The sequence below is a fragment of the Microbacterium faecale genome, assembly GCF_014640975.1.
Classification (GTDB): domain Bacteria; phylum Actinomycetota; class Actinomycetes; order Actinomycetales; family Microbacteriaceae; genus Microbacterium; species Microbacterium faecale.
In genome coordinates this window covers 767,821-883,163 of sequence record NZ_BMHO01000001.1, presented here as the reverse complement: position 1 = coordinate 883,163, position 115,343 = coordinate 767,821, and the positions used below count along the sequence as shown (strand labels likewise).

At 68.0% G+C, this 115,343-nt stretch carries 99 protein-coding genes, 1 pseudogene and 1 riboswitch (1 of these 101 running past the window's edge); of the genes and pseudogenes, 38 read left to right on the top strand and 62 right to left on the bottom strand.

Features of this window, described 5'->3' with window-relative positions; genetic code table 11:
- Window positions 1-223: 223 nt before the first annotated feature.
- Together IEW87_RS04005 and IEW87_RS04000 are read right to left on the bottom strand one after the other, a co-directional pair.
- A complete protein-coding gene (locus IEW87_RS04005; RefSeq protein ID WP_188711003.1) occupies window positions 224-2,260 on the bottom strand; it encodes a bifunctional aldolase/short-chain dehydrogenase in 2,037 nt (678 codons plus the stop codon).
- Between the two features lie 104 nt (window positions 2,261-2,364).
- On the bottom strand, window positions 2,365-3,126 hold the full coding sequence (locus IEW87_RS04000) for a DeoR/GlpR family DNA-binding transcription regulator (RefSeq protein WP_188711002.1): 762 nt from the start codon (window positions 3,124-3,126) through the stop codon (window positions 2,365-2,367).
- An 18-nt stretch (window positions 3,127-3,144) separates the two neighbouring features.
- Between IEW87_RS04000 and IEW87_RS03995 the strand changes: the two genes are divergently transcribed.
- The gene (locus tag IEW87_RS03995) at window positions 3,145-3,402 is read left to right on the top strand and encodes a DUF2442 domain-containing protein (protein ID WP_229730926.1); all 258 of its coding nucleotides are present in this window, start codon (window positions 3,145-3,147) and stop codon (window positions 3,400-3,402) included.
- A gap of 12 nt (window positions 3,403-3,414) precedes the next feature.
- Here the strand turns inward: IEW87_RS03995 and IEW87_RS03990 are convergent, their stop codons facing one another.
- Complete coding sequence (locus IEW87_RS03990) at window positions 3,415-4,446, bottom strand: LacI family DNA-binding transcriptional regulator (protein ID WP_188711001.1); 1,032 nt, start codon at window positions 4,444-4,446, stop codon at window positions 3,415-3,417.
- A gap of 192 nt (window positions 4,447-4,638) precedes the next feature.
- Here IEW87_RS03990 and IEW87_RS03985 point away from each other — a divergent pair, with 192 nt between their 5' ends.
- The 13 genes from IEW87_RS03985 to IEW87_RS03925 all read left to right on the top strand — a co-directional run bounded on the left by IEW87_RS03985 (window position 4,639) and on the right by IEW87_RS03925 (window position 19,180).
- Window positions 4,639-5,691 carry an autoinducer 2 ABC transporter substrate-binding protein gene (locus tag IEW87_RS03985; RefSeq protein ID WP_188711000.1) on the top strand — a complete coding sequence of 351 codons (1,053 nt, stop codon included), beginning with the start codon at window positions 4,639-4,641 and terminating at the stop codon, window positions 5,689-5,691.
- A 71-nt stretch (window positions 5,692-5,762) separates the two neighbouring features.
- Window positions 5,763-7,271: a sugar ABC transporter ATP-binding protein gene (locus tag IEW87_RS03980; protein ID WP_188710999.1), complete on the top strand. Its 1,509-nt coding sequence runs from the start codon at window positions 5,763-5,765 to the stop codon at window positions 7,269-7,271.
- Window positions 7,268-8,284: an ABC transporter permease gene (locus tag IEW87_RS03975; RefSeq protein WP_188710998.1), complete on the top strand. Its 1,017-nt coding sequence runs from the start codon at window positions 7,268-7,270 to the stop codon at window positions 8,282-8,284. The genes IEW87_RS03980 and IEW87_RS03975 overlap by 4 nt, the downstream gene beginning before the upstream one ends.
- Before the next feature lie 46 nt (window positions 8,285-8,330).
- A complete protein-coding gene (locus IEW87_RS03970; RefSeq protein WP_229730924.1) occupies window positions 8,331-9,386 on the top strand; it encodes an ABC transporter permease in 1,056 nt (351 codons plus the stop codon).
- Entirely contained in the window at window positions 9,383-9,946 is a 564-nt protein-coding gene (locus IEW87_RS03965) for an RpiB/LacA/LacB family sugar-phosphate isomerase (protein ID WP_188710997.1), read from the top strand. Before IEW87_RS03970 ends, IEW87_RS03965 begins: the two co-directional genes overlap by 4 nt.
- Window positions 9,947-9,966: 20 nt before the next feature.
- Window positions 9,967-11,427, top strand: coding sequence for a rhamnulokinase (locus tag IEW87_RS03960; protein ID WP_188710996.1), 1,461 nt, complete (start codon window positions 9,967-9,969; stop codon window positions 11,425-11,427).
- Window positions 11,424-12,197 carry a class II aldolase/adducin family protein gene (locus IEW87_RS03955; RefSeq protein ID WP_188710995.1) on the top strand — a complete coding sequence of 258 codons (774 nt, stop codon included), beginning with the start codon at window positions 11,424-11,426 and terminating at the stop codon, window positions 12,195-12,197. Before IEW87_RS03960 ends, IEW87_RS03955 begins: the two co-directional genes overlap by 4 nt.
- A 178-nt stretch (window positions 12,198-12,375) precedes the next feature.
- Entirely contained in the window at window positions 12,376-13,641 is a 1,266-nt protein-coding gene (locus tag IEW87_RS03950) for a cupin domain-containing protein (protein WP_188710994.1), read from the top strand.
- A complete protein-coding gene (locus IEW87_RS03945) occupies window positions 13,638-14,663 on the top strand; it encodes an aldose 1-epimerase family protein (protein WP_188710993.1) in 1,026 nt (341 codons plus the stop codon). Before IEW87_RS03950 ends, IEW87_RS03945 begins: the two co-directional genes overlap by 4 nt.
- A complete protein-coding gene (locus IEW87_RS03940; RefSeq protein ID WP_188710992.1) occupies window positions 14,660-16,162 on the top strand; it encodes a sugar ABC transporter ATP-binding protein in 1,503 nt (500 codons plus the stop codon). The genes IEW87_RS03945 and IEW87_RS03940 overlap by 4 nt, the downstream gene beginning before the upstream one ends.
- Complete coding sequence (locus IEW87_RS03935; protein WP_188710991.1) at window positions 16,159-17,148, top strand: ABC transporter permease; 990 nt, start codon at window positions 16,159-16,161, stop codon at window positions 17,146-17,148. Before IEW87_RS03940 ends, IEW87_RS03935 begins: the two co-directional genes overlap by 4 nt.
- The gene (locus tag IEW87_RS03930; RefSeq protein WP_188710990.1) at window positions 17,145-18,206 is read left to right on the top strand and encodes an ABC transporter permease; all 1,062 of its coding nucleotides are present in this window, start codon (window positions 17,145-17,147) and stop codon (window positions 18,204-18,206) included. The genes IEW87_RS03935 and IEW87_RS03930 overlap by 4 nt, the downstream gene beginning before the upstream one ends.
- Window positions 18,203-19,180, top strand: a complete 978-nt coding sequence (locus tag IEW87_RS03925) for a sugar ABC transporter substrate-binding protein (protein WP_188710989.1) — start codon at window positions 18,203-18,205, stop codon at window positions 19,178-19,180. Before IEW87_RS03930 ends, IEW87_RS03925 begins: the two co-directional genes overlap by 4 nt.
- Window positions 19,181-19,366: 186 nt before the next feature.
- Here IEW87_RS03925 and IEW87_RS03920 read toward each other — a convergent pair whose 3' ends face one another.
- From IEW87_RS03920 to IEW87_RS03910, 3 genes are all read right to left on the bottom strand, one after another.
- Window positions 19,367-20,350, bottom strand: a complete 984-nt coding sequence (locus tag IEW87_RS03920; RefSeq protein ID WP_229730922.1) for a LacI family DNA-binding transcriptional regulator — start codon at window positions 20,348-20,350, stop codon at window positions 19,367-19,369.
- Between the two features lie 220 nt (window positions 20,351-20,570).
- On the bottom strand, window positions 20,571-21,734 hold the full coding sequence (gene rhaI / locus IEW87_RS03915) for an L-rhamnose isomerase (protein WP_188710987.1): 1,164 nt from the start codon (window positions 21,732-21,734) through the stop codon (window positions 20,571-20,573).
- 58 nt (window positions 21,735-21,792) lie between these two features.
- The gene (locus tag IEW87_RS03910; RefSeq protein ID WP_188710986.1) at window positions 21,793-22,152 is read right to left on the bottom strand and encodes an L-rhamnose mutarotase; all 360 of its coding nucleotides are present in this window, start codon (window positions 22,150-22,152) and stop codon (window positions 21,793-21,795) included.
- 228 nt (window positions 22,153-22,380) lie between these two features.
- Here IEW87_RS03910 and IEW87_RS03905 point away from each other — a divergent pair, with 228 nt between their 5' ends.
- Window positions 22,381-23,388, top strand: a complete 1,008-nt coding sequence (locus IEW87_RS03905) for a LacI family DNA-binding transcriptional regulator (RefSeq protein WP_188710985.1) — start codon at window positions 22,381-22,383, stop codon at window positions 23,386-23,388.
- 133 nt (window positions 23,389-23,521) lie between these two features.
- Here the strand turns inward: IEW87_RS03905 and IEW87_RS03900 are convergent, their stop codons facing one another.
- From IEW87_RS03900 to IEW87_RS03810, 19 genes are all read right to left on the bottom strand, one after another.
- Window positions 23,522-24,823: an MFS transporter gene (locus tag IEW87_RS03900; protein ID WP_188710984.1), complete on the bottom strand. Its 1,302-nt coding sequence runs from the start codon at window positions 24,821-24,823 to the stop codon at window positions 23,522-23,524.
- Between the two features lie 125 nt (window positions 24,824-24,948).
- Window positions 24,949-26,043 carry a Gfo/Idh/MocA family protein gene (locus IEW87_RS03895; RefSeq protein ID WP_229730920.1) on the bottom strand — a complete coding sequence of 365 codons (1,095 nt, stop codon included), beginning with the start codon at window positions 26,041-26,043 and terminating at the stop codon, window positions 24,949-24,951.
- Window positions 26,040-26,963 carry a carbohydrate ABC transporter permease gene (locus IEW87_RS03890; protein ID WP_188710983.1) on the bottom strand — a complete coding sequence of 308 codons (924 nt, stop codon included), beginning with the start codon at window positions 26,961-26,963 and terminating at the stop codon, window positions 26,040-26,042. Before IEW87_RS03890 ends, IEW87_RS03895 begins: the two co-directional genes overlap by 4 nt.
- Complete coding sequence (locus IEW87_RS03885; protein ID WP_188710982.1) at window positions 26,960-27,913, bottom strand: carbohydrate ABC transporter permease; 954 nt, start codon at window positions 27,911-27,913, stop codon at window positions 26,960-26,962. The genes IEW87_RS03890 and IEW87_RS03885 overlap by 4 nt, the downstream gene beginning before the upstream one ends.
- A gap of 7 nt (window positions 27,914-27,920) precedes the next feature.
- Window positions 27,921-29,237: an ABC transporter substrate-binding protein gene (locus IEW87_RS03880; protein ID WP_188710981.1), complete on the bottom strand. Its 1,317-nt coding sequence runs from the start codon at window positions 29,235-29,237 to the stop codon at window positions 27,921-27,923.
- 146 nt (window positions 29,238-29,383) lie between these two features.
- Window positions 29,384-30,244: an amidohydrolase family protein gene (locus IEW87_RS03875; RefSeq protein WP_188710980.1), complete on the bottom strand. Its 861-nt coding sequence runs from the start codon at window positions 30,242-30,244 to the stop codon at window positions 29,384-29,386.
- A gap of 14 nt (window positions 30,245-30,258) precedes the next feature.
- A complete protein-coding gene (locus tag IEW87_RS03870; RefSeq protein WP_229730918.1) occupies window positions 30,259-30,717 on the bottom strand; it encodes a MaoC family dehydratase in 459 nt (152 codons plus the stop codon).
- 1 nt (window position 30,718) lies between these two features.
- Window positions 30,719-31,846, bottom strand: coding sequence for an ABC transporter substrate-binding protein (locus IEW87_RS03865; protein WP_188710979.1), 1,128 nt, complete (start codon window positions 31,844-31,846; stop codon window positions 30,719-30,721).
- Entirely contained in the window at window positions 31,843-33,036 is a 1,194-nt protein-coding gene (locus tag IEW87_RS03860; RefSeq protein WP_188710978.1) for a CaiB/BaiF CoA transferase family protein, read from the bottom strand. Before IEW87_RS03860 ends, IEW87_RS03865 begins: the two co-directional genes overlap by 4 nt.
- Before the next feature lie 102 nt (window positions 33,037-33,138).
- Window positions 33,139-34,419: a TRAP transporter large permease gene (locus IEW87_RS03855; RefSeq protein ID WP_188710977.1), complete on the bottom strand. Its 1,281-nt coding sequence runs from the start codon at window positions 34,417-34,419 to the stop codon at window positions 33,139-33,141.
- A complete protein-coding gene (locus IEW87_RS03850) occupies window positions 34,419-34,928 on the bottom strand; it encodes a TRAP transporter small permease (protein ID WP_229731170.1) in 510 nt (169 codons plus the stop codon). The genes IEW87_RS03855 and IEW87_RS03850 overlap by 1 nt, the downstream gene beginning before the upstream one ends.
- The gene (dctP, locus tag IEW87_RS03845) at window positions 34,928-35,959 is read right to left on the bottom strand and encodes a TRAP transporter substrate-binding protein DctP (RefSeq protein WP_188710975.1); all 1,032 of its coding nucleotides are present in this window, start codon (window positions 35,957-35,959) and stop codon (window positions 34,928-34,930) included. Before dctP ends, IEW87_RS03850 begins: the two co-directional genes overlap by 1 nt.
- 88 nt (window positions 35,960-36,047) lie before the next feature.
- On the bottom strand, window positions 36,048-37,058 hold the full coding sequence (locus IEW87_RS03840) for a LacI family DNA-binding transcriptional regulator (protein WP_188710974.1): 1,011 nt from the start codon (window positions 37,056-37,058) through the stop codon (window positions 36,048-36,050).
- Between the two features lie 46 nt (window positions 37,059-37,104).
- Entirely contained in the window at window positions 37,105-37,935 is an 831-nt protein-coding gene (locus tag IEW87_RS03835) for a DeoR/GlpR family DNA-binding transcription regulator (RefSeq protein ID WP_188710973.1), read from the bottom strand.
- 96 nt (window positions 37,936-38,031) lie between these two features.
- Window positions 38,032-39,036: a D-ribose ABC transporter substrate-binding protein gene (locus IEW87_RS03830; protein WP_188710972.1), complete on the bottom strand. Its 1,005-nt coding sequence runs from the start codon at window positions 39,034-39,036 to the stop codon at window positions 38,032-38,034.
- Window positions 39,037-39,091: 55 nt separating this feature from the next.
- Entirely contained in the window at window positions 39,092-40,210 is a 1,119-nt protein-coding gene (locus IEW87_RS03825) for an ABC transporter permease (RefSeq protein ID WP_188710971.1), read from the bottom strand.
- A gap of 19 nt (window positions 40,211-40,229) precedes the next feature.
- Window positions 40,230-41,741, bottom strand: coding sequence for a sugar ABC transporter ATP-binding protein (locus tag IEW87_RS03820; RefSeq protein ID WP_188710970.1), 1,512 nt, complete (start codon window positions 41,739-41,741; stop codon window positions 40,230-40,232).
- A 2-nt stretch (window positions 41,742-41,743) separates the two neighbouring features.
- On the bottom strand, window positions 41,744-42,400 hold the full coding sequence (locus tag IEW87_RS03815) for a DUF2291 family protein (protein ID WP_188710969.1): 657 nt from the start codon (window positions 42,398-42,400) through the stop codon (window positions 41,744-41,746).
- Window positions 42,397-43,398: an alcohol dehydrogenase catalytic domain-containing protein gene (locus IEW87_RS03810; protein ID WP_229730916.1), complete on the bottom strand. Its 1,002-nt coding sequence runs from the start codon at window positions 43,396-43,398 to the stop codon at window positions 42,397-42,399. Before IEW87_RS03810 ends, IEW87_RS03815 begins: the two co-directional genes overlap by 4 nt.
- A gap of 247 nt (window positions 43,399-43,645) precedes the next feature.
- Between IEW87_RS03810 and IEW87_RS03805 the strand changes: the two genes are divergently transcribed.
- Entirely contained in the window at window positions 43,646-44,734 is a 1,089-nt protein-coding gene (locus IEW87_RS03805; protein ID WP_229730914.1) for an NAD(P)-dependent alcohol dehydrogenase, read from the top strand.
- 32 nt (window positions 44,735-44,766) lie between these two features.
- Here the strand turns inward: IEW87_RS03805 and IEW87_RS03800 are convergent, their stop codons facing one another.
- Entirely contained in the window at window positions 44,767-45,501 is a 735-nt protein-coding gene (locus IEW87_RS03800; protein ID WP_188710967.1) for a FadR/GntR family transcriptional regulator, read from the bottom strand.
- Between the two features lie 220 nt (window positions 45,502-45,721).
- On the opposite strand from IEW87_RS03800, the gene IEW87_RS03795 reads away from it, so the two are divergent.
- The 7 genes from IEW87_RS03795 to IEW87_RS03765 all read left to right on the top strand — a co-directional run bounded on the left by IEW87_RS03795 (window position 45,722) and on the right by IEW87_RS03765 (window position 53,126).
- The gene (locus tag IEW87_RS03795) at window positions 45,722-47,443 is read left to right on the top strand and encodes a dihydroxyacetone kinase family protein (protein ID WP_188710966.1); all 1,722 of its coding nucleotides are present in this window, start codon (window positions 45,722-45,724) and stop codon (window positions 47,441-47,443) included.
- An 8-nt stretch (window positions 47,444-47,451) separates the two neighbouring features.
- Window positions 47,452-47,922, top strand: coding sequence for a ribose-5-phosphate isomerase (locus tag IEW87_RS03790; RefSeq protein WP_188710965.1), 471 nt, complete (start codon window positions 47,452-47,454; stop codon window positions 47,920-47,922).
- Window positions 47,923-47,948: 26 nt separating this feature from the next.
- A complete protein-coding gene (locus tag IEW87_RS03785; protein ID WP_308420911.1) occupies window positions 47,949-48,695 on the top strand; it encodes a triose-phosphate isomerase family protein in 747 nt (248 codons plus the stop codon).
- Window positions 48,692-49,474: a sugar phosphate isomerase/epimerase family protein gene (locus IEW87_RS03780; protein WP_188710963.1), complete on the top strand. Its 783-nt coding sequence runs from the start codon at window positions 48,692-48,694 to the stop codon at window positions 49,472-49,474. The genes IEW87_RS03785 and IEW87_RS03780 overlap by 4 nt, the downstream gene beginning before the upstream one ends.
- Entirely contained in the window at window positions 49,471-50,325 is an 855-nt protein-coding gene (locus tag IEW87_RS03775; protein ID WP_188710962.1) for a phosphogluconate dehydrogenase C-terminal domain-containing protein, read from the top strand. Before IEW87_RS03780 ends, IEW87_RS03775 begins: the two co-directional genes overlap by 4 nt.
- Window positions 50,326-50,356: 31 nt before the next feature.
- Window positions 50,357-51,133, top strand: coding sequence for an SDR family NAD(P)-dependent oxidoreductase (locus IEW87_RS03770; protein WP_188710961.1), 777 nt, complete (start codon window positions 50,357-50,359; stop codon window positions 51,131-51,133).
- Between the two features lie 136 nt (window positions 51,134-51,269).
- A complete protein-coding gene (locus tag IEW87_RS03765; protein WP_188710960.1) occupies window positions 51,270-53,126 on the top strand; it encodes a D-apionate lactonase family protein in 1,857 nt (618 codons plus the stop codon).
- A gap of 27 nt (window positions 53,127-53,153) precedes the next feature.
- Here the strand turns inward: IEW87_RS03765 and IEW87_RS03760 are convergent, their stop codons facing one another.
- From IEW87_RS03760 to IEW87_RS03740, 5 genes are all read right to left on the bottom strand, one after another.
- The gene (locus IEW87_RS03760) at window positions 53,154-53,477 is read right to left on the bottom strand and encodes an L-rhamnose mutarotase (protein ID WP_188710959.1); all 324 of its coding nucleotides are present in this window, start codon (window positions 53,475-53,477) and stop codon (window positions 53,154-53,156) included.
- Between the two features lie 49 nt (window positions 53,478-53,526).
- Window positions 53,527-54,033: a hypothetical protein gene (locus tag IEW87_RS03755; RefSeq protein ID WP_188710958.1), complete on the bottom strand. Its 507-nt coding sequence runs from the start codon at window positions 54,031-54,033 to the stop codon at window positions 53,527-53,529.
- 74 nt (window positions 54,034-54,107) lie between these two features.
- Window positions 54,108-55,106: a M56 family metallopeptidase gene (locus tag IEW87_RS03750; RefSeq protein WP_188710957.1), complete on the bottom strand. Its 999-nt coding sequence runs from the start codon at window positions 55,104-55,106 to the stop codon at window positions 54,108-54,110.
- Window positions 55,103-55,483, bottom strand: a complete 381-nt coding sequence (locus tag IEW87_RS03745; RefSeq protein ID WP_188710956.1) for a BlaI/MecI/CopY family transcriptional regulator — start codon at window positions 55,481-55,483, stop codon at window positions 55,103-55,105. Before IEW87_RS03745 ends, IEW87_RS03750 begins: the two co-directional genes overlap by 4 nt.
- A complete protein-coding gene (locus IEW87_RS03740) occupies window positions 55,480-56,031 on the bottom strand; it encodes a hypothetical protein (RefSeq protein ID WP_188710955.1) in 552 nt (183 codons plus the stop codon). Before IEW87_RS03740 ends, IEW87_RS03745 begins: the two co-directional genes overlap by 4 nt.
- A 125-nt stretch (window positions 56,032-56,156) precedes the next feature.
- Between IEW87_RS03740 and IEW87_RS03735 the strand changes: the two genes are divergently transcribed.
- Together IEW87_RS03735 and IEW87_RS03730 are read left to right on the top strand one after the other, a co-directional pair.
- Entirely contained in the window at window positions 56,157-56,945 is a 789-nt protein-coding gene (locus IEW87_RS03735) for a DsbA family protein (protein WP_188710954.1), read from the top strand.
- 3 nt (window positions 56,946-56,948) lie between these two features.
- Window positions 56,949-57,791 carry a cytochrome c biogenesis CcdA family protein gene (locus IEW87_RS03730; RefSeq protein ID WP_188710953.1) on the top strand — a complete coding sequence of 281 codons (843 nt, stop codon included), beginning with the start codon at window positions 56,949-56,951 and terminating at the stop codon, window positions 57,789-57,791.
- 25 nt (window positions 57,792-57,816) lie between these two features.
- Here the strand turns inward: IEW87_RS03730 and IEW87_RS03725 are convergent, their stop codons facing one another.
- From IEW87_RS03725 to IEW87_RS03695, 7 genes are all read right to left on the bottom strand, one after another.
- Window positions 57,817-59,247 (bottom strand): DUF1593 domain-containing protein, encoded by a 1,431-nt coding sequence (locus tag IEW87_RS03725; RefSeq protein WP_229730913.1) that lies wholly within the window; start codon window positions 59,245-59,247, stop codon window positions 57,817-57,819.
- Window positions 59,244-60,377, bottom strand: coding sequence for a serine hydrolase domain-containing protein (locus IEW87_RS03720; RefSeq protein ID WP_188710952.1), 1,134 nt, complete (start codon window positions 60,375-60,377; stop codon window positions 59,244-59,246). The genes IEW87_RS03725 and IEW87_RS03720 overlap by 4 nt, the downstream gene beginning before the upstream one ends.
- Window positions 60,374-61,219, bottom strand: coding sequence for an ATP-binding cassette domain-containing protein (locus IEW87_RS03715; RefSeq protein WP_188710951.1), 846 nt, complete (start codon window positions 61,217-61,219; stop codon window positions 60,374-60,376). Before IEW87_RS03715 ends, IEW87_RS03720 begins: the two co-directional genes overlap by 4 nt.
- The gene (locus IEW87_RS03710; RefSeq protein WP_188710950.1) at window positions 61,219-62,967 is read right to left on the bottom strand and encodes a dipeptide/oligopeptide/nickel ABC transporter permease/ATP-binding protein; all 1,749 of its coding nucleotides are present in this window, start codon (window positions 62,965-62,967) and stop codon (window positions 61,219-61,221) included. The genes IEW87_RS03715 and IEW87_RS03710 overlap by 1 nt, the downstream gene beginning before the upstream one ends.
- The gene (locus IEW87_RS03705) at window positions 62,964-63,905 is read right to left on the bottom strand and encodes an ABC transporter permease (RefSeq protein WP_188710949.1); all 942 of its coding nucleotides are present in this window, start codon (window positions 63,903-63,905) and stop codon (window positions 62,964-62,966) included. The genes IEW87_RS03710 and IEW87_RS03705 overlap by 4 nt, the downstream gene beginning before the upstream one ends.
- A gap of 60 nt (window positions 63,906-63,965) precedes the next feature.
- A complete protein-coding gene (locus IEW87_RS03700; RefSeq protein ID WP_188710948.1) occupies window positions 63,966-65,528 on the bottom strand; it encodes an ABC transporter substrate-binding protein in 1,563 nt (520 codons plus the stop codon).
- A gap of 225 nt (window positions 65,529-65,753) precedes the next feature.
- Complete coding sequence (locus IEW87_RS03695) at window positions 65,754-68,021, bottom strand: glycoside hydrolase family 3 C-terminal domain-containing protein (protein ID WP_188710947.1); 2,268 nt, start codon at window positions 68,019-68,021, stop codon at window positions 65,754-65,756.
- A 90-nt stretch (window positions 68,022-68,111) separates the two neighbouring features.
- Between IEW87_RS03695 and IEW87_RS03690 the strand changes: the two genes are divergently transcribed.
- The gene (locus IEW87_RS03690) at window positions 68,112-68,684 is read left to right on the top strand and encodes a TetR/AcrR family transcriptional regulator (RefSeq protein WP_188710946.1); all 573 of its coding nucleotides are present in this window, start codon (window positions 68,112-68,114) and stop codon (window positions 68,682-68,684) included.
- 77 nt (window positions 68,685-68,761) lie between these two features.
- Here the strand turns inward: IEW87_RS03690 and IEW87_RS03685 are convergent, their stop codons facing one another.
- The 9 genes from IEW87_RS03685 to IEW87_RS03645 all read right to left on the bottom strand — a co-directional run bounded on the left by IEW87_RS03685 (window position 68,762) and on the right by IEW87_RS03645 (window position 79,475).
- On the bottom strand, window positions 68,762-69,379 hold the full coding sequence (locus tag IEW87_RS03685) for a flavin reductase family protein (RefSeq protein WP_188710945.1): 618 nt from the start codon (window positions 69,377-69,379) through the stop codon (window positions 68,762-68,764).
- Between the two features lie 17 nt (window positions 69,380-69,396).
- Window positions 69,397-69,948, bottom strand: a complete 552-nt coding sequence (locus IEW87_RS03680) for a maleylpyruvate isomerase N-terminal domain-containing protein (protein WP_188710944.1) — start codon at window positions 69,946-69,948, stop codon at window positions 69,397-69,399.
- Window positions 69,948-70,784 (bottom strand): fumarylacetoacetate hydrolase family protein, encoded by an 837-nt coding sequence (locus IEW87_RS03675; protein ID WP_188710943.1) that lies wholly within the window; start codon window positions 70,782-70,784, stop codon window positions 69,948-69,950. Before IEW87_RS03675 ends, IEW87_RS03680 begins: the two co-directional genes overlap by 1 nt.
- Window positions 70,781-71,866 (bottom strand): cupin domain-containing protein, encoded by a 1,086-nt coding sequence (locus tag IEW87_RS03670; RefSeq protein ID WP_188710942.1) that lies wholly within the window; start codon window positions 71,864-71,866, stop codon window positions 70,781-70,783. The genes IEW87_RS03675 and IEW87_RS03670 overlap by 4 nt, the downstream gene beginning before the upstream one ends.
- Before the next feature lie 11 nt (window positions 71,867-71,877).
- Window positions 71,878-74,358 carry a glycoside hydrolase family 3 N-terminal domain-containing protein gene (locus tag IEW87_RS03665; protein ID WP_188710941.1) on the bottom strand — a complete coding sequence of 827 codons (2,481 nt, stop codon included), beginning with the start codon at window positions 74,356-74,358 and terminating at the stop codon, window positions 71,878-71,880.
- Complete coding sequence (locus IEW87_RS03660; protein WP_188710940.1) at window positions 74,355-75,197, bottom strand: ATP-binding cassette domain-containing protein; 843 nt, start codon at window positions 75,195-75,197, stop codon at window positions 74,355-74,357. Before IEW87_RS03660 ends, IEW87_RS03665 begins: the two co-directional genes overlap by 4 nt.
- Window positions 75,194-76,951 carry a dipeptide/oligopeptide/nickel ABC transporter permease/ATP-binding protein gene (locus IEW87_RS03655; RefSeq protein ID WP_188710939.1) on the bottom strand — a complete coding sequence of 586 codons (1,758 nt, stop codon included), beginning with the start codon at window positions 76,949-76,951 and terminating at the stop codon, window positions 75,194-75,196. Before IEW87_RS03655 ends, IEW87_RS03660 begins: the two co-directional genes overlap by 4 nt.
- Complete coding sequence (locus IEW87_RS03650) at window positions 76,948-77,874, bottom strand: ABC transporter permease (RefSeq protein ID WP_229730912.1); 927 nt, start codon at window positions 77,872-77,874, stop codon at window positions 76,948-76,950. The genes IEW87_RS03655 and IEW87_RS03650 overlap by 4 nt, the downstream gene beginning before the upstream one ends.
- Before the next feature lie 65 nt (window positions 77,875-77,939).
- A complete protein-coding gene (locus tag IEW87_RS03645; RefSeq protein WP_188710937.1) occupies window positions 77,940-79,475 on the bottom strand; it encodes an ABC transporter substrate-binding protein in 1,536 nt (511 codons plus the stop codon).
- Window positions 79,476-79,588: 113 nt separating this feature from the next.
- Here IEW87_RS03645 and IEW87_RS03640 point away from each other — a divergent pair, with 113 nt between their 5' ends.
- Both IEW87_RS03640 and IEW87_RS03635 read left to right on the top strand, forming a co-directional pair.
- Window positions 79,589-81,235, top strand: coding sequence for a sulfatase family protein (locus tag IEW87_RS03640; protein ID WP_188710936.1), 1,647 nt, complete (start codon window positions 79,589-79,591; stop codon window positions 81,233-81,235).
- Window positions 81,232-83,010, top strand: a complete 1,779-nt coding sequence (locus IEW87_RS03635) for a sulfatase (RefSeq protein ID WP_229730911.1) — start codon at window positions 81,232-81,234, stop codon at window positions 83,008-83,010. The genes IEW87_RS03640 and IEW87_RS03635 overlap by 4 nt, the downstream gene beginning before the upstream one ends.
- A 13-nt stretch (window positions 83,011-83,023) precedes the next feature.
- Here IEW87_RS03635 and IEW87_RS03630 read toward each other — a convergent pair whose 3' ends face one another.
- The 3 genes and pseudogenes from IEW87_RS03630 to ddaH form a co-directional block, all read right to left on the bottom strand.
- The gene (locus IEW87_RS03630) at window positions 83,024-84,439 is read right to left on the bottom strand and encodes a nucleoside hydrolase-like domain-containing protein (RefSeq protein WP_188710934.1); all 1,416 of its coding nucleotides are present in this window, start codon (window positions 84,437-84,439) and stop codon (window positions 83,024-83,026) included.
- A gap of 50 nt (window positions 84,440-84,489) precedes the next feature.
- The gene (gene rocD / locus IEW87_RS03625; RefSeq protein WP_229730910.1) at window positions 84,490-85,668 is read right to left on the bottom strand and encodes an ornithine--oxo-acid transaminase; all 1,179 of its coding nucleotides are present in this window, start codon (window positions 85,666-85,668) and stop codon (window positions 84,490-84,492) included.
- Window positions 85,665-86,534: pseudogene (gene ddaH / locus IEW87_RS03620) on the bottom strand (dimethylargininase). The gene rocD and the pseudogene ddaH overlap by 4 nt, the downstream one beginning before the upstream one ends.
- Before the next feature lie 150 nt (window positions 86,535-86,684).
- On the opposite strand from ddaH, the gene IEW87_RS03615 reads away from it, so the two are divergent.
- The 5 genes from IEW87_RS03615 to IEW87_RS03595 all read left to right on the top strand — a co-directional run bounded on the left by IEW87_RS03615 (window position 86,685) and on the right by IEW87_RS03595 (window position 93,246).
- The gene (locus IEW87_RS03615) at window positions 86,685-87,191 is read left to right on the top strand and encodes a GNAT family N-acetyltransferase (protein ID WP_188710932.1); all 507 of its coding nucleotides are present in this window, start codon (window positions 86,685-86,687) and stop codon (window positions 87,189-87,191) included.
- Window positions 87,188-87,943, top strand: a complete 756-nt coding sequence (cofE, locus tag IEW87_RS03610) for a coenzyme F420-0:L-glutamate ligase (protein ID WP_188710931.1) — start codon at window positions 87,188-87,190, stop codon at window positions 87,941-87,943. The genes IEW87_RS03615 and cofE overlap by 4 nt, the downstream gene beginning before the upstream one ends.
- A 112-nt stretch (window positions 87,944-88,055) precedes the next feature.
- The gene (locus IEW87_RS03605) at window positions 88,056-89,933 is read left to right on the top strand and encodes a bifunctional metallophosphatase/5'-nucleotidase (RefSeq protein ID WP_188710930.1); all 1,878 of its coding nucleotides are present in this window, start codon (window positions 88,056-88,058) and stop codon (window positions 89,931-89,933) included.
- 265 nt (window positions 89,934-90,198) lie between these two features.
- Window positions 90,199-92,112, top strand: coding sequence for a choice-of-anchor I family protein (locus tag IEW87_RS03600; RefSeq protein ID WP_188710929.1), 1,914 nt, complete (start codon window positions 90,199-90,201; stop codon window positions 92,110-92,112).
- A gap of 219 nt (window positions 92,113-92,331) precedes the next feature.
- Window positions 92,332-93,246, top strand: a complete 915-nt coding sequence (locus tag IEW87_RS03595) for a cytochrome b/b6 domain-containing protein (protein WP_229730909.1) — start codon at window positions 92,332-92,334, stop codon at window positions 93,244-93,246.
- Between the two features lie 22 nt (window positions 93,247-93,268).
- Here the strand turns inward: IEW87_RS03595 and IEW87_RS03590 are convergent, their stop codons facing one another.
- The 5 genes from IEW87_RS03590 to rlmN all read right to left on the bottom strand — a co-directional run bounded on the left by IEW87_RS03590 (window position 93,269) and on the right by rlmN (window position 98,474).
- Window positions 93,269-94,774, bottom strand: coding sequence for a sulfatase family protein (locus tag IEW87_RS03590; protein ID WP_188710927.1), 1,506 nt, complete (start codon window positions 94,772-94,774; stop codon window positions 93,269-93,271).
- Between the two features lie 125 nt (window positions 94,775-94,899).
- Window positions 94,900-95,556: a PadR family transcriptional regulator gene (locus IEW87_RS03585; protein WP_188710926.1), complete on the bottom strand. Its 657-nt coding sequence runs from the start codon at window positions 95,554-95,556 to the stop codon at window positions 94,900-94,902.
- Between the two features lie 197 nt (window positions 95,557-95,753).
- Window positions 95,754-96,623: an RNA polymerase sigma-70 factor gene (locus IEW87_RS03580; RefSeq protein WP_188710925.1), complete on the bottom strand. Its 870-nt coding sequence runs from the start codon at window positions 96,621-96,623 to the stop codon at window positions 95,754-95,756.
- Complete coding sequence (locus IEW87_RS03575) at window positions 96,620-97,195, bottom strand: carboxymuconolactone decarboxylase family protein (RefSeq protein ID WP_188710924.1); 576 nt, start codon at window positions 97,193-97,195, stop codon at window positions 96,620-96,622. The genes IEW87_RS03580 and IEW87_RS03575 overlap by 4 nt, the downstream gene beginning before the upstream one ends.
- A gap of 67 nt (window positions 97,196-97,262) precedes the next feature.
- Entirely contained in the window at window positions 97,263-98,474 is a 1,212-nt protein-coding gene (gene rlmN, locus IEW87_RS03570; RefSeq protein ID WP_188710923.1) for a dual-specificity RNA methyltransferase RlmN, read from the bottom strand.
- A 162-nt stretch (window positions 98,475-98,636) separates the two neighbouring features.
- On the opposite strand from rlmN, the gene IEW87_RS03565 reads away from it, so the two are divergent.
- The gene (locus tag IEW87_RS03565; protein WP_188710922.1) at window positions 98,637-99,047 is read left to right on the top strand and encodes a hypothetical protein; all 411 of its coding nucleotides are present in this window, start codon (window positions 98,637-98,639) and stop codon (window positions 99,045-99,047) included.
- A gap of 95 nt (window positions 99,048-99,142) precedes the next feature.
- The gene (locus IEW87_RS03560; RefSeq protein WP_188710921.1) at window positions 99,143-100,096 is read left to right on the top strand and encodes a TIGR03617 family F420-dependent LLM class oxidoreductase; all 954 of its coding nucleotides are present in this window, start codon (window positions 99,143-99,145) and stop codon (window positions 100,094-100,096) included.
- 34 nt (window positions 100,097-100,130) lie between these two features.
- Here the strand turns inward: IEW87_RS03560 and IEW87_RS03555 are convergent, their stop codons facing one another.
- The 6 genes from IEW87_RS03555 to IEW87_RS15015 all read right to left on the bottom strand — a co-directional run bounded on the left by IEW87_RS03555 (window position 100,131) and on the right by IEW87_RS15015 (window position 108,410).
- The gene (locus IEW87_RS03555) at window positions 100,131-100,823 is read right to left on the bottom strand and encodes a hypothetical protein (protein ID WP_188710920.1); all 693 of its coding nucleotides are present in this window, start codon (window positions 100,821-100,823) and stop codon (window positions 100,131-100,133) included.
- Between the two features lie 92 nt (window positions 100,824-100,915).
- The gene (locus tag IEW87_RS03550; protein ID WP_188710919.1) at window positions 100,916-102,664 is read right to left on the bottom strand and encodes a hypothetical protein; all 1,749 of its coding nucleotides are present in this window, start codon (window positions 102,662-102,664) and stop codon (window positions 100,916-100,918) included.
- A gap of 213 nt (window positions 102,665-102,877) precedes the next feature.
- On the bottom strand, window positions 102,878-105,448 hold the full coding sequence (locus IEW87_RS03545) for a helix-turn-helix transcriptional regulator (protein ID WP_188710918.1): 2,571 nt from the start codon (window positions 105,446-105,448) through the stop codon (window positions 102,878-102,880).
- A 93-nt stretch (window positions 105,449-105,541) separates the two neighbouring features.
- Window positions 105,542-106,327, bottom strand: a complete 786-nt coding sequence (locus IEW87_RS03540; RefSeq protein WP_229730908.1) for an energy-coupling factor transporter transmembrane component T family protein — start codon at window positions 106,325-106,327, stop codon at window positions 105,542-105,544.
- The gene (locus IEW87_RS03535; protein ID WP_229730906.1) at window positions 106,324-107,787 is read right to left on the bottom strand and encodes an ABC transporter ATP-binding protein; all 1,464 of its coding nucleotides are present in this window, start codon (window positions 107,785-107,787) and stop codon (window positions 106,324-106,326) included. Before IEW87_RS03535 ends, IEW87_RS03540 begins: the two co-directional genes overlap by 4 nt.
- Window positions 107,784-108,410, bottom strand: coding sequence for an ECF transporter S component (locus IEW87_RS15015; RefSeq protein WP_229730904.1), 627 nt, complete (start codon window positions 108,408-108,410; stop codon window positions 107,784-107,786). The genes IEW87_RS03535 and IEW87_RS15015 overlap by 4 nt, the downstream gene beginning before the upstream one ends.
- Window positions 108,404-108,513: riboswitch (TPP riboswitch) on the bottom strand. It overlaps the preceding gene by 7 nt.
- Before the next feature lie 146 nt (window positions 108,514-108,659).
- Here IEW87_RS15015 and IEW87_RS03530 point away from each other — a divergent pair.
- The 3 genes from IEW87_RS03530 (at window position 108,660) to IEW87_RS03520 (ending at window position 114,451) form a co-directional block, all read left to right on the top strand.
- Window positions 108,660-110,591, top strand: a complete 1,932-nt coding sequence (locus tag IEW87_RS03530) for a D-alanyl-D-alanine carboxypeptidase family protein (protein WP_188710916.1) — start codon at window positions 108,660-108,662, stop codon at window positions 110,589-110,591.
- 72 nt (window positions 110,592-110,663) lie between these two features.
- Entirely contained in the window at window positions 110,664-112,406 is a 1,743-nt protein-coding gene (locus tag IEW87_RS03525; protein WP_188710915.1) for an ABC transporter ATP-binding protein, read from the top strand.
- Window positions 112,403-114,451 carry an ABC transporter ATP-binding protein gene (locus IEW87_RS03520; protein WP_188710914.1) on the top strand — a complete coding sequence of 683 codons (2,049 nt, stop codon included), beginning with the start codon at window positions 112,403-112,405 and terminating at the stop codon, window positions 114,449-114,451. The genes IEW87_RS03525 and IEW87_RS03520 overlap by 4 nt, the downstream gene beginning before the upstream one ends.
- Window positions 114,452-115,076: 625 nt before the next feature.
- Here the strand turns inward: IEW87_RS03520 and IEW87_RS03515 are convergent.
- A protein-coding gene (locus IEW87_RS03515) for a TIGR03620 family F420-dependent LLM class oxidoreductase (RefSeq protein WP_229730902.1) crosses the window boundary here: on the bottom strand, window positions 115,077-115,343 show its final stretch. The gene runs 567 nt beyond the window's last position; 267 of the gene's 834 nt are visible here — the last part of the coding sequence; the start codon falls outside the window, past its right edge; its stop codon occupies window positions 115,077-115,079.

Below are 115,343 nucleotides of genomic sequence, written 5' to 3'. Positions count from 1 at the left end.
CAGCTTCAATGGTGTGGCGATGTCAGAGACGTGGTGAGCACGGGTGAGTCGATTGTGCCGTACTCGTGCGGGGCCCCGACCGGTGGTGGGCTACTCCCCCGCCACTGGCCAGTTCAACCCCGACGCCGGGCGACGCAGCTGCACAAGTACGGCAGGTTCGGACCACCGACGCGGAACTCCGCGGGCGGCGGGGATCGAAGCTGCCGTACTCGTGCGCCCGTCGCTACCGGACGAAGGCCTGCGCGACGCCGGAGTCGACGGGGATGTGCAGGCCGGTCGTGCGGCTGAGCTCGGGGCCCGTGAGCACGTAGACGGCGTCCGCGACGTTCTCCGGCACGACCTCGCGCTTGAGGATCGTGCGGTTCGCGTAGTACTGGCCGAGCTCCGCCTCGTCGATGCCGTACGTCTTGGCGCGGTTGGCGCCCCAGCCGCCGGCGAAGATCCCGGATCCACGCACGACGCCGTCGGGGTTGATGCCGTTCACGCGCACGCCGTGCTCGCCGAGCTCGACCGCCAGGAGGCGCACCTGGTGCGCCTGGTCGGCCTTGGTCGCGGAGTAGGCGATGTTGTTCGGGCCGGCGAAGACGGAGTTCTTCGACGAGATGTAGATGATGTCGCCACCGAGCTGCTGCTCGATGAGCGCCTTCGCGGCGGCCTTGGACACCAAGAAGGAGCCCTTCGCCATCACGTCGTGCTGCAGGTCCCAGTCCTTCTCGGTGGTCTCGAGCAGCGGCTTCGACAGCGACAGTCCGGCGTTGTTGACGACGAGGTCGAGCCCGCCGAACGCGAGGAGCGCCTCGTCGATCGCGCGCTGCACCGCGGCCTCGTCGGCGACGTTCGCCGCGACGCCGACCGCGACGTCCGTCCCTCCCAGCTCGGCCGCGGCGGCCTGCGCCTTCTCGAGGTCGAGATCGGCGATGACGACGCATGCACCTTCGGCCGCGAGGCGGGTGGCGATCGCCTTGCCGATGCCGCTGGCGGCACCCGTGACGAGCGCGATGCGACCCTGGTGGCTCTTCGGCTTCGGCAGGCGCTGCAGCTTGGCCTCTTCGAGCGCCCAGTACTCGATGCGGAACTTCTCCGACTCATCGATCGGGGCGTAGGTCGACAGCGCCTCGGCGCCGCGCATCACGTTGATCGCGTTGACGTAGAACTCGCCCGCGACGCGCGCGGTCTGCTTGTTCTTGCCGTAGCTGAACATGCCGACACCCGGCACGAGCACGATGAGGGGATCCGCGCCGCGCATCGCCGGACTGTCCTCGGTCGCGTAGCGCTCGTAGTACGCCGCGTAGTCGGCGCGGTACGCCTCGTGCAGTTCCTTGAGGCGCGCGATCGAGTCTTCGACCGACGCATCGGCCGGCAGGTCGAGGATGAGCGGCTTCACCTTGGTGCGGAGGAAGTGGTCGGGGCAGCTCGTGCCGAGCTCGGCGAGCGCCGGAGCCTTCTCGCCCGCGAGGAAGTCGGTGACAACGTCGACGTCGGTGAAGTGACCGACCATCGGGGCGTCGTGCGAGGCGATACCACGGATCGTCGCGGCGAGCGCGGCGGCCTTGGCGCGACGCTCGGCCTCGGGCAGCGCCTCATAGCCGGAGCGGACGGCGCCGAACGGATCCGCCGCGCCGTGCTCGTCGATGTAGGCCTGTGCCTGCTCGATCATCCACAGCGAGTTCCGCTCGCACTCGTCGGAGGTGTCGCCCCAGGCGGTGATGCCGTGCCCGCCGAGGATCGTGCCGACCGCCTGTGGGTTCTGCGCCTTGATCTCGGCGATGTCGAGACCGAGCTGGAAGCCCGGACGGCGCCACGGCACCCACACGACCTTGTCGCCGAAGATCTTCTTCGTGAGCTCCTCGCCGTCGACGGCGGTCGCGATCGCGATGCCGCTGTCCGGGTGGAGGTGGTCGACGTGCGGGGCGTCGACCAGGCCGTGCATGGCGGTGTCGATCGACGGGGCCGCGCCGCCCTTGCCGTGCAGGCAGTAGTCGAACGCGGCGACCATCTCGTCCTCGCGGTCGATGCCCGGGTAGACGTTCACGAGCGAGTGCATGCGGTCGAGGCGCAGTGCGGCGAGGCCCGACTCGGTCAGCGTGCCGAGGTCACCGCCGGACCCCTTGACCCACATCAGCACGACCGGCTCGCCCGTGACGGGGTCGGTCTCCGTGCCCTTCGCGGACGTGTTGCCGCCCGCGTAGTTCGTGTTCTTCGGATCGGCGCCGAGTCGATTCGAGCGGGCGATCAGGTCTGCGACGGCAGGGTTCGTCATGTGGATCCTTACGCGGAGGGTGACGGAAGAATGTTACTTCTTGTAATTCTCACATTACATAACGTTTCGCGCAAGAGGTCTCGCCCGAGCGGGGCGGCGGATCCTTACCGCAGCTCGACGCGCGAGCGCAGCTCGTCGAGGCGCTCGTCGGTCGGATCCAGCTCGGTGACGAGGACGGACACCTCGTCCCACGCGAAGCTGCGCGCGAGGTCCCGGCTGCCGAGTTTCGTCGAGTCGGCGAGCAGCACCACGTCATCAGCAGCGCGCGCGAACTCGACCTTCACCTGCGCCTCCTCGGGCGAGACGTCGCTCGCTCCGAACGACGCGTCGACGCCGTTCGCGCCCGCGAAGACGGTGCGGTATCCGTAGGACGCGGCGGAGCGGCACGCAATCGGGCCGACGAGGCTGTCGGTCAGGTCATCCATCTCGCCGCCGGTCAGGATCGCGCGACCGACGCCCGCGCGGCGCGCCGAGTGGACGTTGTCCCACGAGTTCGTCACGACCGTGAGCGACGAGTGCTTGGTCAGAACGGATCCGAGTGCGCCGGCCGTCGTGGAGGCGTCGATCGCGATTGCTCCCGTCTCCGGCACGAGCGCGAGGGCCTTCTGCGCGATGCGCGCCTTCGCCGAGCGTCGCTGCGCGCTGCGATCCCGGAACGACCGCGGACCGACCACCCGGGTCGCGCCGCCGCGCACTCGCCGCGCGAGGCCCGCCGCCTCGAGATCCGCGAGGTCGCGACGGATCGTCATCTCCGAGACCCCGAGCTCCGCGGCGGCCTTCGCGAGCGCAACGCTGCCGTCGCGCTCGAGCATCTCGCCGAGAATCCGGCGCCGCTGCTCCCCGTGAACCGAGCTCGTCATCGACATGATCTCGAGCGTATCGGGGTGGGCCCGCCCGCGAGCGACTACGACTTTGCCGTGCGACTACGGGATCACGTGGTCGCACGGCAAACGCATGGTCGCTCGGCGGCCGTCACCCTCCGCGACGGTCGACGAATCGCCGTATCGCTCGTCCGCTTCCCCCGCCTCGCCAACGGTTCCGATGCCGCGCGCGCGGACTGGCGCATCATCGGCGCCGGCGAGGGGATCCACTGGCCGCAGCTGGTCGAGGGCGTCCCGGCCGCCGGGATACTCGCGTCCTGATCCGCTGCCCCGTCAGCCGCCCGTGGATCGGCGGGCGACGAGCTCCGGCCGCAGCACGACCTGCTCGTGCACGTGATCCGGATCCCCGGAGGAGTGGTCGATCATGAGGCGCGCGGCGATCGTGCCGAGCTCGTCGATCGGCTGACGGATCGTCGACATCGGCACGATCCAGTCCTTCGCGACATCGATGTCGTCGTAGCCGATGATGGCGACGTCTTCGGGCACGCGCAGTCCCGCCGCGACGAACGCTCGATACGCGCCGAACGCGATCATGTCGTTCCCGCACAGCACGCCGGTCGGGCGGCGCCCCTCGAGCAGCCGCTCGGCGGCGGCCTGCCCGTCGCGGATGCCGATTCCGGGCGACGAGACCTCGATGAGGTGCCGATCCGGATCCCGCCCCTGCGCGCGCAGCTCGGCGCGCGCGCCCTTCGCGCGGTCGGCGAACTGCCGGATGTGAGCGGGCCCGCTGATGTAGGCGAGGTCGGTATGTCCGCGATCCAGCAGATGCCGCACCGCCAGCCGCCCGCCCTCGTAGTTGTCGACGGAGACCGAGCAGTGCGTGGGGCCGCCGTCGAAGTCGAGCAGGATCACCGGCAGCGCGCGCGGCAGAGCGCGATAGCGCGAGGTGTCGATGTCGGCGGTGGAGGGAGCGAGCATGGCGCCGCGCACGCCCTGCGCCGCGAGGACACGCAGCAGTGCGGCCTCACGCTCGAGATCACCCTCAGAAGTGCTCAGCATGACGACCTGACCCGACCGGCGCACGGCGCGCTCGATCGCGTGAGCGGTCTCCATATAGAACGGGCTCTCCACGTCGAGCACCACGAGGCCGATGACCTCGCTCGTGACGCCCATGAGCATGCGCGCCTGCTGGTTCGGCACGTAACCGAGCGCGGTGATCGCATCGTTGACGAGTTTGCGCGTGTGCGGGCGCACCCGGTCGGGGTGGTTGATGGTGTTCGACACCGTGCCGCTCGACACTCCTGCATAGGCCGCAACGTCACGGAGGCGCACGACACCGCCATCAGAGTCGTCGTGTCCTCCCATGGCACTCCACCTTTCCAGATCGTCGCATCGTCACCACGCGGGGGCTTCTTGTGGATCCCACTTTCCGAGGCTACTATTAAAGCGCTTCAGTTTATGAAGCGCTTCAAATCCCTGTACCACGCAACGGCGCGACGCCTGAGAATTCCGAAGTCGCGCTCACCCGCAATTCACATCCCGACTTTGGAGGACATTATGACGAAGCAGCGACGCTTCAAGACCACGGCGATCGCAGCGATCGCGGTGCTCGGACTGGGTATCACCGCCTGCACCCCCGGCGGTCAGAGCGAGAACGCCGGCGGCGGCGAGCGCGAGGCCGGCGACGGCGACTACACGATCGCGATCGTTCCGAAGGACGCGACGAACCCCTGGTTCGTGCGCATGGAAGAGGGCGTCGACCGCTACGCCGAGGACTCCGGCATGAACGTCTACCAGCGCGGCCCGTCGGACACCGACGCCACGATGCAGGCGCAGGTCATTCAGGACCTCATCGCGCAGGACGTCGACGCGATCGGCGTCGTTCCGGTCGACCCGGCCGCCATCGAGAACGTCCTCAAGCAGGCGCTCGACGCTGGCATCGTCGTGGTCACCCACGAGGGCGCCAGCCAGGAGAACACGATGTACAACATCGAGGCCTTCAACAACGAAGCCTACGGTGCGTTCATCATGGACAACCTCGCCGCCGCAATGGGCGAAGAGGGCCTCTACACGACGATGGTCGGCCACGTCACCAACGCTTCTCACAACGAGTGGGCCGATGGTGCCGTCGAGCGGCAGAAGGAGGCCTACCCCGACATGCAGCTGCTCGAGGCGCAGGACCGCGTCGAGTCGCAGGATGACGGCGAGGTCGCCTACCAGGTCGCGAGCCAGCTCCTCAAGGCGCACCCTGACCTCAAGGGCGTCGTCGGCACCTCCTCGTTCGACGCCCCCGGCGTCGCGCGTGCGATCGAAGAGGCCGGCCTGACCGGCGAGGTCTTCGCGAGCGGCACCGGCATGCCCGCCGACAACAAGGACATCCTCGAGAAGGGCATCGTCCAGTCGCTCACGCTGTGGGACCCGGCCGACGCGGGCTACGCGATGGCTTCGCTCGCCACGATGATCCTCGACGGCGAAGAGATCGAGAACGGTCTCGACCTCGGTCTCGAGGGCTACGAGGACATGCAGTTCGCTGAGGGCAGCGACAAGATCCTCGAGGGCAACGGCTGGATCGAGATCAACGCCGACAACGTCGGTGACTTCGGGTTCTGATCCGTTCTGATCCGTTTCCGGGGCGGCCGGACACCGGCCGCCCCGATACTCGACGTCGGAAAGGATCCACGTTGGACAACATCATCAGCCTCCGCGGCATCAGCAAGGCATTCGCCGGCGTGCAGGCGCTCGACAACATCACGCTCGAGATCGCCGCGGGCGAGGTGCACTGCCTCGCCGGCGAGAACGGCAGCGGCAAGTCGACGCTGATCAAGGTGCTCTCGGGCGTGCACGCGCCCGACCGCGGCGAGATCGTGCTCGGCGAGGACAGTTACCGCTCGCTCACTCCGAAGAACGCCATCGCGCACGGCGTCCAGGTGATCTACCAGGACTTCTCGGTCTTCCCGAACCTCACCGTGCTCGAGAACCTCGCCTTCACCTCCGAGGTCTCCTCCGGGCGTCCCTTCGTCAGTTGGCGCCGCATGCGTCGCACGGCGGAGCAGGCGCTCGAGAAGGTCGGCGTCGACATCGACCTCGACGCGCGCGTCGACGCGCTCCCGGTCGCGCAGAAACAGCTCATCGCGATCGCCCGCGCGCTCATGAACGACGCACGCCTGCTCGTCCTCGACGAGCCAACCACCGCGCTGACCAAGCGCGAGGTCGCCCGCCTGTTCGAGGTCATCTCCGACCTCACCTCACGCGGCGTCGCGATCCTGTTCGTCAGCCACAAGCTCGAAGAGGTCTTCGAGATCAGCCAGCGGTTCACGATCATCCGCAACGGCAAGCACGTCATCACGTGCCTGCCCGAAGAGCTCGACCGCAAGAGCTTCTCCTATTACATGACCGGGCGTGAGTTCGACGAGGCACGATTCAGCCCCGGTGAGATCTCCGCAGACCCGGTGCTCGAGCTCGAAGGCCTCGGCGTCGAGGGATCCTTCTCGGACGTCAACCTCGCGCTGCGCCCGGGCGAGATCCTCGGCATCACGGGCCTGCTCGGTTCGGGCCGCACCGAGCTCGCACTGGCAATGTTCGGCCTCATCCCCCACGACTCCGGGCGGATCCTCGTCGACGGCGAACACGCGAAGCTCGGCAGCATCCGCGACGCGATCGCGCGCGACATGGCGTACGTTCCCGAGGACCGCCTCACCGAGGGCCTCGCCCTCGAACGCTCGATCGGCAAGAACATCACGATCTCGGTCATCGACCGGTTCGTCTCGCGGGTCGGCATGCTGAAAGATTCGAAGGTCGACGCCGAAGCGCAACGCTGGGTGGATCGGCTCAAGATCGCCACGCCGAATCCGGACAACGCGGTCAGCACGCTCTCGGGCGGCAACCAGCAGCGCGTCGTGCTCGGCAAGTGGCTCGCCACGAACCCGCGCGTGCTCGTGCTGAACGGCCCGACCGTCGGTGTCGACATCGGCTCCAAGCACGACATCCACCAGGTGCTGCGTGAGCTGGCCGGCGAGGGTCTCGCCGTCGTGATCATCTCCGACGACATCCCCGAGATCATCGAGAACTGCAACCGCGTGCTCGTGATGCGCGACGGCCGTCTCGTGCACGAGGTCGACCCGACCACCACGAGCGAAGAGCGCCTGTCCGAGCTCATGTCCGAAGACGCCATCGAAGGAGGGACGCGATGAAGGCTCGCACCAGGCTTCAGAAGGTCCTGCACCAGAACGAGTTCTACATCCTGCTCGTCATCGTCGCCCTCGCGATCGCGATCCAGGCCCGCAGCGGCCTGTTCTTCTCGCTCGACAACATCGTCTCCCTCGCGGGCGCCATGGTCGTCCCCGGCATCTTCGCCGTGGGCACGTACATGGTGCTCGTCTCCGGCGGCATCGACGTCTCGTTCCCCGCACTCGCCTCCCTGGCGGTCTACGCGACGACGCGGATGCTCGTCGACTGGGGCTGGGAGGGCGGCCTCTGGCTGCCACTGCTCATCGTCATCGTGATCTCGGCACTGCTCGGCGCGTTCAACGGCGCCTTCACAGCGACGATCGCGATTCCGGTGCTCATCATCACGCTCGGCACGGCCAACGTGTTCACCGGCTTCATGCAGGGTGCGCTCTCGTCCGTGCAGATCCCGAACATCCCGCCGGCGATGGCGGAGTTCGGCCGGGCCTCGCTGCTCGTCACCGAGAGCCCGCGCACGGGTCACCTCTCGAGCCTGCCGATGGCCTTCCTGCTGCTCGTCGTCATCGTCGCCGCGGCGTTCTTCGTCATGCGGTACACGACGTTCGGCCGCTCGATCTATGCGATCGGCGGCGACGAGAGTGCGGCGGCCCGCGCCGGCGTCAACGTCAAGCGCACCAAGTTCCTGCTGTACATCATCGCGGGCGTGCTCGCCGGCATCGCCGGCCTCGTGCGCACCAGCATGATGGGCCAGATGCACCCGACGAACCTGCTCGGGATGGAGCTCATGGTGATCGCCGCCGTCGTCCTCGGCGGCACCGCGATCACGGGCGGCCGCGGCACCCTCACGGGCGCCATGCTCGGAACGCTGCTCATCGTCATCGTCCAGAACAGCATGATCCTCGTCGGCATCCCGACGATCTGGCAGAGCGTCGCGCTCGGCGTGCTCATCATCATCGGTACGGGCATCTCGGCCGTGCAGATGACGAAGGCCAGGAAGCGACAGGGGATTCTCGTATGACCGCCATCGCCCCCCGCACCGCAGCGGACCATCAGGAGGAGGCATCGTGACCACCACCATGACGCGCACGAAGCGCATGCCGCGCGGACTGCAGACCGTATTCCAAGACGCACACGTCACCCGCCTCGCCGTCGTCCTCGTGCTGCTGCTCGGCTTCTTCGCCGTGATGAAGTGGCCGAACTTCAGCTCGGTCGTGACCTGGCAGGCCATGGCCATGCAGTTCCCCGAGTTCGGTCTGCTGGCGCTCGGAGTGATGCTGACAATGGTCCTCGGCGGCATCGACCTCTCGGTCGTGGGCACCGCGAACCTGACCTCCATCGCGACCGCGATGCTCATGCTGAAGATCGCGCCGATCGGATCCGACTCGTCGACCGGTTACCTCGCGCTCGGCGCGGGCGTCGTCTTCGCCCTCGTCGTCGGAGCCGCGGCCGGTGCGCTCAATGGCGTCCTCGTCGCGAAGGTGAAGATCCCCGCGATCCTCGTCACGCTCGGCACCTTCGAGCTGTTCACGGGCATCGCGCTCGTCCTCAGCGCCGGCAAGCCCATCTCGGGCCTGCCGCCCGAGTACGCCTACGTGATGGGCAGCCACATCGCCACCTACATTCCGATGGTGCTCATCGTCTTCATCGTGGGCGCGATCATCATCTGGTACCTGATGAACCGCACGGCGTTCGGCACGAAGCTCTACATGCTCGGCTCGAATGAGACCGCGGCGAACTTCTCGGGGCTCAAGACGACGAGCCTCATCGTGCGCACGTACACGATCTCGGGCGTCTACGCCGCGGGAGCGGGCCTCGTGATGCTCGCGAACTACAACTCGGCGAAGGCCGACTACGGCTCGACGTACACGCTGCTGGCGATCCTGATCGTCGTGCTCGGCGGCATCAACCCCAACGGCGGCACCGGCCGGCTCGCGGGCGTCGTGCTCGCGGTGATCGTGTTGCAGGTGCTCTCGTCGCTGCTGAACACATTCCCCGACGTGAGCAACTTCTACCGCCCCCTCATCTGGGGTGGCGTGCTGCTCATCGTGATCGTCATCAATCAATGGGACAAGCGCGGAAATCTCATGCGAATGCTGCGCTGGAGAGGACAGAGAACATGAAGCTCGCCAAGGATCGCCACGTCGTCGTCGGCGCCGACTTCGCCGGATTCCCCCTCAAGGAGGCCGTCAAGTCGCACCTGACCGAGAACGGGTGGCAGGTGAAGGACATGACGCCGACGCTCGACGACGCCGACATGTACCACCGGGTCGGCTTCCTCGTCGGCTCGCAGATCGCCGAGCACGAGTACGAGAAGGCGCTGCTGTTCTGCGGATCCGGCATGGGGATCCACGTTGCCGCGAGCAAGGTGCCGCACGTGCACGCCGCCGTCTGCGAGAGCGTTCCGGCCGCCCTGCGCGCCGCGACCGCCAACAACTGCAACGTGATGGCGATGGGGGCGTTCTACATCGCACCGCGCCTCGGCCGCGCGATGGCCGACGCCTTCCTCTCGCACTCGCTCGGCGAGGGCTACGAGGACTGGGACGGGTTCTACGACTATCACCGCATCGGGTACGACGAGTGCGAAGCGTTCGACTACGAGGCGTACCGTGCGAACGGTTTCCGCGTCGTCGAGCCGCGCGAGGCGGACCTCGGTCCTGAGCCGCGCGCACTCGCGTTCTGACGGTGCTCGCCGGCTCGTCCATGGCACCACGAGGGGACCTGTTCGCCGCCATCGACCTCGGTGCGACCAGCGGCAGAGTGATCGTCGGTGAGGTCGACGGCGAGCGGATCACGGCGACCGAGTGCTCGCGATTCGAGAACCGGCCGGTGCGCGTCGGCGGACTCCTGCAGTGGGACGTGCTCTCACTCTGGGCCGACGCGACCGCCGGGCTCGCGCGGGCCGCGGCCGAGAATCCGGGGATCCGGTCGGTCGCGGTCGACACGTGGGGCGTCGATGTCGCCCTCACGCGCGGCGAGCGCCTGCTCGGCAATCCGGTGCATTACCGGGACACGCGCACTGACGCGGTGATCGAGCAGGTGCATGCGCTCGTGCCGCCGGAGGAGCTGTTCTCCCGCGCCGGCGTGCAGCCGGCATCGATCAACACGATCTACCAGCTCGTCGCCGAGCAGTCGGGCGGCCTGATCGATGCGGCCGACGGCGCCCTGCTCATGCCGGACGTGTTCTCGTACTGGTTCACGGGCGAGCGCATCGCCGAACGCACGATGGCCTCGACGACGGGATTGCTGTCGGCCGAGACCGGCGACTGGGACCGGGGGCTGCTGGAGAAGGTCAGCATCCCGGCCGATCTGTTCGCGCGCGTCGTTCCGGCGGGCACCCGGCTCGGCCCGATCCGTGACGACGTGGCCGCCGATATCGGCCTCGCCTCGTCGATCGACGTCGTCGCCACCGCCGCCCACGACACCGCAGCCGCGGCCGTCGCGACTCCCCTGCCGTCGCGCGGAGGCGTGTTCGTCTCGTGCGGCACGTGGGGGCTGATCGGCGTCGAGCGCGACCGTCCGCTGCTCGGAGCAGCGGCGTTCGCCGCCGGCGTCACCAACGAGCGCGGTCTCGACGACCGCTACCTCGTGATGCGCAACGGGATGGGGCTCTGGATTCTCTCGGAGACGCTGCGCGGCTGGGACGCCACCGACGAACTGACGGAGCTGCTCGCCCGCGCCACCGCGCTGGGCGACGCCGTCCCCGTCTTCGACGTTGAGGATCCGCGCTTCCAGATTCCGGGCGACATGCCCGCACGGATCGCGGCCTGGTGCGAGGAGCACGGCGTCGCGCCACCGCAGGGCCGCGTCGCCATCGTCCGCTCGATCATCGAGTCCCTCGCGCACGCCCTCGCGGCCTCCGCGCACGAAATCGGCCGACTCACAGACGAACCCGTCACCCAGATCAATATCGTCGGCGGCGGCTCGCGCAACGAGCTGCTGTGCGCGCGCGTCGCGGATCACGCCGGGGTGCCCGTGTACGCCGGACCGAATGAGGCGACCGCGCTGGGCAGCCTGCTCGTGCAGGCCCGGACCGCCGGGACCGTGAACGGAACCGTCGACGACTTGCGGGCGATCGTGACCCGCACCATCGCGCCACGGCAGCACCTGCCGGGCGCTCGACACGATGACGCGCGATCTCGCGCGGAGAGGAGCGCGCGATGAGCGCACGGATCGCCCCGGAGGCCGTGAGCGATGAGCTGCTCGACCTGACCCTGAAGCTCGCGGAGCCCGCGCGGGACCTCGTGATCCTCTCGGAGGGGAACACGAGCGAGCTGGTCGGCGAGGAGATCGTCGTGAAGGCGTCGGGATCCGCCATGGGCTCGGCCACGCGCGCCGACTTCGTGTCGATGGCCGTGGAGCCGCTCGTCGAGCTGCTGCGCGACCCGACCGCCGACCAGGACCGTCTCACCGCCGCCCTCACGGCGGGCGAGGTCGATGGACGGGCGGTCCGGGGATCCGTCGAGTCTCTCGTGCACGTGGCGGTGCGCGCTCTGGCGCCCGTCCGCTACGTGGCCCACACACACCCGACCGACGTCGTGTCGCTGCTCGCAAGCCAGCAGGCGGCGACCGCGTTCGCTGAACCGGTCTACACCGACGAACTGCTGATCCTCGGCCGCCCGCTGTTCGTCCCGTACGCTCAGCCCGGCCTCGAGCTCGGCCGCGTGTTCCTCGACCGCCTCGAGGGCTACGTGGAGGAGCATGGTGAGCTGCCGTCGCTCGTGTTGCTGGGCAACCACGGCATCGTCGCGATCTCCGAGACCGCCGAGGGCGCCGAAGCCGTCTCCATGATGGCGGTCAAGAGCGCCCGTGTGCGTCTCGGCGCCCGCGCGGCCGGCGGCGTCGCTCCGCTCGGCAGCGAGGCGACGTCGGAGTACTTCGACCGCCCCGACTTCGCCGAACGCCGCACCCGCCTCGCCGGCACCGGCGGCTGAGCCGGCACTGCCCGAACGAGGGCCGATGCTCCGCGCAGGTGGAGCATCGGCCCTCGTGGTTTCCGCCGCTTCGGTGCGTTCTTGACACCCGTCGGCGTGACGGGTAGCTTCAATGAAACACCTAATGGTTCAATGAACAGCGCAGTCAGCCAACGGGACGCGCAGATCGAGGATGATTATGACGAAGGCAGGACCGTACGAGAACGTCACCTCCGCGGAGGCGGCGATCGAGCGTGTGATGGACGCTGGCCAGGGCGTACTGCGCCTCGCGCCGACGTGGGTTCCCCGCGCGTTCTGCACGCCCGCGAAGCGCCTTCGTCTGCACCCGCACGACTACTTCCCCCTCGCCAAGGACCGCGGCGGCATCGACGAGCGCTGGCTCGCGTCCGCGATCCGCGCCGAAAACGGCCCGCTCACGGATCCCTTCGAGGGCCTCAGCCTCGCCGTCGACCCGGACGGCGGCGTCGTTCCCTTCGATGAGTTCATCGCGCACTTCCGCACCTCCGCGATCGGCAGCCACTGGGACACGCACGGCGCGTGGCCGATGTACTCGAAGTTCTTCGACAACCAGGCTCCCCTGCCGTTCCACATCCACCACCGCGACGAGCACGCCGCGCTGGTCGGCAAGCCCGGCAAGCCCGAGGCGTACTACTTCCCGCCGCAGATGAACAACCACCCCGGTGAGTTCCCCTACACGTTCTTCGGCCTGCACCCGGAGACCACCCGCCAGCAGGTCATCGACAAGCTCGAGGGCTTCCTGCGCGGCGGCGACAACCGCATCACCGAGCTGTCGAAGGCCTACCGCGTCACCCCCGGCACCGGGTGGGACGTGCCGGCCGGCATCCTGCACGCTCCCGCGAGCCTGTGCACGTACGAGCCGCAGGCCGCGTGCGATGTGTTCGCCATGACCGAGTCGTGGTCGAACCACAAGGAGGTCGCCGACGAGCTGCTGTGGAAGGACGTCCCCGAGGACAAGCACGGCGATCTCGAGTTCATCGTCGACCTCGTCGACTGGGAGCGCAACGTCGACCCCGAGTTCTGGAGCCACCGCTTCACGCCGCCGGTGGAGACCGCCGCGTCGCGCGCTCAGGGCGGCACAGCATACGCCGAGCGCTGGATCACGTACCGCTCCGACGCGTTCAGCGCGAAGGAGCTCACCATCGCGCCGGGCGGATCCGCGCAGATTGCCGATCGCGACGCGTACGGCCTCGTCGCCGTCGGCGGCATCGGCGAGATCAACGGCCAGCACCTCGCGTCGATCTCGTCCATCCGCTACGGACAGTTCTCTTCGGACGAGTACTTCGTCACCGCCGATGGGGCGAACCGCGGCGTGACCATCCGCAACACCTCGCCCACCGAGGACCTCGTGATCCTCAAGCACTTCGGCCCCGGCAACGCGGAGCTGGCGGCTGATCGCGCGAACGGAACGCTGGGGCAGGCATGACCGACGTCCAGGCCGTGCTGCGCGAGGCCCCCGAGGCGCGTCGGCGTCTCGGAACCCTCGCGCAGCTCGCGCGCGTGGACCGTTTCACCGAGGATGACGGGCCCGCGCGCGGCACCCGCCGGATCCGTCTCGTCACGGGCGGCGGCCTCGAGGCCGACATCCACCCCGACCGCGCTCTCGACCTCGGCCAGGTGACCTACCGCGGCGTGCCCGTCGCGTGGATGTCGCCGGTTGGCATGTCGTCGCCGCACCTCGCCGACAGCCACGGCACCGAGTGGCTACGCTCGTTCGGCGGCGGACTGCTCGCCACCTGTGGCCTCGACACGTTCGGCCCGCCGAGCGTCGAGGACGGCGTCGAGTACCCCATGCACGGCCGGATCGGCGTCGTCCCGGCGTCGGTCACGGAGACGTCGGTCTCCGGCGGTTCGCTCCGCGTCGCCGGCGAGGTGCGGCAGACCCGGGTGTTCGGCGAGAACCTCATGCTCCGGCGCGAGATCACCGCCGATGTCGGCGGATCCGAGCTGCGCATCGTCGACACCGTCACGAACGAGGGCACGGATCCGGTCGGCCACATGATCCTGTACCACGCGAACCTCGGGTGGCCGTTGCTCGACGAGCGCGCGAACCTCGAGATTCCGTCGAAGCGCGTGCTCCCGCGCGACGCGGCCGCCGAGTCGGGCGCCGCGCGCTGGCACGAGATCGAACCGCCGCAGGCGGGCTACGCCGAGCAGGTGTTCCTCCACGACATGCGGGGCGAGACCGGGCCCGCCGTCATCGACAACCCCGAGCTCGGGATCCGGTGCGAGCTGGCGTTCGACACCACGACGCTGCCCGCACTGCACCAGTGGAAGATGAGCGGCGAGGGCCACTACGTCATGGGGCTCGAGCCGTCCAACCTCCTCCACATTCATGGCCGCGCGGCGGCTCGCGCCGAGCGCGCGCTGCCCACCCTGGCCCCCGGCGCGAGCGTGCGCTACGCGCTGTCCTTCCGCTTCAGCGAATCGAACGGAGCGAGACGATGACCACCACTGCCACCGCCCCGGTGCTGCGCATGCGCGGCATCGGTAAGACGTTCCCCGGGATCCGCGCGCTCAGCGATGTTGAGCTCGAGGTCCGCGCCGGCGAGGTGCACGCCATCGTCGGCGAGAACGGTGCCGGCAAGTCCACCCTGATGAAGATCCTCGCCGGCGTGCACCAGCCCGACGAGGGATCGATCGAGCTCAGCGGCGAGCGCACGCGCATCACCGGGCAGCTCGACGCGTTGCGCCGCGGCATCGGGATGGTCTACCAGGAGCTCAACCTCGTTCCTGACCTGACCGTCGCCGAGAACATCGGCCTCGGCCGCACCCCGTCGCGCATGGGCATCGTCGACAACCGTGCGCTGCTCGCCGAAGCCCAGCGCGTGCTCGACGCTCTCGACACCCGCATCGACCCGCAGCAGCTGGTCGGATCCCTCACGGTCAGTCAGCAGCAGATCGTCGAGATCGCGAAGGTGTACGCGAGCGACCCCCGGATCATCGTGCTCGACGAGCCGACCTCCTCGCTGAGCGAGCACGAGGCGCGTTCGCTGTTCGGCATCGTCCGACGCATGCGCGAGAACGGCATCGCGGTGATCTACATCAGCCACCGCCTGCGGGAGGTTCTCGACCTCGCCGATCGCGTCACCGTCCTCCGCGACGGCGCGCACATCGAGACGCGCGACATCGCGGGCATGACTCCGGCCGACATGATCCGCTCGATGGTCGGCCGCGACCTCGCCGACGTGTTCCCGAAGCGCGAGGTGCCGATCGGCGACGTCGTGCTCGAGACGCGCGGCCTGAGCGGCACCGCCTCCTTCGCGGACGTGTCGATCACGGCGCGCGCCGGAGAGATCGTCGGCCTGGCCGGCCTCGTCGGCGCGGGTCGCACCGAGGTCGCCCGCGCGATCTTCGGCCTCGATCCGCTGGATGCGGGCGAGGTGCTGGTCGACGGCACGCGCGTGAACGTGGCGACGCCGCAGCGCGCCGTGCGCGCCGGCATCGCCTACGTCCCCGAGGATCGCAAGCGCGACGGCATCGCCCCGCAGCTCAGCATCCGCGACAACATCGTCCTCGCCGCCCTGCAGCGTCTGGACCGGTTCGGCTGGCTGTCACGTCGACGCGAGAACGAGGTCGCCCGGAGTCAGGTCTCGGCGCTCGGCGTCTCGCCGCCCGTCGTGGAGCGCGGCGTCTCGACGCTCAGCGGCGGCAACCAGCAGAAGGTCGTCCTCGGCAAGTGGCTCGCGATGGAGCCGCGTGTGCTCATCCTCGACGAGCCCACGCGCGGCGTCGACGTGGGCGCGAAGGCCGACATCCACAAGATCATCGGCGAGCTCGCGGCGCAGGGCGTGGCGATCATCATGATCTCCTCCGAGCTGCCGGAGGTGCTCGCCGTGAGCGACCGCATCTACGTGCTCCACGAGGGGCGCGTGACCGCCGAATTCGACCGCGCCGAAGCGACAGAGGAAATCGTGATGCAGGCCGCGACGGGAGAGAGCGCATGACCATCACCCCCACCACAGCAGGCCCGAGGGTCACGGCCGAGCGCGGCTCCGGCCGCGCCATCGGCTGGATCGGCATGCCCGCGGGCATCGTCGTGTTGATCATCGTCGGCAGCCTGCTCAACGACAAGTTCCTCTCGGTCTCGAACCTGACGAACGTCCTGATCAATATGTCGATCGTCGGCGTGATCGTCGTCGGGATGACCTTCGTGTTCATCACGCGCGGGATGGCCGACCTGTCGGTCCCCGCGACCGTCGCCGTCGGCGGGATCCTCGTGCTCGCGTTGCAACCCGTCATGGGCAGCATCGCGGCTGGCATCGTCGGCGTGCTCGTCGCGACGGCGGCCGGCCTGCTCAACGGATTCCTGATCGGCTACGCCGGGCTCAACCCCGTCATCACGACCCTCGCGACCGGCACGATCGTGCTCGGCATCGCGCAGGCCGCGGTCGGCGGCGTCATCGTCTACGGCGACGACAAGGGGATCCAGGAGTTCCTCACCGGACGGATCTTCGGAACCATCCCCGTGATCGTGCTGATCTTCGCCGCTATCGCCGTCATCGGCCACCTGGTGCTCTCGCGCAGCGTGTGGGGGCGTTGGACGTACGCGGTCGGATCGAACCCCGACGCGACCCGCGCCAGCGCGGTCCCGGTGCGACTGACCCGCTCGGCGGCGTTCATCCTCACCGGATCGCTCGCCGGCTTCGCCGGGGTCCTGCTCGGGCTCACCCTGCAGACCGCACGCCCCGGCATCGGCATCGGCTACGAGTTCGACGCGATCACCGCGGTCGTCGTCGGCGGCGTGAGCCTGCTCGGCGGCTTCGGCAGCATCCCGCGCGCGATCGGCGGCCTGCTGTTCGTGCAGCTGCTGACGAACATCCTCGTGCTGCAGGGTGTGCCGACCGAACCCCAGGGACTGATCAAGGGCGGCCTGATTGCGGGGGCAGTAGCCCTCGATGTGGCGCTGCGCCGACGAGGAGGACGACGATGAACCGCGTACAACGCTTCTTCGACAGCACGACCTTCCTCGGGATCGTGCAGTACCGAGTGATCATCATCCTCGTGGCGACGTTCGTCCTCGCGGCGAGCCTCGTGCCCGGATTCTTCGAGTTCCGCACGCTGAGCCTCAGCATCGACCGGGTCGCCACGCTCGGCATTGTCGCGGTCGGTCTGACCGTGGTGCTGATCGCCGGTCAGCTCGACCTGTCGGTCGGATCCACTCTCGCGCTCTCGGGGATCGCCGCGATCGGGCTACAGCCCGTGCTCGGCGCCACCGGTGCCGCGATCGCCGCGCTCCTGATCGGCATCGCGTGCGGCGCGGTCAACGGCTTCCTCGTGGTGGTGCTGAAGGTCAACTCGCTCGTCGCGACGCTCGCGTCGATGCTGATGTTCCGCGCGATCTGTCACACGATCACCGACTCGCGACCGGTCAGCGGTGAGGATCCGCTCGTCGGCCTCGTGGTGACGCGCCCCGTCGGCGGCACGTTCAGCCCGCGCGCGCTGATCTTCTTCGTCGCCGTGATTCTGCTGGCGCTCTGGCTGCGTCGCACGGTCGCGGGCCGCAACCTGTTCGCCGTCGGCAGCAGCTCGGCCAGCGCCACCGCGAGCGGCATCCGCTCGAACGGATACCTCTTCGGGGTGTTCGTGTTCAGTGGCGCGATGGCGGGCGCGGCGGGCATCATGCAGAGCCTCGCGGTCAACACCGGATCCCCGGTGTTCGGCGAGACGACTGCGCTCACCGGCATCGCCGCCGTCGTCATCGGCGGCACGCGGCTCGAGGGCGGGCGCGGATCCGCGCTGGGCACGCTCGGCGGCCTGCTCGTGCTCGCGTTCCTGACGACGTCGATGGAATACCAGAGCATTCCGGCGTACATCCAGGACATCGTGACCGGCATCATCCTGCTGCTGCTGATCCTGCTCGACCGCTTTGTGTCGGGCAAGGCCCGGCGCGCCGAACCACTCGCGAACGTGATCCGCCGCTGGCTGCGATCACGACGCGACACCACAGCCACCCAAGAAGGAATGGACGAAAGGACCCTCGCACCATGAGAACCCCACAGCTGATCGGCAGCGCCGCCATCGGCGCCGCGCTCCTGCTCACCGTTGGTTGTGCCAGCGGAGACGCAGGCGGCGGCGACGCCGGCGCGGACGGCGAACTCGAGATCTGCTACATCACGGCAGCCGAATCGCACGCCTATGCCACCCCCGCCAACGAGGCCTTCCAGGCCGCCGCTGACGAGGCCGGTGTCAACGTCACCCTGCTGAGCCAGGACTTCGACGTGCAGACCGGAACCGAGCAGCTCAACTCCTGCATCGGCCGCAGCCCCGACGGCATCGTGCTCTGGCCGCTCGACCCGCAGGCATACGTGCCGGGCCTCGTGCAGGCACAGGACGCCGACATCCCCGTCGTGCTCATCAACACCCCGATGGGCGATGACGCCGACGGCTACTTCGCGTCCTTCACCGGACCCGACGTCTACGAAGAGGGCGTGCTGTCGGCCGACGCTATGAACGAGGAGCTCGGCGGTGAAGGCAACGTGGTGATCATCGCGGGCCAGGCCGGCAACGGCACCTCGATCGGTCGTACGGACGGCTTCACCGAGCAGCTCGAGGAGCTCGGCTCCGACATCGAGGTCCTCGACACGGTCAACGCCGACTTCGACCAGCAGAAGGCGCTCGAGATGAGCCGCGACCTCATCACGCGGTTCGGCGACGACATCGACGGCGTCTACGCGAACGACGACACGATGGCCCGCGGCTTCATCGACGCATGGACCGAGGCGGGGCGCAGCCTCGACGAGATCCCCGCGATCGTCGGCATCAACGGCCAGAAGGACGCCTTCGAGGCGATCGAGGCCGGTCACTACACCGCGACGATCGTGCAGTCACCCGTCGAGGACGGCAAGCTCGCCCTCGAGACGATCGTCAAGGTCGCGAATGGCGAGACGGTCGACGAGCGGCTCCCGATTCCGCTGACCGTCGTCACCGAGGAGAACGTCGCCGACGAAGAGCCGGCGCTCTGATCGACTGACGATTCCGCGCGAATGCGGGGCGTGCCACTGTGGCCGCCCCGCATTCGCGTTTCTCGGGGGCGACGCGGATCCGCGTGCGCGCTGTTCTGCGGATCCGGGTGTGCGCTGTTTCGCGGATCCGTATGCGGTGCCGGCGGGTCCGGGCGCTGTTCTGCGGGTCCGGGCGCTGCCGGGTGCTTACGCACTGTCGCGGAGGACGAGCTCGGGGCGCAGCATCACGTGGTTGTTCTCGGGCTGCGCCGCGTCCTGGCGGAACAGCTCGCGGATCATACGCACGGCCGTCGCGCCGAGAAGCTCGCGCGGCTGCCGGATCGTCGTGAGGCGGGGCGAGGAGACCTCGGCCCAGGCGATGTCGTCGTAGCCGACGACGGCGATGTCCTCGGGCACGCGCAGGCCCGCTCGCGCGAACGCCTGGATCGCGCCGAGTGCGACCATGTCGTTCGCGCAGAGGATCGCCTCGGGGCGCCGCTCCACGCGACGATCCGCGATGAGCTCTCCCGCGGCGCGTCCCGCCTCGACCGTCCACGACTCGGCTTCGATGACGTCGAGCGAGACGCCGCCGGCCTCCGCGACCACCTCGAGGGCGCCGTCGACGCGGTCGCGCACCTTCGGAGAACGGTCCGGGTGACCGACGAACGCGATCCGTCGATACCCCGCGTCGATGAGGTGCTGGGCGCCGATCCTGCCGCCGATGCGGTCGTCGACGACGACGCTCCAGGCGGTCGTGTGATGTTCACCGACGCGGTCGACGAAGACCGTCGGCACGCCGCGGTCGCGCAGCATCTGCAGGCTCGAGCTCTTCTCGTCGACCGGCGAGATGATGATGCCCTGCACCCGCTGCTGCACAAGCAGGTCGAGGTTCTGGTTCTCGCGGTCAGCGTCGTAGGCGCTATTGGTGACGACCATGCCGAGGTCGAGTTCGCTGGCTGCGGCGTCGGCGCCGAGCACGACGTCGACGAAGAACGGGTTCGAGAGGTTCGCCGCGGCCATGCCGATGGTGCGAAGCCGGCCGGGGCGGTACTGCCGGGCGCGTTGCCGCGGCACGAAATCGAGGTCGCGGATCGCGTCGAGCACGCGCTCGCGCGTGTCGGAGTTGACGTAGAACGGTCGGTTGAGCACGTTGCTCACGGTGCCGGCCGAGACCCCGGCGCGCTCGGCCACGTCACGGATGGTGACTGTTCGCTGAGTTCGGCCGTCGCTGTTCATTGAAACCACGCTATCGGGTCGCCGCCGACAGCGGGCTCCGCGGCGCGTCGCGGGCGCCGCGGGTCCGCCCCGCCTCGCGGATCCCGCGACTACGGTTTCGCCGTGCGACTACGGGATGTCGTAGTCGCACGGCGAACGGGTGGTCTCAGGGTGAGGCCGGCCGTGGCCCGGCTGCTTAGGCGCCCCAGCCCGCCTGCTGGCCGCCGACCCGGTCGGCCTCGATCTTCTCCTGGTAACCGGAGTCGAGGTACGCGCGCATCGGATCCGCGGGCAGGCCCCGGCCCTCGCGCCATTCGGCCAGCGCGGGGCGCACGTCGGTGTAGAACGCGTCCATGAAGACCTGGTTCGCCGCGAGCACGTCGCCGGAGACCTGCGCCTCGCGCAGCGCGTCGGTGTCGACGAGCAGGGCGCGCGCGGTCATCTCCTGCACGTTGAGCACCGAGCGGATCTGGCCGAGGATCTTGTTCTCGACGTTGTGGCACTGGTCGAGCATGAACTGCACGTCCGGGTTGTTGAACCCCCCGCCGCGCACGACCTCAAAGAGGATGCGGAACAGCTGGAACGGATCCGCGGCGCCGACGATCAGGTCGTCATCGGCATAGAAGCGACTGTTGAAGTCGAACGAGCCGAGCTTGCCGAGCCGCAGCAGCTGCATGACGATGAACTCGATGTTCGTGCCCGGCGCGTGGTGGCCGGTGTCGAGGCAGACGAGCGCCTTGTCGCCGAGGGCGGCCACCTGCGCGTAGGAGGTGCCCCAGTCCGGAACGTCGGTGTGGTAAAACGACGGCTCGAAGAACTTGTACTCCAGCACGAGGCGCTGGTCGTCCGACAGGCGAGCGTAGATCTTCTGCAGCGACTCCTGCAGGCGGTCCTGGCGGCCGCGCATGTCTGCCTGGCCGGGATAGTTGGAGCCCTCGGCGAGCCAGATCTTGAGGTCACGCGATCCGGTCTTGTCCATCACGTCGATGCACTCGAGGTGGTGGTCGATCGCCTTCTGACGGATCCGGGCGTCCTCGTGCGTCAGCGCGCCGAACTTGTACTCGTCGTCCTGGAACGTGTTCGAGTTGATGGTGCCGAGCTCGACGCCCTCATCCTCGGCGTGCTTGCGCAGCGCGTCGAAGTCGCTCAGGTCCCACGGGATGTGCAGCGCGACGATGGGCGCGAGACCGGTGAGCTTGTTCACCTGCGCGGCGTCCGAGATCTTCTCGAACGGATCCCGGGGCGTGCCGGGGGTGCCGAACACCTTGAAGCGGGTGCCGGAGTTTCCGAACGCCCACGAGGGGAGCTCGATCGCCTGCTCCTGGAGCTGGTCCAGGATGTTCTGGGGGAGGATGCCCATCAGTGCGGAGCCTTTCTGTCGGTCGCCGCGGCCCACGTCGGCCGCGTTCATGTCGGTGTTAGTCGGTTGCTCGCGCGGCGCGGAGCTGGCGCTCGAGATGGAAGACCTCGTCGAACGTCTCGGCGTTCTGGTCGGGCCGACCTTCCTGCCCGATGAAGAAGCGCGCCATGTCGGCCTCCCAGCGGCCCGCGATCTCGCTCGCCGCGAGGTACGCCTTGGCGGCCTCGTCGTCGTGCGTCTCGTAGAAGCCGATGAGCTCGCCACCGCCGAGGTGGAAGATCGAGTAGTTGTGGCGGCCCGAGGCGGCGATCTCCTCGAGCATCTCCGGCCAGACCGGGTTGTGTCGGTGCAGGTACTCGTCGAGCAGCTCCGGCTTCACCCTCAGCCGGAACGCGACGCGCTGCGGTTCGGTCGGCATGTCGCCACCTCCGTCGTTGTGAATCGTTTCATTATGGGCATACGGAGGGGCGGGAAGCAACCCCGCGGTGCAGAAGTACGGCAGATCCGGAGGTGGGCGGGCGTGCGCGGCCGTTCGCCCGGTTCGGCACCTGAGTTGCCGTACTTCGGCGTCGCGAACCGAATGAACGGCGCGACAGACGGGGCCGTCGGGTGCAATAGGATCCTTCGAAGGCGATCGGGAGGACAGATGGCGGTCAGCATCCGCGACGTGGCGAATCACGCCGGCGTGTCCGTGGGGACGGTGTCGAACGTCCTGAACCGCCCGGACGCCGTCGCCGCCACGACCGTCGATCGCGTGCGCCAGGCGATCGACGAGCTCGGATACGTCCGCAACGATGCCGCCCGACAGCTGCGCGCGGGCCGCAGCACCACGGTCGGCCTCGCCGTGCTCGACGCCGGCAACCCGTTCTTCACCGACGTCGCCCGCGGCGCCGAGGACGCGGCGGCAGAACGCGGCCTGGCGGTACTGCTCGGAAACAGCGACGAGCGGAAGCAGCGCGAAGACGCCTACCTCGCCCTGTTCGAGGAGCAGCGGGTCAGCGGGGTGCTCCTCTCCCCCACGTCCGAGACGCTCGCCTCCGCCGAACGACTGCGCGAGCGCGGGATCCCCGTCGTCCTCGTCGACCGCACCGCCCCCGGATCCGATTTCTCGGCGGTCGCTGTCGACGATGTGCGCGGCGGCGACATCGCGGCGCGACACCTGCTCGACCAGGGTCGGAGCCGGATCGCCTTCGTCGGCGGACGTCCCGACGTGCTTCGCCAGGTCGATGACCGCCTCGCGGGAGCGCGCGGCGCCGTGGACGACGCCCGTGGCGCCACCCTCGAGCATGTCGAGACCGATCAACTCACGGTGCTCGCCGGGCGCGACGCTGGCGCCGCGATCGTCGCGAGGAAACCCGCAGACCGCCCCGACGCGATCTTCGCCGCGAACGACCTCCTCGCCGTCGGCATCATGCAGGCCCTGGTGATGATGGGATCGCTGCGGATCCCCGACGACATCGCGCTCATTGGCTACGACGACATCGCGTTCGCGCAGTCGACCGTCGTGCCGCTCACGTCGATTCGCCAGCCGGCGCAGCTCATCGGATCGCGCGCGCTCGACCTCCTCGCGGCACTCATCGAGGATCCGAATCGCGTGCCCGAGACGATCGAGTTCGAACCGGAACTCATCGTGCGCGCGTCCACCGGGGAGTAGGTCGCGGGGCGCCGTTCGCGAGTGCCGTCGCGCCTTGAAAAAGCGTTCAAAGGGCGCAAGCGCACTCGCGACGCGCCATCGGAACGCCTCGGCGCCCTCCCCCGCACGAGGGGGAGGGCGCCGAGTGTGTGCGTTACGCGGGTGTGAGAGTGTCGTCCTTCACGGTGCCGTAGCGCTCGTTCTCGATCTCCTCGAGCGACTTGCCCTGGGTGTCCGGCGCCCAGACGGTGCCCACGACCAGCGACACGGCGAGGATTGCGATGAGGATGCCGCCGAGCGTCGGGAGCCCCAGCGTCTCGAGCCACACGGGGAAGCCGTAGCTGAGCACGCCGACCATGATGCGGGCGGTGAAGAACAGCAGGCCCTGGGCCGACGCGCGGTACTGCGTAGCGAACAGCTCGGCCGTCCAGAGTCCGTAGAACGCCTGCGCTCCGATGCCAGCGGCGAAGCCCCAGAGAATCGCGAAGCCGAAGAGGGTCGGCGTGCCATTCGGCACGTAGACGAGCACGACCCAGCCGGCGATGCCGAGCGCAGCGCCGATGAAGTACAGCAGGCGGCGCGACATGCGGTCGCCGAGCGCCATGAAGACGAAGGTGCCAACCACCGTCATGCCCCACAGGAACGACTGCAGGAAGTACTGCTGCGCGGGGTCCGTGAGACCCGACGCGCGGTAGACGTCGGGCATGAACATGCCTGCCTGGCCGGCGACGGTGTTCCAGAACGAGTACACGCCGATGAGGAAGAGGATCGCGAGCAGGTTCTGCTTGCGAGTGAGCAGGGCCTTGAACCCGCGGCCGGCAGCCGCCTTCGCGCCCTGCTGCGTGCGGATCGTCTGCGTGTCCTTCCAGCTCTTCGACTCCTCGAGGCCGCGGCGCACCCACCAGGTGATGAACGCGACGACGAACAGGTGCAGGAAGATGATGCGCGACCCCATCAGGCCCGCCGGCGCGAGGAACGCGGCGAGGAGGAATCCGATCGCCGGCCCGACGGACCACGCGAGTTGCGCCGTCCCGACGTGCGCGGCACGGCGGTCGCTCGGTGCCTCTTCGGCGATATAGGTCCACGAAGCGGGCACGCCCGCGCCCACGGCGATGCCGGTGATGATGAACGCGCCGAGCAGCATCCACTGATCCATGGCGAACGCCGCGATGAGCACGCCGACCATGTAGAGGATCAGGTCATAGGTGTAGATGAACTTGCGGCCGTAGCGGTCGCAGAGCGGGCCGCCGATGATCGCACCGATCGCCGCGCCGAAGGCGTTCGCGCTCAGCGCCGCAAGCAGGCCCTGGAATGCGCTGTCGAATCCGAACTCCTGCATCCAGAACACCATCGACGTCGCGATCGCGATGATCGATCCCGATTCGATGTAGTTGGACATGGCGACCGCGATTGTCGCCTTCCAGCCCGTGGTCTTCTTCGCGCCGATGCGTACCATGTGTGCCCGAAATCTTTCCGTCGTGAGGGGGTAGTCCGCGTGATCGTCATGAGATTAATGAAACGATTCACGCACCGTTGCGAGACTATACACGACCGCACCCTACGGATCCCCGGACGGTCGCGTTACGCGATTCCCTCAGGGTTCGGATCCACGCCCTCGACGTCCTCGGATCGGTAAGCGGCCTCGACGACTGCCATCGTCCGCAGGACGTCGTCGACCGACGTCGGAAGCTCGGGGATCTCCCCCGCGACGAACCGCTGCAGCACGCCCATCGAGTCGATGAAGGCGTCCGGGAACCAGGATCCGGTGAACGGAATCGGCGTCCACTCGCGGTCGCCGTGCCGCGCGATCTCGAGCGCGTCGGGAACACCTTCGGGGTAGTCCATGAGCAACCCCATGCGCGCACGGATCGCGCCCCGCGTCCCTTCCCAGCGGACGAAGCTCTCCTGATGCCGCGGCCCGAAGTCATGGTCGTGATTCGTGCCGATCACGACGCGCAGCGGTCGGTCGCGGTAGCGCATGATGACGCTGGACCGCGTCGTCGCGACGTCCGGCTTCTCCGGGTGCCGAACGGTCGTCGCGCTCACGCCGTCCGGGTCTCCGAAGAACGAGCGGGCGAGGTCCATGTAGTGCACCGAGTGCATCGTGAACTCGAGTCGTTCCTGCCCGAACACCTGCGGGAACATGTGCCACGGCGTCTCCACCGTCACCCGCAGGTCGAAATCGTACACCTCGCCGATCTCGCCCGCCGCGATCAGCCGTCGCGCCTCGGCGATGTACGGCGCGAACCGCAACTGTGTGTTGACCGCTGCGACGAGGTCGCGCCGGCGGCATGCGTCACGCAGCGCGATCCCCTGCTCGAGGCTGTGGCCGAGCGGCTTCTGGATCAGCACGGCGGACCCGCGCGGCAGCGCCTCGAGCGCGTCGGGCACGTGCTCGGGCATGAGCGCGAGGTCGTACACCGCGTCCGAGGGCGCGTGCGTCACGGCGTCGCGCACCGAGGCGAACACGTTCTCGATCCCGTACTCGGCGGCGAGCGCCTCGGCCTTCTCCGTCGCGATGTCGACGATCCCCCACACCGGGAAGCCCGCCTTGCGGTACGCCGGCAGGTGCGCATCACGCACGATGCCGCCCGCCCCGACGATCACGATCGGGCGCGGATCCGTGGGCCGACCGCCGTCGTAGGCGGCCGGCATCGTGCGCTCCGACCTCATCATCCCTTCACCGCTCCGACCGTCTGGCCCTTGATCAGGAACCGCTGCGCTCCGAGGAACATCGCCAGCAACGGCAGCATCGAGACCACTGTCGCGAGCGCCAACTGCGGCAGGTAGAGCTTCACGTCGAGGCCCGCGGCAACCGTCGCGTTGAACATCGGGCTCGCGCCGATCAGTTCCTGGATCCCGATCGAGATCAGCTTGTTCTGCTGGTTCGAGGTCAGCAGGGCGAGCGGCAGGAAGAAGTTGATCCAGTTCGCGACGAACGAGAAGAACGCCACGAGCGCGATCGCCTGCTTCGCGAGCGGCACACCGATCTGGAAGAACGTCGCCACCTCGCCGAGGCCGTCGATGCGCGCCGCCTCGACGAGCTCGTGCGGCATGGTCGTCATGAAGTGGATGTACGCCAGGTACACACCGAACGGATAGAAGCCCATGATGACCGCGACCGGCCACAGCTGGCCGATCGCACCGATGGCGTTGACCTCGAGGAAGATCGGAATCACGAGCACCGTGTTCGGCATCACCATCGCAAGCAGCGTGATGAACAGGAACGCCTTGCGGAAGCGGAACCGCAGCCGCGCGAACGCGTAGCCGGCCGGGATCGCGGCGACGACCGCGAGCACCGTGCCACCCACGCCAACGGCGATCGAGTTCATCAGCCAGCGTTGGAACACCCCGCCGCCGCCCGGACCGAACTTCGACAACTCGTTCCAGCTGTAGAGGAGGTTGTCGATGGACATCCCGCCGAGCCCGAACAGGCCCGCCTCACCCGAGTTGAGCCCCTCCTCGCTGCGGAAGATGAGCGAGATGAACCCAAGGATCGGGAGCAGGAAGAAGGCCGCAACCACGAGCATTGTGACGATGCGTCCGACGCGGCCGGCCGTCGCGGAGGCCGATCCCTTGTAGGCGGGGGCGCTCATGCGGTCTCCTTCTCGTCACCGAACATGCCGCTCTTGCGCACGATGACCCATCCGATGGCGAGGGTGATCGCGAGCAGCACGATCGACATCGCAGCGGCAGCGGGGAAGTCGCGGTTGGTGAACGCGAACGCGTATCCGAGCTGCGTCGGCGCCCACTCCGGGGAGACGGCGCCGGACGAGATCTGCCGCAGAAGGTACGGCTCGAGGAACAGCTGGAAACCGTACGCGACGTTCATGAGCGCGGCGTATCCGATCCACGGGCGGATGATCGGCAGCTTGACGTTCCACGCGAGCTGCCACGCGTTCGCGCCGTCGAGCCTGGCCGCCTCCAGCACCTCCTCGGAGATGCCGTTGAGCCCTCCGTTGACCACGATGATCCAGGTGCCGACGCCCTGGAAGAAGAGCATCGCGGTGAGGATCCCCGGCATGTTGCCCGCCGTGATCACCTCTTTAAAAGAGTTCGCCCCCATGCCCTGCCAGAGGAACGCGATCGGCGAGCGCTGCGGGTCGATCAGGTACACCCACAGCACGAAGTTGGCGATGCCGCCGAGCGCGCCGGGGATGTAGTAGATGAACCGCATCGCCCCGCCGAAGCGGCTGGGGCTCGCGTGCAGGAGCAGCGCGAGCCCCACGATGCCGAGCACCATGATCGGCAGCCAGATGATCATCACCACGAAGATGTTCTGGAACGTGTTCCAGAACCGGTGATCGGTGAACACCGTCACGAACGACTGCAGGCCGCCGAAGCCGCCCGTCGGGTCGACGGGCGTCGGCGCCTTCTGCAACGCGGTGACGAAGGCATAGCCGATCGGGATCGCGGCGCCGACGAGGAAGAGCAGCGTGTACGGCACGAGCAGCGTCCAGGCACCGAGAGCCTCGGCGCGCCGGGTGCGCATCGGGCCGAACGGGGCGCGACTCTTCCCCGTCAGCAGGGTCGTGGTGTGCGACATATCCGCCTTACTGCGTGATGGTGTAACCGACAGACTCGGCCTGGTTGGTCAGCTCCTCGCCGAAGGCGGCGATCGCATCCTCGATGCTGCCGCCGCCGATCAGCGTCGGCGGCACGGTCTGGGTCCACACGGATCCGGTGTCGTACATCATGTAGTCGTACGGCGCGACATATCCCAGCGACTCCTTGAAGGCCGTCTGGCTTCCCTCGATGTCAGCGAAGTAGTCGTCCGTGGCGACCTGCTCGAGCCACTCATCCTGGACCGGTCCGTAGCCGGGTAGACCGGTCGACAGCTCGACCTGCCACGCCGGATCCGTCGCGACGAACTCGAGGAACGTGATCGCGTTCTCGAGCTGCTCGCCCGTGATGTGCGACGACAGACCCCAGAGGCCGCCGCCCTCATTGCCTGTGGTCGGCTCCGAGTCGCCTTCCCAGGCGAGCGGCGTGGTCGCGCTGATGCGTCCGGCTTCGACGCCCCACGTGTCGCGGTAGAGGTAGTTGCCCCACCAGGCGGCGCCCGGGCTCATGACCATGTTCTGACCGGCCTCGGCGGCGTCGCCGTCGAAGATGCCCTGGTTCGACAGCGCGTCCGCCTCCTGCATCTGGCTCAGCAGGTCGACCATCTTGCCGCAGCCCTCGGCCGAGAGGTCGATGCGCGCCTCGGTCTCGCTGACGCGTTCGTTGGTCGGGCAGTTCGCCGCCTGCAGGTAGCGGTTGACGGCGTAAGCGTCGCCGAGCATGCCCGAGATCTTCCCGGGGTGCTCCTCCGCGATCGTCACGGCGAGATCGGCGTAGCCCTCCCATGTGGTGGGGACCTCGTAGCCGTTCTCCTCGAAGAACACCTCGTCGTACCAGAGCACATCGGGGGCCGCGTCGTTGCGCAGGCACCGGATCTGCCCGTCGATCTCGCAGAACGAAAGGACCGCTTCGTCGTACCCCTCGATGACTTCCGACATCAGGTCGGTGAGATCGGCCGCATAGTTGCTCGTCGAGCTCGTCGCCCACGCGATGTCGTCGTTCGTCGGGAAGAAGATGGCGTCGGGCCATCCCTCGCCGGCAGTGTCGAAGTTGGCGAACGCCTGGCGCACGGTCTGTCCGCCGACGGTGCCGTCGATCTGGGTGATCTCGATCTCGATGTCCGGGTGAGCTTCTGTGAAGGCCTCAGCCGCGGGCACGCGGGGCGGGTCCACCCACACGGTGATCGGTCCACCCGAGTCGGTCTGCGCGGGCGGGTCTCCGCCCTGAGATCCTCCTCCAGCGCACCCTGCGAGTGCGAGGGCGGCGACGAGGGTCGTCCCGCCCGCCGCCATGAGCTTCTTCGTCATTTGACTCTCCTTTGAGTACGGGTGCCGCGTTCGGGTCGCGGCGGCCGCGATGCCAGCCTGCGAAACGCTAGCGAACGCGTCACGCTTGCGTCAATCGATTGAGCGCTAATTGGTCCGATGTTTATCGAATCGAGTCTAACTGGCCATCACAGCCTCGATGTATCGATGCGGTAGAACTCGGCAGCCGTACCCCCGAGCACCCGCTCCCGGTCCCGCGTGCCCAGGGTGTTGAAGAGCGGCTGCAGTGTCTGCCAGACGCGCGTGTACCCGCCGGCCACCACGGAGATCGGCCAATCGCCGCCATACATCAGACGTTCGGACCCGAAAAGCTCGAGCGCGCGGTCGAAGAACGGGGCGACCAGATCGCTCGTCCCTCCCGCGGGATCGCCGACAGAGGGGTAGAGCCCACTGACCTTCCCGAACACGTTCGGGTTCTCAGCGGCCGCTCCGATGAGGCTCCACCACGGCTCGCGCTCCTCCGCACCGATCGGCGGCTTGGACAGGTGATCTATCACGATGCGCAGGTCGGGGTGACGCTCCGAGATGATCGGCACGAGCTCGAGGTGGCGCGGCAGCACCGACACGAGATCGAACGTCAGCCCGGCGCGCTCGAGGATCCCGAGCCCCTCGTCCACCTCAGGACGCAGCAGCCAACTCGGGTCCGGCATGTTGTGGATGAGGTTCCGCACGCCGACCATGAGCGAGTTGCCCCGCCAGGACTCGACTATGCGCGCGGCATCGTCAGGGCGACCGAGCGGTGCGTACGCGACGATCGCGGCCACCTCCTCGTGCCGCGCCGCGGACTCGAGCATCAGCTCGGTGTCCTGGACGTGATCCGCCGACTGCACCTGGACGACGCGGTCGACTCCGGCGGCGCGCAGCTCCGGGAGCAGCTCTTCGAGCGTGAACGCCCTGTTGATCGAGTCGGGCTCACCCGCGAGCCACCCGTAGTCGCCACGAGCGGGGTCCCACACGTGCTGGTGTGCATCGATGATCGGGGTTGTCATGGAAGCTTCTCCATTCAGTCGTCGCTGCCGCGCTTGTTGACGAGATAGACGTGCGTGAGCACGAGCACCGTGTCGCCGTCCTGGTTCACGACGCTGACGAGTTCGTCGACGTAACCGAAATCCTCGGGGCGCTTCTTATGATCCCGCTTCTCGGTGATCTCGGCCGTCACCGTGATCGTGTCGTCGATGAAGACCGGGGCAATGAAGCGCACGCGGTCGTACCCGTAGCTCATCGACTGCGGATTGATGTCTCCAGCCGTCTGCCCGACAGCGACAGACATGATGAGCGTGCCGTGTGCGATGCGCTTCTTGAACGGCTGCGTCGCGGCCCATTCCTTGTCCATGTGGTGGGGGAAAAAGTCTCCCGTCTGCCCCGCGTGTAGGACGATGTCAGCCTCGGTGATCGTGCGTCCGGTCGTGACGCGCCGCTCACCGACCTCGTAGTCCTCGAAGAATCGATCCATCGTGCGCATGTCAGTCCTCCACTAGCAGTTCTGCGGCGCCCTCGCGCAGGAGGCGGAACAGTTCACCATCACTGATGTCGCGGCGAAGCGCCTGATTCGTCCATACCGATGCCTGGTTCTGGAATGCCGGCCATCCGGCGAAGCGCGGGCGGATGCTCGCACCTTCGAGCGTCTGCCGCGTGCCGCGGAAGAAGTCGAGAGAGTCCTCGTTCAGTCGTTCGTCTTCCCACGCGGCGCCATACCCGGGCTGCCCGCCGTTGTCGTAATAGACGCCGCGCTGCACGTCAGGCGACGCGAGCCAGAGCGCGAACGCCCGACCCGCGTCGACGTCGCTCGCGGTCGCGGAGACCGCGATACCCGCGCCGCCGATCTGCGAACCGGCCACCCCAGCGGGGCCACGCGGGATGTCGATGAACTGCAGTCGGTGTCGACGGAATCCGGGGCGCGAGTAGTTCACGTACCCGTAGATGAGTGGCGCGTACGCGTACCGATCGGTTGCGCTCAGCTCTTCCGCGATGTCGATGGGGTTCTGCGCAAGGTTCGCCTCCGGCACGAGCTCGGCGAGTGCGTGCATGCGCTCCAGCGCGGCGCCGGCGAACTCCTCGTCGAGAAAGGACCCGGGGTCACTTGCCGGCGGCGCACCGGCATTGCCGGTCAACGTGACGAGGCTCGACAGCGCGTGAACGGGATGTGCGGGCCAGAGCACGCGACCCTCCCGGGCCAGCTCGAAGACGCCGTCCCAGTCACGCGGCGGCTCGGGGAGCAGATCCGGTCGATAGACCGCGACCTGCGCCGCCGAGTCGGTGGCGAGACCGTACTGGTGGCCGCGATACGCGTAGGTGTCGTGCGACGGGCCGACCGACTGCGACGCGAGCGCGGCGAGTTCGTCGTCGAATCCGTGCCCGTCGAGTGCGGCGAGCGCGCCCTTCTCGACCGCCTCCGGGATGTGCGGGTGGTCCATCACCAGGAGGTCGTAGTCGGCCGCCAGCTCTTCGATGGGCGCGCCCTCGAACGCGCTCAGCGGATGCTTCTGCCACGTCACGGTCACGCCGGTCTGCCGGGCGTACTCGGCCGACGCCGCGACGAGGCAGTCGTAGCCACGCGGGTGGTCCCACGTGATCCCGCGGAGCGTCGTCATGCCGAGGCCTCGTCCGACCAGCCGAACTCCTCGCGGAGCTCGGCGTCGTGCTGGCCGAGCTTGGGCGACGGTGTCGCGCTCACGAGGGGACGCCCGTCGACGCGGATCGGACTGCGTGTCGTCTTGAGCGACATCGACTGCCCGTCGCGCGTGAGTGCGGCATCGCGGTCGATGCTCTGCACCATGTCGATCGCGGAGAAGCCGTCGTGCGCGACGAGCTCCTCAAGTGTCAGCACGGGCGCGCACCAGACGTCGGCTGCGTCGAGGACACGGAGCCAGTGCTCCGTCGGCGCGGTCGCGAGGCGCGTCGCGAGCAGTTCTTCGGCGGCACTGCGCTTCGACCACGCATCTTCCTCCGTGTACGCGCGAAGTTCGTCGATCTCGAGCAGCTCCGCGAGTTTCGGAAGCGGGTTCATGGCCAGCGCAATGTGCCCGTCCGCCGTCGGGTACGTGCCGTACGGGGCGGCGAGGAACGCGTGCGCCGACTGCTCGCCGCCGCGACGGACGGTGATCGACGGGTCGTTCAGGTGCACGCTCAGCAGCTCGAACTGCAGATCGAGCATCGACTCGAGCAGGCTCGTCTCGACCAGCCCTCCGCGTCCCGTGCGGGCGCGACGGACGAGCAGCGCTGTGACCCCCTGCGCGATGTGGCAGCTCGTGAGGTGGTCGGCGATCGAGAGGCCCACCGGAACGGGGCCGTGCTCGCGGGATCCGTTGAGCCACGGCAGACCGGACATCGACTGCGCGAGGAGGTCCTGGCCCGGTCGGTCCTTCCACGGCCCCGTATTGCCGAAGCCGCTCGCACTCGCGTAGATGAGGCCAGGGTTGATCTCCTTCACGGTCTCGTAGTCGAGGCCGATGCGCTCCATCACGCCGGGTCGGAAGTTCTGCACGATCACGTCGGCATGGCGCACGAGGTCCTTCACGCGCTCCAGATCCGCCGGGTTCTTCAGGTCGGCTGTCATGCCTTCCTTGTTGCGGTTCATCGCGTGGAACGAGACCGTCTCCTCGTCGGCGACACTGCCTGCGAACGCGAGTGTGCGGCCGATGTCGCCGGATCCGGGTCGTTCAATTTTGATGACGCGGGCACCGAGGTCGGCCAGTCGCATCGCAGCGACAGGTCCCGCAAGGAACTGGCTGAAGTCGAGCACGAGGATCCCCTCGAGCGGTCGGTCGATGTCGTCCGGCATCTCTGCGTCTCCTCTTCGAGGTTCGTACGGGTGATTGCGAGCGTCGTGCGCAATCGATTGATCAATCATGTCTCTTCTCTCAGTTAAGGTCAACGCCGCGCGTCATGCGTACCCGAGCATGAGCGGCAACGTGGTGCTGATGGCCGGAAAGAACGTGATCAGGAGCAGGACAGCAAGCATCGGCACGTAGAACGGCACGACGCCCCGAATGATCGTGCTCACCTTGTAACCGGTCGTCGAGGACAGGACGAACAGCACCATGCCGACAGGAGGCGTGAGCAAGCCGAGCAACAGGTTGAAGATCACGATGGCCGCGAAGTGGAACGGGTGCACGCCGAACGTCTCGGCCACCGGCGCGAGGACGGGTACGAGAATGAGGATCGCCGACGTCGATTCGAGGAGCGCCCCGACGATCAACAGGAGGACGTTCACGATAATGAGGAACACGACGGTATACGTCGTGATGCCGAGGAGAGCGTCCGCGGCGGCTTGTGGGGCGCGCTCACGCGCCAACACCCACCCGAACAATGCCGCCGTTGCGACGATCAACAGGACGGATCCAGACGTCTGCGCCGTCTGCACCAGGCTCTTGATGACACTCTTCCATGTGAATTTCCGGTAGACGATCGACAGGGTGAGCACATAGACGACGCCGAGGCCTGCCGCCTCCGTTGGCGTCGCCATGCCAAGCAGGATGCTTCCGAGAATGACGACTGCGGCACCGGCAGGCGGCAGCGCACCCAGGAGCGATCGCATCCGCTCGCCCCATCCCGTGCGCTCGCCGCGGAGGTCGTCCCGCTTGCGCAGCCGCCACCACACCGTGATGCACAGCGCCACGATGAGCAGCAGCGCCGGAACCAGACCGACGAGGAAGAGCGCGCCGACCGAGAGCCCCGCCGTGACGGCGTACACAATTGCAGCGATCGACGGCGGGATGATCGGCGCGACGAGGCTCGATGCACCTGTGAGCCCGACGCTGAATCCGGCGGGGTAGCCGCGCTTGACCATCTGGGGCACCTGCATGCGCCCCATTGCCGCAGCATCGGCGATCGCCGCACCGCTCATCCACGAGAAGCCGAAGCTCGTCGCGATGTTGACGTACCCGAGGCTGCCGCGGAAGTGTCCCAGGAAGGCGACGGCCGCCGCGTACATTCGGTCGGTGATGCCAGAGTCGTTCGCGAGATTTCCGAGCAGGATGAAAAGCGGCACCGCGAGGATCGGGAAGCTGTTCACGCCCGAAAGCGTCTGCTGCATGGCGACGTCCATCGATACGCCTGGCGTCACGGCGATGTAGACCATCGACGGCACCAGGAGAGCGATCGCGACAGGCACGCGGACGGCGAGCAGGACGAGGACCCCGACGACCATCAGGATGAGCGTCATCAGAGCCCTTCCTTCTCGAGGTTGTCCATGCCGCCGGGGATGCTCTCCGGGTCGGTGATGTTCTGCACGATGTTCCCGATGCCATGCAGCGCGATGAGTGCGAAGCCGACGACACCTGCCGCGTACACGACCGGCATGGGCAGAGATGTCGCCGGCGCGGACAGAGCCGCCGTGTCACGCATGAGCGTGACGCCTGCGACCGTGAGGACCGCAGCGCCAGCCACGACGATGAGCGTGGCAATCGTGTCGACGACGGCGGTAGCGCGCCTCCCCAACTTGGCCACGACGATGTCCACTGAGACGTGCAAACGCTCGGACATCACGTAGGCGGCGGCGATGAGCGTCATCCAGATGAGGAGAAACCTCGCGGCTTCTTCCGTCCATGGGATCGGGGAACTGAAGACGTAGCGGCTCACCACCTGCACGATCACAGCAACGAGCAACGCGACGATCAGCACACACGCGAGAGCCTTCTCAACGAGAGCGATCGTGCGCAGAGCGCGTTGCATCACTTCTGCGATTCCACGATGTCGGTGTAGAGCTCACCGAACGAGACCTGCTCGGGAAGCGCAGAGCGGACGGCTTCGGCGAAGGCGTCGGTATTCACGTCCTCGATCACCTCGACCGTACCCTCGTCCGCCCAGGTCGCGACGATCTGCTCTTCGTCTTCGACGATGCACTCCTGTGCGGCAGCCGAACCGGCCACGAGCGCAGCGTCCCACGCGGCACGCTCGTCATCGGAGAACGATGCGAGCACGTCCTCGCTCGTGACGACGTTCGACGCCTGCACGATGTGGCCGGTCAGGCTCACATAATCCTGAACCTCCGCGAATCCGAGCGACTCGAAACTGGGGATCGGTGCTTCCTGGCCATCGATCGCCCCCTGCTGGAGCCCGGTATACACCTCGTCGAGCACCATCGGCGTCGCAGTTCCGCCCATCTCCTCGACTCCGAGGATGTACAGTGGCGCGTCCGGCGTCCGGAGCTTAATGCCCGCGAGGTCGGACGGTTCCCGGACCGGCTTGTTCGCCGAGACATGCCGGGTACCGAAGTACCAGCTGGACTCGACGGCGAGGCCGGATTTCTCGCGCAAGCCCTCCCACACAGCCTGGATCGCGTCGGAGTCCTTGTTCGCGAGGAAGCTGTCGACGTCGTCGAAGAGATACGGTGCGTCGAGAACCGCCGCGTCCTCGTACCAGGTGCCAAGGAAGGCGGCGCCGGCCATCGCGACGTCGAGACTGCCGGAAGCAACCTGCTCGAGGACTTCTGCCTCGCTTCCGAGCTGCGCAGAAGGATATGACTCGATCTGGATACCGGAACCGGACAGCGCATCCTGCACCGCGGGGATCGCGCATCGCTCGAACGCGTGCGTCGGCTCGTAGACGTGCGCGAAGCGCAGCACGCGCGCGTCCGCGTCGGCACCCGAGGTGTCGCCCGCCGGTGCATCGTCACGCTCGACCTGGCCACCGACGCAGGCAGTGAGGGCGAGCAACGCCACTCCGCCGAGCGCAACCGCACTGATTCCACGATGAGGGGACATAAGCGTTCTCCTTCGAACCGATCGTTGCTCAAACGTTTGCTCATCCTAGTATGCACACTCGACCAGCCGATCACAAGCGACAGTCCCGCTACCGCAGCGGCACTGTCGACTCGCGCACAATGAGGCGCGGTGGCGGGTCATCGACGCGGATGTTCGATGGCTCCTCGCCGAGGATCCTGCGGTGCACCTCGTCGAACGCGCGCCGCCCGAGCTCGTACGACGGCATCGTGACGGTGGTGAGCGGCGGCCACGTGTTGGCGGCGGTCCACGAGTCGTGGAGTGCGACGACCGCCAGGTCGCGCGGCACCTGCACCCCCGCCTTTCGCGCATACGCGAGCAGGCCGACCGCGGCGTTGACGTTGGCGACGAAGATCGCGGTCGGACGCGGCGTGGCCGCGAGCAGCTGTGCGGCCGCGCGCTCGCCGTCACTCGGTGTGTAGCCGTAGGCCGTCACGAGCGCCTCATCGACCGTGATCCCGGCCGCGCCCATTGCAGCACGAAACCCGCGCGCGCGCCGCTCGGCCGTGTAACTCTCAGAGATGCCGTTCGCGAACGCGATCCGCTCATGCCCGAGATCGATGAGGTGGCGAGTGGCGACGCGCGCGCCCACCTCGTCCGGCATCGTCGCGGATCCCGGCTCATCCTCACCGACGGAGTTCAGACGGATCACCGGGCGCGAGTTAGCAAAACCGCCGAGCGATTCCAGCGGGAGCGGCTTGTCGCCCGGCTGCAGGAGCAGCGCGTCGACGCGGCCCTCGCCGAGCAGCTTGTGCGCCCGTTCACCGCCGGGCTCGATGTCCTCCGTGCGCCCCATGAGCACGAGGTAGTCCTGGTCGATCGCCGCATCCTCGACCCCGCGCACGAGCTCGACGAAGAGCGCGTTCATGAGGTCGGGCACGATGAGTGCGACGACGTTCGAGCGCGCCGAGCGGAGCGCCCGCCCAGCCGAGTTCGGGCGATAGCCGAGGTCGCGCGCGGCGCGACGGATCCGATCACGAGTCTCCTCGCTCACGCGAGTTTCCGGCGCGTTGCTCAACACCCGTGACACCGCGGAGACAGAAACACCGGCGCGCGCAGCGACGTCGCTCAGGGTGGCCATGCGCCGATCCTAGCGACGCGAGCGCGGCCGACTGGACAGGAAGGCCTCACCCCGCGGCGCGGGAGCGCGGTGCGATCACGACGTTGACGCCGCTCTGCCGGAGATCTGCGACGTGGCGCTTGTCGGTGGCGGCGTCGACGATGACGGCGTCGAAGTCGGCGAGTGGCTGCATCGCGTGCAGCGCGCGCTTGTCGAACTTCGTGTGGTCGGCGAGCAGGATCCGCTTGCTTGCGGCATCGAACATCGCTCGCTTCACATCAACGGTCTCCATCGTCTGATGGAACGCGACGCCGTCCGTGATCGCCGAGGTAGACATGACGAGCACGTCGGCGCGCAGGCCGGCGATCGCCGCGGTGGTGATCCGGCCCATGTATGCGCTGCACCAGTTGTAGTACTGACCGCCGAGGCCGAGCAGCGTGATGCCGGTCACCGAGCGCAGCTCATTCATCACCGTGAGCGTGTTCGTGATCACGGTGAGCGGACGCTTCTCGTGCAGGTGCGGCACGAGATGGAGGGTCGTCGTCGAGTCGTCGAGCATGATCGCCTGGCCCGGCTCGATGAAGTCGAGCGCGGCCGCGGCGAGCGCGCGCTTCGCCGGCAGCTCGCGGCTCGCGCGGTAGACATCGCTCGATTCGACGAGCACCGTCGACAGCGCCGTGGCGACGCCGCGGTTCTTTCGCAGCAGCCCGCGCGACTCGAGCTCGTCGAGATCCCGGTGCACCGTCATCGTGCTGATCTCGAAGCGCTCGGCGAGCTCGGTGATCCGAATCGACCCCGCGGTCATGACGGCTTCCGTGATGGCGTTGCGCCGGTCGGTCTGTCGCTCCTGTCGCGACGCCCCGGTCTCGGGCGCCATCGCCTCGTCCGCTGCTGTCATCGTCCCTCCGGTCGTCAGTGTGGGCGTCCCGTGCCCGGCGGCGATGAGGCGATACGATGACCGCCTCATCGCGCCCGACACGGGACGCCGGTGGTGTCACTCCTCGTAGACGAAGGGCGACACCATGTTGTCGACGTTATCGGGCGTGATCAGGATGCAATCGATCGCCTGCTTCTCCGTCTCGGGCGCCTCACCCGTCGTGATGAACTCGTCGGCCATCTCGACCGCGAGCTCGGAGAACTGCGCGACCGGCTGCAGCACCGTGTACGCCATCTCACCGTTCTTCACGGCTTCGACCGCGTCCGGGGCGCCGTCGAAGCCGCCGACGACGACACCGTCGAGCTTGCCGGCCTCCTTGAGCGCCGCGATCGCGCCGAGCGCCATCTCGTCGTTGCCCGCGAGCACGCCAGCGATGTCAGGGTTGGCCTGCATGAGCGCCTGCGCCTTGTTGTGGCCCTCCGTGCGGTCCCAATTGGCGACCTCCTGGCCGACCTTCTCGAGCTCGGGGTACTGCGAGATCACGGTCTCGAAGCCGTTCGAGCGGGTCTGCGCGTTGTTGTCGCTCGGTGCGCCGAAGAGCTCGACGTAGGTACCCGACTCCTCCATCTGCTTGACGTACTCCTGCGCGCCGAGGGCCGCGCCCTGGGCGTTGTTCGAGACGAGCTGCGCCTTCGCGATGCCCGACTCGTTGATCTCGGCGTTCACGAGGAACACCGGGATCCCGGCCTCGTCGGCCTTCTTGACCGCGCCGACCGAACCATCAGCGTTGGCGGGGTCGAGGATGATCGCCACCGAGTCGTTCGCGATCGCGGTGTCGATCAGCGTGTTCTCGGTGTTCGTGTCGCCCTCGTGAGCGCCGACGGTGGCCTCGTAGCCGAGCTCTTCCGCCTTGGCCGACGCGAGGTCGCCCTCGGTCTTCCAGTACGGGTTGGCCGGGTCGTTGACGATGATCGTGATGAGGCCACCGGCCTCGCCGCCGCCGTTCGACTCGTCGCCGCCGCCCTCAGCCGGGGCTTCGGATCCACCGGATCCGCACGCCGTCAGCGCGAAAGCGAGGGCACCCGCCGCGAGGAGGGCACCGAGTGTCTTCTTACGCAACATGTGATGTGTCCTTTCTTGATGTTCCAGCAACGTTCATCGGTGCCGGATGCGCCGCTCAGGACTCCGCAGAGCCCGTCCCGGTCGCCTGACCGGTCACGGCGGGGTCTTTCTCGTTCTTGTCCCGACGGCTCTTGGTCGATCCGGGACGGCTGCGACGCCCGTACTGCAACGTGTTCAGGAGCACCGCGACGACGATCACCGCACCCATGAAGACCATCTGCCAGTAGGCCGAGACGCCCACGATCACGAGGCCGTCCGCGAGGAAGCCGATCACGAACGCGCCGAGGAGCGTGCCGCGCACATTGCCACGACCGCCGGTGAGGGCGGCGCCGCCAATGACGACCGTCGCGATCGCCGTCAGCTCGTAGGTGTTGCCCGCGTTCGGGTCGGCACTCGTGAGGGTGGAGGCGAGCACAAGGCCGGCGATCGCGGCGCACAGTCCCGAGACGACGTACACCCAGATCTTGACGCGGGTCGTCGGCACGCCGCTCAGCTCGGCGGCACGCTCGTTGCCACCCGACGCGTACAGCCAGCGACCGAACTTCGAGCGACTCAGCACGACGCCGAGCACGATCGCCACGATGATCATCACGATCACGCCGACCGGCACACCGAAGATGCGGTTGAACCCGAGCCACTCGAACCCGGTGTTGCCGAGCTCCTCGCGTCCCGAGAGGTTGTTGATCGTCAGGCCGCCGGTCATGAGCAGCGCGAGGCCGCGCACGACGTAGAGCATGCCGAGCGTCGCCACGAATGGCGCGATCTTGAATTTCGCCACGAGGATCCCGTTGACCAACCCGGCGAGCGCTCCAACTCCGCAGGCGATCAGCACCGTGACCGGCACGCTCGGGTAGATGGTCACCCCGAACAGATCGAGGGGAACCCCTCGCAGCATGAAGCCGGCGATCACCGCCGAGAAGGCGAGGGTCGACCCCACCGACAGGTCGATGCCGCCGTTGAGGATCACGAGAAGCATCCCGAGCCCGAGCAGCGCGTAGATCGCCACGTGGCTCGTCATGATGAGGAGGTTGTTCCACGTCAGGTAGTTCGGCGAGATGAGCGAGAACACCACGATGATCAGGACCAGCGCGAGGAACGCGCGACCCTCGAGCAGCAGCTTCGTGATGGAGAACTTCTTCCGGTTCTCGAGAATGGCACTGGTTGTCGTCGTCATTGTCTTTTCCGTCCGAAGGTCAGGCCTCGCCCGAGGCGGCCATGATCATGTCCTTGGTTGCGTCCGGCCCGAACTCTGCCGAGATCTGCCCGCGACTCATCACGATGATGCGGTGCGCGATGCTGAGGCATTCGCCGACCTCGCTCGTCGTGTAGACGACGCCGACGCCGCGGCGCGCGCGCTCCGACAGCAGCCGGAACACCTCCGCCTTCGCGCCGACGTCGATGCCGCGACTCGGTTCGTCGAGCAGGATGAGCCGGGGATCCGTCGCGACGATCTTGCCGATCACGACCTTCTGCTGGTTTCCGCCCGACAGGCCGCCGATGTTGAGGTCGGGACCGGGGGTCTTGACCGTGACGGCGTCGATGAGCTCCTTCGCCCGCGCCCGCTCCTTGCGCGGAGAGAGGCTTCCGCGCGTCATCGAGTCGTCGAGACTCGCGAGCGTGAGGTTCCGACCCACCGAGAACGTCTGCACGAGCCCGTCGCGCTGCCGGTCCTCCGGCACGAGGCCGACGCCGTGCTCGATCCGTTCTGCGATCGAGTCGCCGAGGATCGAACGTCCGTCGAGCAGGATCTCGCCCCGCTCGACACGACCGCGGCCGGCGATCGTCTCAAGCAGCTCCGTGCGGCCGGCGCCCATGAGTCCGTAGATGCAGACGATCTCGCCCGCGCGCACCTCGAGGTCGAGGTCCTTCACGACCGCGCGCTCAGGGTTGTCGGGATCGAGCACGGTCACGCCGTCGACGGTCAGCACCGGATCGCCGAACTCGTACCCCTCGGGCGGCGAGCCGAGATCGAAGTTGTCGCCGACCATGTTGCGCACGATCCACGCGAGGTCGATGTCCTCTCGCTCGGCGCGCGCCGTCATGGATCCGTCGCGCAGCACGACCGCGTGGTCGGTGATCTCGAGCGCCTCTTCGAGGTGGTGAGAGATGTAGACGATGGCGACGCCGCGCGCGAGCAGTTCCCGGATGATCCCGAACAGGGTCTCGACCTCGGCCGCGGCGAGCGCGGACGTCGGCTCATCCATGATGAGGATGCGCGAGTTCACCGAGAGCGCACGCGCGATCTCGATGATCTGCTGCTGCCCGACGCGGAGGTCCGAGACGTACGTGTCGGGTTCGATCGCGAGGTTCATCTCCTGCAGAAGCGCACGCGTCTGACGCGCCTCCTCCGCATAGTCGACGCCGCCGAACGGCCGCATGATCTCGCGACCCATGAAGATGTTGTCCCGCACCGTGAGGTTCGGCGCGAGGCTGAGCTCCTGGTGAATGATCGAGATGCCGTGTTCGGCGGCCTCGATCGTCGACGAGAACGCGACCGGCTCGCCGCCGAGCAGGATCTCACCGGACGTGGGCTGCTCGACACCGGAGAGAATCTTCATGAGCGTCGACTTGCCAGCGCCGTTCTCACCGAACAGCGTGGTGACGGTGCCCGAGCGGATCGAGAAGTTCACGCCCTTGAGCGCACGCGTGCCGCCGTAGTTCTTGACGATGTCGCGCGCTTCGAGGACGACCTCATCGGTAGCCATACTCACCCCACCTCGAGCTCAACCGGCGTGAGAAGCCACGCCTGCGGGTTGATGAGCGTGAAGGCGCCCGTGATCGTGGCGGTCTTGCCCTCGAGGTTCTCGGTGTCGATGCCCTCGAGCACCGCGACCTTCATCTCGTTGTTGAGCGCCGCCGCCGCGTTCTGGTAGTCGATCTGGTTGGTGAACTCACCGAAGGTGATCTCGCCGGAGGCGTCACGCAGCTCGGTGCCGTTGATGGCCGGGCCGGTCTGGACGCGCACTGTGAGGTCGTCGCCGAGCCCCTCGACCTGCAGGTCGTAGATGCCGGAGGATGCTTCGCCGAAGGTGCCCGTCACCGTGACGCTGAAGACGGGGCCGCCCGAGCTCTCGACCGCGTACTCGCCGACGGCCGCCTCCTGGTCGTCGGCGATGGCCGCCGCGAGCGTCTCGGCGTCGGCCGCGCGCTCCACGACCGCTTCCTGTACGGCCGGGAAGTTCTCGGCGCCGTAGGTCTCGGCGTTGAATCCCTCTTCGGCGCCCGGCAGCTCCGCACCGTACGGAACGACGCGGGTGCCGATCGCGACGAACGCGATCGCCGCGACGATCACGGCCGCGAGGATCCCCCGCTTCGCGCCCTTGCCGAGACCTTTGCGCCTCGCAGGCGCCGCGACGCCGCTCACAGAAGCACCCGCGACTCGGTGTCGTTCGGGCGGATCTGCAGCTTGCGGCCCTCGCCGCGGCGGAACATCTCGAGCGCCTCGGCGTAGTCGTCGAGCGTGAACGAGTGGCTGATCATCGCCCGCGCGTTGATCGCACCGGCCTCGAACATCTCGACCGCACGACCGAACGAGTTGAGGACCGCCATCGTGCCGACGATCGAGATCTCGTCACGGTAGATGCGGAACGGCGAGAACTGCGCCGTCTTGTCGGCGGGGGCGACGCCGAAGTCCTGGAAGTACCCGGCCGGCTTGACGCGGGTGAGCCCGTCTTCGATCGCGCGGATGTTTCCGGTGCAGTCGATCACGACGTCCCACTTGTCGCGGTCGGCGTCATCGGCGTTCGTGTAGCGCAGCTCGATGCCGCACTCGGCCGCCGTCGTGAGCCGGTCCGCGTTGAGGTCGACGATCGTCACGGTCGCCGCTCCCGCGCGGTGGGCGAGCTGCGCCATGAGCAGGCCCATGGTGCCGGCGCCGTAGACGAGAACGTGATCGCCCATGCGGCGCGGCAGCACGTCCCAGCCGCGGATCGCGCAGGCGAGCGGCTCGATGAGTGCTGCCTCGAAGATGTCCGTCTCGGGCTGCAGGCGGAAGACGTTCGTCGAGGGCGCCGTGAAGAACTGCTGCGCGGCACCGTCGGATGCGACGACGCCGAGGCCGTTCCACTTCGGACACAGGTTCTGGTGTCCGTTGAGGCACTGCTCGCACTCGCCGCACGTGGTGCTCGGGTTCACCGCCACCTTGTCGCCGACCCGGAAGTCGAAGACGCCGTCGTTGACGCCCTCGCCGAGCTCCACGATCGTCCCCGTCGCCTCGTGACCGGGCACGAGGGGGAAGACCGTTCCTTCGAACTCGCCGTCGAAGACGTGCGTGTCCGTGCCGCAGATCCCGACCGCGGCGGTCTCGATGAGGATCTCCTTGTAGCCGGGTGTGGGTCTCGACCGTTCTTCGAGGGCAAGCACTCCCTGATCTTGAAAAGCGACTGCACGCATCATTGCTCCGTTCGCGTCGGGCGCGGGGCTCGCATCGCCCCGCCTCTCTGGCGGTCATCCGACCGGGGTCGGGTCTTCGGGTACCCGGTCCATGGTGGGAGACCCTGCGACAGTGTTAGGTTTGGGTAGCTTAGAACATGGGTTACGTTAGATTCAACGTCAACATCGTGACACATTCCGGCGGGCCAAGGGAACCAGCATCGAAGGAGATGAGCGCGTGAACGAGACAGAAGCCTTGCGTGACAAGGGATCCGCGGCGATTCCCGACACGCAGCGCGCCGCCGAGCTGCACGGTGCGCGCGATGTGAGAATCGCGACGCGCCCTGTCCCGAGCCCTGCCCCGGACGAGGTCCTGGTCCGGGTCACCGCTGTCGGCGTGTGCGGCAGTGACGTGCACTTCTATCAGGACGGTCACCTGGGCGACTGGCAGGTCGAGGAGCCTCTCGTCCTCGGTCACGAAGCCGGCGGTGCCATCGTCTCCGTGGGTGCGGACGTCGACCCCGGGCGCATCGGCGAGCGCGTCTCGATCGAGCCGCAGCACCCGTCCACGACGTCTCGCGAAACGCTGCGCGGCGCGTACAACCTCGACCCCGACATGCGCTTCTACGCGGTCCCGGGCACCGATGGCGCCTTCCAGGAGTACGTCACGATCCAGAGCCATTTCGCCTTCGCGATTCCGGACAGCGTCAGCGACGAGGCGGCCGCCCTCATGGAGCCGCTCTCGGTCGCCATCGCCACCGCGCGCAAGGCCGGGATCCAGCCGGGCGACCGCGTGCTCATCGCGGGCGCGGGCCCGATCGGCATCGTCACCGCGCAGGTCGCGCGGGCGTTCGGCGCGGCGGACGTGATCATCTCGGACATCGCGGAAGCACGGCGCAAGTCGGCGCTCACCTTCGGCGCGACGGCGGCCATCGACCCCGCTGCCGGCGGGCTCGATGAGATCGCCGGCACGGTCGACGCGTTCATCGACGCCTCGGGCGCGGCACCGGCCGTCAAGAGCGGGATCCTCACGGTGCGCCCCGGGGGTCGCGTCGTGCTCGTCGGCATGGGCCTGGACGAACTGCCGCTGCCCATCTCGCGCATCCAGAACCTCGAGCTCGTCGTCACCGGCGTCTTCCGCTACGCCAACACGTGGCCGACCGCGATCTCGCTCGTCGCCGACGGCCGCGTCGATCTCGACCGCATGGTGACCGGCCGCTTCGGTCTGGACCGTGTCACGGACGCCCTCGAGTCGACGGCGAATCCCGCCACGATCAAGTCGGTGGTGACACCGGCGGCCGCAGACGACGCGCCGGAGTCACCGTGAACGTCACTCTGCTGCTCGCCGGAGCGCGCCGTTCATTCCGACGCCACCCGCGTGAGACGCTCCGAGGCGGTGACCATGTGAACGGCCATCGCGGACGCCGCCGCATCCGCGTCCCCCGCATCGAGCGCCTCGAGAACGGCCTCGTGCTCGCGCGCGGCCGTTTCGGCGTCGGCGCGAGAATGCACGGCACGGTCGGAGTACACGTGAAGCAGCGATCGCACGACGTGCAGGAGATCGTCGAGCGTCTGATTTCCCGCAAGGTCGGCGAGGCCGAGGTGGAACGCCCGATCCGCACGTGCGAAATCGTCGAGGTTCTCACCGACGTCACGCATGCGCTTGACGTGGTCGTGCAACAGCGCACACCCCTTCTCATCCGCTCTCGTCGCGGCAAGGCGGGCGACGTAAATCTCGAGACCCGACCGGAGCTCGAGCAGTTCGCCAGTATTGCGGTCGCCGATCAGCAGGCCCCACTTCAAGGTCTGCGGCAACAGGTCACTGGCCTTTCCCCGCAAAAAGGTTCCCGAACCCGGTCGGACGTGCACGATGCCGAGGATCTCCAGCGCCGCAAGCGCTTCCCGTACGGCCGACCGGCCGACGTCGAGCGAAGCCGCGAGGTGGCGTTCCGAGGGCAGTCGCGTTCCCGGCTCGATGGACCCCCCGGTGAACAGATCGAGCAGACGTCGGGCGACTTCACTCACCGGTGTGCCGCTCGGAAGCGTTCCGAGGGCATCGACGATCTGATCCGACGACGACGAACCAGTGGTCATCTGTCACCTCTCTCTGGAAACCGCGCCCGCAGAATCGAGCCGAGGTCCAGCATATGCGCGCCCATCTCACGAACCACGACGAAGGAGCGACGGTGAACACCTGTAGACACCCGCACGAGACCATCGAGCGTCGCGACGCCGGCAGCTTGATATTGGTCAACCGGTTTGCCAGACTAGACGCGGCACGACGTCTCGGCGATACAGAACGGACGAACCGATCATGACCCGCCTCTGGAACGACCCCGCCGACTTCGTCGACGAGATGATCGACGGCTTCGTCGCCGCGAACACGCGCTATGTGCGGCGCGTGTCCGGCGGCGTCGCCCGCTCCACGAAGACGCCCGACGGCCAGGTCGCCGTCGTCATCGGCGGCGGCAGCGGCCACTACCCCGCTTTCGGCGGGCTCGTCGGCCCTGGCCTCGCGCACGGCGCCGCGATGGGGAACCTCTTCGCGTCGCCGTCGATGCAGCAGGTGTTCTCCGTCGCGAAGGCGGCCGAGAATGGCGGTGGCGTCTTCCTCAGCTACGGCAACTACGCCGGGGACGTGCTCAACTTCGACGCCGCGCAGGAGCAGTTGCGCGAAGCCGGGATCCCGTGTCAGACCGTGACCGTCACCGACGACGTCTCGAGTGCTGCCGCGGAGGAGAAGCACAAGCGCCGCGGCATCGCGGGTGACCTCACCGTGTTCCGGATCGCGGGTGCAGCCGCCGAGCGCGGAGCGTCGCTCGACGAAGTGGTGCGACTCGCGCGGCACGCGAACGAGCGCACGCGCTCGTTCGGCGTCGCGTTCTCCGGCTGCACCCTGCCCGGCGCGCCCGAGCCGCTGTTCGAGGTCGAGCCCGGTCGCATGGCCGTCGGCCTCGGAATTCATGGCGAGCCCGGGCTGCGTGACGAGGACATCCCGTCCGCCGACGGCCTCGCCGAGATGCTCGTCGAGCGCCTCCTCGAAGAGCTGCCGGACGGGGTCGACGAGGCGCGCGGCGCGCGCGTGATCCCGATCCTCAACGGCCTCGGATCCCTGAAGTACGAGGAGATGTTCGTCGTCTACCGCCGCATCGCGCAGCTGCTCGAGGCCGCGGGCGTCGAGGCCGTCGATCCGCACGTCGGCGAGTACTGCACGAGCTTCGACATGGCGGGCACCTCGCTCACGCTGCTCTGGCTCGACGACGAGCTCGAGGAGCTCTGGGAGACGGGGGTCGACACCCCCGCGTATCGGCGCGGATCCGTCGATCACGCCGGCGAACTCATTGCCGAGGACGACGTCGACGCCGCCGCGGACGAGATCGGGTCCGCCGACGCCGACGGTCGTGCCGTCGCCGCGGCCATCGTGCGTCTCTTCGATGTCGCACAGGAGACGATCGACACCCACGTCGACGAGCTGGGGCGCCTCGATCAGGTCGCGGGCGACGGCGACCACGGCATCGGCATGCAGCGCGGTGTGCACGCGGCCCGCAATGCCGCGCACGACGCTAAGGAGCGAGGCGCGGGCGCGGCGACGACGCTCGCGCGCGCGGCTGACGCGTGGTCGGATCGCGCGGGCGGTACCTCGGGCGCGATCTGGGGCGCGATCCTCGCCACCGTCTCGAAGCACCTCGCGGACGACGGAACCCCGGACGCCGACGCCCTCGCGGCTGGCGTCTCCGCGGCCTCCGAACGCGTCGGAACGTTCGGCGCCGTCCCCGGCGACAAGACGCTTGTCGACGCACTCGTCCCGCTCGCCGAGACGTTCGCGGCGCGCATCGCCGCCGACGACAGCGTGGGCGACGCGTGGCAGGCCGCCGCAGACGCGGCGACCGCCGCCGCGACCGAGACGGCCGACATGCTCCCGAAGATGGGCCGCGCCCGCGCGCACCACGAGAAGGCGCTCGGCACCCCGGATCCGGGAGCGCATTCGCTCGCGCTCCTCGCGCAGGCACTCCTCACCCTCACCGATGGAAAGTAGGAACGATCATGGCTGACAAGCTCCGCATCATCGTCGGCGGCGACGACGCCGGCTTCGGGTACAAGGAAACGCTCAAGAAGGACCTCGAGGCCAGCGACCTCGTCGAGAGCGTCGTCGACGTCGGCGTCTCCGAAGACGGCCACACTCCCTATCCCAAGGTCGCGATCGAGGCTGCCGAGAGGATCGCCCGCGGCGAGGCCGACCGCGCGCTGCTGATCTGCGGCACCGGCCTGGGCGTCGCGATCTCCGCGAACAAGGTCGCCGGGATCCGCGCCGTCACCGCGCACGACAGCTACTCGGTCGAGCGGTCGGTCCTCTCGAACAACGCGCAGGTGCTCTGCATGGGTCAGCGCGTCGTGGGTATCGAACTCGCGCGCCGTCTCACGAAGGAGTGGCTGACCTACCACTTCGACGAGTCGTCGGCATCGGCGAAGAAGGTCGCCGTCCTGAACGAGTACGAAACCACCGGGTCCTGCTAGTGCGCCCGGCGGCCCCCGTGATCGGCGTGAGCCTGAAGATGTACTTCGGGCACGCGCCGGCGCGCGCGTGGTTCGACGAGGTCGCCGCGCGCGTCCGCGTGCACGACGCGGTCATGGACGGAGCCGTGGAGCTGTTCATCACGCCCACGTATCTGCAGGTGCTGCCCGCCCTCGAGGCGTTCCGCGGGACGCCGGTGCGGATCGGCACGCAGAACGTCGCCGCAGCGCAGGAGGGCGCGTTCACGGGCGAGGTCTCGGCCGGCGAGCTCGCCGAGGTCGGCGCGACGCTCGCCGAGATCGGGCATGCGGAACGACGCCGGCTCTTCGGCGAGACAGACCGCGACGTCGCCGCGAAGACGCGCGTCTGCCTCGCGAACGGGATCACGCCGCTGCTGTGCATCGGCGAGGAGCGGGAACAGGATCCGAATGCCGCAGCCGACATCGCCCTCGGCCAGCTGCGCGCGGCTCTCGCGGACGCGGAGCCCGGATCCGTCATCGTCGCATACGAGCCCATCTGGGCGATCGGCGCGTCGCAGCCGGCCGGCGACGATCACGTGCGCACGGTCGTCCGCGCCCTACGCGACGAGCTCGAGAGCGACCCCGCACGCGAGGGATCCTCGATCATCTACGGCGGAGCCGCGGGTCCGGGGCTGCTCACAGGACTCGCCGACGACGTCGACGGCGTCTTCCTCGGCCGCTTCGCGCACGATCCCGACGCGCTCGTGTCGGTGCTCGACGAGGCCGCCGAGCTCGCGCGGAGGCCCGCGGCGTGATCGGTCTCGGCACGTACGCATACTTCTGGCAGCACGCGGAGGGGCTCACGCTCGCGCAGGCGTTCGACGACGCGCATGCGCAGGGCGTCGAGCTGTTCCAGATCTGCGACTATGCGCCGCTCGAGTCGATGAGCGACCGAGAGCTGGCGGATGCGGCGCACGCCGCCCGCGAGAACGGGCTGACGATCGAGCTCGGCACCAAGGGCATCGAGCCGGAGCGTCTCTTCCGGTTCCTCCGGCTCGCCGAGGCGTTCGACGCGCGCCTCGTGCGCAGCATGATCCACGGCCCCGATTCGACGCCGAACATCGCGGACGCCCCCGCGATGCTCGCCCCGACCGTCGACGCCTACGCCGCGTCGGGCATCACGCTCGCCCTGGAGACCTACGAACAGGTGGCCACCGCGGACCTCGTCGGAGTGGTCGAAGCGGTCGGCAGCGACGCGCTCGGCATCTGTCTGGATCCGGCGAACGTCGTCGCCAGGCTCGAGCAGCCGACCGACTGCATCGCGCTCGCGGCACCGCACGTGAAGAACGTGCACGTGAAGGACTTCGCGTTCGCCCGGCAGGACGGCTGGGTGGGCTTCACCTACAGCGGCGTCCGGATGGGATCCGGGCTGCACGACTACGCGCACCTCCTCGACGTGGTGCGCCCGCGCGAACGCGGCATCAACGAGATCGTCGAGCACTGGCTTCCGTGGCAGGGCGACGCCACCACCACGATCCGAACCGAGCGGGACTGGACCCGCGCCACCCTGGAACACCTGAGGAGCACTCCATGAGCGAGACGTACAGCATCGCCGTTATCGGCGCCGGCGGAAAGATGGGCATGCGCGTGTCCAACAACCTCGTGCAGACCGACCACGACGTCCGCTACGTCGAGAACTCGCCCGCGGGCCAGGAGCGCACGCGCGAGGCGGGCCGCGAGCTGACGGATGGTCCGACCGCGGTCGCCGATGCCGACATCATTGTGCTCGCGGTCCCGGATCTCGCGCTCGCCGCCGTCACCGCCGAGTACGTTCCGCAGCTGAAGTCGGGCGCGACCTGCCTGACGCTCGACCCGGCCGCCGCGTACGCCGGCCTGCTGACGACGCGCGACGACGTGATCCAGGCCGTCGCGCACCCGTGCCACCCGTCCGTCTTCCTCGAGCGCACCACGAAGGAGGAGTGGGCCGACACGTTCGGCGGGATCGCGGCCCCGCAGGATGCCGTCGCTGCGATCGAGAGCGACGATGAGGCGAAGAAGAAGATCGTCGAGACGACCGTGCGCGCGATCTACGCGCCGGTCATCGACGTGCACTGGGTCACGATCAAGCAGCTCGCGCAGCTCGAGCCGACGCTCGTCGAGACGATCGCCTGCATGATCGGCGAACTGCTCAACGAGGCCCTCGACGAGGCGATCCACACGATGGGCGTGCCCGAGGCCGCCGCGCGCAGCATCCTGTATGGCCACACGCAAGTGGCGCTCGCCAACGGCCTGCGCGGTGACAACCCCTTCAGCGATGCCTGCCTGATCGCGATGAAGTACGGGCGAGAGGCGATCATCAAGGACGACTGGAAGAAGATCTTCCGCGACGACGAGCTCGACAAGAACCTCGCGCAGATGCTGCACCTCGACAAGATCGAGCGCTGAGCGGATCGCCGTTCCGAAGGAGGAAGCACCCATGACACGTCTCGAGGGAAAGACCGCGCTCATCACGGGCGCCGCGAGCGGCATCGGTCTCGCGGTCGCGACACGGCTCGCGACTGACGGCGCGCGCGTCGTCATCGCCGACCGCGACACGTCCGCCGCCCGCGCAGCGGCCGAAGGGATCCGCGCACAGCTCGCGACAGAGGACGAGATCGCGCGCGCCGTCACCGTCGACATCTCCGACGAGGATCAGGTGGCGGCCGCGTTCGACGAGCTCGCCGCCACCGGCTGGACACCCGACGTCGTCGTCGCGAACGCCGGCGTGCAGCTGTTCGGCCAGGACGCGAAGGCCGCGGATCTCGACCTCGATGTCTGGAAGCGCACCGTCGACATCAACCTGACGGGGACGTTCCTCACCGTCAAGCACGCGGTGCGCACGATGCTGCCCGCGGGAGGCGGATCCCTCATCCTCACCGGCAGTCCGACGGGCGTCAACGGCGAGGGCAAGGACTTCACCGCCTACAGCGCGACGAAGGCCGGCATCCACGGGCTCGCGCGCACCGTCGCCGCCGCATACGCCCGCGACGGCATCCGCGTGAACGTGGTCGTGCCCGCCTACACGGAGACATCTCTCGTCACCACGATCAGCGACGACCCGGAGGCGCGCGCTTCGATCGTCGGGCGGATCCCCGTCGGGCGCGCCGGGACGCCGGAGGACGTCGCGGGCGTCATGGCGTTCCTCGCGAGCGACGACGCGGCGTTCGCGACCGGCGCGACATTCACGGTCGACGGCGGCATGACCACGCTGTAGCGGTGCGGGAGCGCGCGACGTCGGCTGTCGCGGCGTGGAATAGTTGAACCGGCATCGCCGACTTCGTGTCTCATCATTGGATCCGTCGCGAGCAGCCATGAAACGCGACCGTGATCGGCCGGGCGAGGGGAATGACATGACGTGGGTCCGCGAGCAGGTGCGTCCGGTCGCGCTCGGCGACTGGTCGCTCGAGCTCCGCGATGACGACATCGCGCGGATCCGGTTCCGTGGCGGCGACGTGCTGCGCTCGGTGCGCGCCGTGGTGCGCGACCGCGATTGGGCAACGGCCGCGTGGCGCGTCGCGTCGGTCGACGTGTCGAACGGGGCTGCGAATCGCGGCCCCTCCGTCGATGCACGCGGAGAGGCGCTCGCTGAGTCGGCGGAGGAGGCCTCCCGGCCGCGCACGGGGCCTGATGCCGAGGGCGCACTGTCCGACATCATCGCCCGCGCGCGCGTCATCCTCCGATCTGACTCGTTCGGCGCCGATCTGCGCGCGGTGCTCGACCTCGTCGCGCGCGGGTCCGCCCTCACGGTCTCGCTCGAACTGACCACCGCGCGCGACTTCGAGACGAACCGCACCGGCCTCGTCGTGCTGCACTCGCCGTCACTGGCCGGATCCCCGCTGGCAGTCGAGCACGCATCCGGTGGGACCACGCACACGGCGTTTCCCACCGACATCTCCCCGCATCAGCCGGCGTTCGATATCGCATCGCTGTCGGCGGCCGGTATGCACGTCGCCTTCGAGGGCGATGCGTTCGAGATGGAAGACCAGCGCAACTGGACCGACGCGTCGTACAAGACCTACAGCCGCCCGCTGTCGCTGCCGTTCCCCTACCCTCTCGCGGCGGGCGAGACGGTGCGTCAATCCGTGACGGTCACGGTGGATCCGCGTCGCTTCGGCAGGAGAATTCGTCCACCGGAGGACGACTCGGGCGATATCGTCCTCCGCTCACCGCACTCTCCTTCTGTGGGCTCCCTGACCTTCACCGAGGCCGGGCCGATGCCGGCCATTTCGGTGGGAGCGTCGACCGCGCCCGGCGATGGGCCGGCCGGTCAGATCGGTTCCTCGCTGCTCGTCGAGCTCGACCTCGGCTGGAGCGGGTGGCGCGCCGCGCTCGCCCGGGCCTCCGGGAGCGGCGTCCCGCTCGACGTCCGGCTGGTCCTGCCGGAGGCGGGATCCTCGACCGCCGTCACCGACGCCGTGCGGGAACTCGCGCCGCACCGCGTCGCCCGCGTCGCCGTCTTCCAACCCGCCGGCCACGACGCCGAGCACGTCACCGATGCCGCCGCGGCGTGGGTCCTGCGCACGGCCCTCGCCGAGCGGAACCTCGCCTGGCCGATCATCGGCGGCGCGCGCTCGCACTTCACGGAGCTGAACCGCGAGCAGCACCGGCTCCCCGACGACCTCGACGGGGTCGTGTTCAGCACGACGCCGCTGTTCCACACCCTCGAGACGCTGCAGCTGGAAGAGTCCATCCCGATGCAGCGACTCGTGGCGGAACAGACGACGCGGATCGCGGGCGGGGTGCCCGTGCACGTCGGCCCGATCACGCTGCGCACGCACGTCAACAACGTCGCGACCACGGCGCCACCGCGCCCCGTCGGTGCCGATCTCACAGAGGGCTACGGCCCCGCGCTCCTCGACGCCGACGACGGCCGTCAGACCTCGCCCGAACTCGCGGCGTGGACGATCGCGAGTGCCGCCGCTCTGACGGTGGCGGGCGTCGCATCGCTGTCCTATTTCGAGGAGTGGGGGCCGCGCGGCATCCGTGACGCGGACGGAACCGACTACCCCGTCGCCGACGCGATCCGCGCGCTCGCCGACCTCGACGGATCCGTCGAAACCGCACACACGGCCGACGGAAAGATCTGGGCGATCCGCTCGGCTGAGACGCTTCTCGTCGCGAACATCGATGCGGCGGAACGTGCGGTCGACCTCGACGGGCGCCGTGTCGCGCTCGCGCCGCGGTCATGGAGCTCCATCACGCTCTGAGGGCGCATGCGCCGTCCCGGCACGCGGTCAGTCGTGGTGGAAGACCTCGGGGATCGGGAACCACTGCTCGGCCTCGGGCGTATCCGGCAGCCGCGTCTGCAGCGGCTTCTGGATCGCCCACCACTTCTGCGTCGCGGGATCAGCCGCCATCTTCGCCATGTCCCCCTCGTAATCGTCGCCGACGTACTCGTAGTAGGAGAAGAGCAGGTCGCCGTACCGGAAGATCGAGTAGTTGCGGATATTGCAGTCCGTGATCGTCTGCAGCACCTCCGGCCAAACCGCGGCGTGATACGCCTCATACTCTTCCCGATTCGCGGGATCCAGGCCGATGACGGATGCGATGCGCTTCATGTCTCCACTCTGCCATCGGCGGGCGCCCCAGCGGAACGGTCTGGCTCAGCTACGACGCCTCGCCCTCCACGGGTTCGAGGCCGATGAACTTCATCCGGTCTTCGCCGTAGAAGCACGTCTGCAGGGCGAGCTCGCCGTCGAGCCCGACGATGTCGTCGACGGTCGCCCACGTCTTCGGCGTGTAGACGATGTCGACCACTTCGTACACCTGATCGTCGCCGTCGAGCTGGATCCACTGCCCGGACTCCCATGGCAGCAGCACGTCGCCGGCGCAATTGTTATGTGCGGCCCACACCGGCGGCACGTCGCCGTGCTCATAGGAACTCATCTCAGTGAACGTGCCGTCGCAGCGGTCGAGCTCCGACATGCCGCCGGTCGCGCCCAGGTTGACGCTCGGAAGCTCGTCGAGCGTCTCCTCGCGGATGGTGTCGACCGCTCCGGAAACGGTGCTCTTGGCCTCACCGTACGCGCGTTCCACCGCCTGCGGAGCGAAGAGCACGCCGGCGGCGAGCGCACCGCCGACGCCCAGGAGCGTGATTCCGATGACAGTGGACACCCGGATCCGGCGTCTGCGCGGTCGTCGTGTGCTTCGCATTGTTCGCCTCCTGGGTAACCGTTCGCGTGGGCCCGCTACGCGGGCAGCTGACACCCTGTGGCCAGGACGTACATGTACGGGCCGTGGACCCCGACGGCGACGACCGCGAACGCGGCGAGCATCGTCAGAAAGGTCGCGATCGGCAACAGCGCGGAACGGATCGCCGTCGGCGCCACGAGCTGATGCACGCGGCTCGGGCCGGCGGCGTGCAGGACCGGGGCAGCCGTCGCGCCACGGAAGATGTCGGCACTGATGTGCGGGGATCCGAGTTTCAGCAGCGCACTCGCCAGCGCGGGCGTGCCTGCGCGGTGGCGGGCGTGGTTGTCCGCGGCGATCTCGAGATAGTGCGGGATTGCGTCCGCAACCGCCGCCACGAGAGGGATCCAGCGCAGCGGCCAGGCGATCGCTTCGATGGCGCCGATGATCAGATGGTGCCGCTGCCGCACGTGCGCGCGCTCGTGCTCGAGCACGGCGATCGTCTCGTCGGGATCCAGTGCGGACAGCAGGCCGGTCGAGATGACGATGCCGCCTCGACGGCGCGGCAGCGAGAACGCCAGCGGGTGCGCGTCCTCGACGAGGAGGACGTCGATTCCCCGCACCGTCGCTCGTGTGGCCTGAGACGCGACGGCGGCCGCGGCGGCGCGGGTGCGTTGCGCGTGGCGAAGCGCGCGCAGGATCCCGATGCCGACGAGAGCGGCGAGCACAGCCGCCGGGAGCGCGAGCAGCAGGACCCTGGGCACGGAAGTCTCGATCATGTTCGTGGGGTCGAACGGGCTGGCCGCGGCGAGGCAGCGCTGACAGACCTGCCCCAGGGGCTCCGACAGCACCCGCGGTCCCGTCATGAGCCACGCCAGTACGAGACTGACCGCGGCGAACGCCGCGACCCACAGCGCGAGGCTGCTCGCGAGGATCACGACGGCCGCGCGGGGGGTGCGCATGAGCAGCGGAGAGGCCGCTCGGATCAGGTGCGGGCCAGCCGCCGCCGCGAGGACGAGCGCGACGACCAGCAGGAGCGGCATGACGAACGGCGTCATCCGTCACCTCGCTGCTCTTCGAGGTACGCGCGGAGCAGCTCCGCGTCGTGCGGGTCGATGGAGTCGATGAAATGCAGGATGGACGCCACGCGGTCGTGACTCGTCGACAGGGCCTGTCCCATGAGTCGTGCGGCATGGACATCTCTCGTGTGGCGTGCCGCGTACCGCACGGAGCGGCCCTCTTTCTTCGGCGCGACCAGCTCCTTGCGCTCGAGGTTCCCGAGCACGGTCGCGATCGTCGTGTATGCGTGCTTGCCGCCGATGTGCGTGATCACGTCGCGCACCGTGGATGGGCCCTCGTCCCACAGCACGTTCATCACCTGCTGTTCCAGCGCGCCGAGGCGCAGGAGCTCGCTTCTCGTCGTCGCGTCGGTCATGCCGCCACCGCCGACCTGAGCGCCGGGGTCGGACACGACACCTGACCGCGCAGTCGCCAGACGACGGCGACCGCGGCGAGCACGAGGGCGACGACAGCCAGTACGGGCTGCAGCGGCGCGAACCAGGTGAGGGCGCCGGTGTATCCGAGAGCGAGCAGGGCGATCTTGTTGCAGACGGGGCACCCGACGGCGAACCACGCCAACACCCCGGCCGCGCCACCGACTCTCGCGCTGCGCCGGCTCTCCGCCGACGGGCGCGCGTCGTCGTCGCCGGCCGGAGCGTGCGGCGGACGGATGTACGTGGCGATCAGGATCCCGGTCAACGCCGACGTGACGATCCAGACGGGATAGTTCCAGGGAACAGGAGGGATGTCGCGCACGAAGACGGAGTTCGGGATCAGCACCGTCACGAGCCCGACGATCAGCGCGACGACAACGGCGGCGGCGGTCGCGACGATGACCTGCCGAGGACTCCACATCCGCAGTGCCCGATACGCGAGCACCGTGGCCTCTGCCTGACGACGTACCCAGCGTGCGAAACCGTTCATGTGATCTACTATGCCAGATAGATTACTATTGTGCATAGTTGATCCGGCGGTCTCACGAGACCCTGTCCCGGCGGGTCAGTGCGTTCGCACCTCGCCGCACCCCGATCTTTGGAGAAGAAGTCCGTATGACCTCGCGCGATTCCCCGTCCCGCCCGCGCCGTTCACGCATGGTGCTGCTGATCGCCGGACTCCTCGCCGCGTTCATCATCATCGTCGTGATCGCCCAGCTGACGATGAACTCCACGAATTCGGCGGCGCCCAGCGCCCCGACACCGCCCGCGGCGGAGACGCCGTCTCCCGACGGTCAGTCGGCCGGCCCGAGCGAAGGGCCGAGCGCCGAGGAAGGCGAGCACCCGTCGGATTCGCCGCTCGTCCGGAGGGATCCGGATGACCCGATGGCCGTCGGCGACGTCGACGCCCCCGTGGTGCTGATCGAGTGGACCGATCTGCGGTGCCCATTCTGCGCCTCCTTCAATCAGGACACCTACCCCACCATCGTCGAGGAGTACATCGACGCGGGCCTCGTGCGCTTCGAGGTCGTCGACGTCGCGTTCTTCGGTGACGAGTCGGTCGACGGACAGATCGCCGCACGCGCAGCGGGCGAGCAGGGGAGGTTCTTCGAGTTCCTCGATGTTGCCTACGCCGCCGCGCCCGACAGGGGCCACCCCGACATGCCGCGAGAGAAGCTGATCGGCTTCGCGGAAGATGCCGGCGTGCCCGACATCGAGCAGTTCACGGCTGACCTCGACGACCCGGAGATGCGCACGGCCGCGGAACAGAGCACCGCCTATGCACAGCAGGTGGGGGTCAACGCGGTCCCGTTCTTCCTCGCGGGCGACGTCGCCCTCTCCGGCGCACAGCCCGTGGACGTCTTCCGCGACTACCTGGACCAGGCCATCGAGAGCGCGGGCTGAGCCATGAGCATCGGGTTTCTCGGCGCCTTCATCGGCGGGCTGCTCACGCTCCTCAGCCCCTGCTCGGTGATGCTGCTGCCGGCGTTCTTCTCCTACGCGTTCTCCGACGTCCGCAAGCTGATCGCGCGAACCGGGATCTTCTACCTCGGCCTCATCACGACGCTCCTCCCCCTCGGTGTGCTCGCCGGAACGTTGGGCTCGTTCGTCAATCAGCACCGCTACACGCTCGTCACCGTCGCCGCGGGCATCGTGATCGTGCTCGGTGCCCTCATGCTCCTCAACGTTCCGCTGCCCTTCCTCCGCGGCGGGCAGGGCTCGGCGGAGAGCACCTCACCCGTGTCGGTCTACGCGCTCGGCACGGTGTACGGCCTCGCCGGCGTCTGCGCGGGCCCGCTGCTGGGCGCGGTGCTCACCGTCGCCGCGGTGACGGGCAGCGCTCTGTACGGCGGGCTCATCCTGCTCCTGTTCGCCGCCGGCATGGCCCTGCCGTTGCTCATCCTCGCACTCGTGTGGGGCCGGCTGCCGTTCGTGCGCCGCCTCATCCGACCGCGCGAGGTGCGTATCGGTCGCTGGCGCAACACGTGGACGGGCATCATCGGCGGCGCGCTCACCATCGCGCTCGGCGTGCTGCTGATCGTCACGAGCGGGACGTCCTCCCTCGGCGGCCTGCTCGACGCGTCCACGCAGGTCGAGATCGAAGGCTGGGCCTACCAGGCGACCAGCGGCGTCCCCGACTGGCTCGTCGCGGCCGTCGTCGTCCTCATCGCCGGCGGTGCCTGGCTCTTCATGCACCGGCGACGGGTGAAGGAACGCAGGCGCGCTGCATCGGCGTCGGCCTCCGGGTAGCCACGGAGGCTTTCGCCCCCCCGGTTTACTCCACGCTCAGCACGAAGCGCGCATATCCCGTCATCATCGGCTCGCCTGAGTCCGTCGCTTCGACGATCACGTGCGTCACGGATCCTGTTGGCGCGTCGTCGGCAATGGCCACCAACACGGCTGACTCAGCGAGCTCGATGTGCGCGCGCGAAGTCGACGCATTCTCGTCGACGTAGGTGCGGATCCGCACCTCGTCGCCGTCGGGGTCCATCACCGTAAAGGCCAGCTCGACCCGCTCCCCGGCAGAGACGACGCGATGTTCGGGTCCGTCGGCATCTACTCGAGGCGCGTGATTGGCGTCGGCATATTCAGGAGTCACAGACCATCGCAGGCGTGCTGCAAAGTCGCGCTGATACGCGCCGAACCACTGCCCCACCTCACCACGGTCCGTGATCGGGCCAGCTAGCCCTTGCCCGGAATCCCCTACGCTGTGCCAACGATGAGGATCGTGAGCGTCGCGCTCTTGACGCCCACCCCACCCGCCAAACGATGGATGCTCCCAGTTACGCAAGCCGTTGTCGATGTGCAGCGCGAAGGCGGATGAGTCTCCCTCGGAGATCCAGGATCCCGCGGGTTGAATCGGGCACCACACGACGTACCCCTGGGCCTCGAGGTCTTCCTTCCTCGGATCCACCAGCCCGAAATAGTCGCCCTCGTCGAACCCATCGGCCATGTGCTTGCCGTCGCCCCACACGCGGTACTCCTCGCCGATCGGGCCCACGCTCGTGACGTTCTCGCGCATCCAGTTCGGGGACAGATAGACGGCATCCTCTTCCGGCACGACCGCAGACGCGAAGTACCCCCACGCCGTCGTCGCGACATCGCGGAACTCCAGATCGGGCCACCTCGGACGGATGTATTCCGCGAATGTGCCATCTTGCTCGGCGAATGCCGTGATGACCGTACGACGAGTGATCAATGCGTAGATCTCGTCCCACCGTTCAGTGCCGAAGAACTCTTCCTCGATCGAGAGCAGCGCGCGTGCGATCGTATTCATGCCGCCCCATGCCTGCGCGAACACCTGGCCAGGTGCGTCGCCGAGGAGCACGTCTCGTACGAGATCCGAGCCCGGAGTCGGTTCGTCCGTATCGCCGACGTTCTTGACGTTCCCGACCTTGACAAGCCTCCGTAGATCCGCGGGCAACGGGTAGCGCGGGTCGTGACGCACCAGATTGTCGTATGCCTTCTCGTACGCGTCGACCGCGATGTCGATGTGCATCCGGTCACCCGGGGCTGGCCATCGGTACGGGGCGATGTCCTTCACGGAGTCACCTGCGTAATGGAACTGGCTCGCCGAGTACACGAGGGCCGCAATGTCGATCTCGTTGCTATAGAGCAGCAATCGCAGCATCGAGTTGAGGTCGTCGAGTTCTGGATCTGTCGTGACGACGATACGCGGCGTGGCGAGCGGATCTGGTTCGATCACAGGCAGGCCTCCCCGATCTCGCGCGCGGCACGCACTGCCCTGGGGTCCGCGCCGCCCGGCCACGGTCCGCGTACGATCGTGTACCCGAATGCGACGCCGGTGATGGGGTCTACACAGCCGAGCGCGCCCATCGCACCGTCGTGACCGAAGCTCCGAGCGCTGCCGAACGCAAGTTGCTGGCTTGGCTTCTGGAAAATAATCGAATGCGCACGGTCCTGCTGTCCCAGCACTTCGTCGAATCCCCGCACCTGCTGCTCACCGATGATCGATACGGTGTCGGCGTCGAGAATCGCTGCCGCACCGTCGAGACCCGTCACTGCCCCGGCGAGCAGCGTCGCGACACCACGCGCCGTCGTCGTGGCGGACCCGGCCGGGTGCCCGAATCGATACGATTCCTCGGATCCCGCGAGGTCCACGTGCGCTCCGGGGCGCGTGCCGAAGGCGGCATCACGCAGGGGAAAGTGTCCCTGCGGCGCGGGACGCTCGCCCAGCGGCGGAATGATCGGCTGCAGCGGCACGAGACGGTCATCAAGCTCGCGCGGTAGCCCGAGATAGAAGTCCGCTCGTGTCGGTCGACGCAGTTCTGCCTCGTAGAATTCGTGGATCGTCCGACCATCAGTACGTTGCACGGCCGCGTCGACGAGATTGCCGATTGTGATCGCGTGATATCCGAATGCTGACCCCGGACGCCAGTATGGACGGGACCCTGCGAGCCGCTCGGCACCGCGGTGATTGTCGAGCAGCTCCTCCCACGAGAGGTTGGGGTCGGTGTCGGGGAGTCCCGCCTGGTGAGAAAAGAGCTGTCGCCCGGTGACGTGCGCTTTGCCGTGAGCGGCGAACTCCGGCCACCACTCGGCGACGGGCGCATCGAGATCAAGAAGACCGCGCTGAACGAGCAATCCGATCACGAGTCCCGCGGTGTTCTTCGACGTCGAATACGGCACAGTGAGCGAGTCAGGTGCCATATCCGGACCGCCATACACATCGAGCACGAGGCGGCCATCGACGTATGCGGACATCTGAAATGACAGGTTCGGATCCGCGACGAGATGGTCCTCGAAGCGCTCGACGATATTCGCGAGCCGCTCGTCGGCGGTGCCCTTCAGCTTGCCGTCATAGGTAGACATCATGAGTGCTCCTCTTCTTGTGACATCACGAACGCGTGACGCTCCGCACGCCGCCTCGCCTGCGCGGCAGGATTCGGCACGGGAGATGCCAACAGCAGGCGCTGCGTGTACGGATGGTCCGGCTCTGTCGTCACCTTGTCGACGTCACCCTGCTCAACGATCTCTCCGCGGTACACCACCGCGACGCGGTGGCTGATGTGACGGATCACACTGAGGTCGTGCGACACGAACAAATAAGCGACGTCGGTGCGCTCCTGAATCTCGATGAGGAGGTCGAGCACGCGCTGTTGGGTGGTGAGGTCCAGTGCCGACACAGGCTCGTCGCACACGATCAGCTTCGGTTCAAGCGCGAGCGACCGCGCGATCGCGATGCGTTGGCGTTGACCGCCCGAGAACTCCTTCGGAAGTCGCCCCGCGGCATCAGACGGCATGCCGACGCGATCCAGAAGGTCCGTGATCCGCTTCGTCGCCCGAGCACCATCGACACCGGCCTGCTTGAGCGGCTCGCTGAGGATATCGCCAACAGTGAGCGACGGGTTCAAAGACGTGTAAGGGTCCTGAAACACCACCTGAATGTCGCTGCTGAGGCTGCGCCGCTCGCGTCGTGTCAGCTCAGCGATGTTCCGTCCGTCATAGGTTATGGTGCCTCCGGTGACGGGCGCCAACCCCAGCACGGCACGCCCGAGCGTCGACTTCCCCGATCCCGATTCGCCGACGATGCCAAGCGTCTCGCCGGGTTTCACAGAGAGAGAAACTCCGTTGAGAGCGCGAAACGGTGGTTTCCTCCAACCACGGAGGGGGAACTCGACGATGAGATCATCGACGCGCAGCAGGTCGTCAGCCATTAGATGCCCTCCTTCTCACGCTGTCGGCGAGATTTGCCGCCCTCGAGCGATGCCCCCAGCAGTGCCCTTGTGTAATCGTGACGGGGCGCGTCGAAGAGATTCGCGACGGTCTGATGTTCCACGATCGCACCGAACTGCATGACGTATACCTCGTCACAGATGTCGGCCACGACGCCGAAGTCGTGAGTGACGATCAGGAGCCCCATCCCGCGCTCCTGCTGCAGGCCGCGTAGAAGATCGAGGATCTCGGCTTGAATGGTGACATCGAGCGCTGTCGTCGGTTCGTCGGCAATCAACAGCCGCGGCTCGCAGGAGACCGCTCCCGCGATCAGCACACGCTGTGCCATGCCGCCTGAGATCTGATGTGGATACGACGCCATGACGCGCTTCGGCTGCGGGATACCGACGCGTTCGAGGAGGGCGACGGCGCGCGACGATGCTTCACTTCTGCTGACCTTCATGTGACGCCGAATCGGCTCGATCAGCTGACTGCCGATAGTGAAGGCGGGATCGAGGTTGCTCATCGGCTCCTGGGGGATGTACCCGATCTCCGCACCGAGCATGCGCAATCGCTGCTTGTGCGTCACCATCTCACCGTCGATCGCGATGGAGCCGGCGGTGATACGTCCCCCGTCGGAAAGGAGACCGAGCGTTGCCAATGCGGTCTGGGTCTTTCCCGAACCGGACTCTCCCACGAGGCCAACCACCGATCCTGCATTCAGATCGATGTCCACCCCGTGGACGACCTCGGAGTCGTTCCCGGACCGCCCGAACGCGATCCGCAGATCTCGCACGCTCAGGAGGTCGCCCTCGCGTCGGGACACCGCGGAAGAGCTGACGGCGTCGGCGGAGGGCCGGGCCGGAGGTGTGCGCGGCTTGTCGGACTCGTCAAGCGCATCGCGCAGCGCGTTGGCGAACAGGGCGAAGGCAGCGATCGTGACGCCGAGCGCGAGCCCGGGCCACAGAACGAGGTGGTCGGCGCGGAAGATGTTCTGAAATCCCTCGTTCAACGACTGGCCCCAGCTCGGAACGTTGCGATCGCCGAGCCCCAAGAATTCGAGCCCCGCTTGAATCATGAGGCCGAGCGCCGCCACCATCGCCGCTTGGATCACGATCGGCGCTCTCACCACCGTCAGGACGTGCCGGGCGATGATTCGAACGTCGGACACTCCGGATACCCGCGCGGCATCGACGTAGAGCTCGTCCCGCACGGAGCGCACGGAGGCCCGCACGAGGTTGAAGAAAGAAGGCGCGAGGAGGACGCCGAAAACGAGCATCGCCATCCACATCGAGGTGCTGACCGAGGCGCGAAACGCGAGCAATACGACGATCCCGGGCAGTGCCAGAATGGCGCTCGAGATCCACATGCCGACCGTGTCGAACCAGCGTCCGTAGAAGCCAGCGATGAGACCAGTGGGGACGCCGACGAGCATCGAGACACCGACCGCGATCGCGGCGCCGATGAGCGATGAACGCGCGCCGTAGATCAGGAGCGACACGACATCGCGCCCCGCTCCATCAGTTCCGAGGAGATGACCATCGCCTCCGTGTTCGAAAAGGCGCGTGAGGTCGCTCTCGTCGGCACCGTAGGGGGCGATGATATCGGCGAATACTGCGACGGTGACCACGACCACGATCGCGATGCCCGCGATCAAGCCCGCTGGATTGCGCAGCGCGCGGAGCACGACCGAGCCGCGCTTGAATGTCGGTTCGCCGGTCGGGAGGGGTGCGGTGTATTCGCTGGTCATGACAGACGCGCCTTCGGGTTGAAGAATCCGACTCCGAGGTCGATGACGATGTTGACGATGACGACGATGAGCGTCGTGACGAGCACGACGCCGAGCACGAGCGGCAGGTCGCCTTGCGCAGTCGACGACACGAGTACTTGGCCCATTCCGGGAATCGCGAAGATTCGCTCAACGAAGACGGCACCGCCGAGGAGTCCGATGAACTGCAGGCCGAGAACCGTCAGTCCCGTGACGCCCGCGCTGCGGAGGACGTGTTTGAAAACGAGCGACGTCGTTGAGATCCCGCGCGCGCGCAGTGTGCGCACCCAGTCCTGCTGCAGCACATCCATCACGGCCCCGCGCACTTGTTGCGCGGTCGCCGTAACGGCGCCGACGGCCAGCGCTGTCACGGGCAGGACAATCGACCGCACCCAACCGCCGAGATCCTCACCGATCGGCACGTATCCGGTCGCCGGAAAGATCGGCACGTTGATCGCGAGCCAGATGACGAGCATGAGCGCGAGCCAGAAGCCCGGCAAGGCGAAACCAGCGACCGAAAGCACCTGCAGCACTTTGTCCAGCCAGCCACGGAAATACGCTGCCGCGAGTCCGAGCGCCACCGCGACGACGGCGGCGACGATCGTGGTGACGATGACCAGACTGAGAGTCGCTGGCACGCGCGTCGCCATCGCGTGCGCGACGGACTCGTTCGTGAACCACGAGACGCCGAGATCACCGCGCAAGGCAGCTCCTGCCCAGGTCAGGTACTGCTCGATCAGGGGACGATCGAGGCCGAGGTCCGCGGTCTTCGCCGCGACTTGCTCAACGGTCGCCGTCTGGCCGAGGATCTGCCGGGCCACGTCTGCGGATCCAGCGCGCATCAGGATGAACGCCAACGAGGGGATCAGGACGACGAGGACCAAGCCAGAGGCGACGCGCTTCGCGAGGAATGTCAGCATAGGTGCATCCGATTGTCGACGGACGCGCCCCGGAGCCGATCACCCCGGGGCGCGCCAGTGTCAGGAGACGGGCGAGTAGTTGTAGATCGACGGCACGTTCTGCTGCAACTGCAACTCGACGTTCACCGCCTCCTCGTTGACGGCGAAGTTCTCCTCCGCCCAGAACCACGGCTGGAACCAGTTGTTCTCGACCACGAACTCATTGATCTGACGGAAAGACTCGACACGCTCCTCCTCGCTCTGTGCGGGAATGGCGTCGATCAGGGACTGGAGTTCTTCATCCGTCGTACCGAGCGGGTTCCACGCAGCGGATTCGGCGAGATACGACTGCACGACAAACCAGTCAGTGGGAACGGCACCAATGACCATGACACTCGTCGCGAAGTTGCCGCTCAGCATGTCCCCGATGAAGGCCTGTGACGGGACGTCCTCCCAGACCACCTCGACACCGATTTCCGCGAGGTTGTTCTGCACTCCCGTGAGCATGCCCTGGGAGAAGAGCGCGCTCACGGGCATCGTCAGGGTGAACCCGTCCACGCCAGCTTCCGCCATCAATTCCTTCGCCTTGTCGACGTCATAGTGATACCGATCAGCAAGACCCTCGCTCCATGCCGTAGATCCCTCGTTGAAGATCTGCGTGTCGATCGTGCCGTTATCGATACCGAGGGTGACTTCCGCGAGCGTCTCGCGATCGATCGCCCACGCGAGTGCCTCGCGGACACGAGGATCCGCGAGTTCGGGCACCATCTCACCCGTGCGGTCGAACAGGATGAGTCCGAACCAGGAGATGTGCGCCTCCGGATTGAGGATCGACAGGCCTGCCTCCCTCGCGCTCAACACGTTGTCCGGGCTCGTCAGGTTGCCGGCATCGACTTGGCCGCTGCGCAGCGCGTTGATCAGCGCTGCCTCGTCTTCGAATATCCGGAACTCGACGGCGTCGAACTCCTGCAACTCGGGGTTCCAATACCCGTCGCGGGGCGTGAGCACGTAGGTCGACCCCTGCACCGTCGATGCTTCGTCCATCACGTATGGACCGGTGCCAACGGGGACAGTCGCGAGGCTCTCATCTCCCAAGCTCGCGGGACTCGCCATGCGCCCGGCAGCATCCGAGAGGTTATACACAAGATCGGGGATCGCATTCACGAACGTCGCTTCGACGGTAAACTCGTCGATCGCCTCCGCCGATTCGAAGCCATCGAGCTGAGTCGACAGCGGTCCCGTACCGGCGGAGAAGTGTTCGAAGTTGGCCACCACGGCATCGGCGTCGAATGGTTCACCATCCGAGAACGTCACGTCGTCACGAAGGTCAAGCGTGATCGTGCGGTTCTCGTCGCTGAACTCCCATGACTCGGCAAGCATCGGCACGTACTCACCGTCAGGTTCGCGGAGGATGAGGGAGTCGTATGCAGCTTGCGCGTACGGCTTGTAGTTCGCATCGCCGATGTCGGCAGGGTCCCACGACTGCGGGACCACAGTCGATCCCACGCTGAGGATGGCATCGGCTGAGCCGCCAGAAGCGCCCTCGTTGCCGTTCTCCCCGGCGCCTGCCGAGCAACCGCTGAGCGCCAGCGCGGTGAGCACCACGGCACCGACCGTTCTCGAAAACTTCTGCTGTCGTTTCATCGCCATCCTTACTTCGTCGTAGTGATGTCCGCGCCCGGCGGCGTCGATCAGTGTCACTTTGGATACCTCCATTGTGACCAACCGGTTGACCAATAACAACTCGCCGCGCCAAAGAACCGACTCGCGCTCGCGTTTCGTTACCGAACCGTGTCTGCCACTCCGCATGCAGTGTCCGAACGGTGGACGACGAGCGCACCCCCAAAGCCACGGGCGCGGCTGCGGACGTTACTTCCCGACGTCGAGAATGCGCGACAGCAGATCCGGGGACACCCCGAAGCTCACGAGACGGCTGAGCGGCATGTCCCTACCCATCGGCGTCAACTCCCCCTCGTGCATCATGAATGCGCCGAAAGGACTGGATTCGAGACTTCGACGCGCGACCGGCCCGACGACGGGGTGCGCGAATGCGTCGCCCACCGATGCGTCGCTCGACACCGGGATGACGAGGTCGTCGCCGGCGAGCGATACGACCGCGGATCCGCGAAGGTCACGGCTCGACGCACCCACCTCGACGCAATAGTCACTCGGTTCGACGATCCACTGATCCGTGCGCACCTCCCAGTAGGCGAGATCGCGGCGGCGCACCGACAGCGCCACTGTCACCGTCTCACCCGGTTGGATCTCGACGCTCTGGAACGCCTTGAGCTCACGCGGGGCGCGGACGACCGCGGACCCGGGGACCGACACGTATGCCTGAACCACCTCCCGGCCGACGACGGGCCCCATGTTCGTCACGTCGACGACGATGTCGATTCCACCACTCGCGTTCGACGAAGCCGACACATCGCCGTACGTGAACGCCGTGTAGCTGAGGCCGTGCCCGAAGGGGAACGCCACATCGATGGCACGCGCATCGTACCAGCGGTAGCCGACGTGGATCCCCTCGCCGTAACGCACATGCTGCCCCTCGCCCGGAAACGAGCTGAAGGCGGGAGTGTCCTCAAGTCTGTGCGGGAACGACTCGGCGAGGCGGCCGGACGGGTTCACGGCGCCGAACAGCACGTCGGCCGTTCCCGATCCGCCCGCCTGCCCCAGGAGCCAGGTTTCAAGGATCGCCGGCACGCGGTCCGCGAACGGCAACGCCACGACGCCCCCGTTCGACAGCACGACCACGACGTTCGGGTTCGCGGCGGCCACCGCATCGATCAACGCCAGGTGTTCCGCAGGCAGGTCGATGTGGTCGCGATCGAAGCCCTCCGACTCGTCCTCGTCGGGGAGGCCGACGAACACCACGGCCACGTCGGCCACCGCGGCCGCTTCCACGGCCTCCGCGCGCAGTCGGTCCTGCACCTCAGGCGCGGGCTTCGACGACCGCACCGCACTCATACCGATTCCCTCGGGTGCGTCGGGCAGCACGTAGCCGGGCGCGTACGTCGCCTCCGGAGCGACCTGGCGGATAGCGTCGAGCGCAACGTCCACGCGCGTCGGATTGATGTGGCTGGATCCGCCGCCCTGAAAACGCGGCTTCTCGGCGAACTCGCCGATCACCGCGATCTTCTGCGTCGGTCGCAACGGCAGCAGGCCGCCGTCATTCTTCAGCATGACGATCGAGCGACCGGCAGCCTCTCGCGCAAGGGCGTGATGCGCGTCGACGTCGAGCGCGCCCTCCACGGAAGCGCGCTCGGTCGCACGCCGGATGAGCGTCAGCACTCGCGCTGCGGACCTGTCGAGGTCCGCTTCGTCGAGGCTGCCGTCGCGCACCGCCTCAACGAGCTGGCGATCCGTGACGCCGCCGGAGGCGGGCATCTCGAGGTCCATTCCCGCGCGGATCCCCGCGGTGCGCACGTTCGACGCGCCCCAGTCGCTCACCACGAGACCCTCGAAACCCCATTCGTCGCGCAGCACCTCCGTGAGCAGGAACGGATCCTCCGACACGTACACGCCGTTCACGCGGTTGTAGGAGCACATCACCGTCCACGGCTGTTCGTCCTCGACAATCCCCTGGAAGGCGCGCAGGTAGATCTCGCGAAGGGGGCGCGGGTCCACGTCGCTCGACACGCGCATGCGGTCGGTCTCCTGGTTGTTCGCCGCGAAGTGCTTCACCGAGGCGCCGACGCCCTGGGACTGGATGCCGCGCACGATGCCGGATCCCATGTTCGAGGCGTGAATCGGGTCCTCTGAGAAGTACTCGAAGTTGCGGCCACAGCGAACCGAGCGCTTGATGTTCACCCCCGGCCCGAGCACGACCGCGACGTCCTCCAGCGCAGCCTCACGTCCGATGGCGGCACCGACGCGGGTCGCGAGCTCGGGGTCCCAACTCGCGCCCAGTCCAACGGCGGGCGGGAAGCAGGTCGCGGGTACGGAGGCATTGAGGCCGAGGTGGTCGCTCGCGCCCGCCTGCTTGCGGAGGCCGTGCGGACCGTCGGTCATCATGATGCTCGGCACGCCAAGGCGGTCGATGGCCTTCAGTCGCCAGAAGTCGAGGCCGCTCGTCAGCGCGGCCTTCTCCTCGAGCGTGAGCACGGTGATGTCGGGGAACGCGGCGTCAGGCATGATTCTCCATCGGATCGGCGGCGGGGATGATCAAAACCGTATGCCGTTCGACTTTCGATAACAAGTGGCATTTGGTTTTATGCTGAGCGCATGACATCACGGGGTGCCTACGCGAAAGGGATCGCCAAACGCGACGAGATCCTGTCCGTCGCGCTCGACGTCGTCGCCACTCACGGTTACCGGCGCGCGTCAGTGCGCGAGATAGCGGACGCCGTCGGTCTTAGCCAAGCCGGACTGCTGCACTACTTCGACAGCAAGGACGAGCTCTTCACCGCCGTCCTGCGGAAGCGCGACGAAGTCGACGCCGCGCTGATTGTCGACGACCCCCTCGCAGGATTGCTGCGCATCGTCTCGCATAACGCCGAGGTGCCCGGCCTCGTGCAGCTGTATGCGCAGCTTTCGGTCGCGGCGGCGGACCCGTCGCACCGCGCACACGAGTTCTTCACCGAGCGCTACAAGCGCCTGCGGACGTCTCTCACCGCGGCCCTGTCCGCGGCTCAGCTCGACGGATCCCTACGGAGCAACTTCGATCCGGCGAGCACGGCGACCTCACTCATTGCCGCGACTGACGGCCTGCAGACCCAGTTCCTCCTGGATCCATCGGTCGACATGGCCGGCGAGCTCCGGACGCTCCTCGACGACCTGCGCTCTCCCGACGCGTAGCCTCCGCGTCGAATCGCGGCCTTTCTGATGTGACCTCAGCAGCGGGACGAGCGCGGAACGGCACAGCCCGCGAGGCCTCACGCCTTCGTCGGCGCACCGCCCGGAACCGCGGGAAGCTCCACGACCTCAGCGAGTCCGCTGTAGCGCGGGCCAGCGAGGCGACCGACGGGGCGCAGCAGCTCGGTGTCGATGCGTCCGTCCGTCATCACGGCTTCATCGATGTGCCATCCCACGACGCGCCCGACGACGAACTGTCCGCCGGTCGGGCTGAATTCGATCGTGCGCTCGTGCACCATCTCCATGCTGACCTTCACGTCGGCCAGACGCGGGACGCGCACGTGTTCCGAGGCCGCCAACCGCAGATCCTGCGCCTCGACCTCGCTGTGGTCGGGGGCCAGCCATTCGCTCGACGCGTGCATCGGCTCGAGCATGTCATCCGTCACCACGTTGATGACGTACTCGCCGTCGCGTTCGATGTTCTCGATCGTGTCCTTGCGGCCCTCCGGCCGCCGATTCACCGTGAAGCCCAGCATGGCGGGGTGTTGGCTGACCCACGCGAAGGAGCTGAACGGCGCGAGGTTGACGGCGTGCGGTGCGATGCCGCTCGTCACCCAGGCGATGGGGCGTGGCACGACCGACCCCACGAGCAGGCGGTAGGTCGAGGCGGCGTCGAGAGTCGAGGCGTCGATGAACAACGAAGGTCTCCTTCAGGTCAGAGCCAGTGTGGCGGTTCGGGTAGAGCGCGGAGTCGCTCGAGCACGTCGCGCGGGAGGTCGCGGATCGCGGAAGGGCCGGCAAGATCGACGGATCTCGTCCACACCTCGTTGCACCGCCTCCACACAGTGTCCGCTGCGAGGATCGGGGGCTTCCCGGTCACGCGGATCTTCTCGGACCACACCTCCGCCGGCAGGTCGCGCCATTCGACGTTCAGGTGGACGGCGGCGTGGGCGGAGAGGTTTCGGAGCGCTTCGGGCGGCAGCGTGGCGGCGAAGTCGATGTCGCGGATGCGCTCCGCCGCATCGACGAGAACGGGCTCGGAGGCTCGGGTGCGCAGCGCCTCGACCGCGTGCGCGGTCGCACGCGCATCGAGCGCCACGTGAGCGACGACGCGCGCGTTCGTCCAGCCGGGCACGAACGACTCGGATCCGAGATCGCCGTTCGGCAGCTGCCCCAGCACGCGCGAGAAGTACGCTTGCCCGCGACGCGCCAGCAGCAGCTCGGCCGCGAGCGCGGGGTCGGCGACGTTGTCGGTGCGAGCGGCCATCAGCGCGTTCGGATCCGGTTGCGCAGCGCGCCGATGCCGTCGATCGTGGTGACCAGCTCGTCGCCGTCGGCCAGATACCGTGCGGGCGTGCGTGCATGTCCGACGCCGCCCGGTGTGCCCGTGGCGATCACATCGCCCGGCTCGAGCGTGAAGATCGCCGAGATGTACGCGACGAGGTCGGCCGGCGTGAACACGAGGTCATCGGTCGCCCCGTCCTGCATCGTCTCGCCATTGACATCGCACCGGATGCTCGGCCCCGGCTCGAACTCGTCCGCTGTCACCAGCACGGGGCCGAGCGGTGTCGTCGCCTCGAAGTTCTTGCCCTGCATCCACTGCACCGTGCGGTTCTGGAAGTCCCGCATCGAGATGTCGTTGAGCACGCTGTACCCCGCGATCGCCGCCGCCGCGGCAGCAGGATCCGCGTCGCGCACGCGTTCGCCGATCACGACGGCGAGCTCGGCCTCCCAGTCGACCTGATCGGCCGCGTGGGCGGGAATCGCGATGTCGTCGTAAGGCCCCGTGATCGCCGTTCCGAACTTCGCGAACAGGGTCGGATGCGCGGGCAGCTCGCGCCCCATCTCGAGGATGTGCTCGCGATAGTTGAGGCCGACACACACGACCTTGCCCGGTCGCGGAATCACGGCACCCCAGTTCTCCGGGGCGAGCCCGTCGATCGCGGTCTGCTGTCCGTCGGCCGAAGCCGCGCGCGTGCGCCACTCCGGATCCGCGAGGAGCGCGCCGACGTCCGCGGCCCCCACGACGTCCGTGGCGATTCCGTCCGCGACGACCGCGGCCGACGTGGTGCCGTCTCCGTGGCGCAGGGTCGCGAGCCTCATCGCACACCGTCTCGTTCGGGAACGTACGTGCGGGCGAAGCCGAGTCGCTCGATCACGGGGGCGTCGCTGAATCGGAACAGATCGAAGCCGGTCTCGGCCCGGAGCGACCAGGGCACCCAGCTCGGCACGACGAACAGATCCCCCTTCTCGACGCGATGCGTTTCGTCACCCAGGACGACCTCGCCGCGCCCCTCGAACACCTGCCACACCGAGGATCCGACCTCGTGACGCGCGGGCGTGACGGCCCCTTCACGCAGGCGATGGAACTCGCATCGGATCGTCGGCATGACGTCGCCGCCGGTCGTCGGGTTGCTGAACCGGATCGCGGCGTGCCCCTGCTCAACCGTGGCCGGGTAGCCCTCGTCCTCGAGCGCGAGCTGCTCGGCGAGCGCCGCGTCGGTGTGCTCCCACCGGTAGGCAGAGAGCGGCGAGCTCACGCGCTGCTCCATGCCCGACAGCGGCCGCAGGCCCGGGTGCGCCCAGAGTCGCTCGGCACGCGAGACGTCCGGCGACGCCTCGTCGGTGACGCGGTCGGATCCGAACTCGAAGAAGCCGACGTCCGTGTAGTTCGACAGCGGAATGTCCAGCCCGTCGATCCACGCCATCGGCTCGGCCGTGTCGTTGTGGTGACCGTGGAAGTTCCAGCCCGGCGTGAGCAGGAGGTCTCCGCGAGACATTCGAACGGGATCGCCATTGACGACGGTCCAGACTCCCTCGCCCTCGACGACGAACCGGAACGCGTTCTGGCTGTGTCGATGCTCGGGCGCCGTCTCGTGACCGCCGAGGTACTGGATCGCGCACCACAGCGTCGGCGTCGCGTACGCGGTGCCGGGAAGACCGGGGTTACGCAGGCCGATCGCCCGCCGTTCCCCGCCGCGCCCGACGGGTACGAGGTCGCCCGAGCGCTTCGCGATGTCGTAGAGGTTCGACCAGCGCCACACATGCGGAACCGCGGCCGGTGCCGGCGTCATCGGCATCAGATCATCGCGCTGCGTCCACAGCGGTGCGGTCGAGTTCGCCTCGAAGTCGGCGTACAGCTGCTCCAGCTCGGGCGAGTCGACCCGTCCGTCCATCGTCTCCATCTGGTCCTCCTTCAGTCCTGCGTCCGCTCGGCAACTTCGTCGTCAGTCGCCGTCGCTCGTGACGCGAACTGGTTCCACAGCCACTCGATTGTTCCCGGGAGGTCGATGCTTCGGTCGATCTCCCACTCGGCTTGCAGACCGTCCGAGAGGGCGAGGAGCACCCGCGCCATCATGGCGGCGTCGACCTCGGCCGGGAAGCTCCCGTCGTTCTGCCGCGCCTCGATGTCACGGCGGATCGTTCCGGCGACCATGTCGTTGCGGCGCAGGAAGAACTCGTGCGCCGGATGCTCCGGGTCAGCCGCCGCCGCCTCGAGGCTCACGTACAGGTGCACGAGCCCCGGCACCTCCACGTTGTGCCGCGCGGTGCGCAACGTCATGGGTTCGTCGCCGGGATCGGACGTGAGGTTGCGCCGGTTGACGACATCTCGCTGGCGCAGGACTTCGACGAGGAGATTCTCCTTGGTGCCGAAGTGGTGAAGCAGACCGGCCTGCGTCATCCCCACCTCGGCCGCGATGTCGCGCAGCGAGGTGGAGCTGTAGCCCTTGCGTTCGATGACGTCGAGCGCCGTCTCGAGGATGGCGAGTTTGCTCTCTCGGCCCTGTGAGTAGGTGCGACGTCCCGCGCGCCGTGACACCGGTGCGCTCGGCTGACCCGCGACGAACAGCGGCCGCACTGTGTCACCCGGCACGTCGACGCGCGAGCGCTCGATTGCGGCCATCGTGCGCGGGATGTCGAACGGCAGCTCGCCGACGGCGGTCGTTCGCCCCATCAGCACTTCCAGCACGGCCGAATCCGACGCGCCGAAGTCGGCGACGAGCGCACTGGTGTACGGCATCAGCGGCTCGAGGATCGCGGGACGGTCGAGCTTCACGACGAGGATCACGGGTGCCTGCACGCTCAGCGAGCGAACCCGATCGATGAACTCGGGAGCGAACTCCAGCGAGCCGGCTTGGAAGCTCGCCTCGAGCATGTAGTGGTCGCGTGGTTCGAACGGAGCCTCGGTCCGGACGATGATCGCGTCCGCCTGCTCCGGCGCCGCGGCGACGCGCAACCCTGCCTCGGCGAGCACCTCAGCGGAGACCTGCTCGGAGAACACCTCAGCGCCGCGGCGGATCGGCAGGGTTGGAGCGGACGGCCGGCCGCTCTCGAGCACGACGATCGAGCGCGCCTGCGCGCGGTGGCCCTTCTCCCGGAACTCGGCGGAGCCGACCGTCTTCGCAGCTGCCACCTCGTCCACGTACGGGTTCTCGAACAGGCCGAGTTCGAACTTCACCTTCAGCAGGCGTCGAACCGACTCGTCGAGCCGCGCCTCGTCCAGTTGTCCGCTCTCGACGAGCTCGACGATGAACCCCGGCTCCTCTTCGCCGCCGAGCTGATCGCAGCCCGCGTCAAGGATCTTCTTCACGCGCCCGACCTCGTCGAGGTGCTCCACGCCCCACGCACGCGGCGGCAGGGTCTTGTCGAGGATCCGCGATTCCGTGACGAGGCCCCAGTCGGTGCAGACGACGCCGTCGTATCCGAGCTGCTCGCGGAGCAGGCCCTGGATCATTTGGCGGTTGAAGCCGAAACCGACCTCTTCGATCTTCTCGCCATCGAGGGTGAGGCCCATCGGCTTGCCGTACGCCGGCATGATCGCGGGCACGCCGCGCGCGATCACCTGTCGGAACGGTTCCAGGTGCTCCTCGAAGCGCCCCCCGAGATAGTCGTGCTCCTTGCCGTACGGGAAGTGCGTGTCTTCGCCGTCGCGCTGCGGTCCTCCTCCCGGGAAGTGCTTCGCCATGCAGGCGATGCCGTTCGAAGAAAGTGACGCTCCGCCTTCGAAGCCGTCGACGTACGCGAGGCCCAGACGAGAGACCAGCTCGGCGTTCTGCCCAAACGTGCTGTACTGACGTGCCCAGCGCGGCTCGGTGGCGAGATCGAGCGTGGGGTGAAGCGCAGTGCGAATGCCGACGGCCAGGTACTCACGACGGGCGATGTCGGCGAACTCGCGCACCGCATCTTCGTCCGCGAGGGCGCCGAAACCGAGCGGCTCCGGCCACGCGGACATGAACTCAGAGGAGAAGGACGCCCCCCAGTTCTCCGTGAACGAGTGGCGGGGATCCGTCGAGACCGTCACGGGGATGCCGTGCCCGGACGCCTCGGCGACGCGCTGCACGCTGTTGACCCACCGCGCCATGATGGACGGCTCGGGGATGCGGTGCACGTTGAGGTGGGTGACCGAGCGTTCCTCGACGAGCTCCCGCGCCGTCGGGTCACGCGGGACGATCGGCGTTCCGTCGATGTCGCCGTCGGTCGTCACGGCGACGACACTCTGCACCATCAGACCCGCCTTCTCGCGCAAAGACAGGCGTCCGACGAGGTCGTCGACGCGTTCGTCGATGGGTCGGCTCGGATCCTCGTACGGGTCCATGACGCCGTTGCCGTTGAGATCGCGGTAGACAGTGCCATCCGTGTGCCGCGCTGTGCGGACGCTGGCGGGGATCGTGGTCATCGGGCGTTCTCTCCTCCCGTCGCCAACAGGCGACGCTGTTCGCGACGGATGCGCTGCTGCGACACGTCGGCGACGGGGGCCGACATGAACAGCCGCTGGGTGTAGGGGTGCTGGGGCCGAGCCGTCACCTGGTCGACCTCGCCCTGCTCCACGATCTCGCCACGGTACAACACGCTGACACGGTGGCTGATGTGGCGAACGACGCCGAGGTCGTGCGAGACGAAGAGGTACGCAACGCCGGTCGCCTCCTGGATCTCGATGAGCTGATCGAGCACGCGAGCCTGCGTCGTGAGGTCAAGAGCCGAGACGGGTTCGTCGCAGATGATGAGGCGCGGCTTGAGGGCGATCGCACGCGCGATGGCGACGCGCTGCCGCTGCCCGCCCGAGAACTCGCGCGGGAGGCGCTTGGAGGCGTCGGCGGGCAGACTCACCCGATCGAGGAGCTCTCGGACGCGCCCGTAGGCGTCGTTCCGCGTCCATCCCTGGATGAGCAGCGGTTCGGCGAGGATATCGGCCACGGTCATCGACGGGTTGAGCGACGTGTACGGATCCTGGAACACCACCTGGATGTCCTTCGCGAGCTCGCGACGCTCGCGCTGCTTGAGCTGCGTGATCTCGCGCCCCTCGAAGGCGATGCGTCCCGAGTTCACCGGGACCAACCCGAGGATCGCGCGCCCGATCGTCGTCTTCCCCGAACCGGACTCGCCGACGAGACCGAGGGTCTCACCGGGACGGATGTCCAGTGACACGCTCTTCAGCGCCTGGAACGTCTTGCCCCCGCGCCCCTTGTACACGACCTCGAGGTCGTCGACGTTCAGCAGAGATTCCCGAGCTTTCATGAGTGCGCTCCTTCGTCTGTGTCCTCGCCGGCGTAGACACGGACGGGGTCCCCGTCGTCCAGCATCGATCCGAGAAGCGTGCGCGTGTAGTCGTCCTGCGGCGATTCGAGGATCTCCTGCACCGCGTTCGTCTCGACGATGCGCCCGGCCTTCATCACGGCGACGCGGTCGCAGATGTCGGCGACGACCCCGAAGTTGTGCGTCACGAGGAGCACCGCCATCTCGTTCTCGTGCTGCAGGTCGCGGAGCAGGTCGAGGACCTCGGCTTGCACGGTGACGTCGAGGGCCGTCGTCGGTTCGTCGGCGATGAGCAGCTTCGGCTTCCCGGCGACTGCACCCGCGATGAGCACGCGCTGCGCCATCCCACCCGAGATCTCGTGCGGATACGCGCGGAACGTCGCCTCGGGATCGGGGATCCCCACGCGCTCAAGCAGGCTCAGGGCGCGCTCTCGTGCGGCCGCTCGCGACATCCCCTGCGTCGCGCGCAGCGGCTCCGTCAGCTGATGGCCGATCCGATAGGCCGGATCGAGGTTGCTGAGCGGCTCCTGCGGAATGTATGCGATATCGGTTCCGCGCAGACGACGACGCTGGCGCGGGGAGACGTCGGTGAGCTCGGTGCCCTCGAAGTGGATCGACCCACGTGAGACCCAGCCGCCTTCGGGAAGCAGCCCGAGCACGGAGAACGCCGTCTGCGACTTCCCCGAACCCGACTCTCCCACGAGGCCGAGCACCTCGCCGGGGCGGACGTCGAGGTCCACCCGGTGCACGACGGTCTTCTGCTCGTCCCCGGTCCCGTAGCTGACCTCGAGCTCCCGCACGGACAGCAGCGGCGATCGGTCGTCGTCAGCTGCCGCGACGCGTTCGGTGCGGCCGACCCTCGTCGCCGAACCGGATCCGCTGTCCTCGAGCGCGTCTCGCATTGCGTTGCCGAGGAGGATCAGGCCCATCGTCGTGAGTCCGATCGCGAGGCTCGGCCACAGGACGAGAGAGGGGTCGACGAAGATGCGTCGGAACCCTTCGTTGAGCATGCTGCCCCACGACGGCAGCGAACTGTCGGCGATGCCGAGGAACTCGAGCCCGGCCTGGATCGCGATCGCAATGCTTCCGAGCCTGGCCGTCTGAATGATCACGGGGGCGCGGACAACGGTCAGCACGTGCCGACCGATGATGCGCGCGTTCCCCAGACCCGACACGCGTGCCGCATCGACGTACAGCTCGTTGCGGACGGCCTGCACGGCCGCACGCACGATGCGGAAGACCGACGGCGCCAGAAGCACGCCGAACACGGCCATCGACACCCAGACCGACGGACCGGCGACGGCGCGCACGGCCAGCAGGATGACGATTCCGGGCATCGCCATGTTGAGGTTGTTGAACCAGTTCGCCACGGCGTCGAATGGGCCGCCGAAATATCCGGCGATGAGGCCGGTCGGCAGGCCGACGATCAGCGCGATCGCCACGGCGAGGGCCGCACCGAGGAGGTTGACCTGTCCTCCCCAGAGCAGGCGGCTGAGGACATCGCGCCCGGAACTGTCCGTCCCCAGCAGATGCTCGGCGCTCGGGGGCTGCATCGCGTCGCGCAGCACGGAGAGGCTGGGATCGGGCAGAGGGAGCAACGGGGCGATCGCCGCGGCGATGATGACGAGCACGACGATGACGGCGGCGACGACTCCGAGCGGATTCCGCAGGAATCGCCCGACGGCACCATCGCGCTTGGCGCGCGCCGCCGCGACGAGGGATGTTGTCTGACTCATGCGAGACGCACCTTCGGGTTCAGCCAGGCAACGATGAGGTCGACCAGCAGATTGACGATGACGACGATGACGACGTATGCGAGCACGGCGCCGAGGACGACATCGACGTCTGTGCGCGACGACGCCTCGATCGCGAGGCTGCCGAGACCCGGCAGCGCGAAGATCTGCTCGATCACGACCGCGCCGCCGAGGATGCCGACGACCTGCACCGCGAGCGCGGTGAGCCCCGTTGTCGACGCGTTGCGCAGAACGTGGGCGACCACCACGCGCGTCTCGGAGAGCCCGCGACTGCGGAGCGTGCGCACGTAGTCGAGACGCAGCGTCTGGATCATCGAGCTGCGCACCTGCTGCGCGACGCCGGCGACCGCGACGATCGTGAGAGCGACGACCGGGAGGGTCATCGTCCGCACCCAACCACCGATGTCGCTGCCCGGAGCCGTATAGCCGGTCGCCGGGAACCAGCCGAGCTGGATCGCGAAGAGCGTCACCAGGAACAGGGCGATGATGAATGCCGGCAGCGCGTCGCCGAGCGTGGCGACGAACTGGAGCGTGCGGTCGACCCAACCGCGCGTGACGGCCGCGGCGACGCCGATCGCGAAGCCGAGAACGCCACTGAGAAGCGTCACGATGATCACGAGCGCCACCGTCACCGGCATTCGCACCGACAGCGCCTGCATGACGGTCTGCGTCGAGAAGAGCGACTCGCCGAGGTCCCCGGTGAACGCGGAGACGAGCCAGCTCGCGTACTGCACGAGCACCGGACGGTCGAGCCCGAGTTCCGCGTTCAGCGCGGCGGCCTGCTCGGGACTGGCGTTCTCGCCGAGCACGTTGAACGCGATGTTGTCGAACGCGGGCGACAGCATCAGGAAGACGATGATCGACGTGCCGAAGACGAGCGACACCGCCGAGATCAGTCTCTTCAAGAGGAAGGGCATATCGGTTCTCCAGATGCCCGCGGCGGCCCGTCGCCGGGCCGCCGCGGGGCGGATCAGCTTCCGCTGGGGGTGAAGTTATAGATCGACGGCACGGCCTGCTGAACCTGCACTTCGACGTCGACGTCGTCGTTCCAGTAGATGAACGTATCGGGGTGCATGATCGGCGCGAACCAGAAGTTGTCCACGATCCACTCGTTCATCTCGCGCGCGATCCCCGGCCGGTCCTCGTCGGAGGCCGCCTGGTACCCATCCATGAGCTCCTGCAGCTCGGGGTCGGTCGATTCCAGGGCGTTCCACGGGGCGTCCTCCGCGATGAGGAACTTGACCGTTCCCCAGTCGGAGCGCTGCGCGAGCGTCATGAACGCGACGGGGACCTCGCCCTGCTGCATCGACGGAATCGCCTCGCCTGGACCCCACTGCTGGCGCTCGACCGTGACGCCGATGTCCTGCCAGTTCTGGATGATCGCGTCGTAGATCACCGGCTCGAAGACGGGGCTCAGCGGCATCGTGACCGCGAGGTCGCTCGCACCGGCCTCCTCGAGCAGCTCGCGCGCGCGCTCGGGGTCGTAGGCGTACGCGTCGTTGAGCGAGTCGTCGTACGCCCCGGTGTCACTGCCCCACACCTGCGTCGTCACGCTGCCTCGTCCCTCCCAGCCAACGTCGACGAGAGCTTCGCTGTCGATCGCGATCGCGAGCGCCTCGCGCACGCGGACGTCCTCGAACTCGGGCTGCAGCTCGCCGCTGCGGTCGAAGAAGAGCAGACCGCCCCAGTTGACGGAGAAGCTCTCCTCCGTGTTGAGGTCCGCCGAGTCGGCCTGCACGGCGCTCGCCGCGCGGTTCAGCGACGCCACGTCGATCTGGCCGGACGTCAGCGCGTTGAGACGGGCGGTCTCGTCCGTGAGGATCTTGAACTCGACCTCGTCGTACGGAAGCTCCTCACCCCAGTAGTCGGGGTTGCGCTCGTACGAGATGTTCGATCCGACGACGGAGTTTGCCTGATCCAGAAGGTAAGGACCGGAACCGACCGGCTCATCGCCGATGGTGCCGTCTTCGATCGAGGCCGGGCTCGCCATGTACCCGCCCGCATTCGACAGGCTGTAGATGAGCTCCGGGTCGGGCTCTGACAGGTGGAGCACGACGGTCTCGTCATCGACGACCTCGACGCTGTCCACGGTCGAGTAGTTGCCGGCCATCGGGCCGTTCGCCTGCATGAAGTGCTCGAGGTTGATCTTGACGGCCTCGGCGTTGAACGGCGTGCCGTCATTGAAGGTGACGTCGGTGCGCAGCGTGAACGTCAGCGTGAGGCCGTCTTCGCTCGTCTCCCATTCGGTCGCGAGCATCGGGCTCAGCGTCCCGTCCGGCTCGCGCTTGACGAGCGGGTCATACAGCGCCTGATAAATCGGTGCCAGGTGCCCCTCGTTTGCCTGGGCCGGGTCCCAGCTCGTCGGCTCCTGGAGGGATCCGACGGTCAGCTTTGTCGGGGATCCGTCTCCGGACCCCGATGTGCCGGATCCGCCCGCGCTGCACGAGGCGAGCACGAGGGCAGCCGCCGTGGCTCCGGCGATCGTGATGAGTCGGGTAACTCGCATGGCGTCTCCTGACGTCCTTGTAACAGGCAGCCGACGCAACTTCTGCGCCGACATGTAAGATACTAAATAGCATTCAGTGGTTTTGCAAAGACGCTTTCCGGAGGACGATGACAATGGCTCACACCGCCCCGAACATCGTGTGGATCTCGACGCACGACATCAATCCGCATCTCGGTGCGTATGAGGGCGTGTGGCCCGATGCCGAGCAGGTGTCGACGCCGCGGATCGACGAGCTCGCCGCGCAGGGCGTGCGCTTCGATCAGGCGTTCGCAGCCGCACCGGTGTGCGCGCCGGCGCGATCCGCGATCATGACCGGCTGCCACCCGATCTCGATCGGCACCATGCACATGCGCACCAAGGCGGTGCCGCCGGAGGACGTGCGCCTCGTGAGCGAGTACTTCCGCGAAGCCGGCTACTACACCGCGAACAACTGGTTCACCGACTTTCAGGTCGAGACGCCACCGACGGCCTTCGACGACTGCTCCGACACCGCGCACTGGCGGGATCGGCCGGACGGCGCCCCCTTCTTCGCCGCCTTCCACAGTCTGATCACGCACGAATCGCGCATCTATCGCGATGAGCTCTACGCCGACGAGACCTCGGCGCTCGGAGACGACGAGCGTCGCGACCCCGACGACGTGACGTTTCCGCCGTATCACCCGGACACGACGCCGTTCAGAACGGCTTGGGCGCGCTACTACGACCTGATCCGCGCCATGGACGCGTGGGTCGGCGACATCCTCGACCAGCTCGAGGCCGACGGGCTCGCGGAGAACACGCTCGTCGTGTTCTGGAGCGACCACGGCGCGAGCTTCCCGCGCGCCAAGCGTTGGGCGAACGAAGCGGGCCTGCGCGTCCCGCTGATCGTGCGCTGGCCCGGACGGATCCCGGCCGCCTCGGTTCGTGACGAGGTCGTGCAGACCATGGATCTCGCTCCGACGATGCTCGCCGCGGCGGGACTCGACGTCCCCGAGCACATGCACGGCACGCCCCTGTTCTCTGCCAACGGCGACTCGCTTCGCGCAGCCGAGTACGCGTACGGCGGACGGGACCGGATGGACGCGCAGGAGGACTGCGTGCGTACCGTTCGCGACGTGCGGTATCGCTACACCCTCAACATGAATCCGGATCGTTCGGGGATGCAGTACAACTACTATCCGGACCACCTCGCGACCTGGGCAGAGATGCGCCGCCTCGTTCACCAGGAGGGCGAACAGCTGTCGCTCGGGCAACGCCCCGACGTCCTCACAGACCTCCAACGCTCCGTCGTCGCCGCCGGTCGTCCGCGCGAAGAGCTGTACGACATCGCCGAGGATCCGCACGAGACGCGCAACCTCGTCGACGATCCCGAGTTCGCACAGGTGCGTGACCGCCTGCGAACGGCGCTCGACGAATGGCGCGCCTCCGTGGGCGACCTCGGAGTGCTGCCCGAGTCCGATCTGCTCGAGCGCTGGCGACCGGGCGGCGCCCGGCACACGACGGCGACGCCGGTGGTGTCGGCAACCGGAGCCGAGCTCGCAGCAACATGCGCGACGCCCGGTGCGACGGTCGCGTGGACCACGGACCCGCCGGCCGAAGCCGCCCCTTTGACCGGGATCCAAGAGCAGTCCGGATCGCCGAAGCAGGACGCCCGCCGCTGGCGACTGTTCAGCGGGCTCTTCACTCCCCCGAGCGACGCCGACGTCTGGGTCGGCGCCTGGCGCCTCGGATACGACCCCAGCACCGAAGTTCGCGTTCCTGCGACGACGAAGGAGGCATGACGATGCGAGCGATCGTCCTCATGTTCGACAGCCTGAACAGGCGCATGATCCCGCCATACGCCGGCGACGCATCGCGATTCCCGAACTTCGCGCGACTCGCCAAGCACACGGTCGCGTTCGAGAACTTCTACGCGGGATCCATGCCGTGCATGCCCGCGCGACGCGAGATGCACACCGCTCGCACGAACTTCCTGCATCGCAGCTGGGGCCCGCTCGAGCCGTTCGACGATTCGGTTCCCGAGATGCTGGGACGCGCGGGGGTTCACACCCATCTGGCGAGTGACCACCAGCACTACTGGGAGGACGGCGGGGCGACCTACCACACGCGCTACAGCACGTGGGAGTTCTTCCGCGGACAGGAGGGCGACCCTTGGAAGGGCGCCGTGGGAACCACGGACCCTCGGCAGAACCCGATCGCCCGCATGCGCACGCAGGACCAGGTCAACCGCTCATACATGGCGACGGAAGCCGACCACGTCCAGACGCGGACGGTCGATGCGGGAATCGAGTTCATCGAGACGAACGCCGACGCCGATCGCTGGATGCTCCAGCTCGAGCTGTTCGATCCGCACGAGCCGTTCTTCGCGGCCGAGCGCTTCCGCGAGCGGGGCGGCATCACGGACGGCGAGACGTTCGACTGGCCGCCGTACCGCCACGTCACGGAGGCAGAGACGGAGGTCGGCCAGGCGCGTGAGTCGTATCTCGCCCTGCTCGAGATGTGCGACTACTCGCTCGGCCGCGTGCTCGACGCCATGGATGAGCACGGACTGTGGGACGACACGATGCTCATCGTGAACACCGACCATGGGTACATGCTCGGCGAACGCGGCTGGTGGGCGAAGTCGACACAGCCCTGGTACAACGAACTCGTTCACCTCCCGATGTTCCTGTGGGACCCGCGGACGCAGCGTCGCGGAGAGCGCGACGAGCGCGTCGCACGGACGATCGACATTCCTGCGACGCTGCTCGACTTCTTCGAGCTCGAGGCGACGCCGGACATGGAAGGTCGCTCCCTGACCGACGTGCCGCAGCCGCAGACCGCCCTGTTCGGCAAACACGGCGACCACGTCAACATCACGGACGGACGCTACGTGTACATGCGCTCGGCTGCCACGGCGGAGGGCGCTCCTCTCGAAGAGTTCACGCTCATCCCGACGCACATGCGCTGGCGCTTCTCCCCTGACGAACTCCGCGACTGGGAGCCGGCCGAGCCGTTCTCGTTCACGAAGGGCCTGCGCACCATGCGCGTGGCAGTGGCGACGTCGTGGCTCGGTTCGTGGCAGCAGGGCACGCAACTGTTCGACCTCGCGACAGATCCGGACCAGGGGGATCCGATCGTCGACGAGGACGTCGAACTGCGCATGGCGAGCCTCCTCGTCGAGGCGATGCGCCGGAACGACGCTCCGTCGAGTCAGTTCGAACGGCTGGGACTTCCTGCAGATGGCCCCGTCACGACTGAGCATCTGCTTGCGCGTGCCCACCGCAACCGCGTGCTCGCGCAGACGGATCCGCGCCCGCGGACGGACGAGTGCGTCGCGGCGGACGTTCTCGAGACCCCGCTGCTCCAAGCGCTGCAGGATCCCCGGGTCCGCGACGTCGTGCGGCGCCACGCGCCCGGGCTCGTCGACTCCGAGCTGGTCGAGCTGCCCCCGGCAGCAACGCTGATGTCGATCGCCGGACGCGCGGGCATCGGGCGCGAGGCGCTTCTCGCCCTCGACCGCGACCTCACCGCAGCGCTCGACCTCGACGACACTTCAGCCGCCCTGCCCCGGTAGCGCGGCGGGCGCGTCACTCGACGGTCAGCACGAAACGGGCGTACCCCGTCAGCATCGGCTCCCCTGAGTCCGTCGCCTCGACGATCACGTGCACCACGGATCCCGTCGTCGCGTCGGCCGGGACCGTCGCGGTCGCGCCCGCGGATCCGAGCTCGATCTGCGCGTGCGACGTCGAGGCGTTCTCGTCGACGTACGCGCGGATCCGTACGTCGTCGCCATCGGGATCCGTCGCGGCGAACGCGAGTTCGACGGTCTCGCCCGCCCGCACGGAACGGTCGAGCGCGCTCTGTACCTCCACGCGCGGCGCGTGGTTCGCGTCGGCGTACGCCGGCGTCACGCTCCACCGCAGTCGCGCGGCGAGGTCGCGCTGGTACGCACCGAACCACTGTGCGACCTCGCCGCGGTCGACGAGCGGCCCCTCGAGCCCGAGACCGGTGTCGCCGACACTGCGCCAGCGGTGCGCGTCGTCCGGGTGCGGCTCCTGGCGGCCGCCCCAGCCGCCGAACGAGGGGTGTTCCCAGTTCCGCAGCCCGTTGTCGATGTGCAGCGCGAAGGTGGAGCTGTCCCCCTCGGACAGCCACGCGCCGGCGGGCTGGATCGGGCACCACACCACGTATCCGGCGGCCTCGAGCTCATCCTTCTTCGGATCCGTCAGACCGAAGTAGTCGCCCTCGTCGAAGCCGTCCGCCATGTGCTTGCCGTCGCCCCACACGCGGTACTCGGCGCCCATCGGGCCGACGTCGCTGACGTTCGCACGCATCCACTGCGGCGACAGGTACTCCTTGTCGCGCTCCGACACCACGCTGTGAGCGAAGTATCCCCATGCCACCGTCGCGACGTCGCGGAATTCGAGATCAGGCCAGTTCGGGCGGATATAGTCCGCGAACGTGTCGTCCTGCTCCGCGAAGGCCGTGATCACCGTGCGGTCGGTGATGAGCGCGTAGATCTCCTCCCACCTGTCGGTCCCGGAGAACTCCTCCTCGATCGACATGAGGGCGCGCGCGATGGTGTTGGTGCCACCCCACGCCTGCGCGAACACCTGCCCCGGCGCGTCGGCGAGCAGCACGTCTCGCACGAGGTCGGATCCCGGTGTCGCCTCGCTCGTGTCGCCGACGTTCTTGACGTTGCCGACCTTCACGAGCTCCCTCAGCTCGGCGGGGTGCGGGTAGCGGGAATCGTGGCGCACGAGGTTGTCGTACACCTCTGCGTACGCGTCGACCGCGACGTCGATGTGCAGCTTCTCGCCCGGAGCAGGCCAGCGATACGGCGCGAGGCCGTTCGCCGGGTCGCCGGAATAGTGGAACTTGCTCGCCGAGTACACGAGCGCAGCGATGTCGATCTCGTTGCTGTACAGCAGCAGCCGCAGCATCGAGTTCAGGTCGTCGAGCTCAGGGTCTGTCGTGACGATCACGCGAGGGACGGGCTTCATCACCGACGAGCCTACCGGCGACCCGTGACGGTTGTCGGGCGCGCGGGCTTCTACTTGCCGAGCACGAGCGCGAGCTGCTCGATGGCCCAGTCGATCTCGGTGGCGCGGATCGTCAGCGGCGGCGCCATGCGGATCGTCTGCCCATGGGTGTCCTTGACGAGCACGCCGCGCGCGAGCAGCTTCTCGCCGATCTCGCGTCCGGTTCCCGCGGCCGGATCGATGTCGATGCCCGCCCACAGTCCGACCGTGCGCACTCCGGTGACGCCACTCCCGACGAGCGCGTCGAGCCGGGTGGCGAGGTGCTCACCGAGCTGCCGCGCGCGCTGCTGCCACTCCCCGGTCGCCAGCATGTCGACGACGGCGTGTCCCACAGCTGCAGCGAGAGGGTTTCCGCCGAACGTGGATCCGTGCTGCCCGGGCTCGATGATGCCGAGCACGTCCTCGTTCGCGACGACGGCCGAGACGGGCACGATGCCGCCGCCGAGCGCCTTGCCGAGGAGGTAGACGTCCGGCTCGACACTCTCACGTTCGCACGCGAACGTCGTACCCGTGCGGCCCAGCCCCGACTGGATCTCGTCCGCGATGAACAGCACGTTCTTCTCGCGCGTGATCTCTCGCACTCGACGTAGGTACCCCTCGGGCGGCACGATCACGCCGGCCTCGCCCTGGATCGGCTCGATCATGACGGCCGCGGTGTCGTCGTCGATCGCCTGTTCGATCGCGTCGGCGTCCCCGAACGGCACGGTCTCGAACCCGGGCGCGAACGGCCCGAAGTCGGTGCGCGCGTCCTCGTCGCTCGAGAATCCGACGATCGTCGTGGTGCGGCCGTGGAAATTGTTCTCCGCGACGATGATCTTCGCGCGGTCCTGCGCGATCCCCTTGACGCGGTAGCCCCAGGCGCGCGCCACCTTGATGCCGGTCTCGACGGCCTCGGCGCCCGTGTTCATCGGCAACACCAGCTCTTTGCCGCACAGCGCGGCGAGCGCTGCCGCGAAGGGCTCCAGCTGGTCGGTCTTGAAGGCGCGGCTCGTGAGCGTCGATCGGCCGAGCTGCTCCATCGCCGCCTGCACGAGGGTGGCGTTGCGGTGGCCGAAGTTCAGTGCGGAGTAGCCGGCGAGCATGTCGAGGTACTGGCGACCATCGAGGTCGGTCACCCACGCTCCCTCGGCGGTGGCGACCGTGATGTCGAGCGGCGCGTAATTGCGGGCGACGTGTGGTTCAGTGGTCATCGGGTTCCTCCTCGCAGTTCGAGCGTGCAGCATTTGACGCCGCCCCCGCCGAGCAGCAGCTCCGAGAGGTCGATCGTCACGGGCGTGTATCCGCGCTCGGCGAGTTGCGCGGCGAAGCCGGTCGCGCGAGGCGACAGGAAGACGTTCTTGCCGTCGCTCGCCGAGTTCAGGCCGAACACGGCCCCGTCCTCCTCGGATACCTGGATCGCGTTCGGGAAACGTTCTTCGAGGATCCGCCTGCTCGGGTCGTCGAACGCGCTCGGCAGGTATGCGATCGTCGGCGTATCGCCGGGCGCAGTGACGGGATCCAGCACACTGAGCGCCGTGTCGAGGTGGTAGAAGCGGGCGTTCACGAGCGTCAGGGAGACGATCTCGCGGCCGAACACATCGGCGACCTCGCGATGGCTGTCGTCGGTCGACCGGAAACCCTGCCCGGCGAGGATCACGTCGCCCGCGAGCAGGAAGTCGCCCTCGCCCTCGTTCGTAAACTAGGGCTCGATCGTCTCGAAGCCATGGTCGCGGAACCAGTCGGCGAAGTGTCGCGACTCGCCCTGACGCTCGACATGCCGGAACCTCGGCACGTAGGCGACGCCGTCGATCACGAAACCGCCGTTGGCCGTGTAGACCATGTCCGGCAGGCCCGGCTGCGGGTCGATCAGCTCGATCTCGTGCCCGAGCGAGAGGTACGCATCGTAGAGCCGCTGCCACTGGGCGACCGCGCGCGAGGTGTCGGTGGGGTAGGCCGGTTCCATCCACGGGTTGATCGAATACGACACCGTGAAGTGCTCCGGGCGGCACATCAGATAGCGGCGGCGGTGCTGCGCGCGTTCCGGCGCGGCCACGGGATCAGAGACGGTCTGGGACATAAACGCTCCTCGTCTTCGCAAACGAATGGCGGACGCTGTCCTCCTGGCCCGGCGGAGCAACTGAACACCTACGCACGAGCACGCCACGAATATTGTGGCATGCATCGCCGACGATTTCGTGTCCGAGATGCCCCGGCCTAAGCTCTCGCCATGGGCACTGACACACAGCTCGATGTTTTGGTCCGACCCATCCGCGACGTCGATGCCGCGGACATGGGACGCGTGCACGCAAAGGTGTGGCACGAGACGTACGACGGAATGATCTCCAGCGCCACGCTCGAGGCGATCTCGCCGAAGAGGCTCGCCGACCTGTGGAGCAACTACGCGGATCGCGGGGAAGAACATCGCCACGCGGCGGCGCTCGTCGACGGCGAGATCGTCGGCTTCGCGGCCTCGGGCCCGGCGCGCGACGACGACGCTCCGGCCCCGCGGGAGCTCTACTTCGTCTACCTCCTCGACAGCTGGCACCGCAAGGGCATCGGCCGCCTCCTGTTCGACGCGGTCGTCGACGACGGCGAGCCGCTGTACGGCTGGATCGCGGAGAACTACCCCGGTGGCACCGGCTTCTACCTCAAGCGCGGCTTCGAGATCGACGGTGCGAAGCGCACCGAGCCGTTCCTCGGCGAGACGCTGACTGAGATCCGCTTCTCGCGGTGATCAGAGTCTGGGCGCCGGACGGGATCGGCGAGATCACGTCCGGCACCGATCTCGCGACGGTCATCGGCGACGCGTTCGCGACGGATCCGCTGCGGTCGGGCGACATCGTCGTCGTCACAAGCAAGATCGTCTCGAAGGCCGAGGGGCGCTTCGTGACCGCCGACGACCGCGAGGATGCCATCACGGCAGAGACCGTGCGCGTCGTCGCCTCGCGCACGAACCCCGAGACCGGGCGCACGACACGCATCGTCGAGAACCGGCTCGGGATCGTCTCGGCTGCCGCCGGCGTCGACTCGTCGAACACCCCCGAGGGCACGGTGCTGTTGCTCCCCGAGGATCCCGATGCCTCGGCCCGCGCAATCGCCCTCGCCCTGCGCGACCGCTTCGACGCGGAGATCGGCGTGCTGCTGAGCGACACGCTCGGCCGCCCGTGGCGTGACGGACAGATCGACTGCGCGATCGGCGCGGCGGGCGTGCACGTGTTCGAAGACCTCCGCGGATCCGTCGACAGCCAGGGCAGGCCGCTCGCCGTGACGTTACCGTGCGTCGCCGACGAGCTGTGCTCCGCGGCGGAACTCGTCAAGGGGAAGGCGACCGGACGACCCGTCGCGGTGGTGCGTGGCCGCGGCGACCTCGTCGGATCCCTCGACCTCCCCGGAGCGCGGACGATTCCCCGCACCGGTCCCACCGACATGTTCCGCAAGGGCTACGACGAGGCGTACGCCGACGGCATCGCCGCGGCGAGTTCATAGGCATTTCACTCGAAGGTCTCGCGCCCCGCCCGCGGACCGGCTAGAACGGTGGATGATGCCTCGAACCCGGGGCACGTCGATCCCTGTTCGAAGGACCGCAATGCGATCACGTATGACACGCAGCATCGGCGTCGGTGCCGCGCTCGCCACCGCGGGCGCGCTGTTCCTGACGCCGCAGGCCGCCCTGGCGGCGGCCGAGCCCGACACGACCGACATCCAGATCCTCGGAATCAACGACTTCCACGGGCGCCTCGAGGCCGACGCGTTCGGTGGGCTCGCCGGCGCCGCGGGACTCGTGGGCGCCGTGCGCCACTTCGAGTCGGAGAACCCCAACACGCTGTTCGTCTCCGCCGGCGACAACATCGGCGCCTCGACCTTCACGTCCTTCATCCAGCAGGACGAGCCGACGATGCAGTCGCTCGCCGTCGGAGGGCTGGACGTGAGCGCAGTCGGTAACCACGAGTTCGACAAGGGCTACGCCGACCTCACCGACCGCGTCCAGCCGTTCTACCAGCAGTTCGGCGAGGCCGACGGCTACGGCGCCGACCTCACGCTCGGCGCGAACGTCTACCACGCGGGCACGACCGACCCGGCGCTGAGCGAGTACGCGATCCGCGAGGTCGACGGCGTCACGATCGGCTTCATCGGCACCGTCACCGCCGAGACCGCCAGCCTCGTGGCCCCGGACGGGGTCGCGATGCTCGACTTCGGCGACCAGGTCGAGGCCGCCAACCGCGTCGCCGCCGCCATCGACGGCGACGTCGACGTGACGGTGCTGCTCGCGCACTCCGGAGCCGCGGTCTCGGGCGACGACGCCTCCGTGTGCGAGGCGATCGCGAACGAGGACAGCGAGTTCGGCGCGCTCGTGCGCGACGCGACCCCCGAGATCGATGCGATCATGTCGGGCCACACCCATCAGGGCTACCCCTGCACGATCAATGACCGCCCGGTCGTTCAGGGCAACGATTACGGATCCACGCTCTCGAAGCTCGACCTTCAGGTCGACGCCGCGACGAACGAGCTCATCTCGATCGCAGGATCCCTCGTGCCGCTCGCGAATGACGAGGGCGAGCCGGCCTTCCCGATCGCCGAGGACATCCAGGCGATCGTGGACGACGCCGTCGCCGTGGCCGCCGAGGAGGGCAACGTCCCCGTCGGCGCGATCAGCGAAGACATCCTGCGCGGCGGCGAGGTGCCCGGCGACGACCGCGGCGTCGAGTCGACGATGGGCAACACGGTTGCCGACGTCTACCTGTGGGCGACCACCGAGTACGGCAACTACGGCGGTGAGCCCGCCGACATCGCAGTCATGAACCCGGGCGGTCTGCGCGACGACCTGCTGTTCGCGTCCAGCGACGTGGGCGAGGGCGACGGCGTCGTGACCTACGCCGAGGCCGCCGCCGTGCAGCCGTTCGCGAACACGCTCACCACGAGCGAGATGACCGGCGCCGACATCAAGCTGATGCTCGAGCAGCAGTGGCAGCCAGGCGACGACGGGAAGCTGCACCTGGGCATCTCGGAGGGCTTCTCGTACGAGTACGCCGAGGACGCCGCCGAGGGCGAGCGCATCGTGTCGATGACGCTCAACGGCGCCGAGCTCGCCATGGACGAGACCTACACGGTCACGACGAACTCGTTCATCGCCGCGGGCGGCGACAACTTCACCGCCTTCACGCAGATGCCGTTCCGCGACACGGGTCTCATCGACCTCGAGGCCACGGTCGACTTCTTCGCTGAGCACGACCTTGTCGAGCCGTCGCCCATGGGTCGCGCGATCCCGGCCGAGGAAGCCGAGCCGGAGCCCGAGCCGGAACCTTCGGAGGAGCCCGAGCCGCAGCCGAGCGAGGAGCCCGGCCCCGACGGCGACGAGGGAGACGGTGGCGACGAGCTCGCGCCGACCGGTGGCGACACGGCGTGGGCCTTCGGGTTCGGCGCCGCCTTCCTCCTGGTCGCGGGCGTCGTGCTGGTCGCACGGACCCGCAAGGCCTGACCTGCACGGAGCGGGGCCCGCATCCTCCGGGGTGCGGGCCCCGCTCCGTGCATCCGTTCCGGTCGCGGCACGCCTCGCCCGACAGCCGTGCGTTCCCTTCGCGCGGAAAATTGCCGGATCCGCGGACCACATCGCGCTACTCGACCCGTGAATGCGGCACATGTCCGCGGATGCGGCCGGCGCGGCGCCCGTCACCCGCGCGCCCGGCGACGATCGTTCATCTGCGGTTCATCCGCCGACCACCCGCGCCCCTTAGACAAGGGGCATGCGAAAACTTCCTCGGATCCTCCTCGCGACCGGCGCGGCGTGCGCGCTCGTCGCCGCCCCTGCCGTGGCCGTCGCAGCGCAGCCCGGCGACATCGACCCGATCTACGACGCGATCGACGACGCACCCTTCCACCTCTCGGTCGCCGGCACCTTCGAGACCGGCATCTTCGACGAGGGCGCGAGCGAGATCGTGCAGGCGCACGGCAACCGACTCTTCTCGGTGAACGCGGCGGCGGGATCCGTCTTCGCGATCGACATGTCGAACCCCGCCGCGATGACCGAGCTGTATCAGGTGGGCGCGGACGGCGGGGTCGCGAACTCCGTCGCCATCCGTGAGGACGGCCTCGGCGCGATCGCACTCGAGAACGCCGACGACAAAACCGCGCCGGGGCGGATCCTGTTCTTCGATGCGAACGCGGATGCGCCGGCGGTGCTCGGCGAGGTCACGGTTGGATCCCTGCCCGACATGGTGACCTTCTCGCCCGACGGCGCCTACGCGGTCGTCGCAAACGAGGGCGAACCGGCGGAAGACTTCTCGTCGGATCCGGAGGGCTCGATCGCGGTCATCACCGTACCGTCGGGGCTCGCGGCCCCCACGCAGGACGACGTCCGCATCGCCGACTTCCACGCGTTCGAAGACGCCGAACTCGACCCCTCGGTGCGCGACGCGTTCGGCCCGATCTTGAACGAGGATCTGCCCCGTTCGACGAACTGGGAGCCGGAGTACGTCACGGTCCAGGACGGCGTCGCCTACGCGGCGCTGCAGGAGGCGAACGCCGTCGCCACGGTCGACCTCGCGACAGCCACGGTCACCGACGTCTGGGGACTCGGGTTCATCGACCGCGGCGAGGTGCCCCTCGACGCGTCCGATCGGGATCCCGAGGACGCCCCGACCATCAACATCACGACGTACCCGGGTCTGTACGGCATGCCGATGCCCGACGGGATCCAGTCGTACCAGGTCGACGGCGAAACGTATCTCGTCACCGCGAACGAGGGCGACGCGCGCGAGTGGGGCGACTACCTCGAGCCCGCGCGGGTCAAGGATCTCGGCACCGACGACGCTCCCGGCACGGGCCCCCTCTGCGAGAACCTCGCCGGGTATGAGGACGACGCCGCGCTGGGGCGCCTCGAGGTGAGCACCGAGATGGGCCTCGACGCGGACCAGGGCTGCTACACCGAGCTCTACGCGTACGGCGCGCGCTCGTTCGCGATCTACACGGCGTCGGGCGACCTCGTCTTCGACTCGGGCGCGCAGTTCGAAGAGCTCACCGCCCGTCTCGCGGAGTCGACGCCCCTCGTCTTCAACTCGGGCCACGACAACAACGAGCTCGAGAACCGCAGCGACGCGAAGGGCGTCGAGCCGGAGAACCTCACGATCGGCGAGGTCGACGGCCGCACCTACGCGTTCATCGGCTTCGAGCGCGTGTCGGGCGTCATCGTCTACGACATCACGGATCCATCCGCGCCGACGTACGTCGAATACATCAACAACCGGGAGTTCGACACGAACCTCGGGGACGCCTACGAGGAGCTCGCCGAGGCCGGTGCGAGCGACGACGAGCTCGCGGCGCTCGTGAACTCCGTCGGCGACCTCGGGCCGGAGGGCCTGGACTTCATCGCGGCCGACGCCTCGCCGAGCGGCGTGCCGATGATCGCGGTCGGCAACGAGGTCACGGGGACGACCACGCTGTACGCGCTCGAGGGCGCGCCCGGCGCGGAACCGGCACCCACGCCGGAGCCGGAGCCGTCCGAGGATCCCGAACCCGCGCCCTCCGAGGATCCGCGTCCGGACGACGAGGACGACTCGCTGGCCCCCACGGGTGGCAAGGTCGGGTGGGGCATCGCCCTCGGCGGTGCGGCCCTGATTGCGGCGGGTCTCGTCATCACCGCTGCACGCCGCACGGCGTAACCGCGACACGTGGCCGGGTCGCCGCCTCCGGGCGCGCGATCCGGCCACACCCGTGCTCGGCAGGGAATCACCCGCACAAGCCGCTCACGCCAGGCGTCCGCGGTTCGAACACATCTCCGCGATTCTGGCTCGTCCGTCCTCGCACTCCCCGTGCCATCCAGCGTCACACCGGGTCACCGCATTCGGCATCGGGTGAGCTGGACCGGTAAGAATGATCGAGTGAGTCACACGCGCGCCCGACCGACATGGATCCAGGTCCTCATCGGCTTGTTCGGCGTCGCCGCGCTCGTGTTGGTGGCCTGGTGCGGCGTCTTCGTCGTGCGGGGTCTGCTGTCGACCGAGCTCTTCACCACATTCATCACACGCTTCCCTGGCGACGCGCCGCGGCTCGCGTCGACACCGGAAGGGATCCCGGCCTTCGTGTCGTGGACCCATTTCCTCAACGCCTTCTTCCTCGTACTCATCGTGCGCACCGGGATCCGCGTGCGCACGGAGAAGCGTGCCGGCGGGCTGTGGACCTCCACGCGCGTAAAGAAGCGTCGCATGTCGCTCGCGCTCTGGGGGCACGTCGCGGTCGACGTCCTGTGGCTTGCGAACGGCGTCGTCTTCGTCGCGCTGCTGTTCATCAGCGGCCACTGGGCGCGCATCGTGCCCACGGACTGGGATGTGTTTCCGAACGCCCTGTCGGTGCTGCTGCAGTACATCTCGCTCGACTGGCCGACCGAGAACAGCTGGGTCAACTACAACGCGCTGCAGCAGTTGAGCTACGTCGTCATCGTGTTCGTCGCGGCTCCGCTCGCGGCCATCACCGGCTACCGACTCAGCGCGGTCTACCCGACCTCGCCCGCATGGCAGCGGATCCTCCCCACTGAGCTGGCGAAGCGGATCCACTACCCCACGATGCTCTTCTTCGTCGCGTTCGTCGTCGTGCACGTCGGTCTGGTGCTCGCGACGGGCGCCTTGCGGAACCTCAGCCACATGTACGCGGCCACCGACCAGGTCAGCTGGTGGGGGTTCTGGATCTTCGCCGCGACCGTCGTCCTCATGGTGTGCGGATGGCGCGCGGCGCGACGCGACGATTGGATCGCGAAGCCGGCCGCGTGGTTCGGATCCGTACGCCTCCTGAAGCGATAGTGCACCTCGGCGAGCGGACAGGTCAGCTCGTCGCGCGGATCCGGCGCACGTACTCCTCGACGCGTGCGAGGCGCGCTTCGTCGTACGGCCCCCACTCGGGGCGCGGTGTGTCCGGACCCCGGTACGGCTCGTCGCCGTATCGCTCCTGATACTGGGCCAGCTTCGTCTCGAGTTCGGCCTTGATCGACGCGTACGCCGGATCGGCGGCCACGTTGTCGACCTCTGTCGGATCGGCATTCAGGTCGTACAGCTCCCATTCGGGTTCGTAGACCTCGCGCGATGCACCAGGCACGTCGAGCCCGGCGCCGTAGTAGTAGATCAGCTTGTGATCCTTGGTGCGGATGCCATAGTGCGCGGGCGCGCCGTGGATCGGGTCGTCGTGCTCCCAGTACCGGTAGTACGCCGCGTCCGGCCAGTCTTCGACTTCTTCCCCCCGAAGCAAGGGGCGAAAGCTGCGGCCCTGGGAGGTCGGGAGAACCTCAGCGGCGTCGAATCCCGCGATGTCGAGGAACGTTGCCGCAAAGTCCACGTTGGTGATGACCGCCTCACACCGTGAGCCGGGCGCAATTTCGGCCGGCCAACGGATCAGCATCGGCATCTGCAGCGACTGATCGAACATCAGGCGCTTGTCGAACCACCCGTGATCCCCGAGGAAGAACCCCTGGTCTGAGGTGTAGACGACCAGCGTGTTGTCGGCGATCCCCTTCTCTTCCAGACGATCGAGGACGCGTCCGACGTTGTCGTCGATCGACTGCACGGTCTGCAGATAGTCGCGCATGTAGATCTGGTACTTCCAGCTCATGCGCTCGCGACGCTTCTCGTCGCCGCGGAGATGCTCGGGCACGTCCTGCTTGAGATCCTCGGATCCCATATCGTCGGCGAGCGTCATGCGCACGTTCTGGACTGCCTTGCTGCGCGTGGCGTAGTCATCGAAGAATGTCTCGGGCTCCGGGATGTTCCCGTCCGCGTAGAGGTGCGTGTGCTTCTCGTCGGGGATCCACGGACGGTGCGGCGCCTTGTGGTGCACCATCGCGACGAAAGGCTTGTCGCTGTCCTCGTCGATCCAGTCCAGAGCGAGGTCGGTGACGATGTTCGTGGCATATCCCGTGACGGTGTGGCTGCCGTTCTCGTCGATCATCTCCGGATCGATGTAGTCGCCCTGACCGGGGAAGATCTTCCATGCGTCGAAGCCCCGCGGCCGCGACACACCGTGCTCGCCGAGGTGCCACTTGCCGAACATGCCCGTCCGATAGCCGCGATCGTGCAACGCGTCGATGAAGGTCGGCACACGATAGTCCAGCTCGGTCCAGATCGACGAGACGCCGTTGACGTGACTGTACGTGCCCGTCAGGACGCTCGCGCGCGACGGGCTGCAGATCGAGTTCGTGCAGAACACGGCGTCCATCCGCGCGCCCTCATCGGCGATCCGGTCGAGGTGAGGCGTGTGGTTGACCCGGCTGCCGTATGCCGAAATGGCATGCGCGGCATGGTCGTCCGACATGATGAAGATGATGTTCGGTCTGGGCACGATCACTCCTGGTTGTCGACTGGCGGTGCGATGTTCGGAGACCAGCACGCCCCGCCCCGCGCCGTGATCGGGACCGTCGCACCGCCCCCTGAGATCATCACTTTACACATAGTTATCGAGTGGGCTCATGCCCCGCCACGTAACCTCTCCCATGCCGGATCCGGCCAGACTGCGCCCGTGCGCTCGATGCGGCGACGCAGCCGCCGTGCCGTTGTGCGGAGCCAGGAGATGTGCGAACTCGCGAGCTGGTTTCCGCGCGCGTCACCGAGAGAAGACATCTCGTCGAGCCAATCCTCCGCGAAGGGCGTGCGCGGATCGCTCTCGAGAACGGGCGCCTCCGGGTCCCATTCGACTTCTTGGTCGAGTCGGAACGCGAGCTCCGTCTCCACAAGACGCAGCGCGACAATTGGCGAAACCGCCCCGGCGAACGCAAAGTGCACTTGGAAATGAGCGTCGAGCGGGCGAGGCGACGGCGTGAACGGCGCGTCAACCCAATCCAGGTAAGCTCCCCAGCCACGCCCGGTCAAGGAGTAGACCTTGGCGTCGGGACCGCTTCGCGAACGGTCAATCTCGAACGCGAGCAGGTCACGCTCGACGAGGCGCGCGAGTTGCCGATAGATCTGGGAGGACTGCGGTACGTATCCGTATATGCGTCCCGACTTCTCGAGGTACTTGCGGACGTCGTAACCGGCGCTTGGCTTGCGGGCGAGGACTCCAAGGAGCACGGAATCGAGAAAGTTCAGCGATTCGGTGGGTCCGCTCTTCATTGCCACAAGTGACATAGTATCGCATCGTCGCCGCAACCCGCCCGACGCGCCTTCACGTTCCCCGCGCCCCAGCGGTGCCGAGCTGACGAGTGCGGATTCACCCTCCCGCGGTGCGACGAACACTAGAAACCACCGTGCCGATGACGGCACCACGGCACTCGCGAACGCCGCACACGCCGCCGCGAAGGGCGCCGAGGCACCAGCGTAGGACGTCAGCGGGCGAGCGCGCGCGGATCCGTGAGGTGCGCAGTTTTCTCCGGGTTGCGCACGTAGTACGCGGCGGCGATGCGGCCGGACTCGATCGCGAACGTGACCGCGCCGTCGATCCGACCCTCGGCGTGCACCGTGAGGCCCGCCCCGCCGTTGACCATGGCGGATCGCAGCACGCTGTCCGGGTACTGCGACAAGAGCCCTTCGAGCAGCCGCATGACGCGCTCGACCCCGACGACCGGACGTCGAGCCGCCGTCACCTTGCCGCCGCCGTCGGAGAGGAACACCACGTCCGGGGCGAGCACGTCGACAAGACCCTGCACGTCGCCGGTACTGGCGGCCACGCGGAAGCGTTCGACCACCTCGGCGGCCTCCCGGGAGCCCACCTCGCGACGCGGCCGTCGTGCAGCGACGTGCTCGCGAGCGCGGCGGGCGATCTGGCGGACCGCGTCGGTACGACGATCGACGGCGTCCGCGATCTCCTCGTACGAGAACGCGAACACCTCGCGCATCACGAAGACCGCGCGCTCAACGGGCCCGAGGGTCTCGAGTACGAGCATCATGGCCGTCGACACGCTCTCGGCGAGCACGGCGTCGTCGGCGATGTCGGGCGCCGTCAGCATGGGCTCCGGGAGCCACGGTCCGACGTAGTCTTCCCGGCGTCGCGAGACCGTGCGCAGGCGATTGAGCGCCTGCCGTGTCACAATGCGCGCGAGATAGGCGCGTACGTCGTGCACGGAGCCCTGGTCGGCGTCGTTCCAGCGGATCCAGGAGTCCTGCACGACGTCCTCCGCGTCGCTGACGGATCCGAGGATCTCGTACGCGATCGTGAAGAGCAGGCCGCGATGCGCGGAGAACTCGTCGGCGCTCATGCGGGTGAGGATACCGCGAGGGGCAACTCGCACACGTCAGAATAGCCCTGACTCTCGAGGCCGGCCGCGGCGTTGAAGCGTGATCGCAGGTTCTCGACGGCGACGATCTGGGTCAGCTCGACCATCGCGGGCGTGCCGAGGGCGTCGAGCAGCCGCGCACTGAGCTCATCGGCAACCGTCGGCGGCGTCGCGGTCATCGCCTCCGCGTACTCCATAACGTCACGCTCGAGGTCGGTGAACACCTCACTGTCGCGCCACCTGGGCACCTGACTGACCTTGCGCAGGTCGAGTCTGTTGTTGCGCGCCTCGAAGTATCCAAAGTCGAGGCACCAACTGCACCCGATGACGCCGGCGGCCGCCATCTGCGCGTACGACGACAGCGACGGATCCAGCGTGTTCCACTTCGCGACGCGGCCCTCGAGAGACAGCGTCGTCTTCAAGACCCGACGGTTGTGCCAGAGGACGTAGCCGTTATCGGGCAGCTGCCCCCACTTGCGGCGCGCGTAGGCCTTCATGAGGGCGCCGTAGAGGCCGCTGATGCGCGCCGCGGGGATCCGGAATCGACTGGGCATGTTGCACTCCTTCGAGAGACGGTTCTGCCCATAGGACACCGCCCACCGACGGAACGTGACAGCGTCGCTACACGGCGGCGGCGCGCTCGTCCTCTTCGGTCACCATGAGCTGACCGCAGGCACCGTCGATCTCCTTGCCGCGGGTGTCGCGGATCGTCGTCGGGACGCCGCGGTCGTTGAGGCGCCGCACGAACTCGCGCTGCGCGGCGATCGGCGACGCATCCCACACGGATCCGGGGGTCGGGTTGAGCGGAATCGGGTTCACGTGCACCCATCCGCGGCCGCGCTCGAGCAGCTTGTCGGCGAGCAGGTCAGCGCGCCACGGGTGGTCGTTCATGTCCTTGATGAGCGCGTACTCGATCGACACGCGTCGCCTGGTGCGTTCGAAATAGGCGCGGGCGGCGTCGAGCACCTCGTCGACTTTCCACCGCGAGTTGACGGGGATCATCTCATCGCGCAGCTCGTCGTCCGGCGCGTGCAGCGACAGCGCGAACGTCACGGGGATGTCCTCGTCCGTCAGCTTGCGGATCGCCGGGGCGAGGCCGACGGTCGAGATCGTGATCCCGCGCGCGCTCATCCCGAGGCCCTGCGTCTTGTCGACCATGGTGCGCACGGCCTGCATGACGCGCTTGTAGTTGGCGAGCGGCTCTCCCATGCCCATGAAGACGATGTTGCTGACGCGCTCGGCGCTGTTGTCATCCTCCTGCTTGCCGCCGAGCTCACCGGCAGCAATGATCTCGTTCGCGCGCACCACCTGGTCGACGATCTCGGCAGCGGACATGTTGCGCGTCAGGCCGTTCTGACCGGTCGCGCAGAACGGGCAGTTCATGCCGCAGCCAGCCTGCGAGCTCACGCACAGCGTGATGCGGCCGGGGTAACGCATGAGCACCGACTCGACGAGAGCGCCGTCGTGCAGGCGCCACAGGAACTTGATGGTGTCGCCGCGATCGGTCGTGAACCGGCGCACCTCGGTCAGCAGCGTCGGCAGCAGGGAGTCAACGAGTTCTGCACGGCCGTCCTTCGGGAGATCCGTCATCTGCTCGGGATCGCGGGTGTAACGGTCGAAGTAATGCTTAGCGAGCTGCTTTGCGCGGAAGCCCGGCAGCCCGAGCTCCGTCACCTTCGCGACCCGCTCCTCCGGGGTGAGGTCGGCGAGGTGCACGGGCGGCATGCCCCGTTTCGGGCTCGCGAACTGCAGCAGCGGTCGCCCCGCGGCGTCCTTGCGCTGCTCCCACCCCTCGGCCTTGGGCTTGACCTGGCGGATCCCCGACGTCGTCATGGTCTCTACGGTACGTGTCCGGGCTGAATGAGTTCATGCTCCATCGTGAACTCGACCATATTGTTCACCTAGAGTGCTCGTGGCGTGCCCGGTTCGGGGGACACCGGCCGCCCTCGTTCCCCCGGCGAGCATTCTCGCGTCCCGCAATCCCAGGAGAAACATATGACCCGCACTCGCCGTGCCCGTTTCCTCGCCCTCGTCGGCGCCGCCGCTCTCGTTCCCGCCGCGCTTGTTGGCTGCTCCGCCGGCGGCCAGTCCGTCGCCGATGCCTGCCAGGTTGCGGGCGACACCGTCACCGAGGCGATGGGCGACCTGTCGTCCGTCGCCACCGACCCCGAGGCGGCCACCGACATGTTCGCGGACACGCTCGCCGCTATGAAGGAGGCCGGCGACAAGATCGAGAACGAAGAGGTCAAGGCCGCGTTCGACGACTTCAACGGATCCTTCGAGGAGTTCCAGACCGTCATGGCGGACGCCACGGAAGATCCCACGAACATCGACACCGATGCGATGACCGAGATCTCGTCGGACCTCCAGGCCAGCAGCACGAAGCTGCAGGAGCTCTGCGGCTGACCCCGCCCTCGACGCGAGGGCGTTGTCCGGCCGCCGTTTGTGCGCGCCAGACAACGCCTTCGGCGTCTCCGCGCAGCATCCGGCATCCTGATCCCATGCATCTCGACATCGGAGTCCGCGACGCGTCCCCCGCCGCCGCGCTCGAAACCGCCGCCCGTGCCGAGCGCGACGGCTTCGACGGCGTCCAGTTCCCTGAGCTCGCACACGATCCCCTGATCTCCAGTGCGCTCGCGGCGAGCGCGACCAAACGGATCCACGTGGCGACGTCGATCGCGGTGGCCTTCGCGCGCAACCCGATGACGATCGCGCAGGCCGCCAACGACGTGCAGCTCGCCGGCGAGGGCCGCTTCTCGCTGGGGCTCGGATCCCAGGTGAAGCCGCACATCGAGAAGCGCTTCTCGATGCCGTGGTCGGCACCGGCACCGCGGATGCGCGAGTTCATCGGCGCCGTGCGCGCGATCTGGCACGCGTGGGAGACCGGCGAGAAGCTCAGCGTGCGCGGCGACCACTACACCCACACGCTCATGACGCCGATGTTTTCGCCCGGACCGAATCCGTTCGGCACCCCGGACATCTGGCTCGCGGCCGTCGGCCCAGCGATGACGCGGCTCGCGGGCGAGGCCGCGGACGGCTTCATCGCGCACGCGTTCACGACGCCCGACTACCTGCGCGAGGTGAGCCTTCCGGCACTCGCCGAGGGGCGCCAACGCTCCGAACGCGAGGCGACGGACGTCATCGTCACGCCGTTCGTCGTGACCGGATCCACGGCAGCAGAGCGCGCGCATATGGAGCGCGAGGTGCGCAAGCAGATCGCGTTCTACGGATCCACCCCCTCCTATCGCGCGGTCATGGAGCTGCATGGCTGGGAGGACACCGCCGATGCCCTGCACGCCGCGAGCCGCCGGGGCGAGTGGGCGGAGATGGGCGGCCTCATCACCGACGACATGATGACCGCGTTCGCCACGTTCTGCGAGCCGCATGCGATTCGTGACGCGCTGACAGAGCGCTTTGGGGCCGTCGCGGCGCGCGCCAGCGTCGCCCTGCCGTGAGCGCGCCGCCGAGCCTCAGGCCGTACGGGGCCGTTCAGAGCGAGTCATAGATCGCGATCGCCTGATCGATCGCCCAGCTGTTGGTGAGCTCCGTGAGCTGGTTCTGCTCGGCGATCAACAGCCCGTTCATCGTCGCGATGTATGCGCTGAATCGGCCGATGTAGACCGTCGGCGACGCGAGTGACAGCGGCGCGTCGACGTCGTAGCTGTCGCCGATCAGCGAGATGTCGACGTAGCCGCCATAGTCGTCGAGCCGCGGGTCCTCCGCAACGAAGCCGAATTCACGCGCGTCCTCCATGTCGAGGACCGACTCCTCGATCAGGAGAGACACGCTGAGCGCTTCGCCCGGGTCGGCAAAGGCCTCTTTGAGATTCGCCTTCTCGAACGTATCCGGAGTGAACCACGCGCAGTTGATGCCGAAGCCCGTCGGATTCTCGTAGCGGTCCTCCTCGTCGTCGTCGCCGGGCGCGTTGACGAGTTCGTCCATTCCGATAAGCGAGCGGATCTCGTCGCAACTGGGCAGGATGGTGTCGTCGAGGTCGTCCTCCTCGTCCTCGTCCTCGTTAGCCGATTCGGCTTCCTCGACGATCAGCTCCTCGATCTCGTCAGGATCGATCGGCACGTCATCGACAGCCTCTTCTGCGGCCTCGTCCATGCCCCCGCAGGCGGTGAGCAGCAGGAGTCCGGCGAGAGAGAGGCCGGCGAAGGATCGTATGCGGGTCTTCATCAGTGAGTCCTCCGGCGAGAAAGGGTGGGCACGGGCGCAACGAGGGGCCCAGCAGCCTGGCGACTGCGGGACCCCTCGTGTCGTGCTGTTGGTTACTGAACCGTCTGGCGGCGCAGCAGCATCACGAGCGCACCGACACCGAGGAGGAGGGTTCCTCCGGCGGCGAGGGTGAGGCCCATGTCGGATCCGGTCGGCGCGAGCGAGTCATCCTCGTCCTCCGGGCCGCTCGCCTCGGCGACGACCTCGAGCGAGGCCCAGCCAATCAGGCCGTCGGCAGACCACGCCGCGATGCGGTGCGCGCCTTCGGCGGCGTCCGTCGGGACGGTGACCTGGACAAGGGCATCGCTGTCGACAACGTGCGTGCCGAGCGACGTCGGCGCGGAGAACAGCCACACCCCGACCTCGGTTCCAGCGTCGACGCTGTCGATCACGATGGAGATCGTCTCGCCCGCGACGACCTGTGTCGGCGCAGTGATCGCACCCTCGAGCGCCGGGTCAAGGTCGTCCTCGGAGGGAACATCACCCGGAATCGTCTCAGGAGCGGGCTCCGGCTCCGGCTGCGGCTGCGGCTGCGGCTGCGGCTGCGGCTCAGGCTCCGGCTGCGGCTGGGGCTCCGGCTGCGGCTGGGGTTCCGGCTCCGGCTGGGGCTCCGGCTCGGGTTCCGGCTGGGGCTCGGGCTCGGGCTCCGGCTCCGGCTCCGGCTGCGGCACCTCACCGTCGAGCTCGGCGGTCCAGTCGAGCTGGCTGTAGCCGCATGCTCCCATGCCCGCATAGATCGTGCCGGAAGCGGTGCCGTCGGAGCGTACGACGCCGTTGAATTGGTAGTCGAAGACCGCTTCGTCACCGGTGTTGATCTCGAACGGCTGGTCGACGGTCAGCTCTGCCGTCAGCAGATCCGCGTCATAGGCGAAGTCGTGGGAGTCGGAGTCGATGTACCCCTCGACGCCGATGCACACCCACCAGAACTCGCCGGCGATGTCGACGAGGGCGCCATTCTCGTCGATCGAGAAGCTGAACGCTCGCGTTCGGTGCTCGGGCTCGTAGCCCTCGTCATCGACGTCGAGTTCCATGCCGCCCGAGTGCGTCTGCAGCGACGTGCCGACGTAGTCACCAGCGTGCGGCCAGGTGCCCCGCTCGTCGGGAACGACAGTGATGACATTGCTGAGAGTGGCCGTCGGGTGCTGGAACTCCACCACGAGTTCACCCGGCTCGTACGCCCCAGAGACTTCGTACGTGAAGTGGTACGCGTGCTGCACGGTCTCGACGAACTCACCGCCGATGTAGACGTCGACCGGCGTCATGTACGGGTAATCCGTGACGAAGAATTCGACGGGCTCTTCGGCCAGTTCCGAGACCGTGACAACGGAGCGACTTGCCGAAGATCTCGGCTCGAGGTCGTGGTCGGCCCACCACTGGCCGTCGTCGACCGCCGCGAACGTGTCGGAGACGCTCTCGCCATCGGCGCTCAGCGTGACCGTGTGCTCGCCGGGTGCGACCTCAGCGGTGACGAAGCCCTCGACCGAGCCGTTCTCATCAGCCGTCATCTCAGCGACGACTGTCGAGCCGACGGAGACCGAGACAACCGCACCCGCGGCGAACCCGCCGCCGGTGACCTCGATTCCTGCCCGCGCGAGGTCCCAGACGGAGATCGCGGCGGCTTCGTCGAAGAAGCAGGTGTCGAAACCATCAAGGCAGATGGTGAGGTCCGTTGGGGCGACCTCACCGTTCGATGCGGCCGCGACGACCGGGACGGGATTCGCGGGCGCGGCGTATGCCATGGTCGGGGCGATGGCGCTCAGGACGAGCGCGCCGGCCGTGCCGAGGGCGCCCAGAATCGGCATACGCCGGAATCGCGATCTGTCGCGTTCAGCTGTGCTTTTTCGCAAGGGACAATCTCTCTCATGGTGGTGGTTCAGGCGCAGCAGGACGCCGGAATCGAGCAGTAACCCCTTGATCGTGCCGGAGAACGCGCGGGCGCAGGACGGCGGAATACTAAGTTCTGCACGAAGATCGCGGTTGCGAGCCGACCGCCCTCTTGGCAGTCGGGTGCTGCCTCAGCCCGCCGACGAGCGTCCGCCGCCGACGATCTGCACGATCGCCTCGCGACTGCTCACACCGAGCTTCTTCATGATGTTCCGGATGTGCTGCTCCGGCGTGCGCGGGCTCACGACGAGGCGCTCGGCGATCTGACGGTTCCGCAGCCCGGCGGCGACGAGCTCGGCGATCTCCCGCTCGCGCGCTGTCAGCACCGTCAGCTGCTCTGACCGGGATCTCAAGAGCGCCTCCGCCTGCGCGAGACCGTGATGGGCCCTGCCGTACTGCAACCGCATCTCGAGCCGGTCGAACGTGTCGCGTGCGGTCCTGAAGAGGTTCCCGGCCGCAAGCGGATCCCCGGAGCGCAGGAGAATTTCAGCGTGGCAGGTCAACACCATCGCTTCCTGGCCCCGCGACTCCTGCTCGCGCGCGATTTCGAGCCCTTCGTCGATCAGTGCGGTTGCCGTCTCCCCCTGCCCGAGCGCCGCCGCGACGGCGGCGGCGTCGGCGTAGCGAAGCGACGCCATCGCGTCGCGCGGGCCGCCGAGCAGCTCCGGGCAGGGCGTCGGCCGCCCGATCATCGCCGACACCCTCGTGCGCGTGGTCAGCACCGCCCGTCGCCACCATCCGAAGGCGGGCAGCGGCGCCGCCTCGAGCCGTTCGAAGCGTTCGCGCAGCAGTTCCAGGTCGGCGCGCCCCTGTGCCGCGACCATGAGACCGGCAAGCGCCATGCTCTCGAGCTCCGCGGGGCCGTACCGGCGCGCGTCGGCGACCGCGCGCTCTCCCGCGGCGTCGGCCTCGTCAAGGAGTCCGAGCGACGCGTGGCAGAACGACAATCCGGTCGCGAAATTGGCAAGCACGTCGACCTGGCCGATCCGGTGTGCGCGCCGGAGGCCGCGCTCCGCGAGGCGCGCGCCGGTCTCGAACTCATCGAGCATGTACGCGGCCCACACGGCGCACGCGGCAGCGTGCAGCACCGTCTCGAGCTCATCGCCGCTGACCACGCGAGCCCATTCGGCCACCGCGCGGAAGCTGACACGTGCGTGGCGCACATCACCCACCGACAGCAGATCCATCGTGCGGTACACCGCTGCCACGACCCGGTTCAGCGCGCCGGGCAGGGTCTCGAGCCGCGACAGCAGCCGCTCGGGCGTGCGACCGTCGAGCATCGCGAGGATGTCGACGTACTCGCGGAGGAGCACCGCGTCGATCGACTCTTCGGCGATCGCGAGGAGTGCGCGGGCCTCATCCACGTCGCCCATGATTCGCAAGACGTTCGCGAGCACGATGCGCCCCTCGACCGCCCCCGGGTCCGCGGAGACCATCTCTTCGAGACCCGAGATCGCGTCGGCGGCGCGCCCGGTCAGCAGCTGTGCGCGCGCGTGCAGGACGCGCGAGCGCCGCGTATGCTGCGACGGATCCAACCCGCCGAGCCAGTCCACAACCGTCTCGGGCTCGATGCCGATTGCGACCGAAGCCGCGCGCGTCAGCACCTCGGTCTCCTCGTCCGTGATGTCGGAGACGACACGGGCAAGATGATCCGCGCGCTCGAAGAGCTCCGCGCCGGCCGCATGCGCCGCCCGTCGATGCAGTTGTGCACGGCGGCTCGTGCTCATGTTGCGATAGACCGCGACGCGCAGCACAGGGTGCAGTCGCTCGTGAACGGATCCGGACAGCAGGCCGCGGTCGACGAGCTCACGCGCCGCGGCGGTCACAGCGACGTCGTCGAGTCCCTCGACCTCGACGAGCGTCTCGAGGTCGACGTCCGGTCCGATCACGGCGATCGCCTCGAGCACGCCCCGCGTCTGCGCGTCCAGTGTCGCCATGTCATCGGCGGTGGCGGCCCTGAGGACCGCCGAGTGAGTGCCGTCTGCGAGCTCGAGCACCTCGTCCGCGCGCGTCGCGGCGGGGTGGCGCTGGAATCCGGCGATCGTCGCCCGTGCGAACAGAGGATTCCCGCGTGCGGCCTCGACGACGGCACTCCGTTGCGGCGGTGTCAGTGCTCCCGCCATCTCCCCGATGATGTCGTCGGGGAGCGGAGCAAGCGCGACCCGGTCGTGCAGGGCTCCGCGCCCGCGCGCCACGTCGACGAGCGCAGCGGGCGAGCGGCCGGGACGATGCGCCGTGACGACCGTCAGCGGAGCGAGCATGGGCGTCTGCATCAGCGCGACGAGGAACCGCTCGGACGCCGGATCGAGCCAATGCGCGTCATCCACGGCGATCACCACGGGGGCCGGCGAACCGCCGAGCGCGCTGGCGCAGCGCGCTCCGAGCACGGACGGCGTCGCGCCGTCGAGGAGTTCCTCAAGGGGAGCAGCGAGGATTTCCTCGATCATCGTGCGCGGCGCGGCCAACGGCGCCTCGGCATGGAGGCGGTCGCCGTGCGCGACGAAGACCCGTGGTCCGGTGCCTGCGTCAGGGTCGGCGCTGCTCGGGATCACCCGCGCGAGGGCGCTCCCCAGCACCGCGCTCTTGCCGATGCCGATCTCGCCGTCGATCCGCACGAGGCGCACCTGACCAGGGAGCGGCGGGGTCTCGGCGATCAGGTCGATCACGCGTCGCACGTCCGCCTCGCGCCCTGGCAACGCCATACCCGCCCCTCCCTCGCCCGCCGCAGCGGCAACGCCCTCGTTACGAGGAGTATATTAATAGCCTGAGGAATGTGGCCCGGAGGTGTCGGGCAGCTACAGCCCCGTGACGGGCGTCCACGCGCCGGTCGCGACCGAGGCCGTCACAGATGCCGCGGCGACCGCGACCGCGATGAGCACCAGCAGCGCGTCGCCGGCGCGCAGGGTCGAGGGCCGCGCCCAGGTGCGCCGGATGCGCGTGCCGAAGCCTCGTGCCTCCATCGCGGTGGCGAGCTTCGTCCCGCGGCGGATCGCGAGGACGAACAGCGCGAACGTCTGCCCCGCGAACCGACGGATTCGGCCTGTGTCGGCGACGCCGCGCGCACGACGCGCCATCGCGAGTTCGCGCCAGTCATCGATGAGCAGCCCGACGAGGCGCAGCCCCGCGAGCGCCCCGAGCACGAATCGCGCGGGCAGCCGCACCAGCTGAGCGAGCGCGTCGGCGAGATCCGTCGGATCCGTCGTCGCGAACAGCACGACCGACGGCACCGCGATCGCGAGCACGCGCAAGAAGATCGCGCCGGCGAGCATGAGGGATCCGTCGCTGATGCGCAGCAGGCCCCACTCGAAATACACGGATCCGCTCTCGCGGCCGTACAGCGCGGTCGCGAGCGACGCGATGAGCGCCGAGGCGGCGATCGGCCACACGCGTAGCCACAGGTCGCGAAAGCTCAGCCGCGCGAACGGCAGCAGCGCGCAGGTGAGCGCGAACGAGACGCCCGCGGAGACGGGGTCGATCGACAGCAGCAGCACGATGCCGATCGTGAGGGCGGCCGTGAGCTTCGCGACGGCGTTGAGGCGTCCCAGCGGCGAGCGCCGCACGTCGAGGGTAATGATGCTCACGCCGGCACCGCCTGACCGATCGTGAGCACGTCGTCCGCCAGCGCGTCGACGAGGGGGCGGTCGTGCGTGGCGATCACGAGGCTCGTGCCACCACCCCTCACCTCGTCGAGCAGGGCCGCGAGCTCGCGCCATGTACGGGCATCCTGACCGTAGGTCGGCTCGTCGAGCACGAGGAGTCGCGGACGCGTGATGAGCGAGGCCGCGACGGTGAGCCGGCGCTTCTCCCCGCCCGAGAGCGTGAACGGGTTCGCGTCGGCCAGATCAGTGAGGCGCAGTCGGTGCAGCAGGTCGTCGACCTCGCCGGCGAGCCGGCCCGGTTCCGTGCCGAGCGCGCGCGAGCCGACCTCGAGCTCAGCGCGCACGGTCCCGGTCAGCAGCTGATGCTCCGGCGTCTGGAAGAGCATGCCGATGCGGGTCAGCAGCTGGCGCGAGGTCCAGTCGTGGGGCGGCCCGGCGGCGCCCGCGGCGAGCGCCGCGGACGCGGTGAGGTGGCCAGCCGCGGGCGGAATGAGGCCGGCGATGGTCGCGGCGAACGTCGACTTCCCAGCCCCATTCGGGCCGACGACGGCGAGGGCTCGTCCGGAGAGCGCGTCGAAGCGGATCCCCGTGGCGACGGCCTGCGCGCGCTTGGCGCCGAACGACCGACGGCCGACCGCGAGGTCGTCCGAGGTGAGCAGCGACGTCGGCGCGCCCGTCGGCGCGGTTCGCGGCACGACGGGCGCGACGCCGGGCACCCACACGCCCGCGTCGGTGAGCGTCGTGCTGTGCGCCGCGAAGACCCGTTCGGGGGGTCCGTCGGCGATTACTCCCCCCTCGGCGCCGAGGACGACGACGCGGTCGATGTGATCGATCCACAGGTCGACGCGGTGCTCGACGACGACCAGCGTGGCGCCCGTCCGCGCGGCGGCCGCGACGACCGAGTCGCGCACGGACTGGGCGCCGTCCGGATCGAGGTTGGCGGTCGGCTCGTCGAGCAGGAGCAGGCCGGGCTGCATCGCGAGAACGCCCGCGAGAGCGAGGCGCTGCTTCTGCCCGCCGGAAAGCCGCGTGGTCGGGTGATCGAGCGGCACCTCCAGCCCGACATCGTCGAGCGCGCGCGGCACGCGGCGCCAGATCTCGTCGCGCGGCACGCCGAGGTTCTCGCATCCGAACGCGACGTCGTCGCCCACGCGGGCGAGAATCACCTGCGCATCCGGATCCTGCAGCACGAGTCCCGCGCGCCCCCGCGCGTGAGCCGGGCGGACCCCGTCGACGAGGAGCTCGCCCGACTGGTCGCCGTCCTCCTCATCGCCGAGCACGCCCGCGATACCGCGCAGCAGGGTCGACTTACCCGCACCGCTCGCGCCGAGCAGCAGCACGCGCTCCCCCGGCTCGATGACGAGGTCGACATCCGAGACGGCCCAGCTGTCCCGGCCCGCGTGGCGCCAGCCCCAGCCGCGCGCCTCGACCCGCGCGGTCACGCTGAATCGACGGTCGCCGCGCTTCGCCTTCGCGCCTCTCGACCCGAGGCGAATCTGTCGAGCGCGCCCGTCGCGGCGAGCGCACGCGTGAGCAGCAGCGAGACGAGTCCGGCAAGGATGATGCCGGACACGACGGCGCCGGCCGCGTAGACCATGCGCACTTCGAAGGCGAGCGCGGCGACGGACGAGAAGTTCGTGTCGAGGATCGCCGTCGTGACGCCCGCGAGCGCCCCGGACGCGAGCGCACCGAGCAGGCGCCAGTTGGCGTAGGCAAGGATCGCGAAGCCGAGCTCGGCACCGATGCCCTGGATGACCCCCCAGAGGAAGGTCGAGAAGCCCCACTGGGTGCCGACGAGCATCGACACGACCGACGCCACGATCTCCGTGTACAACGCGGCGCCCGGCTTGCGGATGATGAGGCCGCCGAGCACGCCGGCGAAGAGCCAGCCTCCGGCGAGCAGACCCGACAGGCCCGGGGTGAACGAGAGGAGGCTGTCGAGCGCCGGCCAGGCCTGGCCCCACAGCCAGAACACGACGCCGGCGGCGACGCCCACGACACTGGCCACGACGATATCCACGACACGCCAGGTGTAGCGCCGCTTCGAAGGAACGGACGACGACATGATGTTCTCCTTCCTGCGCCGGCATTATCCGGATCAGGTACGACGGTCGGCGCGCGGCTCGCGCCCTCTCAGCCCGGCTTCTCGGACTCCCGTGGGTGCTACGGCATCATTCGATGCGGCAGGCGAGGTAATCACCTCGGCGGGCCGAGTATAGGCACATCAGCCGCGTGGACACAATGTCATCGGATCGTGAGCAGCTTCCCCCGTTTCTGCGGGGGATCCCCCGGTCTCATCAAGTAAATTGACGGCGTGACGAGTGACGAGAAGCCCGGCGAGCGCGACGACGAGCGTTCGCTCGACTCCGTCGACGACGCCCGCGACTCCGACACCGATCGCCCGCAGGATCCCGCCCCTGCCGAGGACGCCGCCGATCCGGAGCCGCCCGCGGACACCGGGACGATGATCGCGGGCCTGTTCGGCACACCCGCGCAGGACGACGACGAAGAAGATGCCGACGACGACCGCGAGGACGGCGGCGCGGCGGATCCGGGGCAGTCGGCGCCCCCGCAGACGGACTCGGTGCGGGTCATCGCCGAAATGTTCAGCGGATTCCGACGGCGGAGCGCGACGCCCGAACGCGACCTCGAGGAGATGCTCGGGACAGCGACGCAGGCGATCGCAATCGTGCCGCCGCCGGCGCCCCAGGAACCGCCGACCGTGGCCGGTCCCCTGCCGATCGTCGCCGCCGCCGATGCCGCCGCCGATGCGGACGTCACCCGCGCTTCCGAGACCGATGACGACGGGCCTCCGCCCGCCGAGGAGGACCCTGTGCCCGCCGATCAGCAGCAGCCGACCGCGGTGAAGACGGCGTACGTCCCCCGCCACGACGGCAACCAGACAGAGCAGGCGCTCGCCTGGCTGACGGCGGAGAACGTCGCGACCGGTCAGACGCCGGTCGTCGGCGCGCCGGTCGCTCTGACGCAACGGCGTCGACGCCGGTGGGTCGGGGCGATCCTCGCCCCCATCTTCACGGCGATCGTGCTCGCGGTCGTCTACGTCGTCGCCTTCGCCGTCTGGCCGCTCGACAACGTGGCTCCGACGATGTCCGCGAAGGCGCCGGACACCCCCGTCGGCCCAGCGCTCGATGTGCCGTGGCCGGTCGAGGGGCAGAGCGCGATCCTCGTCGAGGGCGTGGACGGAATCGTGACCTCCGCGGAGGAGGACACCAGGCTCGACCCCGCTCCGATGGCGAGCCTGACGAAGGTCATCACGGTCATGACGCTCCTCGAGCGTCAGCCGCTCGAGCTGGGCGAGGACGGCCCGGTGTATGAGTTCGGCTACCTCGACCAGCAGCAGGCCGATAATCTCCGCTTCCAGAACGAGTCGGCTCTGGACGTGCCGATCGGCGGCATCCTCTCGTACCGACAGCTGCTCGAGGGGATCCTCATGGGATCCGCGGGCAACTACGCGAACAAACTCGTCGACGACCTCTGGGAGTTCGACCGCAACGCCTATCTCGGTGACGCGATCGCGTGGCTGCAGGACAACGGCCTCGAAGACACCCTCGTCGTCGATGCCACCGGTATCAGCCCCGAGAACCAGTCCACGGCGGAGGACATGGTGCGCGTCGCGCAGATCGCGATGCAGCACCCCGTCGTCGCCGAGATCGTCGCGCAGGAAGAGGTCGAGATGCCGGGCCCTGGCCTCGTCGAGAACTCGAACCCGCTCATGGGCGAGAACGGCATCGTCGGCATCAAGACCGGCCACCTCGACGAGTGGAACATCGTCAGCTACAACCTGATGACGGCGAAGGACATCGAGTTCGTCGATTCCGAGGACCCCGTGCGCGTGTACACGGTCGTCATGGGCCAGGCCGATCGCGACCTGCAGGCGAGCACGACCCGCGACGTGCTCGACGCCGTCACTCTGGCACTGCAGCCGGTCGACGCCGTCGGCGAGGGCACGGTCATCGCCACCGTCACGACGGAGTGGGGCGGGCAGACGGATGTCGTCGTCGCCGACACCGCCGAGCTGACGCTCTGGAGCGGCGAGGAAGCGGAGATCGAGACCGACGTCGATGTCGATCTCGGCGACGCCGCGGGCGCGACGGTCGGGACGATCACGGTGTCGGGCGGGCTCGATTCGGCCGAGGTGGACCTCATCACGACCGAGGAACTGCCGCGTCCCAGCCTCGAGTGGCGTCTCACCCACCCGCTGGAACTGCTCGGCCTGGGGGCCTGAAATTCCTGACCTTTGTCAGGAATTTGCCCGCCACACTTTCGTGTGTCGGGGCAAGGTGGTTGGATTTCACGCGTGCTCCTGAAACTCCTCATCCGATATCTCTCCAGATATCGGCTTCTTCTCGTGGGCGTGCTCGTCTTCCAGTTCGCGTCGGCGCTTGCCGCACTGTTCCTCCCGACGCTCAACGCCGACCTCATCGACACCGGCGTCACGCAGGGCGACGTCGGCTACATCGTCCGCACGGGCCTCTGGATGCTCGTCGTGGCGCTCGGTCAGATCCTCGCGGCCATCGTCGCGACGTTCTGCGCGGCCCGCGCCGCCATGGCGCTCGGCCGCGACATCCGCCACGACGTCTTCGCGAAGGTCAGCTCGTTCAGCGAGCGCGAGGTCAGCGCGTTCGGATCCGGGTCGCTCATCACCCGCAACACGAACGACGTGCAGCAGGTGCAGATGCTCGCCGTCTTGAGCGCGACGATGCTCATCATGGCACCCATGATGGCCATCGGCGGCATCATCATGGCCCTGCGACAGGACGTCGGGCTCAGCTGGATCCTCGGCATCTCTATCCCGGTGCTCCTCATCGTCGCCGGAATCATCGTCAGCCGCATGGTGCCGCTGTTCCGGGTGTTCCAGACGCGCATCGACGCTGTGAACCGCGTGATGCGCGAACAGCTGACGGGCGTCCGGGTCGTGCGCGCGTTCGTGCGCGAGAAGATCGAGGCCCAGCGCTTCCGCGCGGCCAACACCGACATCATGATCGTCGGCCGCAAGGTCGGATCCCTCTTCGTGCTGATGTTCCCGCTCGTCATGCTCGTGCTCAACGTCACGATCGTCGGCGTCGTCTGGTTCGGTGGCCTCGAGATCGAGGCTGGCAACACCGAGATCGGCACGCTCTTCGCCTTCATGCAGTACGTCGGTCAGATCCTCGGCGGCGTCATGATGGCGAGTTTCATGGCGATCATGATCCCTCGCGCGGCCGTCTCCGCCGAGCGCATCTCAGAGGTGCTCGACAGCCGCACGACGCTCGTCGAACCCGAGTCCCCCGTGAGCGAGATGCCGACGCGCGGCGAGGTCGCCTTCGACCACGTCTCCTTCACGTATCCGGGCGCCGAGAAGCCGGTCCTGTCCGACATCTCCTTCCGCGCCGACCCCGGCGAAACCGTCGCGATCATCGGCTCGACGGGAGCGGGCAAGACGACGCTCATCTCGCTGATTCCGCGCCTGTTCGACGCCACCGACGGATCCGTGTCGGCGCAGGGCGTCAACGTCACGCAGGCCGACCTCGACGTGCTGTGGCGCGGCATCGGCCTCGTGCCACAGCGCCCCTTCCTCTTCACGGGAACCATCGCGTCGAACCTGCGGTTCGGGCGCGAGGACGCCACCGACGAGGAGCTGTGGCATGCCCTCGAGATCGCGCAGGCCGCCGACTTCGTGCGTGACAAGCCCGACGGGCTCGATACCCGCATCGCGCAGGGTGGCACGAACGTCTCCGGCGGCCAGCGCCAGCGCCTCGCCATCGCGCGCGCGATCGTCCACCAGCCGGACATCCTCGTCTTCGACGACTCGTTCTCGGCGCTCGACCTGACGACCGACGCCCGGCTGCGACAGGCGCTGTGGCGCGAGCTTCCGCACGTCACGAAGATCGTCGTCGCCCAGCGCGTATCGACGATCACCGACGCCGATCGGATCCTCGTGCTCGACGACGGCCGCAGCGCGGGCCTCGGCACGCACGACGAGCTGATCGAGACGAGCGAGACGTATCGCGAGATCATCGCCTCGCAACGCGGCGCCGAGGAGAAGGGGGTGACGGCATGAGCGTCGAGGTCGACGAGCGCGAAGAGGAGCGGGCCGCTCAGGAGGCGATGATCGCCGCCGGCGCCGACGAACCGGGCGCGATGGGCGGGAAGCCGAAGGACTTCTGGCCGAGCTTCCTGCGCTTCCTCGGGCTGCTGAAGCCCCACAAGTGGGCGTTCATCTTCGCCTCCGTGCTCGGCGCGATCGGCGTCGTGCTCATGGTGGCGGGGCCGAAGGTGCTGGGCGAGGCGACGAACGTCGTGTTCGAGGGCGTGTTGTCGACGACGTTCGGCGCGCAGTTCGAGGGCATGAGCCAGGCCGAGGTCGTCGCCGCGCTGGAGTCGGCGGGCCAGGACGAGTTCGCGAACATGGTGCGCGCGATGCACGACTTCTCACCGGGCTCAGGCATCGATTTCGAGCGCCTGCGCGTGATCGTGCTGTGGGCGATGACGATCTACGTCACCTCATCGTTGCTGCAGTGGCTGCAGGGCTACATCATCAACGTCATCATGGTGCGCACGATGTGGCGCGTCCGCGAGCAGATCGAGGAGAAGGTCAACCGCCTGCCGCTGAGCCACTTCGACAAGGTGCAGCGCGGTGAGCTCATCAGCCGCGTCACGAACGACGTCGACAACATGACGCAGACATTGCAGCAGTCGCTATCCGGCGCGCTGACGTCATTGCTGACCGTCGTCGGCGTGCTGATCATGATGTTCACGATCTCGTGGCAGCTCGCGCTCGTCGCGCTCGTGTCGATCCCGCTCATCGGCGTGATCATGGGCGTCATCGGCCCGAAGTCGCAGAAGGCATTCCAGGCGCAGTGGCGCAAGGTCGGTCGACTGAACTCGCGCGTCGAGGAGTCGTTCTCCGGGCACGCCCTCGTGAAGGTCTACGGCCGCGAAGAGGCGATGCGCGAGGCGTTCCGCGAAGAGAACGAGGAGCTGTTCCAGGCGTCGTTCAAGGCGCAGTTCCTCTCGGGCGTGATGATGCCGTCGATGCAGTTCGTCGGCTATCTCACCTACGCCGGCATCGCGGTGCTCGGCGGCGTGATGGTCGCGGGCGGCCAGATCCGCATCGGCGACGTGCAGGCGTTCGTGCAGTACTCGCAGCAATTCACGCAGCCGCTCACGGAGTTGGGCGGCATGCTGCCGATCGTGCAGTCGGGAACCGCCTCAGCCGAGCGCGTGTTCGCGCTGCTCGACGAGGAAGACCAGGAGCCGGATGCCGAGGATGCTCCCACCGCGCCGGCCGACGGAACGGGCGTGATCGAATTCGAGCACGTGCGGTTCAGCTACTCGGCCGATCAGCCGCTGATTGAGGATCTCTCCTTCCGGGTCGAGCCCGGCCAGACGGTCGCGATCGTCGGCCCCACGGGCGCTGGCAAGACGACGCTCGTCAACCTGCTGATGCGGTTCTACGAGGTCGACGGCGGCGCGATCCTGCTCGATGGGCAGGACGTGGCGCAGATGACCCGCGGCGATCTGCGGTCACGCACAGGCATGGTGCTGCAGGATCCGTGGCTGTTCGCGGGCACGATTCGCGACAACATCCGCTACGGCAACGAGCAGGCGAGCGACGACGACGTGTATGCGGCGGCCGAGGCGACCTATGTTGACCGGTTCGTGCACTCGCTCCCCGAGGGATACGACACCCTGCTCGAGGAGGACGCCGCCAACGTCTCAGCCGGCGAGCGACAGCTCATCACGATCGCGCGCGCATTTGTCCGGCGCCCGCAGGTGCTCATCCTCGACGAAGCCACCAGCTCGGTTGACACCCGCACAGAGTTGCTGCTCCAGAAGGCGATGGCGGCGCTGCGCGAGGGGCGCACCTCGTTTGTGATCGCACACCGCCTGTCGACGATTCGCGACGCCGACCTCATCCTCGTGATGGAACAGGGGTCCATCGTCGAGCAGGGCAACCACACCTCACTCATCGCCCGCCGCGGCGCGTACTGGCGGCTCTACCAGAGCCAGTTCGAACACGCCGCGGTCGACGTCGACGAAGTGGAAGCGATGGAGAACCCCACCGGCGCCTCCCCCGTCATCGGCGGCCCCACCGACGCGTAGGCGCCGCCTGCCGTCCCGCGCGGGGCTGCAGTGTGCGCGGGGGCGGGTGGATGCAGGGGGGCAGGTGGATGCGGGCGGCAGGCGGCCGTTGCGCGCGGGGCAGGTGGCCGATAGGGGCGCCGCCCACATGACGTATATGGCTCTAAAACTGGCGGGGAAGATGCATTCGTGTCATTTGGGCGCAGCGCTCACCGCCCAGATGACACAAATGGCTCCAAAAGCCGCTACGAAGGTGCATTTGTGGAAGGTGGGCGCAGCGGTCGCCCCTACATGACGCAAGTAGCTCCAACCGCCGCCGGGAAGACGCATCCGTGAAACGTAGACACAGCCATCGCCCGCACATGACGCAAATGGCTCTAAAACCCGCCGGGAAGATGCATTCGTGTCATCTGGGCGCGACGCTCACCATCCAGATGCCACAAATGGCTCCAAAAGTCGCTACGAAGGTGCATTTGTGGAAGGTGGGCGCAACGGTCGCCCCCTACATGACGCAAACGGCTCCAAACCCCGCCGGGAAGATGCATTTGTGTCATTTGGGCGCAGCGGTCGCCCCTTACATGACGAAAATGGCTCTAAATCCCGCCGGGAAGGTGCATTTGTGGAAGGTAGCCGCGGGGGCGACTCGCTAAGCGTCGGTGAGGCCGAGGCTGTCGGCGACGCGCTCGAGGTCTCCGAGGACGTCACTGCCGATGGGCTGGACCGCGATGTGGTCGGCACCGGCGTCGAGGTGGGCGCGCAGTGCGGCCGCCGCGATATCGGCCGTAGGGTTCGCGGCGACGACGTCGACGAGTTCGTCCGTGCCGCCGCCGACGAACGCGGCGTCGTCGAACCCGAACCGCTTCAGCGTGCCCGTGTAATTGTCGAGGCCGAAGTATCGCGCGAGGTAGGCCCG

Coding starts and splice junctions, on each gene's coding strand:
- IEW87_RS04005 (WP_188711003.1), bottom strand. CDS start 2,260: ATGACGAACCCTGCCGTCGCAGACCTGATCGCCCGCTCGAATCGACTC.
- IEW87_RS04000 (WP_188711002.1), bottom strand. CDS start 3,126: ATGTCGATGACGAGCTCGGTTCACGGGGAGCAGCGGCGCCGGATTCTC.
- IEW87_RS03990 (WP_188711001.1), bottom strand. CDS start 4,446: ATGGGAGGACACGACGACTCTGATGGCGGTGTCGTGCGCCTCCGTGAC.
- IEW87_RS03985 (WP_188711000.1), top strand. CDS start 4,639: ATGACGAAGCAGCGACGCTTCAAGACCACGGCGATCGCAGCGATCGCG.
- IEW87_RS03975 (WP_188710998.1), top strand. CDS start 7,268: ATGAAGGCTCGCACCAGGCTTCAGAAGGTCCTGCACCAGAACGAGTTC.
- IEW87_RS03965 (WP_188710997.1), top strand. CDS start 9,383: ATGAAGCTCGCCAAGGATCGCCACGTCGTCGTCGGCGCCGACTTCGCC.
- IEW87_RS03960 (WP_188710996.1), top strand. CDS start 9,967: ATGGCACCACGAGGGGACCTGTTCGCCGCCATCGACCTCGGTGCGACC.
- IEW87_RS03955 (WP_188710995.1), top strand. CDS start 11,424: ATGAGCGCACGGATCGCCCCGGAGGCCGTGAGCGATGAGCTGCTCGAC.
- IEW87_RS03950 (WP_188710994.1), top strand. CDS start 12,376: ATGACGAAGGCAGGACCGTACGAGAACGTCACCTCCGCGGAGGCGGCG.
- IEW87_RS03945 (WP_188710993.1), top strand. CDS start 13,638: ATGACCGACGTCCAGGCCGTGCTGCGCGAGGCCCCCGAGGCGCGTCGG.
- IEW87_RS03940 (WP_188710992.1), top strand. CDS start 14,660: ATGACCACCACTGCCACCGCCCCGGTGCTGCGCATGCGCGGCATCGGT.
- IEW87_RS03935 (WP_188710991.1), top strand. CDS start 16,159: ATGACCATCACCCCCACCACAGCAGGCCCGAGGGTCACGGCCGAGCGC.
- IEW87_RS03930 (WP_188710990.1), top strand. CDS start 17,145: ATGAACCGCGTACAACGCTTCTTCGACAGCACGACCTTCCTCGGGATC.
- IEW87_RS03925 (WP_188710989.1), top strand. CDS start 18,203: ATGAGAACCCCACAGCTGATCGGCAGCGCCGCCATCGGCGCCGCGCTC.
- rhaI (WP_188710987.1), bottom strand. CDS start 21,734: ATGGGCATCCTCCCCCAGAACATCCTGGACCAGCTCCAGGAGCAGGCG.
- IEW87_RS03910 (WP_188710986.1), bottom strand. CDS start 22,152: ATGCCGACCGAACCGCAGCGCGTCGCGTTCCGGCTGAGGGTGAAGCCG.
- IEW87_RS03905 (WP_188710985.1), top strand. CDS start 22,381: ATGGCGGTCAGCATCCGCGACGTGGCGAATCACGCCGGCGTGTCCGTG.
- IEW87_RS03900 (WP_188710984.1), bottom strand. CDS start 24,823: ATGGTACGCATCGGCGCGAAGAAGACCACGGGCTGGAAGGCGACAATC.
- IEW87_RS03895 (WP_229730920.1), bottom strand. CDS start 26,043: ATGATGAGGTCGGAGCGCACGATGCCGGCCGCCTACGACGGCGGTCGG.
- IEW87_RS03890 (WP_188710983.1), bottom strand. CDS start 26,963: ATGAGCGCCCCCGCCTACAAGGGATCGGCCTCCGCGACGGCCGGCCGC.
- IEW87_RS03885 (WP_188710982.1), bottom strand. CDS start 27,913: ATGTCGCACACCACGACCCTGCTGACGGGGAAGAGTCGCGCCCCGTTC.
- IEW87_RS03880 (WP_188710981.1), bottom strand. CDS start 29,237: ATGACGAAGAAGCTCATGGCGGCGGGCGGGACGACCCTCGTCGCCGCC.
- IEW87_RS03875 (WP_188710980.1), bottom strand. CDS start 30,244: ATGACAACCCCGATCATCGATGCACACCAGCACGTGTGGGACCCCGCT.
- IEW87_RS03870 (WP_229730918.1), bottom strand. CDS start 30,717: ATGCGCACGATGGATCGATTCTTCGAGGACTACGAGGTCGGTGAGCGG.
- IEW87_RS03865 (WP_188710979.1), bottom strand. CDS start 31,846: ATGACGACGCTCCGCGGGATCACGTGGGACCACCCGCGTGGCTACGAC.
- IEW87_RS03860 (WP_188710978.1), bottom strand. CDS start 33,036: ATGCCGGACGACATCGACCGACCGCTCGAGGGGATCCTCGTGCTCGAC.
- IEW87_RS03855 (WP_188710977.1), bottom strand. CDS start 34,419: ATGACGCTCATCCTGATGGTCGTCGGGGTCCTCGTCCTGCTCGCCGTC.
- IEW87_RS03850 (WP_229731170.1), bottom strand. CDS start 34,928: ATGCAACGCGCTCTGCGCACGATCGCTCTCGTTGAGAAGGCTCTCGCG.
- dctP (WP_188710975.1), bottom strand. CDS start 35,959: ATGTCCCCTCATCGTGGAATCAGTGCGGTTGCGCTCGGCGGAGTGGCG.
- IEW87_RS03840 (WP_188710974.1), bottom strand. CDS start 37,058: ATGGCCACCCTGAGCGACGTCGCTGCGCGCGCCGGTGTTTCTGTCTCC.
- IEW87_RS03835 (WP_188710973.1), bottom strand. CDS start 37,935: ATGACAGCAGCGGACGAGGCGATGGCGCCCGAGACCGGGGCGTCGCGA.
- IEW87_RS03830 (WP_188710972.1), bottom strand. CDS start 39,036: ATGTTGCGTAAGAAGACACTCGGTGCCCTCCTCGCGGCGGGTGCCCTC.
- IEW87_RS03825 (WP_188710971.1), bottom strand. CDS start 40,210: ATGACGACGACAACCAGTGCCATTCTCGAGAACCGGAAGAAGTTCTCC.
- IEW87_RS03820 (WP_188710970.1), bottom strand. CDS start 41,741: ATGGCTACCGATGAGGTCGTCCTCGAAGCGCGCGACATCGTCAAGAAC.
- IEW87_RS03800 (WP_188710967.1), bottom strand. CDS start 45,501: ATGACCACTGGTTCGTCGTCGTCGGATCAGATCGTCGATGCCCTCGGA.
- IEW87_RS03795 (WP_188710966.1), top strand. CDS start 45,722: ATGACCCGCCTCTGGAACGACCCCGCCGACTTCGTCGACGAGATGATC.
- IEW87_RS03790 (WP_188710965.1), top strand. CDS start 47,452: ATGGCTGACAAGCTCCGCATCATCGTCGGCGGCGACGACGCCGGCTTC.
- IEW87_RS03775 (WP_188710962.1), top strand. CDS start 49,471: ATGAGCGAGACGTACAGCATCGCCGTTATCGGCGCCGGCGGAAAGATG.
- IEW87_RS03770 (WP_188710961.1), top strand. CDS start 50,357: ATGACACGTCTCGAGGGAAAGACCGCGCTCATCACGGGCGCCGCGAGC.
- IEW87_RS03765 (WP_188710960.1), top strand. CDS start 51,270: ATGACGTGGGTCCGCGAGCAGGTGCGTCCGGTCGCGCTCGGCGACTGG.
- IEW87_RS03760 (WP_188710959.1), bottom strand. CDS start 53,477: ATGAAGCGCATCGCATCCGTCATCGGCCTGGATCCCGCGAATCGGGAA.
- IEW87_RS03750 (WP_188710957.1), bottom strand. CDS start 55,106: ATGACGCCGTTCGTCATGCCGCTCCTGCTGGTCGTCGCGCTCGTCCTC.
- IEW87_RS03745 (WP_188710956.1), bottom strand. CDS start 55,483: ATGACCGACGCGACGACGAGAAGCGAGCTCCTGCGCCTCGGCGCGCTG.
- IEW87_RS03740 (WP_188710955.1), bottom strand. CDS start 56,031: ATGAACGGTTTCGCACGCTGGGTACGTCGTCAGGCAGAGGCCACGGTG.
- IEW87_RS03735 (WP_188710954.1), top strand. CDS start 56,157: ATGACCTCGCGCGATTCCCCGTCCCGCCCGCGCCGTTCACGCATGGTG.
- IEW87_RS03730 (WP_188710953.1), top strand. CDS start 56,949: ATGAGCATCGGGTTTCTCGGCGCCTTCATCGGCGGGCTGCTCACGCTC.
- IEW87_RS03720 (WP_188710952.1), bottom strand. CDS start 60,377: ATGATGTCTACCTATGACGGCAAGCTGAAGGGCACCGCCGACGAGCGG.
- IEW87_RS03715 (WP_188710951.1), bottom strand. CDS start 61,219: ATGGCTGACGACCTGCTGCGCGTCGATGATCTCATCGTCGAGTTCCCC.
- IEW87_RS03710 (WP_188710950.1), bottom strand. CDS start 62,967: ATGACCAGCGAATACACCGCACCCCTCCCGACCGGCGAACCGACATTC.
- IEW87_RS03705 (WP_188710949.1), bottom strand. CDS start 63,905: ATGCTGACATTCCTCGCGAAGCGCGTCGCCTCTGGCTTGGTCCTCGTC.
- IEW87_RS03700 (WP_188710948.1), bottom strand. CDS start 65,528: ATGAAACGACAGCAGAAGTTTTCGAGAACGGTCGGTGCCGTGGTGCTC.
- IEW87_RS03695 (WP_188710947.1), bottom strand. CDS start 68,021: ATGCCTGACGCCGCGTTCCCCGACATCACCGTGCTCACGCTCGAGGAG.
- IEW87_RS03690 (WP_188710946.1), top strand. CDS start 68,112: ATGACATCACGGGGTGCCTACGCGAAAGGGATCGCCAAACGCGACGAG.
- IEW87_RS03680 (WP_188710944.1), bottom strand. CDS start 69,948: ATGGCCGCTCGCACCGACAACGTCGCCGACCCCGCGCTCGCGGCCGAG.
- IEW87_RS03675 (WP_188710943.1), bottom strand. CDS start 70,784: ATGAGGCTCGCGACCCTGCGCCACGGAGACGGCACCACGTCGGCCGCG.
- IEW87_RS03670 (WP_188710942.1), bottom strand. CDS start 71,866: ATGGAGACGATGGACGGACGGGTCGACTCGCCCGAGCTGGAGCAGCTG.
- IEW87_RS03665 (WP_188710941.1), bottom strand. CDS start 74,358: ATGACCACGATCCCCGCCAGCGTCCGCACAGCGCGGCACACGGATGGC.
- IEW87_RS03660 (WP_188710940.1), bottom strand. CDS start 75,197: ATGAAAGCTCGGGAATCTCTGCTGAACGTCGACGACCTCGAGGTCGTG.
- IEW87_RS03655 (WP_188710939.1), bottom strand. CDS start 76,951: ATGAGTCAGACAACATCCCTCGTCGCGGCGGCGCGCGCCAAGCGCGAT.
- IEW87_RS03645 (WP_188710937.1), bottom strand. CDS start 79,475: ATGCGAGTTACCCGACTCATCACGATCGCCGGAGCCACGGCGGCTGCC.
- IEW87_RS03640 (WP_188710936.1), top strand. CDS start 79,589: ATGGCTCACACCGCCCCGAACATCGTGTGGATCTCGACGCACGACATC.
- IEW87_RS03635 (WP_229730911.1), top strand. CDS start 81,232: ATGACGATGCGAGCGATCGTCCTCATGTTCGACAGCCTGAACAGGCGC.
- IEW87_RS03630 (WP_188710934.1), bottom strand. CDS start 84,439: ATGAAGCCCGTCCCTCGCGTGATCGTCACGACAGACCCTGAGCTCGAC.
- rocD (WP_229730910.1), bottom strand. CDS start 85,668: ATGACCACTGAACCACACGTCGCCCGCAATTACGCGCCGCTCGACATC.
- IEW87_RS03615 (WP_188710932.1), top strand. CDS start 86,685: ATGGGCACTGACACACAGCTCGATGTTTTGGTCCGACCCATCCGCGAC.
- IEW87_RS03605 (WP_188710930.1), top strand. CDS start 88,056: ATGACACGCAGCATCGGCGTCGGTGCCGCGCTCGCCACCGCGGGCGCG.
- IEW87_RS03600 (WP_188710929.1), top strand. CDS start 90,199: ATGCGAAAACTTCCTCGGATCCTCCTCGCGACCGGCGCGGCGTGCGCG.
- IEW87_RS03585 (WP_188710926.1), bottom strand. CDS start 95,556: ATGTCACTTGTGGCAATGAAGAGCGGACCCACCGAATCGCTGAACTTT.
- IEW87_RS03580 (WP_188710925.1), bottom strand. CDS start 96,623: ATGAGCGCCGACGAGTTCTCCGCGCATCGCGGCCTGCTCTTCACGATC.
- IEW87_RS03575 (WP_188710924.1), bottom strand. CDS start 97,195: ATGCCCAGTCGATTCCGGATCCCCGCGGCGCGCATCAGCGGCCTCTAC.
- rlmN (WP_188710923.1), bottom strand. CDS start 98,474: ATGACGACGTCGGGGATCCGCCAGGTCAAGCCCAAGGCCGAGGGGTGG.
- IEW87_RS03565 (WP_188710922.1), top strand. CDS start 98,637: ATGACCCGCACTCGCCGTGCCCGTTTCCTCGCCCTCGTCGGCGCCGCC.
- IEW87_RS03560 (WP_188710921.1), top strand. CDS start 99,143: ATGCATCTCGACATCGGAGTCCGCGACGCGTCCCCCGCCGCCGCGCTC.
- IEW87_RS03555 (WP_188710920.1), bottom strand. CDS start 100,823: ATGAAGACCCGCATACGATCCTTCGCCGGCCTCTCTCTCGCCGGACTC.
- IEW87_RS03550 (WP_188710919.1), bottom strand. CDS start 102,664: ATGCCGATTCTGGGCGCCCTCGGCACGGCCGGCGCGCTCGTCCTGAGC.
- IEW87_RS03545 (WP_188710918.1), bottom strand. CDS start 105,448: ATGGCGTTGCCAGGGCGCGAGGCGGACGTGCGACGCGTGATCGACCTG.
- IEW87_RS15015 (WP_229730904.1), bottom strand. CDS start 108,410: ATGTCGTCGTCCGTTCCTTCGAAGCGGCGCTACACCTGGCGTGTCGTG.
- IEW87_RS03520 (WP_188710914.1), top strand. CDS start 112,403: ATGAGCGTCGAGGTCGACGAGCGCGAAGAGGAGCGGGCCGCTCAGGAG.